95 protein-coding genes, 2 tRNA genes and 1 other RNA gene (1 of these 98 running past the window's edge) are annotated in these 115,343 nt (G+C 63.3%); 41 read left to right on the plus strand and 57 right to left on the minus strand.

Annotated elements, in window-relative coordinates:
• Positions 1–83: 83 nt before the first annotated feature.
• From msrQ to ACP691_RS20080, 6 genes are all read right to left on the minus strand, one after another.
• Positions 84–704, minus strand: coding sequence for a protein-methionine-sulfoxide reductase heme-binding subunit MsrQ (msrQ, locus tag ACP691_RS20055; RefSeq protein WP_426153573.1), 621 nt, complete (start codon positions 702–704; stop codon positions 84–86).
• Positions 704–1,714, minus strand: coding sequence for a protein-methionine-sulfoxide reductase catalytic subunit MsrP (gene msrP / locus ACP691_RS20060; protein WP_426153575.1), 1,011 nt, complete (start codon positions 1,712–1,714; stop codon positions 704–706). The genes msrQ and msrP overlap by 1 nt, the downstream gene beginning before the upstream one ends.
• 55 nt (positions 1,715–1,769) lie before the next feature.
• On the minus strand, positions 1,770–2,618 hold the full coding sequence (gene pssA / locus ACP691_RS20065; protein ID WP_040259391.1) for a CDP-diacylglycerol--serine O-phosphatidyltransferase: 849 nt from the start codon (positions 2,616–2,618) through the stop codon (positions 1,770–1,772).
• Positions 2,619–2,763: 145 nt separating this feature from the next.
• A complete protein-coding gene (gene ilvC, locus ACP691_RS20070) occupies positions 2,764–3,780 on the minus strand; it encodes a ketol-acid reductoisomerase (protein ID WP_426153577.1) in 1,017 nt (338 codons plus the stop codon).
• A 49-nt stretch (positions 3,781–3,829) separates the two neighbouring features.
• Positions 3,830–4,321, minus strand: a complete 492-nt coding sequence (gene ilvN / locus ACP691_RS20075; RefSeq protein ID WP_040259387.1) for an acetolactate synthase small subunit — start codon at positions 4,319–4,321, stop codon at positions 3,830–3,832.
• Between the two features lie 2 nt (positions 4,322–4,323).
• Positions 4,324–6,048, minus strand: a complete 1,725-nt coding sequence (locus ACP691_RS20080) for an acetolactate synthase 3 large subunit (protein WP_426153580.1) — start codon at positions 6,046–6,048, stop codon at positions 4,324–4,326.
• A 352-nt stretch (positions 6,049–6,400) separates the two neighbouring features.
• Here ACP691_RS20080 and ACP691_RS20085 point away from each other — a divergent pair, with 352 nt between their 5' ends.
• Positions 6,401–6,835, plus strand: a complete 435-nt coding sequence (locus tag ACP691_RS20085) for a DUF4124 domain-containing protein (RefSeq protein ID WP_426153582.1) — start codon at positions 6,401–6,403, stop codon at positions 6,833–6,835.
• A 13-nt stretch (positions 6,836–6,848) separates the two neighbouring features.
• On the opposite strand, the gene ACP691_RS20090 is transcribed toward ACP691_RS20085, so the two are convergent.
• From ACP691_RS20090 to mrcB, 3 genes are read right to left on the minus strand one after another with little or no spacing between them, the layout of a single operon-like run.
• A complete protein-coding gene (locus ACP691_RS20090; protein WP_040259384.1) occupies positions 6,849–7,184 on the minus strand; it encodes a YqcC family protein in 336 nt (111 codons plus the stop codon).
• A 5-nt stretch (positions 7,185–7,189) separates the two neighbouring features.
• Positions 7,190–7,933: a hypothetical protein gene (locus ACP691_RS20095; protein WP_426153584.1), complete on the minus strand. Its 744-nt coding sequence runs from the start codon at positions 7,931–7,933 to the stop codon at positions 7,190–7,192.
• A 13-nt stretch (positions 7,934–7,946) separates the two neighbouring features.
• Positions 7,947–10,271, minus strand: a complete 2,325-nt coding sequence (gene mrcB, locus ACP691_RS20100) for a penicillin-binding protein 1B (RefSeq protein WP_426153586.1) — start codon at positions 10,269–10,271, stop codon at positions 7,947–7,949.
• Positions 10,272–10,387: 116 nt separating this feature from the next.
• Between mrcB and ACP691_RS20105 the strand changes: the two genes are divergently transcribed.
• The 4 genes from ACP691_RS20105 to ACP691_RS20120 all read left to right on the plus strand — a co-directional run bounded on the left by ACP691_RS20105 (position 10,388) and on the right by ACP691_RS20120 (position 13,516).
• Complete coding sequence (locus ACP691_RS20105; protein WP_426153588.1) at positions 10,388–11,929, plus strand: AAA family ATPase; 1,542 nt, start codon at positions 10,388–10,390, stop codon at positions 11,927–11,929.
• Positions 11,930–12,015: 86 nt separating this feature from the next.
• Complete coding sequence (locus tag ACP691_RS20110) at positions 12,016–12,360, plus strand: pentapeptide repeat-containing protein (protein ID WP_426153590.1); 345 nt, start codon at positions 12,016–12,018, stop codon at positions 12,358–12,360.
• Between the two features lie 56 nt (positions 12,361–12,416).
• Positions 12,417–12,692, plus strand: a complete 276-nt coding sequence (locus tag ACP691_RS20115; protein ID WP_426153592.1) for a TfoX/Sxy family protein — start codon at positions 12,417–12,419, stop codon at positions 12,690–12,692.
• Positions 12,693–12,724: 32 nt separating this feature from the next.
• Positions 12,725–13,516 carry a Crp/Fnr family transcriptional regulator gene (locus ACP691_RS20120; RefSeq protein WP_426153594.1) on the plus strand — a complete coding sequence of 264 codons (792 nt, stop codon included), beginning with the start codon at positions 12,725–12,727 and terminating at the stop codon, positions 13,514–13,516.
• A gap of 199 nt (positions 13,517–13,715) precedes the next feature.
• Here the strand turns inward: ACP691_RS20120 and sfsA are convergent, their stop codons facing one another.
• Complete coding sequence (sfsA, locus tag ACP691_RS20125) at positions 13,716–14,423, minus strand: DNA/RNA nuclease SfsA (protein ID WP_426153596.1); 708 nt, start codon at positions 14,421–14,423, stop codon at positions 13,716–13,718.
• Positions 14,423–15,595, minus strand: coding sequence for a pyridoxal phosphate-dependent aminotransferase (locus ACP691_RS20130; protein WP_426153598.1), 1,173 nt, complete (start codon positions 15,593–15,595; stop codon positions 14,423–14,425). The genes sfsA and ACP691_RS20130 overlap by 1 nt, the downstream gene beginning before the upstream one ends.
• Positions 15,596–15,850: 255 nt before the next feature.
• Here ACP691_RS20130 and dksA point away from each other — a divergent pair, with 255 nt between their 5' ends.
• From dksA to ACP691_RS20195, 13 genes are all read left to right on the plus strand, one after another.
• Positions 15,851–16,297 (plus strand): RNA polymerase-binding protein DksA, encoded by a 447-nt coding sequence (dksA, locus tag ACP691_RS20135; protein ID WP_426153600.1) that lies wholly within the window; start codon positions 15,851–15,853, stop codon positions 16,295–16,297.
• 49 nt (positions 16,298–16,346) lie between these two features.
• Complete coding sequence (gene gluQRS, locus ACP691_RS20140; protein ID WP_426153602.1) at positions 16,347–17,231, plus strand: tRNA glutamyl-Q(34) synthetase GluQRS; 885 nt, start codon at positions 16,347–16,349, stop codon at positions 17,229–17,231.
• Between the two features lie 102 nt (positions 17,232–17,333).
• On the plus strand, positions 17,334–17,510 hold the full coding sequence (locus ACP691_RS20145) for a hypothetical protein (RefSeq protein ID WP_003250005.1): 177 nt from the start codon (positions 17,334–17,336) through the stop codon (positions 17,508–17,510).
• On the plus strand, positions 17,500–20,448 hold the full coding sequence (locus tag ACP691_RS20150) for a sensor histidine kinase (RefSeq protein ID WP_426153604.1): 2,949 nt from the start codon (positions 17,500–17,502) through the stop codon (positions 20,446–20,448). The genes ACP691_RS20145 and ACP691_RS20150 overlap by 11 nt, the downstream gene beginning before the upstream one ends.
• A 23-nt stretch (positions 20,449–20,471) precedes the next feature.
• Positions 20,472–21,896 (plus strand): sigma-54-dependent transcriptional regulator, encoded by a 1,425-nt coding sequence (locus ACP691_RS20155; RefSeq protein WP_426153606.1) that lies wholly within the window; start codon positions 20,472–20,474, stop codon positions 21,894–21,896.
• Between the two features lie 710 nt (positions 21,897–22,606).
• Complete coding sequence (locus ACP691_RS20160) at positions 22,607–23,995, plus strand: polynucleotide adenylyltransferase PcnB (protein ID WP_426153608.1); 1,389 nt, start codon at positions 22,607–22,609, stop codon at positions 23,993–23,995.
• Positions 23,992–24,489, plus strand: a complete 498-nt coding sequence (gene folK / locus ACP691_RS20165; RefSeq protein ID WP_426153610.1) for a 2-amino-4-hydroxy-6-hydroxymethyldihydropteridine diphosphokinase — start codon at positions 23,992–23,994, stop codon at positions 24,487–24,489. The genes ACP691_RS20160 and folK overlap by 4 nt, the downstream gene beginning before the upstream one ends.
• A gap of 212 nt (positions 24,490–24,701) precedes the next feature.
• Positions 24,702–25,502, plus strand: coding sequence for a 3-methyl-2-oxobutanoate hydroxymethyltransferase (gene panB / locus ACP691_RS20170; RefSeq protein WP_426153612.1), 801 nt, complete (start codon positions 24,702–24,704; stop codon positions 25,500–25,502).
• Positions 25,499–26,368, plus strand: a complete 870-nt coding sequence (gene panC / locus ACP691_RS20175) for a pantoate--beta-alanine ligase (protein ID WP_426153614.1) — start codon at positions 25,499–25,501, stop codon at positions 26,366–26,368. Before panB ends, panC begins: the two co-directional genes overlap by 4 nt.
• A gap of 195 nt (positions 26,369–26,563) precedes the next feature.
• Positions 26,564–28,228, plus strand: coding sequence for a glucose-6-phosphate isomerase (pgi, locus tag ACP691_RS20180; protein WP_426153616.1), 1,665 nt, complete (start codon positions 26,564–26,566; stop codon positions 28,226–28,228).
• Between the two features lie 32 nt (positions 28,229–28,260).
• A complete protein-coding gene (locus tag ACP691_RS20185; RefSeq protein ID WP_426153736.1) occupies positions 28,261–29,133 on the plus strand; it encodes an oxygenase MpaB family protein in 873 nt (290 codons plus the stop codon).
• A gap of 96 nt (positions 29,134–29,229) precedes the next feature.
• Positions 29,230–30,411, plus strand: coding sequence for an acetyl-CoA C-acetyltransferase (locus tag ACP691_RS20190; RefSeq protein ID WP_426153618.1), 1,182 nt, complete (start codon positions 29,230–29,232; stop codon positions 30,409–30,411).
• Between the two features lie 92 nt (positions 30,412–30,503).
• The gene (locus ACP691_RS20195) at positions 30,504–33,449 is read left to right on the plus strand and encodes a DUF748 domain-containing protein (protein WP_426153620.1); all 2,946 of its coding nucleotides are present in this window, start codon (positions 30,504–30,506) and stop codon (positions 33,447–33,449) included.
• Positions 33,450–33,640: 191 nt separating this feature from the next.
• Here ACP691_RS20195 and ACP691_RS20200 read toward each other — a convergent pair whose 3' ends face one another.
• The 16 genes from ACP691_RS20200 to rlmE all read right to left on the minus strand — a co-directional run bounded on the left by ACP691_RS20200 (position 33,641) and on the right by rlmE (position 49,565).
• Entirely contained in the window at positions 33,641–33,994 is a 354-nt protein-coding gene (locus tag ACP691_RS20200; RefSeq protein ID WP_426153622.1) for a BON domain-containing protein, read from the minus strand.
• A 258-nt stretch (positions 33,995–34,252) separates the two neighbouring features.
• Complete coding sequence (gene pnp / locus ACP691_RS20205; RefSeq protein ID WP_040259365.1) at positions 34,253–36,361, minus strand: polyribonucleotide nucleotidyltransferase; 2,109 nt, start codon at positions 36,359–36,361, stop codon at positions 34,253–34,255.
• Positions 36,362–36,591: 230 nt separating this feature from the next.
• Positions 36,592–36,861: a 30S ribosomal protein S15 gene (gene rpsO, locus ACP691_RS20210; RefSeq protein ID WP_040259364.1), complete on the minus strand. Its 270-nt coding sequence runs from the start codon at positions 36,859–36,861 to the stop codon at positions 36,592–36,594.
• A gap of 109 nt (positions 36,862–36,970) precedes the next feature.
• Positions 36,971–37,888: a tRNA pseudouridine(55) synthase TruB gene (truB, locus tag ACP691_RS20215; protein WP_426153625.1), complete on the minus strand. Its 918-nt coding sequence runs from the start codon at positions 37,886–37,888 to the stop codon at positions 36,971–36,973.
• A 2-nt stretch (positions 37,889–37,890) separates the two neighbouring features.
• Positions 37,891–38,298, minus strand: coding sequence for a 30S ribosome-binding factor RbfA (rbfA, locus tag ACP691_RS20220; protein ID WP_040259362.1), 408 nt, complete (start codon positions 38,296–38,298; stop codon positions 37,891–37,893).
• A 123-nt stretch (positions 38,299–38,421) separates the two neighbouring features.
• A complete protein-coding gene (gene infB, locus ACP691_RS20225; protein ID WP_426153627.1) occupies positions 38,422–40,953 on the minus strand; it encodes a translation initiation factor IF-2 in 2,532 nt (843 codons plus the stop codon).
• 26 nt (positions 40,954–40,979) lie between these two features.
• Entirely contained in the window at positions 40,980–42,461 is a 1,482-nt protein-coding gene (gene nusA, locus ACP691_RS20230) for a transcription termination factor NusA (RefSeq protein WP_040259360.1), read from the minus strand.
• A gap of 60 nt (positions 42,462–42,521) precedes the next feature.
• Positions 42,522–42,980, minus strand: a complete 459-nt coding sequence (gene rimP, locus ACP691_RS20235) for a ribosome maturation factor RimP (protein WP_040259413.1) — start codon at positions 42,978–42,980, stop codon at positions 42,522–42,524.
• 129 nt (positions 42,981–43,109) lie between these two features.
• A tRNA-Met gene (locus ACP691_RS20240) sits at positions 43,110–43,186 on the minus strand.
• Positions 43,187–43,280: 94 nt separating this feature from the next.
• Positions 43,281–43,366 (minus strand) — tRNA-Leu (locus ACP691_RS20245).
• 18 nt (positions 43,367–43,384) lie between these two features.
• The gene (gene secG, locus ACP691_RS20250) at positions 43,385–43,768 is read right to left on the minus strand and encodes a preprotein translocase subunit SecG (protein ID WP_426153630.1); all 384 of its coding nucleotides are present in this window, start codon (positions 43,766–43,768) and stop codon (positions 43,385–43,387) included.
• Positions 43,769–43,772: 4 nt separating this feature from the next.
• Positions 43,773–44,528, minus strand: a complete 756-nt coding sequence (gene tpiA, locus ACP691_RS20255) for a triose-phosphate isomerase (RefSeq protein ID WP_426153632.1) — start codon at positions 44,526–44,528, stop codon at positions 43,773–43,775.
• A gap of 75 nt (positions 44,529–44,603) precedes the next feature.
• Positions 44,604–45,941, minus strand: a complete 1,338-nt coding sequence (gene glmM / locus ACP691_RS20260; RefSeq protein ID WP_426153634.1) for a phosphoglucosamine mutase — start codon at positions 45,939–45,941, stop codon at positions 44,604–44,606.
• Between the two features lie 17 nt (positions 45,942–45,958).
• A complete protein-coding gene (gene folP / locus ACP691_RS20265; RefSeq protein WP_426153636.1) occupies positions 45,959–46,810 on the minus strand; it encodes a dihydropteroate synthase in 852 nt (283 codons plus the stop codon).
• Positions 46,811–46,818: 8 nt separating this feature from the next.
• Complete coding sequence (gene ftsH / locus ACP691_RS20270) at positions 46,819–48,726, minus strand: ATP-dependent zinc metalloprotease FtsH (protein WP_040259355.1); 1,908 nt, start codon at positions 48,724–48,726, stop codon at positions 46,819–46,821.
• Between the two features lie 218 nt (positions 48,727–48,944).
• On the minus strand, positions 48,945–49,565 hold the full coding sequence (gene rlmE / locus ACP691_RS20275) for a 23S rRNA (uridine(2552)-2'-O)-methyltransferase RlmE (protein WP_426153638.1): 621 nt from the start codon (positions 49,563–49,565) through the stop codon (positions 48,945–48,947).
• Between the two features lie 104 nt (positions 49,566–49,669).
• On the opposite strand from rlmE, the gene yhbY reads away from it, so the two are divergent.
• Positions 49,670–49,978 carry a ribosome assembly RNA-binding protein YhbY gene (yhbY, locus tag ACP691_RS20280; protein WP_040259353.1) on the plus strand — a complete coding sequence of 103 codons (309 nt, stop codon included), beginning with the start codon at positions 49,670–49,672 and terminating at the stop codon, positions 49,976–49,978.
• 111 nt (positions 49,979–50,089) lie between these two features.
• On the opposite strand, the gene greA is transcribed toward yhbY, so the two are convergent.
• The 7 genes from greA to grpE all read right to left on the minus strand — a co-directional run bounded on the left by greA (position 50,090) and on the right by grpE (position 60,267).
• Positions 50,090–50,563 carry a transcription elongation factor GreA gene (gene greA, locus ACP691_RS20285; RefSeq protein ID WP_426153641.1) on the minus strand — a complete coding sequence of 158 codons (474 nt, stop codon included), beginning with the start codon at positions 50,561–50,563 and terminating at the stop codon, positions 50,090–50,092.
• Complete coding sequence (gene carB, locus ACP691_RS20290; protein ID WP_426153643.1) at positions 50,560–53,781, minus strand: carbamoyl-phosphate synthase large subunit; 3,222 nt, start codon at positions 53,779–53,781, stop codon at positions 50,560–50,562. The genes greA and carB overlap by 4 nt, the downstream gene beginning before the upstream one ends.
• A 118-nt stretch (positions 53,782–53,899) precedes the next feature.
• Complete coding sequence (gene carA / locus ACP691_RS20295) at positions 53,900–55,036, minus strand: glutamine-hydrolyzing carbamoyl-phosphate synthase small subunit (RefSeq protein ID WP_426153645.1); 1,137 nt, start codon at positions 55,034–55,036, stop codon at positions 53,900–53,902.
• Between the two features lie 385 nt (positions 55,037–55,421).
• On the minus strand, positions 55,422–56,225 hold the full coding sequence (gene dapB / locus ACP691_RS20300; RefSeq protein ID WP_426153647.1) for a 4-hydroxy-tetrahydrodipicolinate reductase: 804 nt from the start codon (positions 56,223–56,225) through the stop codon (positions 55,422–55,424).
• A 25-nt stretch (positions 56,226–56,250) separates the two neighbouring features.
• Positions 56,251–57,372, minus strand: coding sequence for a molecular chaperone DnaJ (gene dnaJ / locus ACP691_RS20305; RefSeq protein WP_040259348.1), 1,122 nt, complete (start codon positions 57,370–57,372; stop codon positions 56,251–56,253).
• A 306-nt stretch (positions 57,373–57,678) separates the two neighbouring features.
• A complete protein-coding gene (dnaK, locus tag ACP691_RS20310; RefSeq protein ID WP_426153650.1) occupies positions 57,679–59,595 on the minus strand; it encodes a molecular chaperone DnaK in 1,917 nt (638 codons plus the stop codon).
• A gap of 105 nt (positions 59,596–59,700) precedes the next feature.
• Positions 59,701–60,267, minus strand: coding sequence for a nucleotide exchange factor GrpE (gene grpE / locus ACP691_RS20315; RefSeq protein WP_426153652.1), 567 nt, complete (start codon positions 60,265–60,267; stop codon positions 59,701–59,703).
• A gap of 218 nt (positions 60,268–60,485) precedes the next feature.
• Here grpE and recN point away from each other — a divergent pair, with 218 nt between their 5' ends.
• Positions 60,486–62,159 carry a DNA repair protein RecN gene (recN, locus tag ACP691_RS20320; protein ID WP_426153654.1) on the plus strand — a complete coding sequence of 558 codons (1,674 nt, stop codon included), beginning with the start codon at positions 60,486–60,488 and terminating at the stop codon, positions 62,157–62,159.
• 61 nt (positions 62,160–62,220) lie between these two features.
• Here recN and fur read toward each other — a convergent pair whose 3' ends face one another.
• Positions 62,221–62,625, minus strand: coding sequence for a ferric iron uptake transcriptional regulator (fur, locus tag ACP691_RS20325; RefSeq protein WP_040259344.1), 405 nt, complete (start codon positions 62,623–62,625; stop codon positions 62,221–62,223).
• Between the two features lie 97 nt (positions 62,626–62,722).
• Here fur and bamE point away from each other — a divergent pair, with 97 nt between their 5' ends.
• A complete protein-coding gene (gene bamE, locus ACP691_RS20330) occupies positions 62,723–63,253 on the plus strand; it encodes an outer membrane protein assembly factor BamE domain-containing protein (RefSeq protein ID WP_426153656.1) in 531 nt (176 codons plus the stop codon).
• A 96-nt stretch (positions 63,254–63,349) separates the two neighbouring features.
• Here the strand turns inward: bamE and ACP691_RS20335 are convergent, their stop codons facing one another.
• Both ACP691_RS20335 and ACP691_RS20340 read right to left on the minus strand, forming a co-directional pair.
• Positions 63,350–63,784 (minus strand): type II toxin-antitoxin system RatA family toxin, encoded by a 435-nt coding sequence (locus tag ACP691_RS20335; protein WP_040259342.1) that lies wholly within the window; start codon positions 63,782–63,784, stop codon positions 63,350–63,352.
• A 7-nt stretch (positions 63,785–63,791) separates the two neighbouring features.
• Positions 63,792–65,195, minus strand: coding sequence for a sodium-dependent transporter (locus ACP691_RS20340; protein WP_426153658.1), 1,404 nt, complete (start codon positions 65,193–65,195; stop codon positions 63,792–63,794).
• Between the two features lie 133 nt (positions 65,196–65,328).
• Between ACP691_RS20340 and smpB the strand changes: the two genes are divergently transcribed.
• The gene (gene smpB, locus ACP691_RS20345) at positions 65,329–65,814 is read left to right on the plus strand and encodes an SsrA-binding protein SmpB (RefSeq protein ID WP_040259341.1); all 486 of its coding nucleotides are present in this window, start codon (positions 65,329–65,331) and stop codon (positions 65,812–65,814) included.
• A gap of 99 nt (positions 65,815–65,913) precedes the next feature.
• Here smpB and ACP691_RS20350 read toward each other — a convergent pair whose 3' ends face one another.
• Positions 65,914–66,681, minus strand: coding sequence for an FCD domain-containing protein (locus ACP691_RS20350; RefSeq protein WP_426153661.1), 768 nt, complete (start codon positions 66,679–66,681; stop codon positions 65,914–65,916).
• A 213-nt stretch (positions 66,682–66,894) separates the two neighbouring features.
• On the opposite strand from ACP691_RS20350, the gene ACP691_RS20355 reads away from it, so the two are divergent.
• The 7 genes from ACP691_RS20355 to ssrA all read left to right on the plus strand — a co-directional run bounded on the left by ACP691_RS20355 (position 66,895) and on the right by ssrA (position 75,431).
• Positions 66,895–68,565, plus strand: a complete 1,671-nt coding sequence (locus ACP691_RS20355; protein WP_426153663.1) for a lactate permease LctP family transporter — start codon at positions 66,895–66,897, stop codon at positions 68,563–68,565.
• 104 nt (positions 68,566–68,669) lie between these two features.
• Complete coding sequence (locus tag ACP691_RS20360) at positions 68,670–69,524, plus strand: (Fe-S)-binding protein (protein WP_426153665.1); 855 nt, start codon at positions 68,670–68,672, stop codon at positions 69,522–69,524.
• Entirely contained in the window at positions 69,521–70,993 is a 1,473-nt protein-coding gene (locus ACP691_RS20365; protein WP_426153667.1) for a LutB/LldF family L-lactate oxidation iron-sulfur protein, read from the plus strand. The genes ACP691_RS20360 and ACP691_RS20365 overlap by 4 nt, the downstream gene beginning before the upstream one ends.
• Positions 70,990–71,661 (plus strand): LutC/YkgG family protein, encoded by a 672-nt coding sequence (locus tag ACP691_RS20370; protein WP_426153669.1) that lies wholly within the window; start codon positions 70,990–70,992, stop codon positions 71,659–71,661. The genes ACP691_RS20365 and ACP691_RS20370 overlap by 4 nt, the downstream gene beginning before the upstream one ends.
• A complete protein-coding gene (locus tag ACP691_RS20375; RefSeq protein ID WP_426153671.1) occupies positions 71,658–74,525 on the plus strand; it encodes an FAD-binding and (Fe-S)-binding domain-containing protein in 2,868 nt (955 codons plus the stop codon). Before ACP691_RS20370 ends, ACP691_RS20375 begins: the two co-directional genes overlap by 4 nt.
• A 136-nt stretch (positions 74,526–74,661) precedes the next feature.
• Positions 74,662–74,949 (plus strand): hypothetical protein, encoded by a 288-nt coding sequence (locus tag ACP691_RS20380; RefSeq protein WP_426153674.1) that lies wholly within the window; start codon positions 74,662–74,664, stop codon positions 74,947–74,949.
• A gap of 82 nt (positions 74,950–75,031) precedes the next feature.
• Positions 75,032–75,431: a transfer-messenger RNA gene (gene ssrA / locus ACP691_RS20385) on the plus strand.
• Between the two features lie 201 nt (positions 75,432–75,632).
• Here ssrA and ACP691_RS20390 read toward each other — a convergent pair.
• Together ACP691_RS20390 and ACP691_RS20395 are read right to left on the minus strand one after the other, a co-directional pair.
• A complete protein-coding gene (locus tag ACP691_RS20390; protein WP_426153676.1) occupies positions 75,633–75,992 on the minus strand; it encodes a helix-turn-helix domain-containing protein in 360 nt (119 codons plus the stop codon).
• Positions 75,992–76,294: a type II toxin-antitoxin system HigB family toxin gene (locus ACP691_RS20395; protein ID WP_426153738.1), complete on the minus strand. Its 303-nt coding sequence runs from the start codon at positions 76,292–76,294 to the stop codon at positions 75,992–75,994. Before ACP691_RS20395 ends, ACP691_RS20390 begins: the two co-directional genes overlap by 1 nt.
• 315 nt (positions 76,295–76,609) lie before the next feature.
• On the opposite strand from ACP691_RS20395, the gene hhe reads away from it, so the two are divergent.
• From hhe to ACP691_RS20410, 3 genes are all read left to right on the plus strand, one after another.
• Positions 76,610–82,360: a DUF4011 domain-containing anti-phage protein Hhe gene (gene hhe, locus ACP691_RS20400; RefSeq protein ID WP_426153678.1), complete on the plus strand. Its 5,751-nt coding sequence runs from the start codon at positions 76,610–76,612 to the stop codon at positions 82,358–82,360.
• Positions 82,361–82,443: 83 nt separating this feature from the next.
• A complete protein-coding gene (locus tag ACP691_RS20405) occupies positions 82,444–82,647 on the plus strand; it encodes a hypothetical protein (protein WP_426153680.1) in 204 nt (67 codons plus the stop codon).
• 377 nt (positions 82,648–83,024) lie between these two features.
• Complete coding sequence (locus ACP691_RS20410; protein WP_426153682.1) at positions 83,025–83,732, plus strand: DUF4007 family protein; 708 nt, start codon at positions 83,025–83,027, stop codon at positions 83,730–83,732.
• A gap of 178 nt (positions 83,733–83,910) precedes the next feature.
• Here ACP691_RS20410 and ACP691_RS20415 read toward each other — a convergent pair whose 3' ends face one another.
• The gene (locus ACP691_RS20415) at positions 83,911–85,167 is read right to left on the minus strand and encodes an RtcB family protein (RefSeq protein ID WP_426153684.1); all 1,257 of its coding nucleotides are present in this window, start codon (positions 85,165–85,167) and stop codon (positions 83,911–83,913) included.
• 190 nt (positions 85,168–85,357) lie between these two features.
• Positions 85,358–86,044, minus strand: coding sequence for a helix-turn-helix transcriptional regulator (locus ACP691_RS20420; RefSeq protein WP_426153687.1), 687 nt, complete (start codon positions 86,042–86,044; stop codon positions 85,358–85,360).
• A gap of 208 nt (positions 86,045–86,252) precedes the next feature.
• Between ACP691_RS20420 and ACP691_RS20425 the strand changes: the two genes are divergently transcribed.
• Positions 86,253–87,137 carry a bestrophin family protein gene (locus tag ACP691_RS20425; RefSeq protein WP_426153689.1) on the plus strand — a complete coding sequence of 295 codons (885 nt, stop codon included), beginning with the start codon at positions 86,253–86,255 and terminating at the stop codon, positions 87,135–87,137.
• A 107-nt stretch (positions 87,138–87,244) separates the two neighbouring features.
• On the opposite strand, the gene ACP691_RS20430 is transcribed toward ACP691_RS20425, so the two are convergent.
• The 6 genes from ACP691_RS20430 to ACP691_RS20455 form a co-directional block, all read right to left on the minus strand.
• A complete protein-coding gene (locus ACP691_RS20430) occupies positions 87,245–87,484 on the minus strand; it encodes a hypothetical protein (RefSeq protein WP_426153691.1) in 240 nt (79 codons plus the stop codon).
• A 27-nt stretch (positions 87,485–87,511) separates the two neighbouring features.
• Complete coding sequence (locus tag ACP691_RS20435) at positions 87,512–89,392, minus strand: PAS domain S-box protein (protein ID WP_426153693.1); 1,881 nt, start codon at positions 89,390–89,392, stop codon at positions 87,512–87,514.
• Between the two features lie 132 nt (positions 89,393–89,524).
• The gene (locus tag ACP691_RS20440; RefSeq protein WP_426153695.1) at positions 89,525–89,719 is read right to left on the minus strand and encodes a hypothetical protein; all 195 of its coding nucleotides are present in this window, start codon (positions 89,717–89,719) and stop codon (positions 89,525–89,527) included.
• Positions 89,720–89,729: 10 nt separating this feature from the next.
• Positions 89,730–90,191, minus strand: a complete 462-nt coding sequence (locus tag ACP691_RS20445) for a DUF3597 domain-containing protein (RefSeq protein WP_040259296.1) — start codon at positions 90,189–90,191, stop codon at positions 89,730–89,732.
• 79 nt (positions 90,192–90,270) lie between these two features.
• The gene (locus ACP691_RS20450) at positions 90,271–91,224 is read right to left on the minus strand and encodes a diguanylate cyclase (RefSeq protein WP_426153697.1); all 954 of its coding nucleotides are present in this window, start codon (positions 91,222–91,224) and stop codon (positions 90,271–90,273) included.
• A gap of 1 nt (position 91,225) precedes the next feature.
• Positions 91,226–92,218, minus strand: a complete 993-nt coding sequence (locus tag ACP691_RS20455; RefSeq protein ID WP_426153699.1) for a response regulator — start codon at positions 92,216–92,218, stop codon at positions 91,226–91,228.
• A gap of 310 nt (positions 92,219–92,528) precedes the next feature.
• Between ACP691_RS20455 and ACP691_RS20460 the strand changes: the two genes are divergently transcribed.
• Entirely contained in the window at positions 92,529–94,112 is a 1,584-nt protein-coding gene (locus ACP691_RS20460) for an aldehyde dehydrogenase (NADP(+)) (RefSeq protein WP_426153701.1), read from the plus strand.
• Between the two features lie 45 nt (positions 94,113–94,157).
• On the opposite strand, the gene ggt is transcribed toward ACP691_RS20460, so the two are convergent.
• From ggt to ACP691_RS20475, 3 genes are all read right to left on the minus strand, one after another.
• The gene (ggt, locus tag ACP691_RS20465; RefSeq protein ID WP_426153704.1) at positions 94,158–95,825 is read right to left on the minus strand and encodes a gamma-glutamyltransferase; all 1,668 of its coding nucleotides are present in this window, start codon (positions 95,823–95,825) and stop codon (positions 94,158–94,160) included.
• A 68-nt stretch (positions 95,826–95,893) separates the two neighbouring features.
• Positions 95,894–96,790, minus strand: coding sequence for a LysR family transcriptional regulator (locus tag ACP691_RS20470; RefSeq protein ID WP_040259291.1), 897 nt, complete (start codon positions 96,788–96,790; stop codon positions 95,894–95,896).
• Between the two features lie 20 nt (positions 96,791–96,810).
• Positions 96,811–97,395: an NAD(P)H-dependent oxidoreductase gene (locus ACP691_RS20475; RefSeq protein ID WP_426153706.1), complete on the minus strand. Its 585-nt coding sequence runs from the start codon at positions 97,393–97,395 to the stop codon at positions 96,811–96,813.
• Positions 97,396–97,548: 153 nt separating this feature from the next.
• Here ACP691_RS20475 and ACP691_RS20480 point away from each other — a divergent pair, with 153 nt between their 5' ends.
• Positions 97,549–97,845: a putative quinol monooxygenase gene (locus ACP691_RS20480; protein WP_426153708.1), complete on the plus strand. Its 297-nt coding sequence runs from the start codon at positions 97,549–97,551 to the stop codon at positions 97,843–97,845.
• Positions 97,846–97,872: 27 nt separating this feature from the next.
• Here the strand turns inward: ACP691_RS20480 and mmsB are convergent, their stop codons facing one another.
• Together mmsB and ACP691_RS20490 are read right to left on the minus strand one after the other, a co-directional pair.
• The gene (mmsB, locus tag ACP691_RS20485; RefSeq protein WP_426153710.1) at positions 97,873–98,766 is read right to left on the minus strand and encodes a 3-hydroxyisobutyrate dehydrogenase; all 894 of its coding nucleotides are present in this window, start codon (positions 98,764–98,766) and stop codon (positions 97,873–97,875) included.
• A 9-nt stretch (positions 98,767–98,775) separates the two neighbouring features.
• Positions 98,776–100,302, minus strand: coding sequence for a CoA-acylating methylmalonate-semialdehyde dehydrogenase (locus tag ACP691_RS20490; protein ID WP_426153712.1), 1,527 nt, complete (start codon positions 100,300–100,302; stop codon positions 98,776–98,778).
• A gap of 121 nt (positions 100,303–100,423) precedes the next feature.
• Here ACP691_RS20490 and ACP691_RS20495 point away from each other — a divergent pair, with 121 nt between their 5' ends.
• Positions 100,424–101,353, plus strand: coding sequence for a LysR family transcriptional regulator (locus ACP691_RS20495; RefSeq protein WP_426153715.1), 930 nt, complete (start codon positions 100,424–100,426; stop codon positions 101,351–101,353).
• A gap of 139 nt (positions 101,354–101,492) precedes the next feature.
• Here ACP691_RS20495 and ACP691_RS20500 read toward each other — a convergent pair whose 3' ends face one another.
• The gene (locus tag ACP691_RS20500; protein WP_426199766.1) at positions 101,493–101,981 is read right to left on the minus strand and encodes a hypothetical protein; all 489 of its coding nucleotides are present in this window, start codon (positions 101,979–101,981) and stop codon (positions 101,493–101,495) included.
• A 362-nt stretch (positions 101,982–102,343) separates the two neighbouring features.
• Between ACP691_RS20500 and ACP691_RS20505 the strand changes: the two genes are divergently transcribed.
• The 5 genes from ACP691_RS20505 (at position 102,344) to ACP691_RS20525 (ending at position 107,872) form a co-directional block, all read left to right on the plus strand.
• Complete coding sequence (locus ACP691_RS20505) at positions 102,344–103,243, plus strand: EamA family transporter (protein ID WP_426153720.1); 900 nt, start codon at positions 102,344–102,346, stop codon at positions 103,241–103,243.
• A 315-nt stretch (positions 103,244–103,558) separates the two neighbouring features.
• The gene (locus tag ACP691_RS20510) at positions 103,559–104,413 is read left to right on the plus strand and encodes a sugar phosphate isomerase/epimerase family protein (protein WP_426153722.1); all 855 of its coding nucleotides are present in this window, start codon (positions 103,559–103,561) and stop codon (positions 104,411–104,413) included.
• A complete protein-coding gene (locus ACP691_RS20515) occupies positions 104,410–105,444 on the plus strand; it encodes an isopenicillin N synthase family dioxygenase (protein ID WP_426153724.1) in 1,035 nt (344 codons plus the stop codon). The genes ACP691_RS20510 and ACP691_RS20515 overlap by 4 nt, the downstream gene beginning before the upstream one ends.
• Positions 105,445–105,485: 41 nt before the next feature.
• Positions 105,486–106,274, plus strand: coding sequence for an ABC transporter substrate-binding protein (locus tag ACP691_RS20520; RefSeq protein ID WP_426153726.1), 789 nt, complete (start codon positions 105,486–105,488; stop codon positions 106,272–106,274).
• 41 nt (positions 106,275–106,315) lie between these two features.
• On the plus strand, positions 106,316–107,872 hold the full coding sequence (locus tag ACP691_RS20525; protein ID WP_426153728.1) for an amino acid ABC transporter permease/ATP-binding protein: 1,557 nt from the start codon (positions 106,316–106,318) through the stop codon (positions 107,870–107,872).
• On the opposite strand, the gene recD is transcribed toward ACP691_RS20525, so the two are convergent.
• The 3 genes in view from recD to recC are tightly spaced (each overlapping or abutting the next) and all read right to left on the minus strand, a layout consistent with a single transcriptional unit that may run on beyond the window.
• On the minus strand, positions 107,841–109,910 hold the full coding sequence (gene recD, locus ACP691_RS20530) for an exodeoxyribonuclease V subunit alpha (protein WP_426153730.1): 2,070 nt from the start codon (positions 109,908–109,910) through the stop codon (positions 107,841–107,843). The two genes, ACP691_RS20525 and recD, sit on opposite strands and share 32 nt — an antisense overlap.
• Positions 109,907–113,599 (minus strand): exodeoxyribonuclease V subunit beta, encoded by a 3,693-nt coding sequence (gene recB, locus ACP691_RS20535; protein ID WP_426153732.1) that lies wholly within the window; start codon positions 113,597–113,599, stop codon positions 109,907–109,909. The genes recD and recB overlap by 4 nt, the downstream gene beginning before the upstream one ends.
• On the minus strand, positions 113,596–115,343 hold the 3' portion of the coding sequence (gene recC / locus ACP691_RS20540) for an exodeoxyribonuclease V subunit gamma (RefSeq protein ID WP_426153734.1). The gene runs 1,717 nt beyond the window's last position; 1,748 of the gene's 3,465 nt are visible here — the last part of the coding sequence; its start codon lies off the right edge, out of view; its stop codon occupies positions 113,596–113,598. Before recC ends, recB begins: the two co-directional genes overlap by 4 nt.

The following is a 115,343-nucleotide window of genomic DNA, read 5'->3' on the forward strand; positions in this document are numbered from 1 at the left end:
CCGCTAACTCGTTGATTATCAAGAAGTTTGCCGTTCCGTTGTCGCTGGAAGTGGGGCGCATTATAAGGGGTTTCGAACAGCCGTCAAGCGCTAGTTCGAGAAATATCGCGTTTTCTTGAAGGTCGCTTCAGCAAGCGGGCAATCAAGGGCACGCGGCACAGCATCAACAGCCCGCCCGCGCCTGCATAGAGGCCCCACTCCGCCCAATCAGCGCGCACCACCCAAAGGAAATGCAGCAGGGCCAGCCCGAGCACGACGTACACCGATTTATGCAGCAGTCGCCAGCGCTTGCCCAGCTTACGCTGGCTTGCCCGGTTGGACGTTACCGCCAGAGCCAGGAGAACCAGCCAGGCCAGCGCGCCGACGATTATGTAGGGGCGCTTGCGTAACTCCACGCCGAGCTGGCTGAAGTCGAAACCCAATACGAAGAATAGATAGGCGACCAGATGCAGCGTCGCGTAGGCGAAGCACCACAAGCCCAACTGCCGCCGGACGATCAGCCAGCCGCTCCAACCGGTCAGGCGCTGCAAAGGCGTCATGCCCAGGGTAACGAGCAGCAGCACCAGAGCGCCCAGGCCCAGCCGAATCAACAGTACCTTGCCCGGGTCCGGCCCTAGCGCGAAAATCCATGCCTGATAAACCCAGTACACCGGCATTATTGCCATCGCTATGAACACGCCCAGCCGAAACCACGGATAGCGCATCAATAGTTCTTCCTAAGGTCCAGGCCTTTATAGAGGCTGGCGACTTCTTCGGCATAGCCATTGAACATTTGCGTTTGCCTTACATTGGGCGCGAACAATCCACTGGGCAAACGCCGCTCGCGAGCCTGGGTCCAGCGCGGATGATCAACCTCGGGATTTACATTGGCATAGAAACCGTACTCGTCCGGTGCGATCGATTGCCAAGTGGTCGACGGCTGTTCGGCGACCAGGCTGATCTTCACGATGGACTTGATGCTTTTGAAGCCATATTTCCAAGGTACCACCAGGCGCAATGGCGCGCCGTTCTGGTTGGATAGCTCACGCCCATACATGCCCACCGCCAGTAGAGTCAGCGGGTGCATCGCCTCGTCCAGGCGAAGGCCTTCCTCGTACGGCCAGCGTATATAGGAGAAGCTGGAGCGCTGGCCCGGCATCGAGGCCGGATCCTGCAGGGTTTCGAAGCGCACATAGCGCGCCCTGGAAGTGGGTTCGACCCGCTTGAGCAGTTCTGCCAACGGAAAGCCCAGCCAGGGGATGACCATGGACCAGGCTTCCACGCAGCGAAGCCGGTAGATGCGCTCTTCCAGTTGGTAGGGTTTGATGAGGTCTTCAAGAGCATAGGTGCCCGGCTTGGCCACCTCACCGTCTATGACTATGGACCAGGGCTGGGTCTTGAGGCTGGCGGCATTCTCGGCCGGGTCGGACTTGTCCGTGCCGAACTCGTAGAAGTTGTTGTAATGCGTGGCGTCTTTATAGGGCGTGATAGCCTCGCCTGGCGCAGTGACTGCCTGCCAGCGGACCTCGCCGAGCTTGGCCTGAAGCCAGCCGGGAGAAGCCCCAGCCTCGACCCCGTCGTAGCGGGACACCTCCCCTTCGGCCCATGCTGGCAGGGCGCTGCCCGCGGCGAGGGCAGCGGCGCCGCCCATCAGGGCCCGCCGGGAATAGTAGGTCGCTTCAGGCGTGACTTCAGACTCATGGCAAGCCGACGCCGAGGAAATCTTGATGATCATGGGGCACGCTCCGTACATAACCTTGAACCGTATGACGAAGCCCGCCCCATTTTATTCACCGGTGCCGACGAAGACGCAGCAGATGTTGCACTGGTCCGGAAGCAGCATAGACCACGAAGATCAGCAACAGGATGCGCGGCGGGTCGATGAACACTACGGCGAACACCAGCACTACCGCCAAGATGGCAACGAAAGGCACACGCCCCTTGAGATCCAGTTCCTTGAAGCTGTTGTACTTGATATTGCTGACCATGAGCATGCCGGCGCCAGCGACCAGGATGGCCACCAGGAAGGAGAGCTTGGCGCCGGGAATATCGAAGTCGCTCAAGGCCCAGACCGTGCCTGCCACCACACCCGCCGCGGCCGGGCTGGCCAGGCCGATGAAGTAGCGCTTGTCGGCCTTGCCCACCTGGGTATTGAAGCGAGCCAGGCGCAATGCCGCCCCCGCCACATAGATGAAAGCGACCATCCAGCCCACCTTGCCCATGGCGCCCAGCGCCCAGACGAAGGCCAGCAGTGCCGGCGCCATGCCGAAGGCGATCATGTCCGACAGCGAGTCGTATTCGGCGCCGAACGCGCTCTGGGTATTGGTCATGCGGGCCACTCGGCCATCCAGGCCGTCGAGCACCATGGCGACAAAAATGGCGATGGCCGCGAAGGAGTAGTACTTCAACGCTTCGGCCGAGTTACCGGCGCTCAAGGCGCTCTGCGCGGTGATGGAGCTGATGATGGAGTAGAAGCCGGCGAACAGGTTGGCCGTGGTGAACAGGTTCGGGAGCAGGTAGATGCCGCGATGACGGACTCTGCGCCCTTCGGCGTCCCGACCTTCTTCCACATGCTCATCGATGGGCAGCAGGCTATCGACGTCGGGCGCCGCATTCGGCTCTTCGGGGCGTTCGCTCATAAACAATACCTTGCAACGTGTGAAAAATTTCGACCGGCGCCAGGGACGAGGGTTCGTCCACAAACGTTGCAGCTTTATACCAGAACCCCGCTGCGTTAACGAAAAAACGCGGCCTAGGCCGCGTTCTTCCAGGCGAAGAATTGAATCAATTCTTGGCTTTGTCGACGATCTTGTTCGCGGAAATCCAAGGCATCATCGAACGCAGTTGCTCGCCGATCACTTCAATGCCGTGAGCCGCGTTGTTACGCCGCTTGGCGGTCATGGAAGCGTAGTTGGAAGCGCCTTCGGAGATGAACATCTTGGCGTATTCGCCGTCCTGGATACGCTTGAGGGCATTGCGCATGGCCTGGCGGGACTCGGCGTTGATGATCTCCGGGCCGGTTACGTATTCACCATACTCGGCGTTGTTGGAAATCGAGTAGTTCATGTTGGCGATGCCGCCTTCGTACATGAGGTCGACGATCAGCTTCAGCTCGTGCAGGCACTCGAAGTAGGCCATCTCGGGTGCATAGCCGGCTTCGACCAGGGTTTCGAAGCCTGCCTTCACCAGCTCGACGGTACCACCGCACAGCACGGCCTGCTCACCGAACAGGTCGGTTTCGGTCTCGTCCTTGAAGGTGGTTTCGATGATGCCGGTGCGACCACCGCCTACGCCGGCGGCATAGGACAAAGCCACGTTCTTGGCGTTGCCCGAGGCGTCCTGGTAGATGGCGATCAGATCAGGAATGCCGCCACCCTTGACGAACTCGGAACGCACGGTGTGGCCCGGAGCCTTGGGCGCGATCATGATCACGTCCAGATCAGCGCGTGGCACCACCTGGTTGTAGTGGATCGAGAAACCGTGAGAGAACGCCAGGGTCGCGCCCTGCTTGATGTTCGGCTCGATCTCCTGCTTGTACAGCTGGCCCTGGAATTCGTCCGGGGTGAGGATCATCACCAGGTCGGCGGAGGCCACCGCGCTGGCCACATCGAGCACGCGCAGGCCGTGAGCTTCGGCCTTGGCAACGGTGGCCGAGCCCTTGCGCAGGCCGACGACAACGTCCACACCGGAGTCTTTCAGGTTGCAAGCCTGGGCGTGGCCCTGGGAACCGTAACCGATGATGGCGACTTTCTTGCCCTGGATGAGGGACAGGTCGCAGTCTTTGTCGTAATAAACTTTCATGAAATTCCCCTGGTTATCCTGGCCGTCAGGCCATCTGCAAAATAGTGGTTCAGATGCTCAGCACTTTGTCGCCACGAGCGATACCGGTCACGCCGCTGCGCACGGTTTCCAGGATCGAGGCGGTGCCCACGGCCTGGAGGTAGCTGTCCAGCTTGTCGCTGGTGCCGGTCAGTTGCACGGTATAGACGCTGCTGGTCACATCGACGATCTGGCCGCGGAAGATATCGGTGGTGCGCTTGACCTCGGCACGCTGGGCGCCCGTGGCCTTGACCTTGACCAGCATCAGTTCGCGCTCGATGTGCGCGCTTTCGGAAAGGTCCACCAGCTTGACCACCTCCACCAGCTTGTTGAGGTTCTTGGTGATCTGTTCGATGACTTCGTCGTGGCCGATGGTGGTCAGGGTCAGACGCGACAGGGTCGGATCTTCCGTGGCCGCCACGGTCAGGCTTTCGATATTGTAGTTGCGTTGGGAGAACAGCCCGACGACGCGGGACAATGCACCAGGCTCGTTTTCCAACAGCAGAGAAATGATATGCCGCATGGTCAGGTCCGCTCCGTCTTGCTCAGCCACATGTCACGCATCGAGCCGTCCTTGATCTGCATCGGATAGACGTGCTCGCTGGTATCGACCTGGATGTCCAGGAACACCAGGCGGTCTTTCATGGCAAAGGCTTGCGCCATCATGGGCTTGAGGTCTTTCAGGTCGGTGATGCGCATGCCGACGTGGCCATAGGCCTCGGCCAGCTTCACGAAGTCCGGCAGCGACTCCATGTAGGAATGCGAATGGCGGCTGCTGTAGTTCATGTCCTGCCATTGGCGCACCATGCCCAGCACGCCGTTGTTCAGGTTGACGATCTTCACCGGCAGCCCGTACTGCATGCAGGTGGACAACTCCTGGATGTTCATCTGGATACTGCCTTCACCGGTTACGCAGGCTACGTCGCTGTCCGGGAAGTTGAGCTTCACGCCCATGGCGGCCGGGAAGCCGAAGCCCATGGTGCCAAGGCCACCGGAGTTGATCCAGCGGTTGGGCTTGTCGAAGGGGTAGTGCTGGGCCGCGAACATCTGGTGCTGACCCACGTCGGAGGTGATGAAGGCATCGCCCTGGGTCACTTCCCAGAGGGTACGGATCACCGTCTGCGGCTTGATCAGCGGGCCATCGCCCTGTTCGTAAGGGAACAGGCCATGCTCGCCACGCCATTCGGCGATCTGCTTCCACCAGGCGGCGACCGCTTCCTTGTCCGGGGTCTGGCCCAGCTCCTTGTAGGCGGCGACCATCTCGGTCAGCACGCTGTCCACAGGCCCTACGATAGGCACGTCCGCCTTGATCGTCTTGGAAATGGAAGCTGGGTCTATATCGACGTGAATGATCCTGGCATTGGGGCAGAACTTGGCCGCGCCGTTGATCACCCGGTCATCGAAGCGCGCGCCCACGGCGAAGATCACGTCGGCGTGGTGCATTGCCAGGTTGGCCGTATAGCTGCCGTGCATGCCCAGCATGCCGAGGAACTGCCGGTCGGTGCCGGGATAGGCGCCCAGGCCCATCAGGGTGTTGGTGACTGGCGCGTTGAGCAGGCGCGCCAGCTCGGTCAAAGGTGCCGAGGCACCGCCCAGGATGACGCCGCCCCCGGCGTAGATCACTGGGCGACGGGCCGCGACCAGCATCTCGGCCGCCTTGCGGATCTGCCCGGAGTGGCCACGCACGGCTGGCGAATAAGAGCGCAGCTTGACCTTCTTGGGATAGACGTATTCGAACTTTTCCGCAGGGTTGGTCATATCCTTGGGGATATCCACCACCACCGGGCCAGGGCGCCCGGACTCGGCCAGATAGAAGGCTTTCTTCAGCACTTCGGGAATTTCGGACGGGTGCTTGATCATGAAGCTGTGCTTCACGATGGGCCGGGAGATACCGATCATGTCGGTTTCCTGGAAGGCATCGGTGCCGACCATGGTGCTGGGCACCTGCCCCGACAACACCACCATGGGGATCGAGTCCATGTAGGCTGTGGCGATGCCAGTGATCGCGTTGGTGGCGCCCGGCCCGGAGGTCACCAATACCACGCCGGCCTTGCCGGTGGCACGGGCATAGCCGTCGGCCATGTGGGTGGCGGCCTGTTCATGGCGGACCAGGATATGGGCCACCTCGGGTTCCTTGAACAAGGCATCGTAAACATGAAGGAGAGCACCGCCAGGGTACCCGTAGATGTGCTTGACACCCTCGTCGCGCAAAAAGCGGACGACCATCTCAGCGCCGGATAAGAGCTCCACGTTGTTCACCTCTAAAACGCCAGAATACCGCCGGGAGGCGGGTCCATTAGGTTTACTGCCAAGCAGAGCATGAGCGACGGTGGTCGCCGACTACGTCAGCACTGACTGAGCAAGTATTGGGACTTCCCCAAGTATTGCGGGGGTTTCCCACCCAGCGCGAGGTAACGCGTTGCGGGTGTAACAGGTCGGCGCGGGTGTGCGCCTCATGATCTGCTGAGCGGGTCTGCTTCTGGCAGTCCCTTCACAGCGGACTTTGGATTGTTGTGAATCGTGTTTCTCAAGTCAAGCGATCTGTTGCCTTTCTGCTTCTGTGGTAATTTGCCTCCAACTCTCATTCACTGACGGAGCGGACATGCGCCTAGGATGCCTGGTAGCCGGCCTGATGCTGGCTTCGATGGGGTCGCTGCAAGCGGCTCAGGTGTACAAATGGGTGGACGCCAACGGCGTGACGCATTTCGACGCCAAGCCTCCGGCCGGGCAGGCCGCAACCCCGATCGACACCCATGCCCCACCGCCGGCCGGCCCACCGAAGGGCAAAGCCGGTGATGACAGTATCGATGACGATCCGGAGCAAAAAGCGGTGGACGCTCGAGTCCGGGAGCAAGTCGCCGAGCAGGAAGAGAAAACCAAGGAGTTTTGCGACCAGGCCCGCACGAACCTGGCGCAACTGAACAACAACCCGCGGGTACGTCAGGAAGTCGATGGCGAGCTTCGCCGGTTGACCGAGCAGGAGCGGCAAGCCAAGATCAGCGAAACCCGCCAGGCCATCGCCGACCAATGCCGCTAGGGCGAGCGCTCGATCAGGCCTGAGGGCGGCCACTGATGAGGCTGTCGAACCTGCGAAGCGAGGCCATGAGCTCGCCCCCCTCCCCTGGCCGGTGCATATAGACCATTTCGGCCATGGCAAGGATGCCCGAGGCGTTGGGCAAGGCCAGGCCCTGTTCGAGGATCACCTTCATGCGGGGCAGGAAGATCCACTGCAGCCACTGCTCGAACCCCAGCGTGTCCACACAGAACGGCTCCACACTGGCCAGGGCCTCGGCGCTGGGCGGTGTTTGCGCCCATTCACCGGCCTGGCGCAGGGCCCGCTCGATCAACAGAAGTTCGTCCGCGATGGCGGGCAGCCGATCATCCATGTTCTTCAGCCCCTGACGTTCTGGCGAGCCTGGGCGGCGCCTGCGGCGTCCCCTTGCTTCTCACGGGCCTGTGCGATGGTTTCCCACAGGCGCGCCTGGAGGTCCGGCCGACCGTTGGAGTAGCTCAGCGCCCGGCGGGCGAACTGCTCGGCCTGGGCCGCGTCGCCCTGGGCCAGCCTGACCTGCGCCAGGCGGAACAGCACCTGAGGTTCGCGAGGGGCGATACGCTGGGCCCGCTCGAGGCTGGACGAAGCACCGTTCAGGTCGCCGCCACCTTGCTGCTGCTGAGCGGTAGTCAGCAGTGCCAGCACCGGACCATCCAGTTGCTCGTCGGCCGCCAGGCCGCCGCTGGACACGCTGCCGGAGGGAATGCCGCTAGGCGCCGGCGCGCGGCTCGGGCTGCTGTAGAGACTGCCGGTGGCGGCGCTCGGTGGCGTCGGAGCGCTATAGCCTGGCCCGTCGGTAACCGGCCCTGGGGTGATCGGGCTTGTGCTGATGGGCGCGGCGCTGGCCTGGATAGGCGCGCTGGCGGTCGGTACCATCACGGTCACGCCGCTGTCCTCGGGCACGGCCTGCACCGGTGCCCGGGCGACTGGCGCGCGGTAGGCGCCATTACGGTTGGCCGACACGCGCTCGCTGTTGGAAACCGCCGAGCCCTGCTCGACCACCGGAATCGAACCCTGGGGCACGCTGGCACAGCCGTGTAGCATCGCCGCCGCGGCCATCATGGGAAACCACCACTTCTTCACGTCAGTTCCTCAGTCAATTCAGCCAGCCCTTGATCCAGTCCATGACCGGATCTTCGCCCCCGCCGGGCCCGCTGTTGCAGGCGGTGCCCGCGGCGGGCTCACTGCCCCGAATATACGGCATCTGCACCGCGTTCGGGCACCCTTCGGCTGAGCCCTGCCCGGTATGGGCGTCTACCCAGGCCAGCACGATGTTGTCCGGCACGGCCATGTTCAGCGGCAAGGGGTCCGCCTTGCGCATGAAGTTGGTCCACACCTGCAAGGCGCCGGTGGCACCGGTGTAGGGCGTCTTGCCATTATCGTCCCGGCCCATCCATACCACGGCGAGCAGGTCCTGGCTGAAGCCGGCGAACCAGCTGTCGCGCGAATCGTTGGTGGTGCCGGTCTTGCCCGCCAGGTTCAGGGATGATGGCAATACGTTGTAGACCGAGCGTGCGGTGCCTTCGCGCACCACTCGCTGCAAGGCCGTCTGGATCAGGTAGATGCTGCCCGGATCGAAGCGCTGCTGGATCTGGAAGGGATAGCGCTTCAACGGCTGCCCCTGCGCGGTGAGCACGCTACGGATGCCACGCATGGGGGTGTTGTAGCCCCCGTTGGCGATGGTCTGGTAGATGGTGGCCACCTGCATCGGCGACAAGGCGCCGGCGCCCAGCAGCATGGACGGGTATGCCGGCCAGTTTACCTCTACCCCCAGCTTGCCCAGGGTCTTGAACACGTTGGGCACGCCCAGGTCCAGGCCCAGGCGCGCGCTGGACAGGTTGTAGGAGTGCGCCAGCCCCTGGTAAAGGAAGATAGTGCCGTTGGACCCCCGCTCGTAGTTCTGCGGGCTCCACACCTGACCATCGGCGCCTTTCACCGAGAACGGCTCATCCTTGATCCAGCTGGTAAGGGTGTACTGGCTCGGCTTTTCCAGGGCGGTGAGATAGATGGCGGGCTTGACCAGCGAGCCGATCGGCCGCACCGCATCCAGCGCCCGGTTGAAACCGGCGAAACCTGCCTGGCGGCTTCCCACCAGGGCCTGCACTTCGCCACTTTCCGGGTTGGTTACCACCATGGCCGTTTCCAGGGCGTCGCCGCCCTTGCGCGCCGAGAAACGCTTGAAGCTTTCGGTCACGGCCGCTTCGGCTTTCATCTGCAGGATAGGATCGAAACTGGTGAAGATCCGCAGGCCTTCACCGGTCAGGTCCTCCTCCTGGTAGTCCTCGCGCAACTGCCGTTTGACCAGGTCCAGGAAGCCGGGGAAGGAACTGTCGGCCAGGCTGCCGCGCCCAGTCACCCCCAAAGGCATCTTCTTGGCTGCCGCCACCGCCTCCGGCGTGGCGACACCCTGCTCCTGCAGCAGATCGAGTACCAGGTTGCGCCGCTCCAGCGCCCGCTCCGGATACCGCCGGGGGTTGTAGTAGGACGGCCCCTTGACCATGCCTACCAACAGGGCCACCTGGTGCAGTCTGAGTTCCGACAATGGCTGGCTGAAGAAGAACTGGCTGGCCAGGCCGAACCCATGGACCGCGCGCTGCCCGTCCTGGCCGATGAACACTTCGTTGAGGTAGGCCTCGAGGATTTCCTGCTTGCTGTAATGCAACTCCAGCAGCACGGCCATCATGGCTTCGGTGAGCTTACGGCTCAGGCTGCGCTCGTTGGTCAGGTAGAAGTTCTTGACCAATTGCTGGGTCAGTGTACTGCCGCCCTGTCGCATCTGTCCGCTGGACGCATTGACATAGACGGCCCGGGCGATGGATTTCGGAGAAACGCCGAAGTGATGGTAGAAGTCCCGGTCTTCCACGGTAACCAGGGTATCGACCAGATAAGGCGGCACCTGGTCCAGCTTGATAAGAATCCGATCTTCCAGGTTCTTCGGGTAGATGCCGCCGATCAGTAGCGGTTCGAGTCGTACCACCGGCAGCTTTTCGCCCCCCGTGCCGGAGAGTTCGGCGACATAATCGCCATTGAAACGCACCCGCACGGGCCGCGCCTGTTCCAGCCCTTCATAGAACTGGAACCCTCGGGTGTTGAGCGAAACCGTGCCGCCGGCCACCGCCACCTGGCCAGGGCCATCCACAGCGTTGGTGCGCCGGTAGCCCAGCGCATCGAGTTCAGTAAGGAAATCCTTCAGTACAAGCTTCTGCCCGACGAAAAGTTCCAGTGGGCGGGCATACACCTTGGCCGGAATGGTCCAGCGCTTGCCAGAGAATTTTTCCTGCACCACGGCATCGAGGTAGACGGCTACGCCGGCCAGGGCGACCAGCCCTACCAGGCCAAGCTTGAACACCCAGCCCAACAGGGCGCGGGCACGACTTTTGGCGGGACGAGAGGATTTGCGGGGGGATCGGCTACGTGTCATGGCGGCGGATTATACGCAGTTTGCCCCGTTGCAGACAGAAACCTCGTTGCGGTTTGCAGCACCGGAACGAGCCGCCATAATGAAGCCCATTGCCCCACACCGCATAAGGATTTTCCGTGAGCCAAGCCCTGATCGCCGCGCTGCAGAACCCAGCGCTCTACCCGCACCCCGTGGATGCCTTCGAGCTCATAGAGACACACATTTCCTGGGTCATCCTGACTGGCCCCTATGCCTACAAGGTCAAGAAGCCGGTCAACTTCGGCTTCCTGGACTTCACCACCCTGGCTGCCCGCGAGCATTTCTGCAACGAAGAGCTGCGCCTGAACCAGCGGCTCACCGAAGGCCTGTACCTGGAGGTGCTGGCGATCACCGGTAGCGAACAGGCCCCAAACCTTGGCGGCAATGGCCCGGCGATCGAATACGCTCTGAAAATGCGGCAATTCCCGCAAAGTCAGTTGCTCAGCACCCTGCAGGCCAATGGCGAGCTGGGCAGCGGGCATATCGACGCCCTGGCCCGGCAGATCGCCGAATTCCACCTGTCCGCGCCCAAGGTGCCGCTCGAGCGCGCCGAAGGCACCCCGGAAAGCGTGATGGCACCGGTGACCCAGAACTTCGAACAGATTCGCCCCTTCCTCAGCGAGCGCGGCGACCTGGTGCAGTTGGAGGCGCTCGAGGCCTGGGCACGCGCCGAATACGATCGGCTGCTGCCGCTGCTGCGAGCGCGCAAGGCCGATGGCTACATCCGCGAATGCCATGGTGACATTCACCTGGGCAACGCCACCGTCATCGACGGCAAGGTGGTGATCTTCGACTGCATCGAGTTCAACGAACCCTTCCGTTTCACCGACGTCTACGCGGATATCGGCTTCCTCGCCATGGACCTGGAAGACCGCGGGCTCAAATGCCTGTCCCGGCGCCTGCTCAGCGGCTACCTGGAACTGACCGGCGACTACGCCGGGCTGCCCTTGCTCAATTTCTACAAGGCCTATCGGGCCATGGTGCGGGCCAAGGTGGCACTGTTCAGCCTGCCGGCCGATGCCGACGGCCTGCAACGCAAGACCGCCCTGCGCCAGTATCGTAACTACGCCACCCTGGCTGAAAGCTACAGCGCCATCCCTTCGCGTTTCCTGGCCATCACCAGCGGCGTCTCCGCGGTGGGCAAGAGCCAGGTCGCGCTGCGGTTGGTCGAGGCCCTCGGCGCCATTCGGCTGCGCTCGGACGTGGAGCGCAAGCGGCTTTTCCCCGACCAGGGCAGCGCCGCTCTTTATACCGACCAGGCCGGCGAAGCGACCTATCAGCGCCTGCATGAACTGGCCGAGCAGGTGCTTGGCGCCGGATTCCCGGTGGTTCTCGACGCAACCTACCTGAAGCAAGGCCAACGCGAGGCGGCCCGGCACATCGCACAGGCCCAGGCGGTTCCCTTCTCCATCCTGGAGTGCGAAGCGCCCCGGGCCGTGATCGAGAGCTGGCTGGACCAGCGTCAGGCCGAAGGCCAGGACCCTTCCGATGCTACGCTGGAAGTGATCGCTGCCCAGGAACGAAGCCGAGAGCCACTCACCGTCGATGAGCGCCTGGCCGCCAAGCGCGTGATCACTCACGACGCCGGCAGCGTCGATTCGGTTGTGGACGCGATCAGGCAGAGACTGCCGGGACTTTGATCTGGGCAAGGCGTGAACCAGTCCACACCTTTGGCTATCCGGTGGTGTCATTATGATGGCGCCACCCTTCCAGCGGAGATGCTGCCATGAGCCAGCCACGTCTGATCGATTCGCCCCTGTTTGCCCTGGTCCGCGAAGAGAAGATCCAGGCTTTCAACGAAGAAAAGCGCCATGTGGGGCCGTTGGATTTCAGCGGCGGAGATTTCCGTGGGCTGGACCTGCGCAACCTCGACGCTGAGGGGGTCGACCTGCGCGATGCCTATTTCCGCTCCGCCGACCTGCGCGGCATCGACTTCCGCGGCGCGCAGCTCGAGGGTGCGTCCCTGGCCCATGCGCAGATCTCCGGCGCCTACTTCCCTCCCGAGCTGAGCGCTGATGAGATCCTGATGTCGGTCAACTTCGGGACGCGCCTGCGCTATCGCACGAAATAGGGCCGGCCCGCTATGCTTCAGGCAGGGCCTGCATGGCCGCCCAGAAAGGAGCGTGGATGAACGACGAGCTTCAGGACCTGCGAAACCTCGGCAAAACTTCTGCCCAATGGCTTCATGCCGTGGGCATCCATAGCGTGGCGGACCTGCGTCGGCTTGGCGCCGTGGACGCCTACCGCGCAGTCAAGAACCGTGGCTTCAGGGCCTCCAGGGTATTGCTCTACGCAATCGAGGGCGCCCTGCTGGGGGTGCATTGGAACGATGTACCCCTTGAGCGCAAGCAGGCATTGAACAAGGCGTTCGAGGCCTTGCCCGCGCCCGGCCAGAAACCCTGATATGCCGCTGCCCGCGGCTTCGAGAACGAATCATGTATGTAGTTGGGGAGCAATCGGCCCACGCCGAAGAGTGCATCAGCAGGCTGCAAGGCCTGCCGGCAAGCCTGCTGGCCGGCATGGAGCCGGCTGGCGAGACGCTGGACATTCCAGCCGATACCGCCTTGAACGAGCATTTGCGCGCCGAATGGCTGTATTTCATCGAGGTCGGCCTGGTACAGCTCGCCCTCGACGAACGTCCGTTGTTTTACCTCAGCGAGGGGGATGCCCTTGGACTTGCCCTACCGCCAGCGCACCTGACCTGTCGCTACCGGACCGCAGCGCCACTGCGCCTGGTGCCGTATGAACGCCAGGCGGTACTGGCCCATGTGGCAAACACTGGCCAGGGCGCCGCGCTGGTGGACTACCTGGGCGGCCACGCCTGGCTATTGGCCGAGACGGTAGCGCGGCTCAAGCAGCCCGAATATAGAGGCGCCAGTGGCTTCAAGCATGTCGCGGCGGGCGAGGTACTCATTCAACAGGGCGATGACCCTGACCATGTCTTCATCATTATCGATGGTCACGCCGAGGTTTTCGTCGACGGCCTTAAGGTGGGAGATGTGGCCAAGGAAGAAATTTTCGGCGCCATGGCAGTGTTTACCGAGGAAAAGCGCACCGCCACCGTGATCGCCAGCACCCCTTGCACCATCATGCTGATTCCCAAGGACCAGTTCCTGGCCATGACCCAGTCGAATCCGAAAATTGCTCATAGCCTGATAGAGAGCATGGCTAGGAAAATCAATGTGTTGAATCGTCAGCTCACCGGAATCGGGTTGGATGGCCAATAAGATTTCGATAATGAGCTTGACTCTCAAATGAGAATAGTTATGATTAGCGCAACTGGTCGCGAGATCAGCCGATAAGCAGCCCGGTGGTTCGGACTCAGCTTATCTCCTCATCAGGCTAATCACGGTTCTTGACCCGGCTCTTGCCGGGTCTTTTTTTGCCCGCACTTTCCATTAGAGCCGGTGCCAACTGCGCTGGCGCCTACAGTTCCACACGCAGCGGTCGGTCAATGAAGATGTGCTCTGGTGTCAGCCGCACGCCATAGGCCAGTATCTCTACTCCTTCCATGGCTGCCTGGCGCAAGGCCTGAGCATAGGCATCGTCGATCTCCTCGGCCGGTCGAACGCCTTCGATACCCGTAAGGTTCACACAGTACAGCTGCACGGCCCGATGGCCCGCGCGCACCATCGCTGCCAGCTCCCGCAAATGGCGGGCGCCACGCTGGGACACCGCGTCTGGGAAAGCGGCGATGGGGCTACCGTCGAAGCCAAGTGTCACGCTCTTGACCTCCACGTACGCCTGAAGGTGCCCATAACCGAGCTGAAAGTCCACACGACTGTTTTCCTCGCCATAGCGAACCTCGCGGCGCAACTGCGTAAAGCCGGCCAACTCCGGGATGGCACCGGCGAGCAACGCTTCCTCCACCACTCGGTTGGCCCGACCGGTGTTGATGCACGCCAGCCTTCCTTGGGGCGTCTCTACGATTTCCCAGGTGCCGGGAAGCTTGCGCGCCGGATCGTCGCTGCGGCTGAACCAGACTCGGCTGCCCGCAGCCATGCAATTGAGCATGGACCCTGTGTTGGGGCAGTGAAGTGTCACCTGGCTACCATCGGCCAATTGGATATCCGCCAAGAAGCGCTTGTAGCGGCGTACGAGGGTCCCGGCTTGCAGCGAAGGTTCGAAGCGCATCAGCCCTGCCACCGTTGCAAGCCTCGGGCGATGCGTTCCACGGCCTGTTCCAGGCGAGGCAATGCCTGTGTATAGGCGAAGCGAACATGTTGGCGAGCCAGGTGAGTGCCGAAATCCAGCCCCGGGGTGAAGGCGACATGCTCCTGCTCCAGGAAGAAGCGAGAGAAATCGAAGGCGTCACCGCCGAACCGGCTGATGTCCGCATACAGATAGAAAGCCCCCCGGGGCTCTACCTCAATGCTGAAACCCAGTTCGCGCAAGGCTGGCAGGAGAAAATCGCGACGCGCCTGGAAAGCGGCCCGGCGCTGTTCGAAGATCTCCAGGGTGGCTGGCTCGAAGCAGGCCAGGGCGGCATGCTGGGCCATGCTCGGCGCGCTGATGTACAGGTTCTGCGCCAGCTTTTCCAGTTCCGGTATCGCCTCTGGCGGCGCCACCAGCCAGCCCAGGCGCCACCCGGTCATGCCGAAGTACTTGGAGAAACTGTTAAGCACAAAGGCATCGTCGCTCACTTCCAGCACGCTGGGCGCATCCACGCCATAGGTGAGCCCATGGTAGATCTCATCGACCACCAGGTGCCCGCCGCGGGACTGTACCGCGTCACTCAGGCCTTTGAGGTCGCCGCGCCCGAGCACGGCGCCGGTAGGGTTGGCCGGGGATGCCACCAGGGCCCCTGCCGACTGCGCATCCCAGTGCCGGGCCACCAGGTCGGGATTCAGTTGGTAGTTCTCGGCGGGGCCAACCGGCACCAGCTTGGCGCCCCCCTCGATCAGGCGCAGGAAGTGGCGGTTGCAGGGGTAGCCCGGATCGGCCAGCAGCCAGTGCTGCCCAGGGTCCACCAGCAGGGCGCTGGTCAGTAACAACGCACCCGAGCCGCCGGGGGTGATCATGATCCGCTCAGGGTCGAGCGCCACCCCGTAGCGCTGCTCATAGAAGCCGGCGATGGCCCGGCGCAGTACCGGCAGGCCACGCGCGGCGGTATAACCGGTATGGCCGGCCGCCAATGCCGCCTGGCCGGCCGCGACGATGGGCGCGGCGGTGGTGAAGTCTGGCTCGCCGATTTCCAGGTGAATCACATCATGGCCGGCTGCCTGGAGTTCGTTGGCGCGCGCCAGCAAGGCCATGACGTGGAAAGGTTCGATGGCGCGGCTGCGCGCGCTGTAGGGCTTGGCCATGAGGATTTCCTGATAAGGCGCAAAGGCCGGATTCTACGGCAACCGTGCCTCGGAATGCGCCTGTTGCCAGGCAGGGAATGAACCGTGGGCGCCGCGGTCCAACCCGCGTTGCACAAGGCAAATCAGGCTGGATAACCGGGAGTGGCGCACCCGGATTCGATCTGGTAAGTTCGCCCGCTTGCAGTCGCGGGGCCGGCGGGCGCCGGAGATGGATCATCCCGCGCAGTGAATTAGAAGAGCGAGAGGCGGTCATTCATGCCCACCAATGAAAACCAGCAGCAAAGCAATGAGCTCGTTCGTGGCTTCCAGCCCTATCAGGAACAACCGGGCGAGGAGTACATGAGCGAACGGATGCGAGCTCACTTCACCAAGATCCTGAATCGCTGGAAGCAGGAGCTGATGCAGGAAGTGGACCGCACCGTGGACCACATGAAGGACGAGGCTGCCAACTTCCCCGACCCGGCCGACCGCGCCAGCCAGGAAGAAGAGTTCAGCCTCGAGCTGCGCGCCCGTGACCGTGAACGCAAGCTGATCAAGAAAATCGACAAGACGCTGCAGTTGATCGAAGACGAAGAGTACGGCTGGTGCGACTCCTGCGGGATCGAAATCGGCATTCGCCGCCTGGAAGCCCGCCCAACCGCGGACCAGTGCATCGATTGCAAGACCCTGGCCGAAATCAAGGAAAAACAGGTCGGCAAATGATCTGAGCCGGGGCGTTCTTCAGGCACGCCCCACCTGGCCCTCGCCCCTCATGCCTTCCCCACGCATTGGCCGTTTCGCTCCTACACCCAGCGGGCTGCTGCACTTCGGCTCCCTGGTAGCGGCGGTTGCCTCCTATGCCGACGCTCGCGCCCAAGGCGGCCAATGGCTGCTGCGCATGGAAGACATCGACCCACCCCGGGAAATGCCTGGCGCGAAGGATGCCATCCTGGCTACCCTGGCTCAGTACGGTTTCCAATGGGACGGCCCGGTGCTGTACCAGAGCGCACGCCATGATCATTACCAGGCGGTGATCGACCGCTGGTTGAGCCAGGGCCTGGCCTACGCTTGCACCTGTTCACGCAAGGCCCTTGAGCCCTATCAAGGGGTATACCCCGGTTTCTGCCGCAACGCCGGTCATTCTCCGGAAGGCGCCGCCATCCGCCTGCGCGTCCCGGAGCTGCGTTACGGTTTCGACGATCGCCTGCAAGGGCACTTCGAGCAGCACCTGGGCCAAGACGTGGGAGACTTCATCATCCGCAGGCGCGACGGGCTTTTTGCCTATCAACTGGCCGTGGTGCTGGACGACGGCGCCCAAGGCATCACCGATGTGGTGCGCGGTGCCGACCTGCTCGATTCTACCCCGCGCCAGCTCTACCTGCAGGAACTGCTAGGGCTGTCCGCGCCTACCTACCTTCACGTTCCGCTGCTGGTGCAACCCGATGGGCACAAGCTGGGCAAGCGCTACCGTTCCGCCCCTTTGACCGCGGCCATGGCCAGCCAGGAGCTGCTACGCGCCCTGCGCACCCTGGGCCAACAGCCGCCAGCGGAACTGAACGGCGCTGCACCGCCCGCGCTGCTGGCCTGGGCTGTGGAACATTGGCGAGTGGAAGCCTTGCCAGCCGTGTTTTCGCTGCCCGAGGCCGAAGCACGCTGAACGCTCCAGGCCGCGACGGTAGGCAGCCAGCCGGGCTTGGGCTACCATCCCGGCAGCCCCGGCGGGGCGACTCCATCAGCCGCCTGAGGTGACGAGGCCAGCATGTATATCTATCGCTTGGTGTTGCTGCTGGTCGTGGGCATCTACCTGTTTTCCCCGGCCATCATGGACTGGTGGATCGAACCCACCGGGGCCTGGTACCGCCCCTACCTGCTGTGGCTGATCCTCATCGTGGTCACCTTTATCCTGCAAAGCCAGAGAGACGCCGATGAGCTTTAGCCTTACCCAGATGATCCTGATCAGCGCCGCTTACCTGCTGGTACTGTTCGGCGTGGCCTGGGTGAGCGAGCGTGGTCACATTCCCCGGGCGATCATCCGCCACCCCCTGACCTACACCCTGTCGCTGGGGGTGTATGCCAGCGCCTGGGCCTTCTATGGCACCGTGGGCCTGGCCTATGAATACGGTTACGGGTTCCTGGCCTGCTACCTGGGCGTGTCCGGCGCCTTTCTGCTGGCGCCGGTATTGCTCTATCCGATCCTGCGGATCACCCGCACCTACCAGCTTTCCTCGTTGGCGGACCTGATCGCCTTTCGCTTTCGCAGCACCTGGGCCGGCGCGTTGACCACGCTGTTCATGCTTGCCGGTGTGCTGCCCCTGCTAGCGCTGCAGATCCAGGCCGTGGCCGATTCGATCAGCATTCTGACCCAGGAGCCGATCAAGGACCGGGTCGCCTTGAGCTTTTGCGCCCTTATCACGCTCTTCACCATTTTCTTCGGCTCCCGGCATATCGCCACCCGGGAAAAGCACCAAGGGCTGGTGTTCGCCATCGCGTTCGAATCGGTGATCAAACTGATCGCCCTGGGTGGGCTGGGGCTGTATGCCCTGTATGGCGTCTTCGGCGGCCCCCACCAGCTGGAGCTCTGGCTGATGCAGAACCAGATGGCCCTGGCCGGGCTGCATACGCCGCTGCAGGAAGGCCCGTGGCGAACCTTGCTGCTGGTGTTCTTCGCTTCGGCCATCGTGATGCCGCACATGTACCACATGGCCTTCGCCGAAAACCTCAACCCCCGGGCGCTGGTCAGCGCCAGTTGGGGGCTGCCGCTGTTCCTGCTGTTGATGAGCCTGGCGGTGCCCCTGATTCTCTGGGCCGGGCTGCGCCTGGGCGCGACCACTTCTCCGGAATACTTCACCCTGGGCATCGGCATCGCCGCCAACAACCGAGCCCTGGCCCTGCTGGCTTATGTGGGCGGGCTGTCCGCTTCCAGCGGGCTGATCATCGTGACCACCTTGGCCTTGTCCGGGATGGCCCTGAACCACCTGGTGCTGCCGCTATACCAGCCCCCCGCTGGCGGAAGCATCTACCGCTGGCTCAAATGGACCCGCCGCGGGCTGATCGTGGCGATCATCATGGCCGGCTATGCCTTCTACCTGATGCTGGGCAGCCGCCAGGACCTGGCCCACCTGGGGATCGTCGCCTTCGTCGCAACCCTGCAGTTCCTGCCGGGGGTGCTGTCAGTGCTGTACTGGCCCACCGCCAACCGGCGCGGCTTCATGGCGGGCCTGCTGGCGGGTATCGCCGTCTGGTCCTTGACCATGCTGATGCCGCTGCTCGGTGACGTGGACGGCTTCTACATTCCTGTGCTGGATATGATCTATGTACTGGATGACACCAGCTGGCACATGGCGGCCATTGCGTCCCTGGCCGCGAATATCCTGCTGTTCACCCTGGTCTCGGTGTTCACCGAGGCCAGCCCGGAAGAAAGCAGCGCGGCCGAAGCCTGCGCCGTGGACAACGTCCGTCGCCCGCAGCGACGCGAACTGCATGTCGCCTCGCCCCAGGAGTTCGCCACTCAGTTGGCCAAGCCGTTGGGCGCCCGGGCCGCGCAAAAGGAAGTGGAGCAAGCCCTGCGCGACCTTTACCTGCCCTTCGACGAGCGCCGCCCCTATGCCCTGCGCCGCTTGCGCGACCGCATTGAAGCCAACCTGTCGGGCTTGATGGGCCCCAGCGTGGCCCAGGACATCGTGGAAACTTTCCTGCCCTATAAATCCGGTGGGGAAACCTATGTCACCGAAGACATCCACTTCATCGAGAGCCGGCTGGAGGATTACCATTCGCGCCTTACCGGCCTGGCCGCCGAGCTGGACGCCTTGCGTCGCTATCACCGGCAGACACTTCAGGAACTGCCCATGGGGGTCTGCTCCCTGGCCAAGGACCGGGAAATCCTCATGTGGAACAAAGCCATGGAAGAGCTCACCGGTATTTCCGCCCAGCGAGTGGTGGGCTCGCGCCTGATGACCATCGCTGAGCCTTGGCGGGACCTGCTGCAAAGCTTCATCCAGGGGCCCGACGAGCATCTGCACAAGCAGCGCCTGGCCCTGGATGGCCAGATTCGCTGGCTCAACCTGCATAAGGCCGCCATCGACGAGCCACTCGCCCCAGGTAACAGCGGGCTGGTATTGCTGGTGGAAGACCTGACTGACACCCAGATGCTCGAGGACAAGCTGGTGCATTCCGAACGCCTGGCCAGCATTGGCCGGTTGGCCGCAGGCGTGGCCCATGAGATCGGCAACCCGATCACAGGCATCGCCTGCCTGGCGCAGAACCTGCGCGAAGAACGCGAGGGGGACGGCGAGATCACCGAGCTGTCCAGCCAGATTCTCGAGCAGACGAAGCGGGTGTCGCGCATCGTGCAATCGTTGATGAGCTTCGCCCATGCCGGGAGCCATCAGCACAGTGTCGAGCCCGTCAGCCTGGCCCAGGTGGCCCAGGATGCCATCGGCCTGCTGGCCCTGAACCGACGCAACTTCGAAGTGCAGTTCTACAACCTGTGTGACCCCGACCATTGGGCCGAAGGGGACCCCCAACGCCTGGCCCAGGTGCTGATCAACCTGCTCTCCAACGCCCGCGACGCCTCCTCGCCAGGCAGCGCCGTACGGGTGCGCAGCGAGGCCAGCGAGCACACTGTCGCGCTAGTGGTCGAGGACGAAGGCAGCGGCATTCCGAAGAACATCATGGACCGGCTCTTCGAACCTTTTTTCACTACCAAGGATCCGGGCGAAGGAACGGGCCTGGGCCTCGCGCTGGTCTATTCCATCGTGGAAGAGCATTATGGACAGATCACCATCGACAGCCCGGCGGACACAGAACGGCAGATCGGTACCCGTATCCGGGTGACCTTGCCACGCCATGTCGAAGCGACGTCCGCTGTTAACTGAGACCGTCGAGAGAACCGAATCAGATGCCGCATATTCTCATCGTCGAAGACGAAAACATCATTCGCTCTGCCTTGCGTCGCCTGCTTGAACGGAATCAGTACCAGGTCAGCGAAGCCGGTTCCGTGCAGGAAGCACAGGAGCGTTTCAGCATTCCGTCGTTCGACCTGATCGTCAGCGACCTGCGCCTGCCCGGCGCGCCCGGTACCGAGCTGATCAAGCTGGGCGAGGGCCGGCCGGTGCTGATCATGACCAGCTACGCCAGCCTGCGCTCGGCCGTGGATTCCATGAAAATGGGCGCGGTGGACTACATCGCCAAGCCGTTCGACCACGACGAAATGCTCCAGGCCGTGGCCCGCATCCTGCGCGATCGACAGCCTGCCGCGGCCACGAGCGAGCCTGCCAAGGCCAGCCCTCGCGGCGCCGAAAAACCGGCCGCCGCGCCACAGGGCGAGATCGGGATCATCGGTTCCTGCGCCCCCATGCAGGACCTGTACGGCAAGATTCGCAAGGTCGCGCCTACCGATTCCAATGTGTTGATCCAGGGCGAATCAGGCACTGGCAAAGAGTTGGTCGCCAGGGCCCTGCATAACCTGTCGCGGCGGGCCAAGGCCACCATGATTTCGGTGAACTGCGCGGCCATTCCGGAAACCCTGATCGAGTCGGAGCTGTTCGGTCATGAGAAGGGTGCCTTCACCGGTGCCAGCGCTGGCCGCGCCGGGCTGGTGGAGGCCGCCGATGGCGGCACTCTTTTCCTCGACGAAATCGGTGAACTGCCGCTGGAGGCCCAGGCACGCCTGCTACGCGTGCTGCAGGAAGGGGAAATCCGTCGGGTGGGCTCGGTCCAATCGCAGAAGGTGGACGTGCGCCTCATCGCTGCGACCCACCGGGACCTCAAGAGCCTGGCCAAGGTCGGCCAGTTCCGCGAAGACCTCTACTACCGCCTGCACGTTATCGCCCTGAAGCTTCCGCCCTTGCGCGAGCGGGGCAGCGATGTGATCGAGATCGCCAATGTGTTCCTGGCCCGCCAGGCAGCACGCCTGGGCCGTGAGGGCCTGCGCTTCGGCGCGGACGCGGAAAGCGCCATTCGGCATTACAGCTGGCCGGGTAACGTACGGGAACTAGAGAACGCGGTCGAGCGCGCGGTTATCCTGAGCGAGGGTCAGCAACTCACGGCCGATCTGCTCGGAATCGATATCGAGCTCAACGACCTGGATGATGACGACGAAGACTTCAGCGCACCCGCCGCCGCTTCGCCGACCAACAACCATGAGCCCACCGAAGACCTCTCTCTGGAGGACTATTTCCAGCATTTTGTACTCGAGCATCAGGATCACATGACCGAGACAGAGCTGGCGCGCAAGCTCGGGGTCAGCCGTAAATGCCTATGGGAGCGCCGCCAGCGGCTGGGCATTCCGCGGCGCAAGTCGAGCGTGGCCAACGAAGGGTGAGCAGGTGTTACCGTCGCTCGCAAGGCTGTAACAAAGGCGGGGCGTACGGTAACGAATTCCCCCTGTAGCGAAGCTGGAAAAACGCTACCTTTTAGCTCAACCCTTTGAAAACAAAGGATTTTTAAAAGTTGGCACAGCATCTGCAATATCTACGGTACAAGAACAAGAAAAAGCGCAAACCCATAATAAAAACAACATGAATCGGCTCACGCATAACAAGAACAAGACGGCATGAGGCGTAGCTAACTGATTCTTTTGAAGAGGTATCGTTACGGGATTTTCCCGCAACCAGGCCGAGAACAATAAAAACTGCGATCGAGCAGTGCCTGAACTGGTTGGACCCTAGGGTCAGCAATACGGCGTTCAAAGCAATCCGTTTGCTCTTGGCTCCCCCTTTGGGAGATGCTCCCAGGCAATGCCTGGCGGGCCGGGCACACAACAAAAACAAAAGCCCAAGCGAGAACAAGAACGAGCAGGCAACGACTTCCTGGGGAGCTACGGCTCCCCTTGTCGTTTCCGGGTGATGCACATTGTTCCGCCCACCATACCCTTCGCTGCGGCAGTTAGCGAAGCCTGATGGCCCGGTATCGGGCGATCACATTCGCCAGCTTCGCTGGCTCCTACACCATCCCGTCACTAAATGCTAGAATCCCCGCCCATTATGCGGTCAATCTTGGTATGGCCGATCATTCCTTCATACAGTGCATCCCATGCTGAAAAAGCTGTTCCAGTCTTTTCGTCCTCCGGCCCGCCAGGTCCATCATCAACGAAGCACCCCTGAAGTGCTCAACAGCGGCGCCCACGGCCTGCAACGCCATCAGTTCAGCCGTCATGCGGTCAGCATCGTCGAGCGCCTGCAGCAAGCGGGCTACCAGGCCTACTTGGTGGGCGGTTGCGTACGCGACCTGCTGCTGAACCTGCCGCCCAAGGATTTCGATGTGGCTACCAGCGCCACGCCCGAGCAGATCCGCGCCGAATTCCGCAACGCCAGGATCATCGGCCGTCGTTTCCGGCTGGTGCATATCCAGTTCGGTCGCGAAATCATCGAAGTGGCCACTTTCCGCGCCAATCATCCGGAAGACGACGCCACCACCAGCCGCCACTCCTCGCGCAACGAGAGCGGTCTGATCCTGCGCGACAACGTCTATGGCAGCCTGGAAGAAGACGCCCAGCGGCGCGACTTCACCATCAACGCGCTCTACTACGACCCGGTCAGCGACCGCATCCTGGACTACGCCAACGGCGTGCACGATGTGCGTAACCGCCTGGTCCGCCTGATCGGCGAACCGCGGCAGCGATACCAGGAAGACCCGGTACGCATGCTGCGTGCCGTGCGCTTCGCCGCCAAGCTGGACTTCGGAATCGAGCGCCACACGGTGCAGCCGATCCGGGAAATGGCCACGTTGCTGCAAGGCATTCCCGGTGCCCGCCTGTTCGAGGAAGTGCTCAAGCTGTTCCTGTCCGGGCAGGCGGCCGATACCTTCGAAATGCTGGTGGACCTGAACCTGTTCGAGCAGATGTTCCCGGCCAGCGCCCAGGCCCTGGAAGACACGCCGTCCTATACCCATACCCTGATCCGCAATGCCTTGGTCAACACCGACCTGCGCGTGCAGGAAGGCAAGCCTGTCACGCCTGCGTTTCTGTTCGCCGCGCTCTTGTGGCCTGCTCTTCCGGCCCGCGCCCTGGCCCTGCAAGGCCGCGGCCTGCCGCCGATCCCGGCCATGCAGGAAGCGGCCCACGAGCTGATCGCCGAACAGTGCCAGTTCATCGCGATCCCGAAACGCTTTACCTTGCCCATCAAGGAAATCTGGGACATGCAGGAACGCCTGCCACGGCGCAATGGCAAGCGCGCCGACGTACTGCTGGACAACCCACGTTTCCGGGCCGGGTACGACTTTCTTCTGCTACGCGAAAGCGCGGGAGAGCAAACCGATGGGCTGGGCCAATGGTGGACGGACTACCAGGAGGCCACTGACAGCGAACGGCGGGTCATGATCCGCGACCTCGGTAATCGGGACGAGGCCTCCCCCTCGGCTGGCCCGGCGCGCAAGAAGCGCCGCAACAACAGCCGTCGCAAAGGCGACAGCTTCGCCGAATGAGTGCTCCGGAACGGGTGTTCATCGGGCTGGGTAGCAACCTGGCCGAGCCCACCGAACAACTGCGCCAGGCACTGGACAGCCTGCGCCGGTTGCCCGCTACCCAATGGGCCGGGGTCTCCGGCCTGTACCTGAGCGATTCCCTGCTGCCCGGGCAGCCTCGCTACAGCAACGCCGTGGCCGCCCTGGACACGACCCTCGCCCCGCTGGCCTTGCTCGATGCGCTGCAACGAATCGAGAACGAGCAAGGACGTGTGCGCGCCGAACGCTGGGGGCCGCGCACCCTGGACCTGGATATCCTGTTGTTCGGCGAGCGCCTGCTGGACGAACCGCGCCTGCGGGTTCCTCATTACCAACTGCACCTCAGGCCATTCGTGCTTTACCCCCTGGCAGAACTGGTACCCGGCGATTTCACCCTGGCCGACGGCCGGGCACTGAGCGAGCTGCTGCGCGCCTGCCCCTTCCGAGGGCTGGAGCGGGCTGGCGAGCTGGCGTAACCTCGCGGTAACACCAGGTAACGCCATCGTGGACCACAATTGACTTCCCACGATGGCGTCACGACTATAGGCGGCCCGTCGGCCCCGCCGAAGGGCACCCACCGATAGCGAATGCGGCTGCCCTGCCTGTCCGCCCGCGCGGATACCCGCTTCGTTACCGAGATACACGTGTTGCCCTCCCGCCTTGGGAGGCTCACCGAGGATATGAATTCATGCCAGAGATCACCCTGACCACCCTCCAGAGCCTCAAGGCCAAGGGTGAAAAAATAACGATGCTGACCTGCTATGACGCCACCTTCGCTCGCGTGGCCAGCGAGGCGGGTGTCGAGGTGCTGCTTATCGGCGACTCTCTGGGCATGGTCCTGCAAGGCCACGACAGCACCCTGCCGGTCAGCAACGCGGACATGGCGTACCATACCGCCTGCGTCAAGCGCGGCAATGCCGGGGCACTGATCCTGGCCGACCTGCCTTTCATGGCCTGCGCCACTCTCGAACAGGCCTTTGCCAACAGCGCCGCGCTCATGCAGGCCGGAGCCCATATGGTGAAGGTGGAAGGCGCAGCCTGGCTGGGCGAAACCATCCGCCTGCTGGCCGAACGTGGCGTGCCAGTGTGCGCGCACATGGGCCTTACCCCACAATCGGTCAACGTACTGGGTGGCTACAAGGTACAGGGCCGCCTGGAAAGCCAGGCCCGGCAGATGCGCGCGGATGCCATCGCCCTGCAGGATGCCGGCGCGGCCATGATCCTGCTCGAATGCGTGCCCAGTGAACTGGCCGCAGAGATCACCCAGGCCGTGCGCGTGCCGGTGATCGGCATCGGCGCCGGCCCGGCGACCGACGGCCAGGTCCTGGTATTGCACGATATGCTGGGCCTGTCGCTGACGGGCCGGGTACCAAAGTTCGTGAGAAATTTCATGGCCGACCAGGCCGATGTCCCCGGCGCCCTGCGTGCCTATGTCAGCGCGGTCAAAGACGGCAGCTTCCCTGCCCCTGAACACGGATTCAATGCATGAACACAGTCAATACGGTGCAGGAACTGCGCGCCGCGGTGGCCGCGGCCCGGGCGCAAGGCAAGCGTGTCGGGTTCGTCCCGACCATGGGCAACCTGCACAGCGGGCATGTGGCTCTGGTCACCGAGGCGCGCCGGCGCGCCGACTTCGTGATCGCCAGCATTTTCGTCAATCCGTTGCAGTTCGGCCCTAACGAAGACCTGGACAGTTACCCTCGCACTCTGGCAGCGGACCAAGAGAAGCTGGAGCAGGCCGGCTGCGACCTGCTGTTCGCCCCTTCCGTGGCACAGATGTATCCCGGCGGCACCAGCGTGCAGACCCGTGTCAGCGTGCCGGAGTTGTCCGAGGAGCTCTGCGGCGCGAGCCGGCCAGGGCACTTCGAGGGCGTGGCCACTGTGGTAAGCAAGCTGTTCAATCTCGTCCAGCCTGATCTGGCTGTGTTCGGCCAGAAGGACTACCAGCAGCTGGCGGTGATCCGCGCCATGGTGCGGGACCTGAACATGCCTATCGAGATCGTCGGCCAACCCACGGTGCGAGCCGACGACGGCCTGGCACTGTCCTCGCGCAACGGTTACCTGAGCCCCGAGCAGCGGCAGATCGCGCCCGCCATCTACCAGAGCCTGAACACCATCGCCCGGGCGCTGGAAGCCGGTGAGCGTAACTTCCAGGCACTGATGAGCGAACAGCGCAAGCACATCGTCGACAGCGGCATGCGCCTGGACTACCTGGAGATCCGTCATGCCGACACCCTGCGCGCCGCCGCGCCGGGTGATCGCGAACTGGTGGTCCTGGCCGCCGCCTACCTGGGCAGCACGCGCCTGATCGACAACCTCAGGGTAAGCCTGGAGGTCGCGCCGTCCGCGGGCTGATCCGCCCTGGCCCGAAGGCCGCCACAAGATAGTATGCAAACCCCTTCGCGTAGGCGCAGACAAGGCGTCGCGCAAGGGGTACCGTGAGCGCTGAGCACAGATTCGCCCCATCGCACCGGGGGCCGAAAATGCGAAGCAACCGCCCGGACTCCCAAAGGTCCAAGAGGCTGAACAAGTAAAAGGAAACTTGCAGAGATGGCGTACTACCGCAATCCTCACGACGTGACCGCCCTTCCCGCCTGGCAGGCGCTGAGCGAACACCGCGCAGCCATGCAGCAGTTCAGCATGCGTGAAGCCTTCAATGCCGACCCCACGCGGTTCGATGACTTTTCTCTCAGCGCCTGCGGCCTGTTCCTCGACTACTCGAAGAACCTGATCACCCAGGAAACCCAGGACCTGCTCGTCGCCCTGGCCAACGAGGTCAAGCTCTCCGAAGCCATCAAGGCCATGTTCGCCGGCGAGATCCTCAACGCCTCGGAAGGCCGCCCTGCCCTGCACACGGCCTTGCGTCGCCCCATCGGCGACAAGCTGAAGGTCGCCGGCACCAACATCATGCCAGAGGTGCACAAGGTGCTGGGGCAGATCACCGAACTGGTGACTCGCATCCACGACGGTCTCTGGCGCGGTTATACCGAAAAGCCCATCACCGACGTGGTGAACATCGGCATCGGTGGCTCGTTCCTGGGCCCGCAGCTGGTCTCCGAGGCCTTGTTGCCGTACAGCCAGAAAGGCGTGCGCTGCCACTACCTGGCCAATATCGATGGCAGTGAATTCCATGAGCTGTCGGCCAAGCTGCGCGCCGAAACGACCCTGTTCATCGTCTCCTCTAAATCCTTCGGCACCCTGGAAACCCTGAAGAACGCTCAGGCTGCTCGTGCCTGGTACCTGGCCCAGGGCGGCTCCGAAGCCGAACTGCATCGCCACTTCATCGCGGTATCGAGCAACAACGCCGCGGCGGTGGCCTTCGGCATCCGTGAAGAGAACATCTTCCCCATGTGGGACTGGGTCGGCGGCCGCTACTCGCTGTGGTCAGCCATCGGGCTACCGATCGCGCTGTCCATCGGTACCGCCAACTTCAAGGAACTGCTCTCCGGCGCCCACACCATGGACGAGCACTTCCAGACCGCGCCCTTCGACAGCAACATGCCCGTGCTGCTGGCCTTGCTGGGCGTGTGGTACGGCAATTTCTGGGGCGCGCAGAGCCACGCGATCCTGCCGTACGACCACTACCTGCGCAACATCACCAAGCACCTGCAACAGCTGGACATGGAGTCCAACGGCAAGAGCGTGCGCCAGGACGGCTCGCCGGCCACCACCGACACCGGCCCGGTCATCTGGGGTGGCGTGGGCGCCAACGGCCAGCACGCCTACCACCAGCTGTTGCACCAGGGCACCCAGCTGATCCCGGCGGACTTCATCGTGCCCGTGGTGAGCTTCAACCCGGTGGCCGACCATCACCAGTGGCTGTTCGCCAACTGCCTGTCCCAGAGCCAGGCCCTGATGCTGGGCAAGACCCGCGCCGAGGCCGAAGCCGAGCTGCGCGCCAAGGGCATGCCCGAAGCGGAGGTGCAGCGCCTGGCGCCGCACAAGGTCATTCCGGGCAATCGCCCGAGCAATACCCTGGTGGTGGAGCGCATCAGCCCACGCCGCCTGGGCGCGCTGGTGGCCATGTACGAGCATAAGGTATTCGTACAAAGCGTGATCTGGGGTATCAACGCCTTCGACCAATGGGGCGTGGAGCTGGGCAAGGAACTGGGCAAGAACGTCTACCAGCGCCTGATCGGCGACGTGGAAGAACCGGCCGAGGACGCCTCGACCCAGGGTCTGATCAACTTCTTCCGCAGCCGTCACCGCGGCTGATCCGGCTGGAGTGAGCCCGGGGCATGGCTGTGATCGAAGCCGTTCGCCAGCGCATCGAGCACCAGGTGCTGGGCTTGACCGGCCTGGCCCTGGGCCAGCTCGACCTGCGCAACCCACCGGGCGACCCGGGCCTGTTCGGGCCGGCGTCCATCTGCTGGCAGGTGCACGGGGACTTCACCGCCATGATGATCGGCGGCATCCGTGCCCTGCTCTTGCAGATGCTCCACCCCTTGGCATTGGCCGGGGTGTGGGACCATTCCAATTTTCGTGACGACATGCTTGGCCGGCTGCGCCGCACCGGGCAGTTCGTCTCCGGCACTACCTATGGCTCTACCCAGGATGCCAACTGGCTGATCGACAAGGTCCGCGCCATCCATGCCCGGATCACCGGGGAACTGGCCGGGCAGCCCTATGCCGCCAGCGACCCGGCCTTGCTGACCTGGGTCCATGTAGCCGAGGTCAGCAGCTTTCTGGCCGCCCATCTGCGCTACCGCAACCCAAGCCTGAGCCTGGCGGAGCAAGACCGCTACTACGCGGAAATCGCACTTGTCGCCGAGCGGCTCGGGGCGCGGGAAGTGCCACGTTCAGTGGATGAGGTGCAGGCCTATCTGCAGCGCATGCGCCCTGCCTTGCGCTGCGACGAGCGTACTCGCGAGGTGGTCAGGCTGTTGCGAGAGGCGCCGGCGCCCAGCCGCCTCGCGCGGCCCATGGGTCAGCTGATGCTCAACGCAGGCATGGCTCTGCTGCCGCCCTGGGCGGCCGCGCTGCTCGAGCTGCGCCAGGGGCCTCTGAGGCGAGCCATGATCGACCTGGGAGTAGGCTGCACCGCGCCCTTGCTGCGTTGGGCCGTGCGCGACGGTTCGGCTCATCGCGCGCGCCAGCGCATGGGCCTGGCCACCCGATAGCGCGTGGCGCGCGCAAATATGCCAACATGCGCTGTCTTGCAGTCTTCCCGGCTCGCCCCTGGCGACCGACACCAATAACAAAGAGGATCGAAGCGCATGAAAGACGTGGTCATCGTTGCCGCCACCCGGACTCCGGTGGGCAGTTTCCAAGGGGCCCTGGCAACTGTCCCGGCCGTTGAGCTGGGCGCGACTGTCATCCGCCAGTTGCTCCAAACCACCGGGCTGGACCCAGCCGAAGTCGATGAAGTGATCCTGGGCCAGGTGCTCACCGCCGGCGTGGGGCAGAACCCGGCGCGACAGGCGTCGATCCACGCGGGCCTGCCTGTCGCGGTCCCGGCCATGACCTTGAACAAGGTCTGCGGCTCCGGCTTGAAGGCCTTGCACCTGGGCACCCAGGCCATTCGCTGCGGCGATGCCGACGTCATTATCGCCGGCGGCCAGGAAAGCATGAGCCTGGCCAACTACGTACTGCCTGGAGCCCGCACCGGCCTGCGCATGGGCCATGCCAGCCTGGTGGATACCATGATCAGCGACGGCCTGTGGGACGCCTTCAACGACTACCACATGGGCATCACCGCCGAGAATCTGGTCGAGCAATATGGCATCAGCCGCGAGGACCAGGACACCTTCGCCGCGGCCTCCCAGCACAAGGCCGCCGCGGCGATAGAGTCCCAGCGGTTTCGCAGTGAGATCACGCCAGTCAGCGTCCCGCAGCGCAAGGGTGAGCCGGTGCAGGTGCTCGATGACGAGCAACCTCGCGCGGGTACGACGGTGGAATCCCTGGCCAAGCTCAAGCCAGCCTTCAAGAAGGACGGTACCGTTACCGCCGGCAATGCATCGGCCCTCAACGATGGCGCCGCCGCGGTGATACTGATGAGCGCGGAAAAGGCTGCCGCCCTGGGCCTGCCGGTGCTGGCCAGGATCGTCGCCTATGCCAACGCAGGCGTGGACCCGGCAGTGATGGGCATCGCGCCGGTCAGCGCCACCCGTCGCTGCCTGGAGAAAGCCAACTGGGCGCTGGAGGACGTCGACCTGATCGAAGCCAACGAAGCCTTCGCCGCGCAGGCCCTGGCCGTTTCCCGCGAGTTGGGCTGGGACATGAACAAAGTCAATGTGAACGGTGGCGCCATTGCCCTGGGCCACCCGATCGGTGCCTCCGGTTGCCGGGTGCTGGTCACCTTGCTGCATGAGATGATCCGCCGCGACGTCAAGAAAGGCCTCGCCACGCTCTGCATCGGCGGCGGCCAGGGGGTCGCCCTGGCGATCGAGCGCCCCTGAGGCCTTGCCCTGCCCGGTCGCCAGGGCCGGGCAGGGAACCCGACGGCCGCGATAGACTCCAACCCACCTTTGACTGAACAAGCGAAGCGAAGATGCCCAAGGGATTGCTACGGGTCGGTATTGGCACGGCCATCGCCGTTGCGCTCTACAGTCTGCTGGGGTTCTGGCTGGTACCCGTGGTGGCGTTGCATGTGGCCAACCAGCAACTGGTGGCCCTGAGCACTGGCCCGGCTCATCTGCGGCAAATCCGCTTCAACCCCTACACCATGGAAGTAGAACTGCTAGGGCTGCGCCTGGGAGACTCCGGCAACCCGCAGGTAGGTTTCGAGCACCTGCGCGCCGACCTGCAGGTGGACAGCCTCTGGCGGCGTCAACTGCATCTGGCCACCCTGGACCTGCAAGCGCCCCGGCTCGAGGTACTGATTGGCACCGACGGCAGCCTGAACCTCAGCCGTCTGTTCAAGCCCAGCGAGTCGGCGGCCAAATCGCCAGAGGCCGACGCTCCGCCTTTTCCGATCACGGTAGACCTGCTCACGCTCAGCCAAGGGCATGTCCATTTCCGCGACGCTCGTGCCCAGGCGCCTGTGGAGTTCACCTATGACGCCCTCGACTTCGAGCTTCGCCACCTCACTACCCTGCCCAAGGGTGATGCGCAAATGACCCTTACCGCCCGCGGCCCGCTTGCCGGCCAGCTGCGCTGGAACGGGCGTTTCGGCCTGTTCCCGTTCACCTCCAGCGGTCACCTGGATCTGACGGATGCGCCCTTGGAAACCTGGTGGCCCTACGTGCAGGCAGCGGCTCCCTTGAAGCTCGAACGTGGCAAGCTGAGCGCCAGCCTCGACTATGAAGTCGATCTGGCGCGGCAAGCACAGGTCAGGGTCAGCAAAGGCAGCCTGAGCCTGTCCGGGTTCGGCCTGGCCAGCACCCAGGGCGATCCCTTGCTGCGGCTCGACACGCTCAAGGTCGAAGGCGCGGCTTTCGACCTGGCCGCGCGCCGGGTCGCCCTGGCGGGGGTCACGGCAGACAGGCTTGAAACCTGGGCCAGCCGCGCAAGCGATGGCCAGCTGAACTGGCAGAAGCTCTTCGCCTCACCCAAACCAGAACCGGAACCGGAACCCACGCCTTCGACAACCACCGCGGCCACACCGCCTGCCTCGCCATGGCGCATCAGCATGGCCCAGGCCGTCATCAGCGCTGCCCGGGTACACCTGGCAGATCAGGCGGCCACGCCACCGGTGGCCCTGGAGCTGGCCCCGCTGAACCTTCGGCTGGAGGGGTATGACAGCGCCAGCACACAGCCGCTGTCCGTGAGGCTGGACACCGGCGTCGGTCGGCAAGGGCAGCTCAAGGCCGAGGGAACGTTGGGGCTGCAGCCAGTCGGCGCTCATCTGGCGCTGAGCACAAAAGATATCGACCTGCGGGTGGCCCAGGCCTATATCACGCCTTACATGCGCCTGGAGCTGCGTAGCGGCATGCTTGACAGTGACCTGGCCGTGGACCTTACCAATACCGCGCCCCTGGCCTTCAAGGTAACCGGCCAGGCCCGGGTTAATCAGCTGCATACCCTGGACACACTCAAGTCCAGGGATTTCGTGCGCTGGGTCAGCCTGACACTGGATGGCTTGAACTATGAACATGACAAGGGCCTGAACATCGCCCAGATCAGCCTCGACCAGCCCTATGCGCGCTTCATGATCAACGAGGACCGCACCACCAACATCGATGACATGATCGTTGCCCAGCCTCAGGACGCCAGCGCAGCGCCGGCGTCCAAGGGTAGCGATAAGCATCCCGAACAGACGCGTCAGAAGACGAGCACCGAGGGCAAGCCCCTGGCGGTGCGCATCGGCGGGGTTCGCTTCAACGACGGCTCGGCCAACTTCGCGGACTTCAGCCTGACCCCCAATTTCGCCACGGCCATTGGCCAGCTCAACGGCAGCATCGGCACCCTGGACAACAGCAAGCCACTGGCGGCGCGAGTAGACGTCAAGGGCCGGGTGGACCGTTACGCGCCCGTCACCATCGAAGGTAGCCTGATGCCCTTCGACCCGTTGAGCAGCCTGGATATCAGCACGCAGTTTCGGCGAATGGAGTTGACCACCCTGACGCCCTACTCTGGCAAATTCGCCGGCTACCGCATCCGTAAGGGCCGACTCGACCTGGACTTGCATTACCGTATCGAGAAGGGGCAGCTCACAGCGGCCAACAACCTGGTGATAGAAGGGCTGGAGCTCGGCGACAAGGTTGAAAGCCCTGACGCGGTCAACTTGCCCCTCAAGTTGGCGATCGCTCTGCTCAAGGACAGCCACGGACGTATCTCCCTCGCCTTGCCAGTTTCCGGCGACCTGAACAACCCGCAGTTCAGCGTGATGCCCGTGGTGTGGCAAACCTTGCGCAACCTGCTGGTGCGCAGCGTGCAGGCGCCTTTCAGGCTGTTGGGGCATCTGGTGCCCGGAGGCGGTAACGAGGACCTGGGCACCATCGGGTTCGCGCCGGGCAGCAGTGAGCTGGACGCCCAGGCGCAAGCGGACTTGCTGAAGGTAGCGGCCGCACTCGGGCAAAAGCCGGAGCTACGCCTTGAAGTAGAGGGTGCCAGCGCCGCCGGCAGTGACGGTCATCTGATAGCGCAACAGCGGCTGGACAGGGAGTACCGTGCCCTTTACTACAAGCTGCTGCAACAGCGAGGTGAGAAAGTCCCGGCGCAGGCAGCCCAGTTGACGGTGCCCGAGAGCGAGAAACCCGCGTTGCTGGAAGGTATTTACCGCGCTCGGCTTAAACAGCAGCCTCCCGCGCAATGGACATCGCTCTCTGAAGACGCTCGCCAGGCGAAGCTCCAGGCCGCCGTAGTGGACTCGTGGCGCGACAGCAATACGCTGCTGCGCCAACTGGGCCAGGCCCGGGCCAGCAGCATCAAGGACTTCCTGGTCAGCCAGGGCAAGTTGTCGGATGAGCGTGTCTATCTGATCGACGCCAGGCTAGGCGAAGCCGCCGCCGATGGACGCGTGAACAGCCTGCTTCATCTGGATGTTGCCCAATAGCCGTCCGTTAGGCATTACAGGGCAGTATGCAGGAAGCGGCAGAGCCGACAGGCGGGGCTCGCGAAAGCCGCCAACCCGCACTCGGGAGCTGCGCTCCCTTCCTACCATGTGGGTGAACTTCCACCGGTTGAACTGCACCCATAACGAAACCCCCGCACATGGCGGGGGTTCTGGTCCGTGGAAACCCGGGCTTATTCGGACTTTAGGCCATCAGCCGACACAGCTTTCACGCCTTTGATGTTCTTGGTGATGCGCACCGCGGTTTCTTTCTGCGACTTGCTCAGCACGCTGGTGGACGACAGGGAAACCACGCCCTTGTTGGTTTCGACCTTGATGTCGGTGCCTGGAATGCCTTTCTCGGTAACCAGGTCGGACTTGACCTTGGTGGTGATCCAGGTGTCAGAAGTCGCTTCCTTGGCTTGCTCTACTTCACCCGCCGCCAACATCATCGGAGCAGCGGCTTGAGTGGTCTGGGCGAATGCAACGTTGGTCAGGCCCATAGCCAGGACCGAAGCAGCGGCAGCAGCGATAGCGAACTTTTTCATGGGAGTCACTCCTGTTCTTTTGGGTAACCCGTAGCCTCTTGGCCACTGAGTGACTGTAATGTTGCAGGGCGCATGCCAACGTTTCGCTTAGAAATAAAGCCTTGTTTTTCAATAACCTACGCGATCTAGTGGGTAAGCGCTATCGTGCATCCTGCATGGGAACCTGTAAATTTGCGTGCAAGTTGCAGTTACGTGAACGGGATGCCCAATAAAAAACCCCGCCGAGGCGGGGTTCTCTACAGCCGTATCGCCTGGGCTTTACACGCCCGACGCTTCAGCGGCAGGTACGTCCTTGATGGACAGCTTGATCCGACCGCGGTTGTCCACGTCCATGACCAGTACCTTCACTTCCTGGCCTTCCTTGAGTACGTCGGTGACCTTCTCCACGCGCTGATCGCTCAGCATGGAGATGTGCACCAGGCCGTCCTTGCCAGGCAGGATGTTGACGAAGGCACCGAAGTCCACGATGCGCTCGACCTTGCCCACGTACACCTTGCCGATCTCGGCTTCGGCGGTGATGCCCAGCACGCGCTGGCGAGCCGCTTCCGCGGCTTCCTTGGTTTCGCCGAAGATCTTGATCGAACCATCGTCTTCGATGTCGATGGACGCCTTGGTTTCTTCGCAGATCGCACGGATGGTCGCGCCACCCTTGCCGATCACGTCGCGGATCTTGTCGGTGTCGATCTTCATGGACAGCATGGTCGGTGCGTTGGCGGACAGCTCCGAACGCGACTGGCCGATCACCTGGTTCATCTGGCCGAGGATGTTCAGGCGCGCTTCCAGGGCCTGGCCCAGGGCGATTTCCATGATCTCTTCGGTGATGCCGTTGATCTTGATGTCCATCTGCAGCGCGGTCACGCCCTTGGCGGTACCGGCTACCTTGAAGTCCATGTCGCCCAGGTGGTCTTCGTCACCCAGGATGTCGGTCAGTACGGCGAACTTGTCGCCTTCCTTGACCAGGCCCATGGCGATACCGGCTACCGGCGCCTTCATCGGCACGCCGGCGTCCATCAGGGCCAGGGAAGCACCGCACACCGAGGCCATGGAGCTGGAGCCGTTGGATTCGGTGATTTCCGAGACCACGCGGATGGTGTACGGGAATTCGGAATCGCTCGGCAGCATGGCCTGCACGCCACGACGGGCCAGGCGGCCGTGGCCGATCTCACGACGGCCGGCGCCGCCCATGCGACCACACTCGCCAACCGAGAAGGGCGGGAAGTTGTAGTGCAGCATGAAGGCGTCTTTCTTCTCGCCTTCGAGGGTGTCGAGCAGTTGGGCATCGCGCGCGGTGCCCAGGGTGGCGACCACCAGGGCCTGGGTTTCGCCACGGGTGAACAGCGCGGAACCGTGGGTCTTGGGCAGTACGCCGACTTCGATGTTCAGCGGACGCACAGTGCGCGTGTCACGGCCGTCGATGCGTGGCTTGCCGTTGACGATGTTCTCGCGAACGGTGCGGTATTCCAGCTCGCCGAAGATTTCCTTGACCTCGGCCGCGCTCGGCGCGCCTTCGGCATCAGTGGCGAAGTGAGCGACGGCCTGGTCGCGCAGCTGGCCCAGGCGGTTGTAGCGGTCCGCCTTGAGGGTGATGGTGTAGGCGTCGGAGATGGCTTCGCCGAACTGGCCACGAACGGCGGTGAGCAGTTCGGTGTTGGCCGCTGGCGCCTGCCATTCCCAGGTAGGCTTGCCGGCTTCGGCGGCCAGTTCCTTGACGGCCTGGATCACGACCTGGAATTCGTCATGGGCGAACAGAACCGCGCCCAGCATCTGGTCTTCGGTCAGTTCGCGCGCTTCGGATTCCACCATCAGCACGGCGTCGGAGGTACCGGCCACCACCATGTCGAGGCTGGAAGCAGCCAACTGCTCGTAGGTCGGGTTCAGCAGGTAGCCGGTGCTCTCATGGAAGGCCACACGGGCAGCGCCGATCGGGCCTTCGAACGGAATACCGGAGATGGCCAGGGCAGCGGAGGTGCCGATCATGGCAGCGATGTCCGGATCGGTCTTCTTGCTGGTGGACACCACGGTGCACACCACCTGGACTTCATTCATGAAGCCTTCAGGGAAAAGCGGGCGGATCGGACGGTCGATCAGACGCGAGGTGAGGGTTTCCTTCTCGGAGGGGCGGCCCTCACGCTTGAAGAAGCCACCCGGGATCTTGCCCGCGGCGTAGGTTTTTTCCTGATAGTGGACCGACAGCGGGAAGAACCCCTTGCTCGGGTCGGCCTGCTTGGCGCCAACGACGGTCACCAGCACGGTCACGTCGTTGTCGACGGTGACCAGCACGGCGCCGGTGGCCTGGCGGGCGATACGGCCCGTTTCCAGGGTTACGGTCGATTGACCGAACTGAAACTTCTTGATTACCGGGTTCACGGCTTCCTACCTTCCATTGCTCTTGGGGGAAATCTTCGAAACGAATGCTTGGGCGCTATCGGGATTCGGCCCGTTCAACGTCCGGATAAAACTTGAGGCTGGAAACCCGCCCCCGAGCACAGGCTCGGCGAGGCGGGCTGCCAACCTCATTGAGTCGCACGGCCCCGGCCATGGCAGCGCTGGAAGCGCCCCCATGGCCAGTGCCGGGCTCACCACTGGCAGGGCCGCTATCAGCGACGCAGGCCCAGGCGACCGATCAGGGCGCTGTAGCGAGTGGTGTCCTTGCCCTTCAGGTAGTCCAGCAGCTTGCGACGCTGGTTGACCATGCGGATCAGGCCACGACGGGAGTGGTGGTCTTTGCCGTTGGCCTTGAAGTGGTCCTGCAGCTTGTTGATGTTGGCGGTCAGCAGGGCAACCTGGACTTCCGGGGAACCGGTGTCGCCAGCAGCTTGCTGATATTCACCAACGATACGAGCTTTTTCTTCAACGCTAAGTGCCATGAGGCATTCTCCAGTTCAGGGAACCGCGAACGGTTCCAATAGGCCAGGGACCAGCCCTGTCGTTTAATAAGAGGAATGACCGCGCCTACTGACAGCCACCCTCGTTCGATCATTCAGACCGAATCAGTCTACGTGGCGCAATGCGCCCGTCTTCGCTCACTTCACCGATACCGATGAAGCGGCCATTGTGATCCTGTACCCGGACCATCCCAAACGCGGGGGCCTCGGGAGCGCGAACCGGCTGGCCATGCAGCCAGTAAAACGCGCTGTGCTCGGAGAACCGAAGCAGTGGCCAATCCTGAAGGCCGCTGTCGGCGGGCATCAGGAAGCGGTCCAGCGCCTCGCTGCCGCCTTCGGCATGGGCCTGCTCGAGCGCCTCGAGAGTCACCGTCTGCGCCAGGGTGAAAGGCCCGGCCTGGGTGCGCCGCAGTTGCGCCACGTACGCCCCGCAACCCAACCGCTCGCCGATATCCTCCACCAGTGTGCGAATATAGGTGCCCTTGCTGCACCGAACCGCCAGGGTAGCCCGGGTGTTCTCGACGCCTAGCAACTCAAGGCTGCCAATAGTAACAGAACGCGCCTCACGCTCCACTACTTCCCCCGCCCGGGCCAGCTTGTACAACGGCTGTCCGTCGCGCTTGAGCGCCGAATACATCGGCGGAACCTGCTGGATAGGGCCACGGAACGCTGGAAGCAGCGCCTCGATGTCCGCGCGACCGACGGTCACTTCACGTTCCTGCAACACCTCCCCTTCGGCGTCTGCCGTGGTGGTGGTCTGCCCCAGCTGCATCACCGTCTCGTAGCCCTTGTCGGAATCGAGCAGGTACTGGGAAAACTTGGTGGCCTCGCCGAAGCACAGCGGCAACACACCGGTGGCCAATGGGTCGAGGCTGCCGGTATGGCCGGCCTTCTCGGCGTTGAGCAGCCAACGCACCTTTTGCAAGGCCGCATTGGAGGTAAAGCCCTGAGGTTTGTCCAGCAGGATGATGCCGCTGACGTTACGACGGATACGCTTGACCTGTGCCACGTTCAGTCCTCGTTCGCGTCATTGGCCGTGGGTGAAGCCGGCGCATGCTGGCTGTCTTCGGCAACGGCGCGCTCGATCAGGGCCGACAAGTGGGCGCCGCGGGCGACGCTTTCGTCGTAGTGGAAATGCAGCTGGGGCACGCTGCGCAGTTTCATCTCACGGCCCAGCTGGGCGCGCAGGAAACCGCCGGCGGCGTTGAGCACCTTCACGCTCTGAGCGATGTGCTCAGGGCTCTCGTCACCGAGCACGGTGATGTAGACCTTGGCGTGGCCAAGATCGCGAGTGACGTCCACCGCGGTGATGGTGACCAGGCCCACCCGCGGGTCCTTGACCTCACGGCGGATCAACTGGGCCAGCTCGCGTTGCATCTGGTCACCGATGCGTTGGGTACGGCTATATTCTTTTGCCATGGCAGAACTACCTGTATCGGCCACCCGCTTCGCGGATGGCTTGAAAGCGGCAAACGCCCGGCCCGGCGAGAGGCCGAACCGGGCGTTGCATGAGGGAGCACGAAGCTCCCGGCCTGAACCAGCTTAGAGCGTACGGGCCACCTGGACCTTCTCGAACACTTCGATCTTGTCACCGACCTTGACGTCGTTGTAGCTCTTGACGCCAATACCGCACTCCATGCCGGCACGCACTTCGGACATGTCGTCCTTGAAGCGGCGCAGCGACTCGAGCTCGCCCTCGAAGATCACCACGTCCTCGCGCAGTACGCGGATCGGGCGATTGCGGTGTACCACGCCCTCGATCACCATGCAGCCGGCGATCGCGCCGAACTTCGGCGAACGGAACACGTCGCGCACTTCGGCGATACCCAGGATGTTCTCGCGGACATCGCTGCCAAGCATGCCGGTAAGGGCCTTCTTGACGTCTTCGATGATGTCGTAGATCACATTGTAGTAACGCATGTCGAGGCCTTCCTGCTCGACGATCTTGCGAGCGCCGGCATCGGCGCGCACGTTGAAGCCGAACAGTACCGCGTTGGAGGCCAGCGCCAGGTTGGCATCGCTTTCAGTGATGCCGCCGACACCGCCGGCCACGACCCGTACCTGGACTTCTTCGTTGCCCAGGCCGCCGAGGGCGCCCTGCAAGGCCTCCAGAGAACCACGCACGTCGGCCTTGAGCACGATGTTGAGGGTTTTCTTCTCTTCCTGGCCCATGCTCTCGAAGATGTTCTCGAGCTTGCCAGCGTGAGCGCGGGCCAGCTTGACCTCGCGGAACTTGCCCTGACGGAAGAGCGCCACTTCACGGGCTTTCTTCTCGTCGGCCACCACGCTCAGCTCGTCGCCGGCATCCGGGGTGCCGTCCAGGCCGAGGATCTCGACCGGAATCGACGGGCCTGCTTCCTTAACCGGCTTGCCGTTTTCGTCCAGCATCGCGCGGATGCGGCCGAAGTTGGAACCTACCAGCACCATGTCGCCCTGACGCAGGGTACCGTCCTGTACCAGCACGGTGGCCACCGGGCCACGGCCCTTGTCCAGGCGGGACTCGACCACCACACCGCGACCAGGGGCCGCCGGGCTGGCCTTGAGCTCGAGCACTTCGGCCTGGAGCAGGACAGCTTCGAGCAGCTCGTCGACGCCGGTACCCATCTTGGCGGATACCGGGACGAAAGGCGTGTCACCGCCCCACTCCTCGGAGGTCACGCCATGCACCGACAGCTCGCTGCGGATGCGGTCCAGGTCGGCGCCCGGCTTGTCGATCTTGTTCACGGCAACCACCAGCGGCACGCCAGCCGCCTGGGCATGCTGCACTGCTTCGATGGTCTGTGGCATTACGCCGTCATCCGCCGCCACCACCAGGATGACGATGTCGGTAGCCTTGGCACCACGGGCACGCATCGCGGTGAACGCGGCGTGGCCCGGGGTATCCAGGAAGGTGACCATGCCACGCTCGGTTTCCACGTGGTAAGCGCCGATGTGCTGGGTGATCCCGCCTGCTTCGCCAGCGGCGACCTTGGCGCGACGGATATAGTCGAGCAGCGAGGTCTTGCCGTGGTCGACGTGACCCATGACGGTGACCACTGGCGCGCGGGCCACGGTTTCACCTTCATAGCGCAGCGATTCGGCCAGGGATTCTTCCAGGGCGTTGTCGCTGACCAGCTTGACCTTGTGGCCGAGTTCTTCGGCGACCAGCTGGGCGGTATCCTGGTCCAGTACCTGGTTGATGGTGACCGGCGTGCCCAGCTTGAACATGAACTTGACCACTTCAGCGCCCTTGACGGACATCTGCTGGGCCAGGTCGGACACGGTGATGGTCTCGCCGATCACCACGTCACGGACCACCGGCCCGGTCGGGCTCTGGAAGCCATGCATGTTGCGCTTCTTGAGCTTGGACTTGCCACGGCCACCGCGGCGGAAGCCATCGCTCTCTTCGTCCGTGGTACGCGGCGCGGCGCGCGGCGTGGGCGCCTTTTCCTTGACGGTAGCGCGGTGCGGCTGGCCCTTGCGCTCGCCACGACGGTCGTCATCGCCACCGGCACGGGCTTTGTCGGGACGGCGGGCGTCTTCACGCTTGCGCACTTCGACAGTCTGGGTAGGCACGGCCGGGCGCTCGACGGCGCCACGGTTTTCGGCGGCGCGTGGCGCGGCAGCGGGCGCGGGCTCCGGCGCCTCGACAGCCGCGGGCTTGGCGGCCTCGACCACGGGCGGTGCCTTGCGGGCTTCTTCCTCGGCGCGAGCGCGGGCCTGCTCCTCGGCCTTTTCCCGAGCGGCGTTTTCGGCAGCGCGGCGCTCTTCGAGCTCACGACGCTGCGCGGCTTCGATCTCTTCGGGGCTCTGCTTGACGAAGGTTTTCTTCTTGCGCACTTCGACACTGATGGTCTTGCTGCCAGCAACACGCAAGGTGCTGGTGGTTTTGCGCTGCAGGGTAATCTTGCGGGGTTCTTCCACTTTTGCCTTGTGACTGCTTTTCAGGTGCGCCAACAGCGCTTGTTTTTCGGTATCGGTCACAACCTGGCCAGCGTCGGTATGCGGCAATCCCGCCTCACGCATCTGTTGCAACAGGCGCTCCACCGGTGCGGCGACCTCTTGGGCCAGTTCTTTCACCGTGACTTGCGTCATGCACTTCTCTCCTCAGGCCGCGCCACTTACTCGAACCAATGGGCTCGGGCGGCCATGATCAACTTGCCGGCACGCTCTTGGTCGATGCCGTCGATGTCGAGCAAATCGTCAATCGACTGCTCGGCCAGGTCTTCGCGGTTGATGACACCGCGAACTGCCAATTCCTTCGCAAGATCCGCATCCATGCCGTCGAGGGAAAGCAGGTCGTCCGCCGGTTGGGCGTCCGCGAGTTTTTCCTCGGAGGCGATGGCTGCGGTCAGCAGGCGGTCCTTGGCCCGGGCACGAAGCTCATTGACGATCTCCTCATCGAACCCATCGATGTTGAGCATTTCTTCCAAAGGCACGTAGGCGATTTCTTCCAGGCTGGTGAAACCTTCGTCCACCAGAACCTGGGCCAGCTCCTCGTCCACTTCCAGCTGCTCGACGAAGTTGCGCAGGATGTCGCCGGTTTCGGCCTGTTGCTTGGCCTGGATGTCCGACTCGGTCATGACATTGAGCGTCCACCCGGTCAGCTGGCTGGCCAGGCGAACGTTCTGCCCGCCGCGGCCAATGGCCTGAGCGAGGTTGTCTGCCGCGACGGCGATGTCCATGGCATGGGCATCTTCATCAACGATGATCGCCGCCACCTCAGCAGGCGACATGGCATTGATGACGAATTGCGCCGGATTGTCGTCCCAGAGGACGATATCCACGCGCTCACCGCCCAGTTCGCCCGAGACCGCCTGAACACGCGAGCCGCGCATGCCGATGCAGGCGCCTTGCGGGTCGATGCGTTTATCCTTGGAGCGAACGGCGATCTTGGCGCGAGAGCCCGGGTCGCGGGAAGCGCCCATGACTTCGATCAGCCCTTCGGCGATTTCCGGCACTTCGATGCGGAACAGCTCGATAAGCATTTCCGGCGCGGTGCGCGAGAGAATCAGCTGAGGGCCGCGGTTCTCGCTGCGGATTTCCTTGAGCAGCGCGCGAACCCGCACGCCGACCCGGAAGGTTTCCCGGGAGATGATGTCTTCGCGCGCCAGCAGGGCCTCGGCATTGTTGCCCAGATCCACGATGACGTTGTCGCGGGTGACCTTCTTCACGGTGCCGGAGATGATCTCGCCCACCTTCTCGCGGTAGGCATCGACCACCTGGGCACGCTCGGCCTCGCGCACTTTCTGCACGATGACTTGCTTGGCGGTTTGCGCGGCGATGCGACCGAACTCGATGGAGTCGATCTTTTCTTCGATGATTTCACCGGCGACCGCGTCAGGCTTGCGCGCCTGCGCCTGGTCGACAGCCAGCTGGATGGCCGGATCGTCGAAATCCTCGTCCTCGACGACGGTCCAGCGGCGGAAGGTTTCGTAGCTGCCAGTGTGACGGTTGATCTCCACACGCAGGTCTACTTCGTCCTCGAACCGCTTCTTGGTCGCGGTAGCCAGGGCGATTTCCAACGCTTCAAATATTACACCCGCCGGTACACCCTTTTCATTGGATACCGATTCAACAACCAGCAGTACTTCTTTACTCATCGTACGCCTCGCCTTTCGCAAGCCTTCTGGATTCGCCCTTGAGGCGAAATCCGAAACGTCTCAGTCAAAACTGGGAATAATGTGTGCCTTGTCGATGGAGTCGATAGGCAACAAGAATTCATGGTCATCGACCTGGACCACCACATCCTGTTCTTCCACGCCGCGAAGCAGGCCTTGGAAATTGCGCCGCCCTTCGAAGGGGATACGCAACTTGATCTTCACTTGTTCGCCCGCATGGGCCGCGAATTGCTCCAGCGTGAACAGCGGCCGGTCCATGCCTGGAGAGGAAACTTCCAGCGTATATTCAACGGCGATCGGGTCTTCCACATCGAGCACCCCGCTCACCTGACGGCTGACGATCTCGCAATCGTCCACCAATACGCCGCCTTCCTTATCGATATAAATACGGAGCAGCGAATGGCGACCCTGAGAAATGTACTCGATTCCCCAGCACTGATAGCCAAGCGCCTCGACCACTGGGGCCAGTAAGGCCTGCAACTGTTCTAGCTTGCTCGACACCTGAACCCCCTCGTGCATGCTGTGCAAATAAAAAATGGGCGAAACGCCCACACTGGAAACACCGCCTGGAAGCGGCGCATGTGCTGATCAGCTAACAAAAAGCCCCTGAACAGGGGCTCCGCTGAATACTGGTTGCGGGGGCTGGATTTGAACCAACGACCTTCGGGTTATGAGCCCGACGAGCTACCAGACTGCTCCACCCCGCGACATAGCTGGCCCGAAAGTATAAGGCTTCAGCCTTGAACGGTCAATCGACAGCCCTGGAACAAGAAAGCCCGCAAAGTGCGGGCTTCTTGTATATGGTACCGAGAAGGGGACTCGAACCCCTACACCCTATGGGCACAACCACCTCAAGGTTGCGTGTCTACCAATTCCACCACCTCGGCAAAACTTTTGAAACCCTGTTACTTCTGCTCTTGAGCCGGAGGAACATCATTGGTGTTCGAACCGCTTTTTTGCTCTTGGAGCACCGGAACATCATCTGTTGCCGGCTTTTGCTGTGGAACTTCGAGAACCGCTGGATTCGGAAGCCCTGCCTGACTCAGTTCATGAGCCTTTTGCTTAGCAAAGTATCCTAACCCCAAGCTGGTCAAGAAGAAACATGCAGCGAGTATACCAGTAAACTTACTCAGAAAGGTAGCAGAACCTTGGCTTCCGAACACAGTATTTGAAGCCCCTGCACCGAAAGATGCGCCTGCTTCGGCACCTTTCCCCTGCTGAAGCAGCACCAGGACAACAACCCCGAGCGCAGCCAGCAGATGAAACACTACTACGACGTTTTCCAGCATCTTGTCAGCTTCCCGCGGCGCGACAGATCGCACCGAACTCATCTGCATTCAGGGCGGCCCCACCAATGAGGCCCCCGTCGATATCCGGCATACGGAACAGATCAGCCGCGTTGGCCGCCTTTACGCTGCCGCCGTACAAAAGCCGCACGCCTTGTGCAACCTCGGCATTCCTGGCCGCCAGCTTGGCGCGGATGGCTTTATGCACGTCCTGCGCCTGCTCAGGCGTTGCCGTCAAACCTGTACCAATCGCCCAGACCGGTTCGTAAGCGATGACCGCGCGTGCGAAGACTTCCACACCCAGCGTGTCGATGATGCTGTCGAGCTGTGAACCCACGACTTCAAGGGTTCGCTCGGCCTCGCGCTCCGCCAAGGTTTCGCCCACACAGAGCACGGGCAACAGCCCCACTTCCTGCGCAGCCTTGAACTTCGCCACGAGGACGCTTTCATCCTCGCCGATGACCTGCCGACGCTCCGAATGCCCTATCAGCACCAATGAGCAGCCTGCATCCATCAGCTGACTTGCCGCGACCTCACCCGTAAGCGCGCCCGGCGCCGACTGAGTGGCGAGATCTTGCGCGCCTACCGCGATACCGGAGCCCCGCAATGCCTCAACCGCTTCGCTGACGTGGAGGAAAGTCGGAAAGACCGCGACCTCTACTGTCGCTGAAAACTCCTGACTTTTCAACCCCTTGAGCAGCTCCGCAACGCTGGAGCGGGTACCGTGCATTTTCCAGTTACCAGCTACCATCAAGCGACGCATGCTTTACCCCGTCGGTCAAAGTGGGCGCAGATGTTACCCATAAGCGCAATCGGTGGCAAGCCTTCGAAGCGGCAATCACGCACAAACTTCTTCCACCACCCCGGCGAGCTCTTCCGCGTAGCGGCGCACCTGGGCTTCTTCGTCTCCCTCGACCATGACCCGCACCAGCGGCTCGGTGCCGGACTTGCGCAGCAACACCCGGCCGCGGCCGCCCATGGCATCGGTGACCCGCTGGCAGGCCTGCTCCACCGAGGGGTGGCTGACAGGGTCCTGGCCACCGTCGAAGCGAACATTGATCAGTACCTGCGGGCACTTGCGCAGGCCGTGCCGAGCCTGGGCCAGTGTTTCACCGCGACGCTTGAGGGCCAGCAGCACTTGCAGCGCGGCGATGATCGCGTCACCGGTGGTGGTGTGTTGGGAGCATACGATGTGGCCGGAATTCTCGCCTCCCAATGGCCAGCCGCGCTCGGCCATGTCAGCGATTACGTAGCGGTCGCCTACCTTGGCGCGACTGAAGGGAATGTCCAGGTCGCGCAAGGCCAGTTCCAGGCCAAGGTTGCTCATCAGGGTCCCGACCACGCCGCCTTCGAGGCGGCCGCGCTCCTTCAGGTCGCGGGCGATGATGAACAGCAGCTCGTCACCATCGACGATGGCACCGGTATGGTCGACCATCAGCACGCGATCGCCGTCGCCGTCGAAGGCGATGCCCATGTCGGCATGGCCCAGCAGCACGGCGGCCTGGAGCGCCTCCATGTGGGTCGAACCACAGTTTTCATTGATGTTGAGGCCGTCCGGCTGCACCGAGATGGCGGTGACCTGGGCGCCAAGCTCGCGGAAGACATTGGGCGCGACCTTGTAGGTAGCCCCGTGCGCGCAGTCCACCACCAGCTTGAGGCCGGCGAAGTCCGTGCTGGTGGGCACGCTGCTCTTGCAGAATTCGATATACCGGCCGGCCGCGTCGTTGATCCGCGATACCTTGCCCAGGTTGCCGGACTCGGCCACGGTCATGGGCTGGTCCATCAACTCCTCGATCATCAGCTCGATTTCGTCGGGCAGCTTGGTGCCCTGACCCGAAAAGAACTTGATGCCATTGTCGTGGTGCGGGTTGTGGGAGGCGCTGATCACGATGCCCGCCTCGGCATGGAAGGTACGCGTCAGATAGGCGATGGCAGGCGTGGGCATCGGACCCAGCAGCATCACGTCCGCCCCGGCGGCCGACAGACCGGCCTCCAGCGCGGATTCGAACATGTAGCCGGAAATGCGAGTGTCCTTGCCTACCAGCACGCGGCAGGCGCCAAGCTTGCGGAAGGCCATGCCAGCCGCCCAGCCGAGCTTGAGCATGAAGTCCGGGGTAATGGGGTATTGACCCACACGGCCCCGAATACCGTCGGTGCCGAAATATTTTTTGCTCATAGGTGCTCCGTTCGTTCTTATTGCGCCGCGCTGACTGCCGCGATCATACGCACCACATCCACCGTCTCGGCCACGTCATGCACGCGCAGGATGCGCGCGCCCTTGAGCGTGGCCAAGGCCGCCAGCGCCAGGCTGCCTGCCAGGCGCTGGTCCACGGGCTTGCCGAGGGCCTGACCGACGATACTCTTGCGCGACACACCCACCAGCAAGGGCCGCCCCAGGGCGTCCAGCTCCTCGAGCCGCTTGAACAGGCTAAGGTTGTGGCCATGGGTCTTGGCGAAGCCAAAGCCGGGGTCCAGGACGATGCGTGATGCATCGATGCCCACATTCTGACAGGCGCGCATGCGCTCGGCGAGGAAATCGGCCACTTCGCCGACCAAATCGGTGTAGAGAGGGTTGTTCTGCATGTTGCCGGGTTCGCCCTGCATATGCATCAGGCATACCGCGGCCTGAGTATCGGCCGCCGCCTCCAGGGCACCGGGACGGCGCAGAGAGCGCACATCATTGACCAGGCCCATGCCCAGCGCAGCGCTCTGCCGAATGACTGCGGGCGTGGAAGTATCCACCGAAATGATCACATCCAGCTCGGCGGCGATGGCCTCCACCACTGGACAGACGCGATCGAGCTCCTCCTGCTCGGATACAGGCAGCGCACCCGGGCGCGTCGACTCCCCCCCGACGTCGATCAGGCTTGCGCCGGCCGCGACCATGTTCCTGGCGTGCGCGAGCGCGCGCTCGACACCCTTGAAGCGGCCGCCGTCGGAGAAAGAGTCCGGGGTTACGTTGAGGATACCCATGACCTGGGTACGGGTTAAATCAAGAACCCGGTTGCCGCAAGGCAACCGGGTCGAGTGCAGCGTGGAACTCATGTAAGGCCTTAGTGTTGAGCGGCAGGACCACCGATTGGCGCCTGTGGGCGCTCACTGCCCTTGGCCGTGGTGCCCGAGGAGCCGGAACCGCCGGTCCAGTCCCGTGGTTCACGCACCGGCCGCCCGGCCATGATGTCTTCGATCTGGTCCGCGTCGATGGTCTCGTACTTCATCAGCGCATCGGCCATGGCGTCGAGCTTATCGCGATTGTCCGCCAGGATCTGCTTGGCCGTGGAGTAGCAGTGATCGATGATACTGCGAACCTCGGAATCGATCATCTTCGCGGTTTCGCCAGACACACTGCCGTTCTGCGAGCTGCCGCCGCGGCCCAGGAACACTTCGCCCTCTTCCTCGGCATACATCAGCGGCCCCATCTTCTCGGACAGGCCCCACTTGGTGACCATGTTCCGGGCGATCTGGCTGGCGCGCATGATGTCGTTGGACGCACCCGTGGTCACGCCATCGAAGCCCAGGGTCATCTCCTCGGCGATGCGGCCGCCGTAGAGCGAGCAGATCTGGCTGACCAGGGCGCGCTTGGACAGGCTGTAGCGATCCTCCTCCGGCAGGAACATGGTCACGCCCAGGGCGCGGCCACGAGGAATGATGGAGACCTTGTACACCGGATCATGTTCCGGAACGATGCGGCCGACGATGGCATGGCCGGCTTCGTGGTAAGCGGTATTGCGCTTTTCCTTGTCCGACATGACCATGGTCTTGCGCTCGGCGCCCATCATGATCTTGTCCTTGGCCAGCTCGAACTCGCGCATCTCGACGATGCGCTTGCCGGCGCGAGCGGCGAACAGGGAAGCCTCGTTGACCAGGTTGGCCAGGTCGGCGCCCGAGAAGCCGGGAGTACCACGGGCGATGACCGCGGCGTTCACGTCTTCGCTCACCGGCACCTTGCGCATGTGTACCTTGAGGATCTGCTCGCGGCCACGAATGTCCGGCAGCCCCACCACGACCTGGCGGTCGAAGCGGCCCGGACGCAGCAGGGCCGGGTCCAGCACGTCGGGGCGGTTGGTGGCGGCGATCACGATGATGCCGTCGTTCATTTCGAAGCCGTCCATCTCCACCAGCAGCTGGTTGAGGGTTTGCTCACGCTCGTCGTGACCACCGCCCATGCCAGCGCCACGGTGGCGGCCAACAGCGTCGATTTCATCGATGAAGATGATGCAGGGGGCGTGCTTCTTGGCCTGCTCGAACATGTCGCGCACACGGCTGGCGCCGACACCCACGAACATTTCGACGAAGTCCGAACCCGAAATGGTGAAGAACGGTACCTTCGCCTCGCCAGCGATGGCCTTGGCCAGCAGCGTCTTGCCGGTACCGGGCGGGCCGACCATCAGCACGCCGCGGGGGATGCGACCACCCAGGCGCTGGAACTTGCCCGGGTCGCGCAGGAATTCGACCAACTCGCCCACTTCTTCCTTGGCTTCGTCGCAGCCGGCGACGTCGGCCAGGGTAGTCTTGACCTGGTCCTCGGACAGCAGTCGCGCCTTGCTCTTGCCGAAGCTCATGGGCCCACCCTTGCCACCGGCGCCGCCCTGCATCTGCCGCATGAAGAACATGAACACGGCGATGATCACGAGGATCGGGAAGCTGGCGACCAGCAGCTGAGTCCAGATGCTCTGCTGCTCGGGCTGCTTGCCCTCGATCACCACCTTGTTGTCCACCAGGTCGCCGATCAGGCCGTTGTCCTGTATCGCCGGGCGGATGGTCTTGAAGTTGTCGCCGTCGTTTCGCTTGCCGGTGATCACGTAGCCGTCGACCTGCACGCGCTCGATCTTGCCGTCCTTCACCTGCTGGATGAAGTCCGAATAGTTGAGGGTTTGCGGCTCGTTGGGGCTGGAGAAATTGTTCATCACCGTCACGAGAACGGCGGCGATGATCAGCCACAGGATGAGATTCTTTGCCATATCGTTCAATTCGCTACCCTCTGAAGCCGATCCCTAAGACCCAGCGCCAGGCTTCGTATGATGTCCATCGGCCTAACTTACTACACAACCTAGGCATGCGCAGACGCCGCTTGTAACGCTTTGTGAAACTTTTGACTGCGTAATACTCGCTTATGCTTCATCGCAGCCACCATTTGAAAAAAGCTATCGGCTGCCATGAGGCTGCTTCAGTGTAGCCTTCAGCCCTTGAACCCGCGCGCCAGAAGGTATTGCTCGCGAGAGCGATCCCGGGAGGACAGGGGCTTGCGCATCTGTACCTTGTCGAACATCTGCCGAACGGTCTTGAGGTAGGTGTCGAAGCCCTCGCCCTGGAAGATCTTGATCAGAAAATCCCCGCCTGGCTTGAGCACCCGGCTGGCCAGGTCCAGGGCAAGCTCGCACAGGAACATGGCCCGGGGCATGTCCACCGCGCTCAGTCCACTCATATTGGGGGCCATGTCTGAAATAACAAGGTCCACCTCGCTGCCACCGACCGCTTCGAGGATCTGCGCGAGCACGGCGTCCTGGGTGAAGTCCCCTTGGATGAAGGTCACGTCGGGGATGCTGTCCATTTCCAGGATGTCCGACGCGATCAGCCGGCCCTGGCCGCCGATCAGCCGACTGGTCACCTGCGACCAGCCCCCCGGCGCGGCACCGAGGTCGATCACCGACATGCCGGGGCGGATGAGCTTGTCCTTTTCCTGGATCTCCAGCAGCTTGTAGCTGGCGCGAGAACGGTAGCCATCCTTCTGCGCCATTTTCACGTAAGGGTCGTTGAAATGTTCTTTAAGCCAGTTATGGCTTGTCTTGGAACGGGCCACTGGGCACCTCTGGGTAGGGCGGCGTTGCGTGTCGCTGGGCTTAATACCGGGCGCTCGGGTAAAATGGCCGCCGTTTTATACGGTTTCAATCAAAGGGTCAGATTATGCCGCTCAATACAGAGCAGAAGAAGCAATACAAATCCATCGGTCACCATCTCAAGCCGGTCTTGATCGTAGCCGAGAATGGCGTCAGCGAGGGTGTGGCGGCCGAACTGGAGCGTGCCCTGGCCGACCACGAGCTGATCAAGGTGAAGGTGAACATCCTCGACCGGGAAGAACGCCTGGAGGCCATCACCGGCCTGTGCCAGGCGGGGCGCGCGGAGCTGGTCCAGGTCATCGGCAAGATGGCCCTGATCTACCGCCGCAATCCACAGCCGAACAAGCAGCTGTCGAACATCCATCGGTTCCACTGATACGACAGGCCCCAAGGCCTCGTTCGCGAGCCGCGCGCGCATCCCGCAGGGTCGTTCATTCCCCTGCAGGAGCGAGCGACAGCTCGCGAATAACTCTACAGGCCAGAAGCCCTAGATGTGCAAGACCTCGATGATCTCGTACTCGACGGTACCGCTCGGGGTCTTGACCACCACCACGTCGCCCTCTTCCTTGCCGATCAGCGAGCGGGCGATGGGCGAACCGACGGACAGCTTGCCGGCCTTGATGTCGGCCTCGTCCTCGCCGACGATCTGATACTTCACGCGCTCGTCGGTTTCGGTATTGGCGATTTCCACGGTGGTACCGAAGATCACCTTGCCAGTCGGCTCGATGGTGGTCACGTCGATCACCACGGCGTTCTGCAGGCGCCCTTCGATGTCACGGATACGCGCCTCGGCCAGGCCCTGCTCTTCACGGGCGGCATGGTATTCGGCGTTTTCCTTCAGGTCGCCCAGCTCGCGGGCCTCGCCGATCTTCGCGCTGATCAGCGGGCGTTGCTCCTTGAGCGCCTTCAGCTCCTGCTCCAGGGCGCGCGCGCCCTGGACGGTCATGGGGTATTTATTCATGCGTTGAGTCCTGCGTGTAGATCCTGCAACCGGCGCACGGTCTTTTCAGGGCCGAATTTCAGCGCCTCACAAATGGCTTCGCCCGCAGCGATGGTAGTGGTGCAGTAGATCTTGTGCTGCAAGGCGTTGCGACGAATCGAGTAGGAATCGGCGATGGACTGGCGGCCTTCGGTGGTGTTGATGATCAAGGTGACTTCGTCGTTCTTGATCATGTCGACCACATGAGGGCGGCCTTCGGTCACCTTGTTCACACGGCGTACCTTCAGGCCAGCCTCTTCGATCACCTTGGCGGTGCCGCTGGTGGCGACGATGGCGAAGCCCTGGTCGATCAGCTGGCGCGCCACGTTGGCCACGAAGGGCTTGTCGTCGTCGCGCACGCTGATGAAGGCCGTGCCGCCGGTGGGCAGTACCTCGCTGGCGCCCATCTGGGCCTTGGCGAAGGCCTCGCCGAAGGTATCGCCCACGCCCATCACTTCCCCGGTGGATTTCATCTCCGGGCCCAGGATCGGGTCAACCCCCGGGAACTTGGCGAAGGGGAACACCGCCTCTTTCACGCTGTAGAAGTTGGGGATGATTTCCTTGGTGAAGCCCAGTTCCTTCAGGGTTTTGCCGGCCATGACACGGGCCGCGATCATCGCCAGGGAGGTGCCGATGCACTTGGAGACGAAAGGCACGGTGCGGGAGGCACGCGGGTTGACCTCGATCACGTAGATCTTGTCGCCCTGCAAGGCCAGCTGCACGTTCATCAGGCCGACCACGCCCAGCTCCAGGGCCATCTTCTTCACCTGCTCGCGCACTTCGTTCTGCACGTGTTCGGGCAAGGAATACGGCGGCAGCGAACAGGCCGAGTCACCGGAGTGCACGCCCGCCTGTTCGATGTGCTGCATGATGGCGCCGATGACCACGTCCTGGCCGTCGCACACCGCGTCCACGTCCATCTCGATGGCGCAGTTGAGGAAGTGGTCCAGCAACACCGGGCTGTCGTTGGACACCTGCACCGCCTCGCGCAGGTAGCGTTTGAGCTCTTCGAGCTCGTAGACGATTTCCATGGCACGGCCGCCCAGCACGTAGGACGGGCGCACCACCAGCGGATAGCCGATGCTGCCGGCGGCGCGAATGGCTTCTTCTTCGCTGCGCACGGTGGCGTTCGGCGGCTGCAGCAGGTTCAGGCGCTGCACCATCTGCTGGAAACGCTCGCGGTCTTCGGCGCGGTCGATGGCATCCGGGCTGGTGCCGATGATGGGCACGCCGGCCTCTTCCAGGGCGCGGGCCAGCTTCAGCGGAGTTTGCCCGCCGTAGTGCACGATCACGCCCTTGGGCTTCTCGACCCGCACCACTTCCAGCACGTCTTCCAGGGTCAGCGGCTCGAAGTAGAGGCGGTCCGAGGTGTCGTAGTCGGTGGATACGGTTTCCGGGTTGCAGTTGACCATGATGGTTTCATAGCCATCGTCGCGCAGAGCCAGGGCCGCATGCACGCAGCAATAGTCGAACTCGATGCCCTGGCCGATCCGGTTCGGGCCGCCGCCGAGGATCATGATCTTCTCGCGGTCGGACGGGTTGGCCTCGCACTCTTCCTCATAGGTGGAGTACAGGTACGCGGTATCGGTGGAGAATTCGGCGGCGCAGGTGTCGACCCGCTTGTACACCGGGAAGATCTCCAGCTTGTGGCGATGACGACGCAGGTTCTTGTCGGTCACGCCCAGCAGCTTGGCCAGGCGCTGGTCGGAGAAGCCCTTGCGCTTGAGACGGAACATCAGCGCCTTGTCGATATCGGCCAGGCCCAGGGTCTTGACCTTCTCTTCTTCCTTGATGAGGTCTTCGATCTGCACCAGGAACCAGTGGTCGATCTTGGTCAGGGCGAAGATCTGCTCGCAGGTCATGCCGGCGCGGAAGGCATCGGCCACGTACCAGATGCGCTCGGCGCCCGGCACGGTCAGCTCGCGCTTGAGGATGCTGTGGTATTCGGGGTTGCTCGGCTCGACCTTCGGGTCCAGGCCGGCCACGCCGACTTCAAGGCCGCGCAGGGCCTTCTGCAGGGATTCCTGGAAGGTCCGGCCGATGGCCATGACCTCGCCGACGGATTTCATCTGGGTGGTCAGGCGGGCGTCGGCCTTGGCGAACTTCTCGAAGGCGAAGCGCGGCAGCTTGGTGACCACGTAGTCGATGGACGGCTCGAAGGAGGCCGGGGTCTTGCCGCCGGTGATGTCGTTCTGCAGTTCGTCCAGGGTGTAGCCCACCGCCAGCTTGGCCGCGACCTTGGCGATCGGGAAGCCGGTGGCCTTGGAAGCCAGGGCGGAGGAGCGGGATACCCGGGGGTTCATCTCGATGACCACCATGCGACCGGTATCCGGGCAGATGCCGAACTGCACGTTGGAACCGCCGGTTTCCACGCCGATTTCACGCAGCACCGCCAGGGAGGCGTTGCGCATGATCTGGTATTCCTTGTCGGTGAGCGTCTGCGCCGGGGCCACGGTGATGGAGTCACCGGTATGCACGCCCATGGGGTCGAAGTTCTCGATGGAGCAGACGATGATGCAGTTGTCCTTTTTGTCGCGGACCACCTCCATCTCGTACTCTTTCCAGCCGATCAGGGATTCGTCGATCAGCAGCTCTTTGGTGGGCGACAGGTCCAGGCCACGGGCGCAGATCTCTTCGAACTCTTCGCGGTTGTAGGCGATGCCACCGCCGGTGCCGCCCATGGTGAACGACGGACGAATGATGCACGGAAAGCCCAGGCGCTCAAGCACCGCGTTGGCTTCTTCCATGCTGTGGGCGATACCCGAGCGCGGGCATTCCAGGCCGATGGCTTTCATGGCCTTGTCGAAGCGAGAGCGGTCTTCGGCCTTGTCGATGGTGTCGGCGTTGGCGCCGATCATTTCCACGCCGAATTTTTCCAGCACACCTTCGCGCTCCAGGTCCAGGGCGCAGTTCAGGGCGGTCTGGCCACCCATGGTCGGCAGCAGGGCGTCCGGGCGCTCCTTCTCGATGATCTTGGCGACGGTCTGCCACTTGATCGGCTCGATGTAGGTGGCGTCGGCCATGGCCGGGTCGGTCATGATGGTGGCCGGGTTGGAGTTCACCAGGATGACCCGATACCCTTCCTCGCGCAGCGCCTTGCAGGCCTGGGCGCCGGAGTAGTCGAACTCACAGGCCTGGCCGATGACGATGGGGCCGGCACCGAGGATCAGGATGCTTTTGATGTCTGTACGTTTTGGCATGGTTGTCACTCAATTCCGCGAATCGGTGGGCGAGCCCGGCTGGGGCGAGCCGCCTCGAACAATCTAGGGCCGCGCCGTCCCGCCCGGCTGGAGCGGGCGGGCCGAGGGCTATCAGCAGTTAGCGGCGCTTGGCCATCGCATCGATGAAGCGGTCGAACAGCGGGGCGACGTCGGTCGGCCCCGGGCTGGCTTCAGGGTGGCCCTGGAAGCTGAACGCGTCCTTGTCGGTGAGCTCGATGCCCTGCAGGGTGCCGTCGAACAGCGACTTGTGGATGGCGCGCACGTTCTTGGGCAGGGTGCTTTCATCCACCGCGAAGCCGTGGTTCTGGCTGGTGATCATCACCACGCCGGTGTCCAGGTCCTGCACCGGGTGGTTGGCACCATGGTGGCCCGTATCCATCTTCACCGTACGGGCACCCGCGGCCAGGGCCAGCAACTGGTGGCCCAGGCAGATGCCGAACACCGGCGTGTCGGTTTCCAGAATGTCCTGGATCGCCTTGATCGCGTAGTCGCAAGGCTCAGGATCGCCAGGCCCATTGGACAGGAACACGCCATCGGGCTTGAGTGCCAGCACTTCATTGGCCGGGGTTTGCGCCGGTACCACGGTCAGGCGGCAGCCACGGGCCACCAGCATGCGCAGGATATTCAGCTTCACGCCATAGTCGTAGGCGACTACGTGATACGGCAGGTCTTCGTCCTTCATCACCGCATGGGTGTCGGTGGCCAGGGCCCAGACGCCTTCACGCCAGCTGTAGGTTTCCTTGGTGCTGACTTCCTTGGCCAGGTCCATGCCCTTGAGGCCCGGGAAGGCGCGAGCGGCGGCGATGGCCGCTTCCTCGGAGATGTCGTCGCCGGCCAGGATGCAGCCATTCTGCGCGCCCTTCTCACGCAGCAGGCGGGTCAGGCGGCGGGTGTCGATCCCGGCGATGGCCACCACATTGTTGGCCTTGAGGTAGTCGGACAGGGACTGGGTATTACGCCAGTTGCTGGCCACCAGCGGCAGGTCGCGGATCACCAGGCCGGCGGACCAGACGCGGTCAGCCTCGGCGTCCAGCGCGGTGGTACCGGTGTTGCCGATGTGCGGATAGGTCAGGGTAACGATCTGCTGGGCGTAGGAAGGGTCGGTGAGAATTTCCTGATAGCCGGTCATTGCGGTGTTGAACACCACCTCTCCGACGGTCTGGCCGTCGGCTCCGATCGCTTCACCGCGAAAGATGCTGCCGTCGGCAAGGGCGAGTATGGCTGGCTTAGTCAAGAAGACCTCCGATAAATCAAGCCTGAAGGGGCGAACGCAGGTTGTAAAAAAGCGGAGAGACGTATTGACACGTCACCCCGCTTTTTCATCGAATCATCTGCGCGCTTTTAGTGGACACACTAAAGCTGTAGCTTACAGAAAAGCGACATTTAGGTCCACTCCCGGCACAGGCTAAATTCGCCGGGCCGCCAGACGGCTATTGTAGGAAGGCAGGCCACGGAATACCGGACCAACCTGCATAACAGCCGGCCTTGGCGGCGACTGGGCGTAGCAGGGTGCCAGAGGCCTGGTCGCGGCTAAGGCCGGCTGCTACAGCGAGATACCGACCACCCTTGTAGCAGCCCGCCTTGGCGGCGACTGGGCAAACACCCGTGGTCTGGGTTGCTTATCGCAGGTCAAGCACATCCTGCATGTCATACAGCCCCGGCGCGCGACCTTCCAGCCACAGGGCGGCACGCACCGCACCCTTGGCGAAGGTCATGCGGCTCGAGGCCTTGTGGGTAATCTCCACACGCTCGCCTTCGGCGGCGAACAGCACGGTATGGTCACCCACCACATCGCCAGCGCGCACGGTGGCGAAGCCGATGGTCTGCCGGTCGCGCGCGCCGGTCTGGCCTTCGCGCCCGTATACGGCTACTTCCTCGAGGTCACGCCCCAAGGCACTGGCCACCACTTCGCCCATGCGCAGGGCAGTACCGGAAGGCGCGTCCACCTTGTGCCGGTGGTGGGCCTCGATGATCTCGATATCCACTTCATCGCCCAGCACCCGAGCGGCAGTGTCGAGCAGCTTCAGGCACAGGTTGACGCCCACGCTGAAGTTGGCCGCGAACACGATAGGAATGTCCTTGGCCGCCTCGGCCAGACGCTCCTTTTCCTCGACACTGAAGCCGGTGGTACCGATGACCATGGCCTTGCCAGCCTTGCGGCAGAACGCCAGGTTCTTCAGGGTCACCGATGGATGGGTGAAGTCGATCAGCACATCGAACTCCTCCCCCACCTTGGCCAGGTCCCCGGAAAGCGGCACGCCGATACGGCCCAGGGCCGCCAGCTCGCCGGCGTCGGCACCGACCAGGGTGCTGTCGGCGCGATCGATGGCGGCGGTAAGGCCGGCACCCGGTGCCTGCTGCACCGCCTCGATCAGGGTTTTGCCCATGCGGCCGGCGGCCCCCATCACAGCTATACGTCGCATCAGTGAATCCTTTTGATCGTTCGCTTCAGAGGTCGCCAAAGAAGCGCTTCATGCCTTCGAACCAACCGCTGGCCTTGGGCGAGTGGGTGGTGTTGCCTTCCAGCGAAGCGCGGAACTCTTCCAGCAGCTCGCGCTGGCGGCGATCCAGGTTGACCGGGGTTTCCACGGCGACGCGGCAGAGCAGGTCGCCCGGACCACCCCCGCGCACCGGTGCCACGCCCTTGCCGCGCAGGCGGAACTGCTTGCCGGTCTGGGTGCCCTCCGGGATCTTGAGCTTGACCCGACCATCGAGGGTCGGCACTTCCAGCTCGCCACCCAGGGCCGCGTCGGTGAAGCTGATCGGCACTTCGCAATAGAGGTTCTTGCCGTCGCGCTGGAAGATCGAGTGCTCGCGCACGTTGATCACCACGTAGAGATCGCCGGTGGGGCCACCCTGGGCGCCCGCCTCGCCTTCGCCGGACAGGCGAATGCGGTCGCCGGTATCCACCCCTGGTGGCACCTTGACCGAAAGGGTCTTGAACTCTTCCACGCGCCCTTCGCCATGGCAGCCATCGCAAGGGTCGGAGATGATCTTGCCCTGGCCATGGCAGCGCGGGCAGGTTTGCTGTACGGAGAAGAAGCCCTGTTGCATGCGGACCTGGCCGATGCCGGCACAGGTGGGACAGGTCACGGGGGCGGAGCCTTTCTTGGCACCGCTGCCGTCGCACACCTTGCAGTTGACCAGGGTGGGCACGCGAATGCTCACGGTGGTACCGCGCACGGCTTCTTCCAGGTCCAGCTCAAGGGTGTAGCGCAGGTCGCTGCCACGCTGGGCACCACCACGGCCACCACGGCCGCCGCCGAAGAAGTCGCTGAAGACATCGCCGAAGATGTCGGAGAAGTTGGCACCGCCGAAGCCCGGCCCGCCACCGCCCATCTGGGGGTCTACCCCGGCATGACCGTACTGGTCGTAGGCGGCGCGCTTGCTGGCGTCGGAAAGCACTTCATAGGCCTCGTTGGCCTCCTTGAAGCTTTCTTCGGCGGCCTTGTCGCCCGGGTTGCGGTCCGGGTGATACTTCATCGCCAGGCGGCGATAGGCTTTCTTCAGGTCGGCTTCGCTTGCGCCCCGCTCTACCCCAAGTACCTCGTAATAGTCACGCTTAGCCATATGGTCGTTTTACACCCTGAATAAGATTCGCCAATGCTTCCTGGCCTGAGCCAGGAAGCGCGCTGGCCGAGCCACGCCGCCACGCCTGAAGGCGGAGCGACCGCTGGCACGCTTGCCGGCCCGGCGCCGGGGTGGATAGCTGCACCCCCTGCGTTCGCGCCATGGTCAGCAGAGCGCGCCCGGCAAACCGGGCGCGATGAATTTCCTGTGTTCCAGACACGCCAACGCGGGGACCAGGGCCCCCGCGCGGCGACATGCTACCAGTCACCGCGCGAATGCAGGAAACCGGCCGATCACAAGTAAGGCTTACTTGTTGTCTTTCACTTCTTCGAACTCGGCATCGACGACGTCGTCGTGCTTCTTCGGCTCTTCAGCTGCCGGCTGCGCGCCAGCTTCCTGAGGGCCTGCCTCGGCGTACATCTTCTGGGCCACAGGCGCGGTGACCTTGGACAGCTCTTCGATGCGCGCCTCGATGGCCGCCTTGTCGTCGCCCTTCACGGCCGTTTCCAGCGCGCTGACCGCGGTTTCGATGGCCGCTTTCTCTTCGGCGGTCACCTTGTCGCCCGCCTCGCTGACCATCTTGCGGGTGGAGTGCACCAGCGCGTCGCCCTGGTTGCGCGCAGTGGCCAGCTCTTCGAACTTGCGGTCTTCCTCGGCGTTGGCCTCGGCGTCACGCACCATCTGCTGGATTTCTTCCTCGGACAGGCCGGAGTTGGCCTTGATCACGATGGACTGCTGCTTGCCGGTGGCCTTGTCTTTCGCGCCCACGTGCAGGATGCCGTTGGCGTCGATGTCGAAGGTCACTTCGATCTGAGGCACGCCACGCGGTGCGGGCGGGATGTCGCTCAGGTCGAACTTGCCCAGGGACTTGTTCTGCGCGGCCTGCTTGCGCTCACCCTGCAGCACGTGAATGGTCACGGCGCTCTGGTTGTCGTCAGCGGTGGAGAACACCTGGGACTTCTTGGTCGGGATGGTGGTGTTCTTCTCGATCAAGGGGGTCATCACGCCGCCCATGGTTTCGATACCCAGGGTCAGCGGGCTGACGTCCAGCAGCAGTACGTCCTTCACATCACCGGCCAGTACCGCGCCCTGGATGGCGGCGCCCATGGCAACGGCTTCGTCCGGGTTGACGTCCTTGCGCGCTTCCTTGCCGAAGAAATCGCTGACAGTCTTCTGAACCAGCGGCATGCGGGTCTGGCCACCGACGAGGATCACGTCGTTGATCGAACCAACGTCGATGCCGGCGTCCTTGAGCGCGATGCGGCAAGGCTCGATGGTGCGCTGCACCAGGTCTTCGACCAGCGACTCGAGCTTGGCGCGCGAGATCTTCACGTTCAGGTGCTTCGGCCCGGTGGCGTCGGCAGTGACATATGGCAGGTTGACGTCGGTCGACTGGGAGGACGACAGTTCGATCTTGGCCTTTTCAGCGGCTTCTTTCAGACGCTGCATCGCCAGCGGGTCACCCTTGAGGTTCATGCCGCTTTCTTTCTTGAACTCGTCGACCAGGTAGTCGATCAGGCGGATGTCGAAGTCTTCACCACCGAGGAAGGTGTCGCCGTTGGTGGCCAGCACTTCGAACTGGTGCTCGCCGTCGACTTCAGCGATTTCGATCACGGACACGTCGAAGGTACCGCCGCCCAGGTCGTACACGATGACGGTGTGGTCGCCCTTGGCCTTGTCCATGCCGTATGCCAGCGCGGCCGCGGTCGGCTCGTTGATGATGCGCTTGACGTCCAGGCCGGCGATACGGCCGGCGTCCTTGGTGGCCTGACGCTGGCTGTCGTTGAAGTAGGCCGGAACGGTGATCACCGCTTCGGTGACCGGCTCGCCGAGGTAGTCTTCGGCGGTCTTCTTCATTTTCTTCAGCACTTCGGCCGAGATCTGAGGAGGCGCCATCTTCTGGCCGTTCACTTCGACCCAGGCGTCACCGTTGTCGGCCTTGGCGATCTTGTACGGGACCATCTTGATGTCTTTCTGTACGACTTCTTCGTCGAACTTGCGACCGATCAGGCGCTTCACCGCATACAGGGTGTTGTGCGGGTTGGTGACCGCCTGGCGCTTGGCCGACTGGCCGACCAGGATTTCACCGTCGTTGGCGTAGGCGATGATCGAAGGGGTGGTACGCGCGCCTTCGGCGTTTTCGATGACCTTGACGTTGCCGTTCTCCAGAACGGAGACGCAGGAGTTGGTCGTCCCCAGGTCAATACCGATAATCTTGCCCATGTATGAAACTCTCCCGAAACTTTGAATTGGGTTGCCGCGCCAGTGGTGGCTGTACGCGGTAGCACTCGAACGCTTGACGACTAGATGGGGGCCGCTCTACGGATTTCAAGCCTTCTCGTCGATAGAAGGCGTGGCCGCGGCGGCAGGCTTGCTGACCACCACCATGGCGGGGCGCAGCAGGCGGCCATTGAGCTGGTAACCCTTCTGGAACACCTTGATCACGGTGTTGGGTTCCACCTCGGCGCTTTCCTGCATGGCCATGGCCTGGTGGTGCTCGGCATTGAAGGGCTCGCCGTGCGGGTCCACCGCTTCGGCGCCGTAGCGCTTGAGGGTGTCGGCGAACATCTTCAGGGTCAGCTGCATGCCTTCACGCATGGGGCGCAGGGCTTCGTCATCGGCGCTGGACATTTCCAGGCCGCGCTCGAGGCTGTCGATGATCGGCAGCAGCTCGCCGGCGAACTTCTCCAGGGCGAACTTGTGAGCCTTCTCCACGTCCTGCTCGGCGCGGCGGCGAATGTTCTGCACTTCGGCAGCCACGCGCAGGGATTGGTCCTTGGCTGCGGCCAACTGCTCCTCGAGGGCCTGTACCTGAGCGGCAAGATCCTCGCCAGCGGCTTCCGGCGCCGCGGTCGCTTGCGGGTTCTGTTCGTCCAGAGTCTTGTCTTCAGCCATGGAATTCTCCTTTTGAATGCGTTAGCGGGGTTCGGCCGAGGAAGCCCCGCGCCTGTTGCCGGCCTATATGGGGGCGTCGGCGACGGGTTCAAGGGCCTGACTGGCTAAAGACCTTCCCGAACGTACTGGCTTTCATCCCAGGGCGACGCCTGGCATTGTCAGCCCATGCGAAGCACTGTATAAATAACCAGACCTTTTCCACCTCGGGGATCGTGACCATGCTGGTACACCTGTCCGTTCACAACTACGCCATCGTCGAACACCTGGACCTGGAGCTGGAGCGCGGCATGAGCGTGATCACCGGGGAAACCGGCGCGGGCAAGTCCATAATGCTCGACGCCCTGGGCCTGACCCTGGGCGACCGGGCCGACAGCGGCGTGGTGCGTCCAGGGGCCGACAAGGCGGACATCCTGGCCACCTTCGACGTGAGCGAAATCCCCGATGCCCGGGCCTGGCTGTCCGAGCGGGACCTGGACACGGACGCCCACTGCATCCTGCGTCGGGTGATCACCAGCGAAGGCCGTTCGCGCGCCTACATCAACGGCACCCCCAGCCCCCTGGGCGACCTGAAGGCGCTGGGCGAACTGCTGATCGACATCCACGGCCAGCACGAGCACCAGTCGCTGCTCAAGCCGGATACCCACCGCCGCCTGCTGGACGAATACGCCGGCGCGGTGGACCTGGCCCGCCAGGTCAGCCTGGCCGCCCAGCGCTGGCGGCAAACCCGCCAGGAAATCCATCGGCTCTCCAGCACCAGCGACGAACAGCGGGCCCGCCATCAGTTGCTCAGCTACCAGCTCGAAGAGCTGGAAAACCTGGCCCTGGGCGAGAACGAGCTGGAGGAACTGGAAGAAGCCCAGAAGAACCTGGCCAACGCCGAGGGCCTGTTCGCCACCAGCCGCCAGGTGGTGGAGCAATGCGCCGAGAGCGACTCGGGCAATATCCTCGACGCCCTGGGCGCCTGCCTGAACCGGCTCACCGCCATCGCCAACCCACCGCGTGCTCTGCAGGAAGCGGCCAACATGCTGGCGAGCGCGCAAATCCAGGTAGAGGAGGCGGTGGGCGAGCTCAACCGCTTCGTGGACAACTTCGAGGCGGACCCGGCTCGCCTGCAACTGGTGGAAGAACGCCTGGACACCATCTATACCCTGGCCCGCAAGCACCGGGTGCAGCCCAACGAAGTGGCGGCCCTGCAGCAGAAGCTGTTCGACGAGGTGGAAAGCCTGGCCGCGTGCGACGAGTCCATCGAGCGCCTGGAGGGCGAACTGGCGGCCTTTGCGCGTCATTATCACGAGAAGGCCAGCGAGCTCACCGGCCTGCGCGCCGAGGCGGCCAAGCGGCTGGCCGCGGCGGTGCAGGAAGAAATCCACCGCCTTGGCATGCCGGGCGGGCGCTTCCAGATCGACCTCAAGCCCCACGCCGGCGATGACCTGCACCCCCACGGCCAGGAAAGCGTGGAGCTGATGGTCAGCGCCAACCCGGGCCAGCCGATCAAGTCCTTGGCGAAGGTGGCCTCTGGCGGCGAACTGTCGCGTATCAGCCTGGCGATTCAGGTGATCACCGCGCAAACCTCGCGCACCCCCACCCTGGTCTTCGACGAAGTGGACGTGGGCATCGGCGGCCCCACCGCAGAGATCGTTGGCCAGTTGCTGCGTCGGCTGGGGGATCGCGGCCAAGTGCTCACGGTCACCCACCTGCCTCAGGTGGCGGCCCAGGGTCATCATCACCTGTTCGTGCACAAGCTGCGCGGCAACGACGAAACCCGCACGGCGGTGCGCAGCCTGGCCAAGGCCGAGCGCATCGAGGAAGTAGCGCGGATGCTCGGCGGCGTGGACCTGACCAAGGAGTCCCTGGCTCATGCGCGCAAGATGGTGGTCAGCGCCAAGGGCTGATGCCACGGCCCTGATACACGAAACCCGCCATTGGGCGGGTTTCGTTTTATTGCGGCTCGGCTTATTTAGGCCGGCGCACGTACAACACCAGATTGTGGTCCACCAGCTCGAAGCCATGTTCGGCCACGATTTCCTTCTGACGCTTTTCTATCTCGCTGTCGAAGAATTCGATCACTTCGCCGGAGTCCACGTCGACCATGTGGTCGTGATGGCCGCCGTCGGCCAGCTCGAACACGGCATGGCCGCCGTCGAAGTTATGGCGAACCACGAGCCCCGCGGCCTCGAACTGGGTCAGTACACGGTAGACCGTGGCCAGCCCGACGTCTTCACCCGCTTCCATGAGGGCCTTGTACACGTCCTCAGCGCTCATATGGCGCTGCTCGGCCGAGTCAAGCATTTGCAGGATCTTGACCCGAGGGAGGGTCACCTTCAGTCCTGCTTTTCGTAGTTCGTTGTTTTCAACCATGGTCAGCTTTCTCGCCGATGCTGCTTCGCAGCTTGATTCAATGCGGGTATGATCGGGGCTTTGTTGACCCAGCCAAGATAGTGGAAGTCGCCCACCGATGCAAAACACCAAGCACCTGCTTACCAGCCTCACCTTCGTGGGCCTGCTCGCACTCGCCGGTTGTTCGTTCCCCGGGGTTTATAAGATCGACATCCAGCAGGGCAATGTCGTCACGCAGGACATGATAGACCAGTTGAGGCCTGGAATGACCCGGCGGCAAGTGCGGTTTATCATGGGCAACCCGATGCTGGTCGACACCTTCCACCCCAATCGCTGGGACTATCTCTACAGCATGCAGCAAGGTGGCGCGCGTCGGCAGCAGGAGCGCATCAGCGTCTTCTTCAACGAGCAGGATCAACTCGCCAGCCTTTCCGGCGACTTCATGCCGGGCGTGAGCCGCGACGACAGCATCCTCGGCAAGGACAACAACGCCGCGCCGGCAGATTCCACCGCTCCCGCGCAGCAGCCCGAACAGCCCCAGGCGCCCGCGCAGCCAGGCTCGCTGCTGGACCAGATCCAGCGCGACGTGGACCAGGCCAAGCCCGTGCCGGTACCCAGCCCGGCGCCCATCGAGACCTCGCCGCAGTAATACGGCCCAGCCATGCAAAAGCCCGGTTCTTACACCGGGCTTTTTCGTTATGGCGAACTTGCCACCTGGCTAAGGGTGAGCTTTAGGGCAATAGACTCAGCCATTCAACTGCTTGGCCCGTTGGCAGAAAGCGTCCACCAGAGTGTTCGCGGCCTGGTTGAACAGCGGCCCGAGGGTGGCGCGCACCAGGGGGCCGTCGTAGTCGAAGGCCAGGTCCAGGCTGATCTTGCAGGCTTTTTCGCCCAACGGCTTGAAGATCCAGACACCATGGAGCTGGGTAAAGGGCCCTTCCTCCAGGTTCATCTCGATCTTCTCACCGGGCGTGAGGGTGTTGCGGGTCACCAGCCGCTGGCTGAGGCCGCCCTTGGCCACCTCGAGGCTGGCGCGCATGAAGTCCGCGCCGGTTTCCAACACTCGCGTGGACGAACACCATGGCAGGAATTCCGGATAGCGCGCCACGTCGTTGACCAGGTCGTAGAGGAACTGGGCCGGATAAGGCAGCAGGGCGGAACGTTGAATATGGGTAGTCATGAACGCGTCACTTCCAAAGCTGAGCGGCAAATACGACGAGAATGCCGCACGGCGCCACATAGCGCATCAAAAAGAAGGTGAGCTCGAACAGCCGTGGGTTACGAATGGCCAGCTCATCGCGCACGGCCTCCCGCCCCATGACCCAGCCCGCGAAGAGAACGAAGCAGAGGCCGCCCAGCGGCAGCATGATACGGGACGTGAAGAAATCCACCACGCCGAAGAAGTCCAGGCCGGTTTGCGCTCCCCATTCATAGAGGCGCAAGCCAGCGCCATCGTTCACGAAAAATTTCGCCTGCTTCCACAGGTTGAAGGAAAACACCGTGCCCAGGCCGAACAGCCAGCAGGCCAGCGCCAGCCAGGTAGCGACCCAGGCGCGCGAAGTGTTGTAGCGCTCCACGAGGAAGGCGACCATGGGCTCGAGCAGGGAGATGGCCGAGCTCCAGGCCGCCACGCCCACCAGGATGAAGAACACCACGCCCATCAGCTGGCCGAAGGGCACGCTGCCGAAGGCGAAGGGCAGCGTCACGAACATCAGGCCAGGCCCTTCGCCGGGGTTCAGGCCGGCGGCGAAGACGATGGGGAACAAGGCCACGCCCGCCAGCAGCGACACGAAGGTATCCAGCAGGGCCACCGAGACGATGGTGCCGCCGATGGACGCGCTCTTGGGCATGTAGGCCCCGTAGATCATGATCGAGCCCACGCCCACGCTCAGGGAGAAGAAGGCATGCCCCATGGCCGGCAGCAGCCCGTCCATGACCTTGCTGGCATCGAAGTCGAACATGAAGTGCACGCCATCCATGAAGTGCCCCGTGGTGAGGCTGTACCCCAGCAGGATCACCAACAGCACGAACAGCAGCGGCATCATGATCCGCAGGCTGCGTTCCAGGCCGCTGACCACGCCCTTGGCGATCACTACGGCGGAGGTGAACATGAACACGCTATGCCAGAAGATCAGCCGCAGCGGGTTGCTGATCATGTCGCCGAAATAGGCCCCGACCTGATCGGGCGTCACGCCCTGGAAATCCCCACGGGCCATGTCCACGATGTAGTCGAAGGACCAGCCGCCCACCACACTATAAAAGGAAAGAATCAGCAGTGCCGTGAGCATGCCGGCGAAGGCTGCCCAGGACCAGGCGGTGGATTGGCCCGCCTCCCGGGCCAGGGTGGCCAGCGCGTTGGCCGGGCTCTGCCGGGAGCGCCGCCCGATCAGGGTTTCGGCCAGCATCACCGGCACGCCGATCAGGGCGATGCAGGCGAGGAACACCAGCACGAAGGCGCCGCCGCCATAGACGCCGACCATGTAGGGGAATTTCCAGATACTGCCCAGCCCAACCGCGGAACCCGTTGCAGCCAGGATAAACACCCAGCGGCTTGCCCAGCTTCCATGGACGGACACCTTTTCACTCGCCATCGGCTTTTCGCCCACCTGCCAAAAATGAGCGCGCATTGTCCGGGATTCGCGGTGGTGGCTCAAGGCGCCGCGGCGCCTGGAAACAATTGCCCCCGTAGCGGACCGGCCAAGTTACCCCTATAATGCGCGCCCTATGGCCAAGCAAAAGAAACATCCCACAGGGACGATCGCGCTGAACAAGAAAGCGCGCCACGATTACTTCATCGAACAGCGCTACGAGGCGGGGCTGGTACTCGCCGGCTGGGAAGTCAAAAGCCTGCGCGCCGGCAAGGCTCAGCTGGTCGACAGCTACGTCCTGCTCAAGGACGGCGAAGCCTGGTTGTTCGGCGCCCACTTCACGCCGCTGACCACCGCCAGCACCCACGTGATCGCAGACCCGATCCGCACCCGCAAGCTGCTGCTCAACAAGAAAGAGCTCGAACGCCTGCACGCCTCGGTCCAGCAGAAAGGCTACACGGCCGTGTGCACCGCGCTCTACTGGAGCAAGCACCTGATCAAGTGCGAAATCGCCTTGGGCAAGGGCAAGAAGGAATACGACAAGCGCGACACCGAGCGCGAACGCGATTCCAACCGGGAAATCGCCCGGGCCGTGCGCAGCAAGGGCAAGGGCGAGGACTAAGCCCACAGGAAAGGGCGAAGCTGCCGAATGCGGGTCAACACCAGTCACCTGGTGGGAGCTAGCGCCAGCTAGCGAACCCTGGCAACCCGCCCCCCAGCTCTACAACCCCTGCCGCCGCTCCGCCCGGGCCAGCCGCTGGGCCTGCTGCTGCACCTCCTCCAACACTTCTTGCACATACAGAATGTGCCGGCTGGACACTTCCCGCGCCAGCTCCGCTTCACCGTCCATGATCGCCTGGTACAGCTCCCGGTGCTGGCTGATCAACATGGCCCGGGTTTCCGCGCGCTGCTTGTACATGCCGCCGATATTGGTGACCACGTTGCGCTTGAGCAGGTCGAACAACCCTCGGATGGTATGCAGCAGCACGGCGTTATGACTCGCCTCGGCAATCGCCAGATGGAAGCGCGCGTCGGCGGCGCCCTCCTCTACTCGGCTGGCTTCGTCGGCCTTGCTGTAACAAGCCTGCAGCGCCTCGAAGGCCTCGCTGAGGCGCTCTCGGTCCACCTCGGTGGCCCGTAGGGCGGCGTAATAGGCGCAGGAGGCTTCGAGGGTGTGGCGGAATTCGAGCAGGTCGTGCTGGGCGCCGGGGCTGTGCTCCAGCAGTTCCAGCAAGGGGTCGCTGAAGGTGGCGCCAAGGCTGTCCACCACATAATTGCCGCCGCCCTGGCGGCTGACCAGGATGCCCTTGGCCGCCAACTTCTGGATGGCTTCGCGCAACGAGGGGCGGGACACGCCAAACTGCTCGGCCAGCACGCGCTCGGCCGGCAGGCGCTCGCCGGCGCGCAAGGTGCCTTCGAGAATCATGGCCTCGAGCCGCTCGACGATATCGTCGGACAAACGGCGCTGGCGCACCTGATCAAACCCCATCGTCTTCTCCACCGCCTCAAGCCCAGGCCCTGGCGGGCCATTGCCGGCAATTCTAACAAGGCGGCGAGCCGCCCACACGCCCGGGCTACGACCAAAGTCGCCGCCTGGGAAATTGACAGCGCGCCCCGAGCCACCCTAACCTAGCCAGCATCTTATGTAAATTGGTATTACCAATTACCCGTAGCGCCTGACCAACAACAATTAGAGGCCTCCATGCAAACCTGGCAGCAAATCTATAGCCCTCTGGGCAGCCTCGGGCTGTCCGCCGCCTTTGCCCTGATCCCCATCGCCTTCTTCTTCCTGGCCCTGGCCTGGCTGCGCCTGAAGGGGCACGTGGCTGGCAGCCTGACCCTGTTGCTGTCGCTGTTGGTGGCGATATTTGCCTTCAAGATGCCCGCGGATATGGCTGTGGCCGCCGCGGGCTATGGCTTCCTGTACGGCCTTTGGCCCATAGCCTGGATCATCGTGGCGGCGGTGTTCCTCTACAAGCTCACGGTCAAGAGCGGCCAGTTCGAGGTGATCCGCAGCTCAGTGCTGTCGCTCACCGAAGATCAACGCCTGCAGGTATTGCTGATCGGCTTCTGCTTCGGGGCCTTCCTGGAAGGCGCGGCCGGCTTCGGCGCGCCCGTGGCGATCACCGCCGCGCTCTTGGTGGGCCTGGGCTTCAACCCGCTCTACGCCGCCGGCCTGTGCCTGATCGCCAACACCGCGCCCGTGGCTTTCGGCGCCCTGGGCATCCCGATCATCGTGGCCGGGCAGGTGACCGGCATCGACGCCTTCAAGATCGGCGCCATGACCGGCCGCCAGCTGCCGCTGCTGTCCATTTTCGTGCCCTTCTGGCTGGTGTTCATCATGGACGGCTGGCGCGGCGTGCGGGAAACCTGGCCCGCCGCCTTGGTGGCCGGCGCCAGCTTCGCCATCACTCAATACCTGACGTCCAACTTCATCGGCCCCGAGCTGCCAGACATCACCTCCGCCCTGGTCAGCCTGGTGTCCCTGGCGACTTTCCTCAAAGTATGGTCCCCGGCGCCAAGCGCCGCGCAGCTGGCCGGAGCCAGCGCCGGTGCCGCGGCGGTGCGCGCGCCAGGTCGGCAAGCTTCCCTCCACAGCCTGGGTGCCATTCTCAAGGCCTGGTCGCCCTTCCTGATCCTGACCGTGCTGGTGACGATCTGGACGCTCAAGCCCTTCAAGGCTCTGTTCGCCGCCGGTGGCGCGCTCTACGCCTGGGTGTGGAGCCTGCCAGTGCCGCACTTGGACCAGCTGGTGATGAAGATGGCGCCCATCGTTAGCACACCCACGGCCATGCCCGCAGTGTTCAAGCTGGACCCCATCTCAGCCACCGGCACGGCCATCTTCCTTTCGGCCGTAGTGAGCATGCTGGTGCTGCGCATCAATGCAAGAACTGGTATTACCACTTTCGTGGAAACCTTGCATGAGCTGCGCTGGCCGATTCTGTCCATCGGTATGGTGCTGGCCTTCGCCTTTGTCACCAACTACTCGGGTATGTCCTCTACCCTGGCGCTGGTCTTGGCCGGCACAGGTGTGGCCTTCCCGTTCTTCTCGCCCTTCCTCGGCTGGCTAGGGGTATTCCTCACCGGTTCAGATACCTCCTCCAACGCGCTCTTCAGCTCGCTGCAGGCCACCACCGCCCACCAGATCGGCGTCAACGACACCCTGCTGGTGGCGGCCAACACCAGCGGCGGGGTCACCGGCAAGATGATTTCGCCGCAGTCCATCGCCGTGGCCTGCGCCGCCACCGGGCTGGTGGGCAAGGAGTCGGATCTGTTCCGCTTCACCCTCAAGCACAGCCTGTTCTTCGCCGCCGTGGTGGGCCTGATCACCCTGGCCCAGGCGTACTGGTTTACCGGCATTCTGGTGCATTGAGGCTTTAATCAAAGGGCACCCGCGCATTGGGTGCCCAACCCGAGCCTTGCCAGGGTCACGCACAGCGTGCCGAAGAAGCGGGGCCACAGTGGAGACCATGCCTGATGAGCGAGCTTTTCTATAACGCGGCGCCCAACAACCCAGAGCACAGCAATGCAGCGCACAATGCCACCCGGGTTGCCCCACCGCTGGCCGAACCGCGCCACTACCCAGCGATCAAGCCCGAGCGGGTGTACCTGTTCGGCACCTGCGTGGTGGACCTGTTTTTCCCCGAAGCTGGCCTGGACGCCATCCGCCTGCTGCAACGGGAAGGCATCGCGGTGGATTATCCACAAGGGCAAAGCTGCTGCGGGCAACCGGCCTACACCAGCGGCTACACCGAGCAGGCGCGCACCGTGGCTGCGGCACAGCTGGACCTGTTCGCCGAACCCTGGCCGGTGATCGTGCCCTCCGGCTCCTGCGCCGGGATGTTCCGTGAGCATTACCCACACCTGTTCGAGCACGACCCGGCCCGCCTCGCCCAGGCCAAGGCCCTGGCCGCGCGCACCTACGAGCTGGCCGAGTTCCTATTGGAAGTGTGCAAGGTGCAACTGCAGGACCAAGGCCAGCCGACCCGGGTAGCGCTGCATACCTCCTGCTCCGCGCGGCGAGAAATGAACACCCACCTGCACGGCCGTGCCCTGCTGGCCCAACTGAGCGGCGTGGAGCGGGTGGAGCACAGCCATGAAAGCGAATGCTGCGGCTTCGGCGGCACCTTCAGTGTGCGCATGCCGGCCATTTCCGGCGCCATGGTGGCGGACAAGACCCGCAACCTGATCGACTCCGGCGCCGACGAGGTGATCACCGCCGACTGCGGCTGCCTGATGAACATCAATGGCGCGCTGGAAAAACAACAGCAGGCCTTGCGCGGCCGCCATCTGGCCAGCTTTCTGTGGCAACGCACCGGAGGTGAAGCATGAACAGCCATACCCGCATTCCCGCCGTGGAGCTGCCCGAGGACTTTCGCGGCCGTGCCCGTCAGGCCCTGGGCGACGCCCAACTGCGCGGCAACTTCCGCAAGGCCATGGATTCGCTCATGACCAAGCGCGCCCTGGCCTTCGCCGATGCCGACGAGCGCGAGCGCCTGCGGGTGCTGGGCAACGCCATCCGCGCCCGGGCCCTGTCCAAGCTGCCCGACCTGCTGGAAACCCTGGAGCGCAACCTCACCCGCCAGGGCGTGCAAGTGCATTGGGCGCAGACGGTGGAAGAGGCCAACCGCATCGTGCTGAGCATCGTCGAGGCCCATGAAGCGCGGCAGGTGATCAAGGGCAAGTCCATGGTCAGCGAAGAAATGGAAATGAACGACGTGCTCGCCGCCCATGGAGTGGAATGCCTGGAAGCGGACATGGGCGAGTTCATCGTGCAGTTGGACCACGAAAAACCCTCCCACATCATCATGCCGGCCATTCACAAGAACGCCGGCCAGGTGGCCTCGCTGTTCGAGCGTAAGCTGGGGGTGGAATACACCCAGGACGTGGATGCGCTGATTCAGATTGGCCGCCGCGTGCTGCGGGAAAAGTTCTTCGAGGCGGACATCGGCGTGTCCGGCGTCAACTTCGCCGTGGCGGAAACCGGCACCCTGCTGCTGGTGGAAAACGAAGGCAACGGCCGCATGGTCACCAGCGTGCCGCCTGTGCATATCGCCGTCACCGGCATCGAGAAGGTGGTGGAAAACCTGCGCGACGTGGTGCCCCTGCTCTCGCTGCTGACCCGCTCGGCTCTGGGCATCCCCATCACCACCTACGTGAACATGATCTCCAGCCCGCGCAAGCCCGGCGAGCTGGACGGCCCCCAGGAAGTGCACCTGGTGCTGCTGGACAACGGCCGCAGCCAGGCTTTCGCCGATGGCGAGCTACGCCAGACCCTCAACTGCATCCGCTGCGGCGCCTGCATGAACCACTGCCCGGTGTATACGCGGGTGGGTGGCCACACCTACGGCCAGGTGTACCCCGGGCCCATCGGCAAAATCATCACCCCGCACATGGTCGGCCTAGCGACGGTGCCGGATCACCCCAGTGCCTCTTCGCTGTGCGGCGCCTGCGGTGAAGTGTGCCCGGTGAAGATCCCGATTCCTTCCCTGCTGCGCCGCCTGCGCGAGGAAAACGTCAAGCCACCGGTGGCCAAGCCGCTGCTGCACGGCCAGGGCAGCAAATACTCGCGCAAGGAGCGCCTGGCCTGGAATGCCTGGGCGCGGCTGAATGCCTCGCCCCGGCTGTACCGCGCCTTCCTGCGTATGGCCACCCGCTTGCGCGGCCTTACGCCCAGCCAGCTCGGCCCCTGGACGGACCACCACAGCGCGCCCAAGCCGGCGCCGCGCTCCCTGCATGAACTGGCCGCCGAGCACCTGGCCAAGCCCCTTGAGGGGTTGGGTGGGAGGAAAAACCCATGAGCGCCCGGGACAACATTCTGCGCAAGCTGCGGGCCAGCCTGGAAGGCACTACGCCCCTTGTGGACAACTTCGACGAAGCCTTGGTGACAGCGCCCTGGCAGTACCCGGCCAGCGAACGGGTGAGCCGCCTGCGCCAGCTGATGGAAACCGTGCACACCGAAGTGCACCTTACCCAAGTCGACCAGTGGCCGACGCTGCTGGCCGAGCTGCTGGCCGGGCGCGGTATCGAGCGTCTGCTGGTAGCGCCGACCACCGCCCACGGCCAACAGCTGGCCAGCGCCTGGGCCGACCAACCCAGCACGCCCCGGACCATCGCCTACGACCGCCCGATCGAAGCCTGGAAGCGCGAATTGTTCGACCACACCCCGGCCAGCCTCACCGGCACCCTGGGTGCCATCGCCGCCACCGGTAGCCTGATTCTCTGGCCCGACGCCGCCGAGCCGCGCCTGATGAGCCTGGTGCCGCCAGTGCACTTCGCCCTGCTCAAGGCCAGCGAGATCTTCGACAACCTGTACGAGGTGATGCAGCGCTTCGGCTGGGCCAGCGGCATGCCCACCAACGCCCTGCTGATTTCCGGCCCCTCGAAAACCGCCGATATCGAGCAAGTGCTGGCCTATGGCGCCCATGGCCCGAAAGACCTGGTGGTACTGATTCTGGAGGACCAATGACCCTGCCCGCCGCCTTTCTCGCTGAAGTGCATCGGCTGATCCCCGCCGAGCGCCGCTTCGACGACCCCATGGCCACCCTGGCCTACGGCACCGACGCCAGCTTTTACCGGCTGCTGCCCAAGCTGGTGATCCGCGTGGAATACGAAAGCGAAGTGATCGCCTTGCTCCAGGCCGCCCAGGCCGAGCGGGTGCCGGTAACCTTCCGCGCCGCCGGCACCAGCCTCTCCGGCCAGGCCATCAGCGACTCGGTGCTGCTGGTGCTGGGCGACCACTGGAACGGCCGCGACATTCGCAACGGCGGCGCGCAGATCCGCCTGCAGCCCGGGGTGATCGGCGCCCAGGCCAACGCCTGGCTCAAGCCCTACGGCCGCAAGCTCGGGCCGGACCCGGCCTCGATCAACGCCTGCAAGATTGGCGGCATCGTCGCCAACAACGCCAGCGGCATGTGCTGCGGCACCGCCCAGAACACCTATCACACCCTGGCCGGCCTGCGCCTGGTACTGGCCGACGGCACCTGCCTGGACACCGAAGACGCCGCCAGCGTGGCCGCCTTTCGCCACAGCCACGCTTCGCTATTGGCCGAGCTGGCGCGCCTGGGCGAAGCCACCCGCGCCGACCAGGCCCTGGCCGAGCGCATTCGCTACAAGTACCGGCTGAAGAACACCTGCGGCCTGAGCCTCAACGCCCTGGTGGACTTCACCGACCCGCTGGACATCCTCAGCCACCTGCTGGTGGGCTCCGAAGGCACCCTGGGCTTCGTCAGCGCCGTCACCTACAACACGGTGGCGGACCTACCCCATCAAGCCACCGCACTCATCGTGTTCCCTTCGGTGGAAAGCTGCTGCCAGGCGGTGACCGCCCTGCGCAGCCAACCGGTCACCGCCGTAGAACTGCTCGACCGCCGCAGCCTGCGCTCCGTGCAACATAAGCCCGGCATGCCCGCCTTCGTGCAAACCCTCAGCCCCGGTGCCTGCGCCCTGCTGATCGAGTGCGCCAGCGAACAGGCCGCGGGCCTTGAGAGCGCCGTCAGCCAGGTGATGGCCGCCCTGACACCGTTCCCGGTGGAAGCGCGCATCGACTTCACCACCGATGCGGTAGAGAACGCCCGCCTGTGGGCGATCCGCAAAGGCACCTTCCCCGCCGTGGGCGCCGTGCGGGAAACCGGCACCACCGTGATCATCGAGGACGTGACCTTCCCAGTGGAGCGCCTGGCCGAGGGGGTGAACCAGCTCATCGCCCTGCTGGAAAAACACCGCTACGACGAAGCCATCCTCTTTGGCCACGCCCTGGAAGGCAACCTGCACTTCGTCTTCACCCAAGGCTTCAACAGCGCGGAGGAAATCGCCCGCTACGACGCCCTGATGAAAGACGTGGCCCAGTTGGTGGCGGTGGACTTCGGCGGCTCGCTCAAGGCCGAGCACGGCACCGGCCGTAACATGGCGCCCTTCGTGGAACTGGAATGGGGCACCCAGGCCTACCAACTGATGTGGGCCCTCAAGCGCCTGCTCGACCCGCGCGGCATTCTCAACCCGGACGTGATCCTCAGCGAGGACCCGGCCATCCACCTGAAAAACCTCAAGCCCCTGCCCGCCGCCGACGAGCTTGTGGATAAATGCATCGAGTGCGGCTTCTGCGAACCCGTGTGCCCGTCCAAGGGGCTGACCCTCAGCCCGCGCCAGCGCATCGTGATGTGGCGAGACATCCAGGCCAGAAAACGCAGCGGCCAGAACACCGCCACCCTCGAACGCCAGTTCCAGTACCAGGGCATCGACACCTGCGCCGCCACCGGCCTGTGCGCCGAGCGCTGCCCCGTAGGCATCAACACCGGCGACCTGGTAAAAAAACTGCGCGGCCAACAGGCCGGCCGCCCCCAGGCCGCGCGCTGGGCCGGCGAGCACTTCGCCACGCTATTGGCCGGCGCCCGCTTCAGCCTGCGCGCCGCCAGCAGCGCCCAACGGCTGCTCGGCGCCCCACGCCTGAACCGCTACGCCGAGCGCCTGCGCAGCCTCAGCGGCGATACCCTGCCCCGCTGGACGCCCGCCCTGCCCCAGGCCCGCCCAGCCATCAGCTTCACCGCCCCCAGCGACGACACCCGGCCACGGGTGGTCTACCTGCCCGCCTGCGTGTCCCGCGTGATGGGCCCCGCCATCGGCGACGCCGAACAAACCCCATTGATCGAAAAAACCCAGGCCCTGCTGGAAAAAGCCGGTTACCAAGTGGTGTTCCCCGAAGCCCTGGACAGCCTCTGCTGCGGCCAGCCTTTCGCCTCCAAGGGCTACACCGAACAAGGCGAAACCAAGCGCCAGGAACTGATCCGCGCCCTGCTCCGCGCCAGCCGCGGCGGGCTAGACCCTATCTACTGCGACACCAGCCCCTGCACCTTGCGCCTGGTGGACAACCTGGCCGACACCCGACTGGACCTGTACGACCCGGTTCGATTTATCCACAGCCACCTCATGAGCAAGCTAGACTTCACCCCCCAGCAAGCGCCCATAGCGGTGCACGTAACCTGCAGCACTCAGCACCTAGGCCAGAGCCAGGCCCTGCTCGCCATCGCCCGCCGCTGCAGCGATAACGTAGTCGTGCCCGAAGGCATTCATTGCTGCGGCTTCGCCGGCGACAAAGGCTTCACCCAGCCTGACCTCAACGCCCACGCCCTGCGCTCGCTCAAGGGCGCGGTGCGGCATTGCAGCGAAGGCATTTCCACCAGCCGCACATGCGAGATCGGGCTGAGCGACCACAGCGGCATCGATTACCACAGCCTCGTTTATTTGGTAGACCGCGTGACAATCCCCAAGATAGAGCACTCCGAGAACAGCCTTCATGCTCCAAAACAGGGCGAATTGGCAGCGATCAGCGGATAACGTGACGGCGAAGATTGGTGTACAAAAATAGAACCCAGGAGCGTAGCGGCAGTCCATCAGGTAAGCCCAACCGCGCGGGCGAACCCGGTGCCTGGCCTTCCGCCGGGCATCAATGCCGCTTTCAAGGAGAAATGACATGACCCGTTCCCTGCTTTCTGCCCTCGCCCTCTCGGTCGCTACCCTGGCCGCCGCCCCCGCCTTCGCCGCCGAAGACCTGTGCGCCGCCAACCTGCAGAAGATCGACGACACCATGGTCACCGTGGCACCGTCCAACCCTGCCCTGGAAAAAACCATGCGCCAGCAGATCGACGCCGCCAAGGCTGACCAGGCCAAGGGCGACACCAAGGCCTGCATCGCCAGCACCGGCAAGATCCTCACCCAGCTGGACAACTTCACCAAGAAAGGCGGCGCGGCCGGCAACTGAGCCGTTGTGGTGCGCCCAATGGTCGACATTCGCCGCCAAGGGGCGTATCCTACGAACACCTGCCGCCTCTGGCAGCAGGTACGGGGCCGATCAGGATTCGACGCCGGTAACGAAACTCTAGGTGCATGCCGAGTTGGTAACAGAACTCGTAAATCCACTGTTGCAACTTCTATAGTTGCCAATGACGAAAACTACGGCCAGGAATTCGCCATCGCCGCTTAATTGCGGTGACTAGAACCTGAGCTTCTGGTTACTTCGGTACCAGCAGTCGCTAGGGGATGCCTGTAAACCCGAACCGACTGTCAGACAGAACAGGATCGCCGCGTAGTACGTCGTGGACGAAACGGCTAAAACTTACACGACTCGCCCAACGCACCCTGCCCCTCGGGCGGCCGCGGGTTAACTCAGTAGATCGGGCTAAGCATGTAGTACCGACAGCGGAGTACTGGCGGACGGGGGTTCAAATCCCCCCGGCTCCACCAAATACGACGAAAAGGCGCCGAAAGGCGCCTTTTTTGTGGGTGGCTTTTCCAGTGGCCTAGCCACGCTTCCCATTGTGGGAGCTAGCGCAGCTAGCGAACCTCCATACACACTTACTACGCGCACCGGCCCCAGCGTAGCCCCAGGTGAAAGCTACCGGACTTGTCGCTGCCCGCGCTGGGCTTGCGCCCCAATGCATAGCCTCAAGCCCCTCCAGCCAGCAGGCTCTCATAGGGTATCTTCAGGCCCTCGTGCAATCGCTTGATCATTGCCAAACTCAGCTTGCGCTTGCGATTGAGCACTTCGGAAACCCGGCCGCTGGAGCCGATGAAAGGCTCCAGGTCACGCGGGGTCAGCCCCTGCTGATCCATGCGAAATTTGATGGCCTCAACCGGATCAGAGGCCGGCATCTGATAGTGTTCGTCCTCGTACTTGCCGATCAGCACGGCCAGAATCTCCAATTCGTCACCGGCAGCAGAACCGACAGGCGCGCCCCACAACTCATCCAGGCGGGCCATGGCAGCGGCATAATCATCCTGGGTACGGATGGGCTTGATATTCATTACACGGTCTCCGCGTCGATTCTGTCGTATTGGGCATGGGTGCCGACGAAGCGCACCTTGGCAAGCTGGCGGTCATAATCAATAGCCAGCACAACCCGGTACTTGTTCCCCGCGATGTTGAAGACCACTCGGCCTCCCTTAAGGATGCTGGCTGTGCGGATCTCCGCTTTAAGATCCTGCGGGGTGCGATAGGTCGCCTTCTCCATGTGCCGGTACCACTCGACCAGCGGCGTCCGCGCATCATCGTAGGCAGCACTGCTTTCCCAAAATGCCCGCAGCGTACCCCTCGAAATAACATGCACCACCAAAACCTCCCGTTTTGGGAGAAGATAATGAAATGACTATCGCATGGCAAGCTGAGGAGCTGTGCGGCCTTTGCCTCTGTTAGTAGTACCCCTCTTAGAGCTAGCGAACCCACCACTCCCCAACCGCGCCACTTTACCCCGCCCACCCTCACCCGCTAATGTGATCCCATAGCAACCATCGTTTTGCCATGCGACACCAGGAACGGCCTCAGTTCGTGCACTTCAACCGCACCTCCCCCAAAGCCCGCCCCCTCACGCCTGACTGAACACCCTCGCCCACGCCCGCCCACCTGTTTCCAACGGATGAACAACATGACGGTAGTTTCCCCCGCCAGCCGACCTTTGACAGTCAATGAAAGGAAGCTCGTACAAGGCTGGATACTGGAACTGGTGCCGGGCAACGGTGTAGCCGTTGGCAACAAGACGCTGAAGCTGCGGCTGGACCAAAAAGCCGAGCTTCATGACTTCGCCCTATCCGATGAGGACTACTGGGCCCTGCGCGATGAGCTGATCGCCAATGGCCGGCTGAACAAGGGCAGTGGCCGGGGCGGCTCCGTGTCGCGTTTGGACAGCAACTGGCAACCTCCCAAGCAAGCACCGGACGCCAGCGAGCCAGCCACCTGGGAAGACCTGGACGAGCCCGCCGGGGACAGTCCGGAGAGTCTAGAAAAACTGCGCAGCCGCCTGCTGGACCTAAGCGCGCGGAACCGGCTGTTGAATTTCTCCCATGCCCGTTCCAAGCGCTTCGCCCGTATCATCGATGAGTTGCCGGATCACCTGTTCGAAACCTTGACCGGTGAGGACGTGATGCGCTTCGCGCCTGTTCCGGAGCCTACCGAGCGCCAGTTGATCGAGCACGGCTACCTCAAGTACGACGAGGTCACCGGCAGCGTGACCGAGTTGAAGAAGCCACCAACGGCTGAGACCTGGGCTCAGGTGCTGGGTATGGAAACCAGCTATGAGCTGCCAGTCGCCGCGCAGTTAACCCCGGATGAGCCGGGCAAGCTTGCCAAGAAGCATGATGACGATGCGATCCAGACCCTTTATTACCCTTCCGAGCTGGAGTCGCGGCTGCAGATCCTGCATGCCCAGGCACGGTTGTCGCTCGACGAAACCGGTGCCAACATCCTTTACCTGGCGCTTGGCTTCCTCGAATGGGACGAGTCCATCGTAGGCAAGAACAGCACGCGCCTGGCCCCCTTGATGTTGCTGCCGGTTCGCCTGGAGAAAGGCAAGCTCAACCCGAAGACGGCCACCTTCGACTATGAGGTGGCCTACACCGGGGAAGACATCCTCACCAACCTCTCGCTGCGAGAGAAACTGCGCCGCGATTTCGGCATCGCCCTGCCCCGCATCACCGAAGACCTGCTGCCGGAGGAATACTTCGCCCGCGTACGGGACACCGTGCTCGAGGTGAAACCGGACTGGAAGCTGCACCGCTTCGCCTCGCTGGGCCTGTTCGAGTTCGGCAAGCTGATGATGTACCTAGACCTGGAGCCCGGGAAAAACCAGGTGCTGCTCCAGAATGCCCTGGTGCAACGGCTGATCGGCATGGACGGCAGCGAGCGTGGCGAATCCACCGGCAGCGGGTTCAGCAGCGAGCACGCCATCGATGAGCTGGCCGAGGTGCACCAGCATTACCCATTGATCGATGACGCGGACAGTTCCCAGCACAGCGCCCTGGTGGACGTCATCCGGGGTGAGGACCTGGTGATCGAAGGGCCACCGGGTACCGGCAAATCGCAGACCATCACCAACATGATCGCCGCGGCTATGGGCCAAGGCAAAAGGATCCTGTTCGTCGCCGAAAAGCGCGCGGCCCTGGAAGTGGTGAAAAACCGCCTGACCCGGGCTGGGCTGGGGGACTTCTGCCTGGAACTTCATAGCCACAAGAGCCAGAAGTCCGCAGTGGCCAGCAGCATCGGCCAGCGCCTCAGCCGCCGAGGCAGCTACCGTACACCGGCCCAATTGCAAAACCTGATCAGCAACTACGAGCGGCTCAAGCAGCAGCTCAACGCCCATGTGCAGCAGCTGCACAAGGTCGAGCCAGACACGGGACTGTCCGCCCACCAAGTGCTCATGCAGGCCACGCGCCTGCGTGAAAGCTTAGGGCTTCGCCCCAGCGACCTGCATCCCTCGGCTGCCCTCCCGCTGGACAAGAACCAGGTGCAGGAGCAGGCCGGCTATTTCGCCCACATCTACCGCAAGACCGCCGAAGAAAGCGGCCAGAGCGGCCAACTGGAAACTCACCCCTGGTTCGGCTGCGCCAAGACGCACATCAGCGAGCTAGAACGGTTCGACCTGCTGCTCCACCTCAGGCAGGCTATCGAGGCCTTGGATACGCTGGCCGCAACGCGCAGCCAGGCCGCCACGGCGCTGGGCGCGACTGAAGTCCTGGGCTTCTCTCCAACCACCGTTCGACAGTTGGCCGATGCGCTGTCCACCACGCCCACCCCGAAGGGCGATGAAGACTGGGCGTTGATCAATCGGCTGGACGCCGCCAGCAGCGAAGCGTTGCATGCCTGGCTGGAAGGCATGGACCAGCTGACAGCGGAGCAGCAGGCGCTCAGCCAGGCGCTACAGCCTTCAGTGATCGGCTCCGCCCAGGCGCTGGACACCCTCAAGCGGGCCTGCGCCCAACTGCAGCTACATAACGACAGCCCGGCGCTGAAACTGGATGACCTGCTGGAGCTGACCCAGGAAGCCGAAGCGCTGATCGAACAGGCGCCCAAGGCTCAACGGCTGGTACAGGCCATTACACAAGCCTCCACGGCTCAAGGTTTAGCCACTAATAAGCAAGGCATCGAGCAACTGACGCTGTTGCTCAGGTTGCTTCAGGGCATGCCCATCCACTTGTCCGGCTGGCGCCACAAACGCTTCGAAGATGCCGCCCTCGATAAGGTGCTGCCCCAACTCAGCGAGTTGCTGGCGAGCATCGAGCAGCAAGGGGACGCCTGCGCCAAGGTGTTCTCGGTGGACCGGCTGCCGAGCCACGATCGCCTGGAAGACCTGCAACGGGTGCTGCAAGACGACTCTCTGTTCCGCTGGTTCAAGGGTGACTGGCGTTCGGCCAAGGCGGAGGTGCTGGGCATGGTACGCCCGGGCATCAAGCTGAAAGCGGCGATCCAAGCGCTGCCAGCGGCCATCACCTACAAGCGCGACCTTCACCAGCTGGCTACGAACGCCAGCTACAACGATGTCCTCGGCGAGCACTTCAAGGAAACCGCCACCCCAACCGCCGACCTGATCACCCTGCGTAGCTGGTATCGCGCGCTTCGCGACCAGTGCGGGCGCGGTTTCGGCGGCAATGTGTGGATTGCCGAATACCTGCTCAAGGAGCAACAGCCAGTACTGGAAGGCATCCTCGATGACGCGCCGCAACTGGCCGCGTACTTCGCGCGCGTGCTGGCGCACCGTGAGCAGCTGGAAAACACCGTGCCTTTGGACAGCCATCTACTGAAGACCGAGGACCTGCTCGCCCCCAATGGGCTGTACCCCCGCCTTATCAAGGACGTAGGCGGTGCGCTCAATGCACTGCTGCCACTGATTACCGAGCAAGCCCCCACCACCGGCCGCATTCTCGCTCTCGCTCAGGCAGTGGAAGGCTGGCAGGCCCAAGCCAGGGCCCTGCAAAACAACGCGCAATTGCTCAGCTGCCTTCAAGGCGAAGCCCTGCCCCGCTTCGACAACCTCGCCGAAGCCCGAGGCCGCCTGCTTGCGTGGCGCCATACCCTCTCGCTCGTGCGGCCGATCCTGGCATTGCCGATAGGGCATTTGCTGGTACCGCAGCTATCAGCATCCAGTGCCAAAGAAGCCGAGCAACGCGTGGCTGACTGGAACGCCTTGGGCGAACTCCTGAACCACCATCTCCAGGCCTGGGAAACGGCCCTGGACGTTTTCTTCAGCAGCGCCGAAGTCGAGCCCGCCCATTGGTGGAAGCGCGTGGACCAGGCCGACTTTGCCGCTATCCATCAGCGCCTTCAAACGGCAGCGCAAAACGAAGACCTGCTCGAACACTGGCTCGACTACCGGCGTCTGCGCCAGCGCCTGGCAGACCTGGGCTTCGAAGCGGTGATTCAGGCCGTCGAGCAAACGACCCTGGCCCCGGAACAGGCCGCGGACGCCTGTCTGCTTGGGCTGCTGGACCTCTGGGCCAAGCGAATCCTGGAAAACAACCCGGCGCTGGCCCAGTTCTCCGGCAAGGACCAGGAAGCCATCCGCGCGCGCTTCGCTGAAATCGACAGCCAACTCACCCAGCTTCAGCGCGAACAGCTGGCGGCACAGATCGACCAGCACAAGGTGCCGGAAGGCAACAACTCCGGTAAAGTGAAAGACCGCACCCAGCTGGCGCTGCTCAAGCATGAAGCCGGCAAAAAGACCCGCCATGAGTCCATCCGCGCGCTCATGCTGCGCGCTGCCGAAGCGCTGCAAGGGCTGAAGCCCTGCTTCATGATGTCGCCCATGGCCGTGGCCCAGTACCTGCCCGCCGGCAAAGTACATTTCGACATCATCGTGATGGACGAAGCCTCGCAGATGCGCCCCGAAGAAGCCCTGGGCGCCATCTCCCGAGGCAGCCAACTGGTGGTGGTCGGCGACCCCAAACAGTTGCCGCCCACCAGCTTCTTCTCCCGCCAGGGCGGAGACGATGACGAAGACAGCGAAGAGGTTTCCCTGGCGCAGGATTCCGAAAGCATCCTGGAAGCGGCCATGCCGCTGTTCAAGCTGCGCCGCCTGCGCTGGCACTACCGCTCCCGCCACGAAAGCCTGATCGCCTTCTCCAACCGGGCCTTCTATGACAGCAACCTGGTGGTCTACCCCTCCCCGCACCGCGAGTCGGCCGAGTACGGCGTGAAATTCGTGCGCGTAGCACGGGGGCGCTTCGTTGACCAGCGCAACGTGGAAGAAGCCGAAGTGGTGGCCAAAGCCATCGAGCATCACCTGCTGCATCGCCCGGAAGAATCCTTGGGCGTGGTGGCCATGAACATCAAGCAGGCCGACCAGATAGAACGCGCCCTGGAACACCTGGCCAAGCAAAACCCTGCTTTGCAGGAAGCGCTGGCCCGCAACGTAGGCGCCGAAGAACCGCTGTTCATCAAGAACCTGGAAAACGTGCAGGGCGATGAACGCGACGTGATCTACATTTCCACCACCTACGGGCCGGTGGACGTAGGCGGCAAAGTACCGCAGCGGTTCGGGCCTACTACCGGCGCCGACGGCTGGCGCCGCCTGAACGTCCTGTTCACCCGCTCGAAGAAACGCATGCAGGTGTTCGCCTCCTTCACCGCCAGCGATGTGCTCGCCACCGGCACCTCCAGCCGCGGCGTACTTGCCCTGCGGGACTTTTTGCAGTTCGCCGAATCCGGCCACATGCCGCACACCCGGGAAACCGGCAAGGCACCGGACAGCGACTTTGAAGTGGCGGTGATCGAAGCCCTCGAGCGCCACGGCTACCAATGCGAACCCCAAGTAGGGGTGGCCGGCTTCTTCATCGACCTGGCCGTACGCGACCCCGGCCAGCCAGGCCGTTACCTGATGGGCATCGAATGCGACGGCGCGGCCTACCATTCTGCCAAGTCCGCCCGCGACCGCGACCGCCTGCGGCAAAGCGTGCTGGAGCAATTGGGCTGGCGCATCAGGCGCATCTGGTCCGTGGACTGGTTCCGCAATGCACGGCTGCAACTGGAGCCTATTCTTCAAGAACTGGCCGCACTGCGCACCGAACCCGCAGCCCTGGCCGAACCGCAAGAGGCAGAGGAACAGGTGATCCAACAAGTGGCCGAAGCACAAAGCCAACACGCCGAGCGCATCACCTTCGTCGGTGAAGCCAACTTGCGAGAAAAGCTGCTCTACCTGGACCAACAAGTGATTCGGCCGGCCCTGCCGAACACACAGGACAACCGACGCCTGCTTCGCCCCGCCATGCTCGAAGCCCTGCTCGAATTCATGCCGGTCGACCGCAGCGAGTTCCAGCAACGACTCCCCGGCTACCTGCGCGACGGCACCGACCCCGCGGAAGGCCGTTTCATCGACGACGTGCTGACCCTGATTGCAGACCACGCCTGAATACCGAGGTAACCCATGAGCCTGACCGAACAGCTGGATGCCCTACGTATCGCTAAAGACCTGCGACCCCCATCGAGCGCCTGATGCGCGCCCTGGAGGAAGCGGCAGACGAGGCTGAAGTCGCCAAGGAAGCGCAGATTCAGATCGAGTTCGTGCAGGCCATGGAGGCGTCGAAAAAGGTACGCGGGCCGCAGGTGGAGGCGCTTTATATTCTGTTCGATGATGCGGTGCAGGCGCGGTTGGGAGAATTGGCGGTGGTGTTGTCGCCGGATCTTCGAAGAGGGTAAGCCCAGAGCCCGCTTATCGATCCGGCCGGCCATCGGGACCTTAGCTTTGCAAATCCGGGTCATGCCCATTTAGACCCGTTTGTTCACGAAGCGCGTCGAAGTCCTAAACGCGTCAGAAGTGGCAAGGATACCATTAGATACACGAAGGTCGCTCCTGCCTTTTGAAGGTTAAGTGGGCCCCGGAAGCGCATGAAATGGCTCAAGCGAGGACCACTCGTGCGGTGTCGGTCCACATAAGTCTCAGGCGCAGTATCAGGAGCGGCAGCAGGTGTGCATTTCGCTATCGCGGCGAACACACGAATGCTGTATATTCATACAGCAATGCGCTCACAGTGGACAACTGGAGCTATTCACCAGTTCAGGGTAAGCTGCGAACCATGAAAAATACCTCCTCAAAAATCAGTCGGGTCGCGCCTGTTCACTTCTCAGGCCATGAGACGTTTCCACTGCGTCAAATGTGGCTCAAAAAAGCTTTCGACCAAGCGACCCACGAAGGGCGGATCCCAAAGACAACCTTTACTAACGAAAGCTCTATCGCAGCTTTCGGAGTAGGTAAGAACATGGTCTCGTCCATTCGACATTGGGCCTTGGCATCCGGGGTCATGGATGACGAAGGCGACACTTTCCGTATCACAAGCCTCGCCATGGAGGTGCTGCAAGACGGCGGTCTTGATCCCTACGCAGAGGATCCTGCTACAGCATGGCTTGTTCATTGGCAGCTAGCCGGGCGGCGTCACCGTTCAACCACATGGTATTGGCTATATAACCATGTGACCGCGCCAACCTTCACGCGCCAAGAGCTCGAAGAGCCTTTGGCTGAATACGCTCGCAGCCTCGACCCTAGCAGGCGGCTGGAGGTCGGCCTCGATCATGCATGCCTTCATCCATTCATAAGCTGCTTGAAACATCGGGTCATCGTCAGCCTTGGCAATGGGGCAATTAAGCGTGCCGTTTGCTTCAATAAGCTGCCAGGTGGTGCGCTCCAACATTGTCCAACATGTAATGTGACCGTCGACAGCGAAGTAGGCTTGCCATTTCAGGATGGATTCCTTTACAGACAATCTATAGGGCTCTTATCGGATTGAAACATGCTTTCCCCAGCTATCCGGGGAAAGCCGTACATGCGCGACCAGTCACCTGGCGGCAGAAAGGCTTGCATGGGATGGCTTCAGAGTCCGCCATTCTAGTTTCAGGTTGCGGCCTCCGCCATGAGCAAAGGCTTTCTTTCTGAAGTCCTGCCAAGTCAATACTGGTATCGCCTTCTCACCCCTTCACACAAACCACCTGCCGCAAGGTATGCACCACCTCCACCAGATCCCGCTGCGCGGCCATCACCTTGTCGATGTCCTTGTACGCCATGGGGATCTCGTCGATCACTGCGGCATCCTTGCGGCATTCCACCCCTGCGGTGGCGCGTTTCTGGTCTTCGACGGTGAACATCGCCTTGGCCTGGGTGCGGCTCATCACGCGTCCGGCGCCGTGTGAACAGCTGCAGAAGGCTTCTTCATTGCCCAGCCCGCGGACGATGAAGCTCTTGGCGCCCATGGAGCCGGGGATGATGCCCATCTGGCCTTTCTGAGCGGAGACGGCGCCTTTGCGGGTGAGCAGGATGTCTTCGCCGAAGTAGGTGCCGCGCTCCACGTAGTTGTGGTGGCAGTCCACGGCGATGAGGTGGGCGTCGAAGGGCTTGTGGATAACCTTGCGGGCGGCGTCGAGCACGGCGAGCATCATCACGGCGCGGTTCTGGCGGGCGAAGTCCTGGGCCCATTCCACGGCTTCGACGTAGTCATCGAAGCTGCGGGTGCCTTCTTTGAGGTAGGCCAGGTCTTTGTCCGGAAGGTTGGCAATGTGGGCGCGCATTTCTTCCCGGGCCTTGGCGATGAAGTAGGTGCCGATGGCGTTGCCGACCCCACGCGAGCCGGTGTGGAGCATGAACCAGACGTGGTCGGTTTCGTCTAGGCATACCTCCACGAAGTGGTTGCCGGTGCCCAGGGTACCGAGGTGTTTGTGGTTGTTGGTTTTCGCCAGCACCGGATGCTTGGCCACGATGCGGTCGAAGCGGCCTTTGAGCGCGGCCCAGGCGTGGTCCACCTGGCTGGGCGGGGTTACCCAGGCGCCGGTATCGCGACCGCCCTTGGCGGTGCGGCCGTGGGGTACGGCTTTTTCGATGGCGCGGCGAAGCGGCGCGAGGTTGTCCGGCAAGTCGGGGGCCCGTAGCGAAGTGCGCACGGCGGACATGCCGCAACCCAGGTCCACGCCTACGGCGGCGGGAATGATGGCGCCCTTGGTAGGGATCACGCTGCCGATGGTCGAGCCTTTGCCCAGGTGCACGTCGGGCATCACTGCCAGGTGCTTGAAGATGAACGGCATCTGGGCGGTGTTGAGCAGTTGCTGCCGGGCGGCGGGCTCGACGGGCACGCCGCGCGTCCACATCTTGATGGGGCTGCCCTTGGGGCTTTCGAGCAGGTCATAGGGCTGCTGAAGGGCATGGCTGGGTTGTTTATCAGGCTGCGCGGCCATGGCTGGGTCTCCGGTTTCAGGGCCTGACGAGGGCCTTTGGCACTGGCGAAGAATACCTCGCTCAAGGTTGGACTGGCCTGGCGGGAAGGAAGTGCATTGGGCGGGTGCGCGGCATCGAGACGCCGTTCGTGCGATGGCTGTTGGGACAAAGACTGCAAAGCCTGCGGGAATTCGGCAGCTTCGCTGCCTCCTACACCAGCTCGACGCCTTCCAGGGCTTGCCAGCGTTCCAACAGGGCCTGACGGCGTATGGGGAAGCCTTCTTTCAAAATGTCGAAGACCACCATCCGCGCCGGCCGGAAATGGCGGAAGTCCTCGCGCTTTTCACACCAGGCCACCAGTACAAGCTTTTTATCGAAATACCCCAGGCCTACCGGCCAGATAATGCGAGTCGTGGCGCGGCCGCTGGCGTCGCGGTAAAGCATGCTGACCTTGCGCTCGGCCTGGATGGCTTCGTGTATCCGCGCCTCGGTGACCTCTGGCGTTTCCTGAGGGGCCTGAGGCCTGAGGAACAAAGTGGACTTATTCAGCCTGTGCCGGAGGTCGGGCGGTATGGCTGCGCTGACTTTATCCAGGGCGCTCTGGCCAGCCTGGGCCAGGCGCTGGTCCGAGCGACCGGTGACCCAGCGCAGGCCGAGCATCAGGGTTTCGAATTCGTCGTCAGTAAGCGCCAGGGCCGGTAGCTGAACCCCCGGGCGCAGCGTGTAGCCTGCCTTGGCGTCACCTTCGATGCGAGCGCCTTGAGCTCTTAGACTTTCGATGTCCTTGGTCAGGGTTCGTGGGGTAACGCCCATTTCCCTGGCGAGCGCGGCGCCCTCTACCGGTGAACGTTCGCGCAGGATTTCCAGCAAGGCAGGCAAACGTTCTGTGGCGGGCATGAAGAGGCGCTTCATAAGGGCATGAGGGCTCTACCTTACGCGATCCGCCCGAAGGCATCACCCTCGCGCGTGCCTTCTTGTCCCGCTGGAGACTGCCCCCTGAACCGATTCACGTCCTGTAACGGATTGCCCCGCTCTAGCACCGAACCTTCCGCCCTCCTCCGCCGTCGGACGCTCATCACACAAGCGCATCACGCGAGGTTCTGAAGTGAAGGCAGCGATCATCAAGAAGTACCGCTTGATCATCAAGACCCTGGGCTATGTGGGCTGGTCCCTGTTCTGGCTGTTGCTGTGGGACGTGGCCGTGACCGTGGATTTCATGCTGTTCCTGGACAGCAAGTTCAACCTGCCCTTGATGCCGCTTACCTTGCTGGGTTCGGCGCTGGTGGTGTTGATCAGCTTTCGTAACAGCAGCGCCTACGGTCGTTGGTGGGAGGCGCGGACGCTGTGGGGCTCCATGGTGAACAACTCGCGCAGCTTCGCCCGGGAGGTGCTGACCTTCGTGGAGGACCCGGCCGAGGGCGCCAACCCGGTCAAGGCCACGCTGCTGCGTCGGCATGTGGCCTATGTAAACTGCGTGGCGGCACACTTGCGTGGGCGTCCCTGCCCGCCTGAGGTGCGGGCGTTCATTCCGGACGACGAATTCGAGCGCCACGGCAACACCAACAATTTCGCCAATGACATTCTCAACGGTTCGGCGGCGCTGCTGGCGAAGGAATACCAGGCGGGGCGGCTGGACAGCATGCGCCTGGCGCGGCTGGAGGCTACCATGGTGGAACTGTCCAATGCCCAGGGCGGCATGGAGCGGATCGCCAATACTCCGCTGCCTTACCCCTATGTGTACTTCCCCCGGCTGTTCCTGACCCTGTTCTGCCTGATCGTGCCTATCGGCCTGGTGGAATCCCTCGGCTGGTTCACGCCCCTGGCCTCGACGGTGGTGGGCTTCATGCTGCTTGCCATCGAGCGCATCGGCACAGATCTGCAAAGCCCTTTCCGCGCCAGCGAGCACCAGATTCCGGTGGATACCATCTGCGAGACCATCGAGAAGAACCTGGAATCGATGCAGCGGGATGCGTTGGGGGGATGTGCCTGATTGGGCGTGGAATCGGGGGTCGTTCGCCAGCTTTGCTGGCTCCCACCGGGTGAACTGGAGCCTCATGCAAGGCTTCGGGCATGTATTCCGGTGGGAGCTAGCGACAGCTAGCGAATGGAGTCGTTTTCCAGCGTTTCGCGCGTTTGGGCATAAGCCTCGTCGGCTTGCCGCTTGAGGTCGAAGCATTCCTGGGTGCTGATCACGCCCAGGCGTTCGAGCACTTCAACGTGAGTACGGAGCGCGGCCTGATAGTAGTCCGGTGCGCCTTTGCGCAGCTTGGCGTCTTCGAGCATGTCATGCCACAGGCGCAGTTCGTTGACCTTGATTTGCTGTAAATCCTTGAACATGGCGGAGCTCTCTTGTGAAGACAGTAATCAAGGGACGGGGATTTGCCCGGAAGGTTCGAATACGTGCACCTGGTTACGGCCCGCCTGCTTGGCATCGTACATGGCGGTGTCGGCATCCTTGATCAGCAGTTCGGCGGTGCGCAGGTCGCCGCCGCGGTAGAAGGTCAGGCCGATACTGGCGCTGACCTCGACGCTGCCAGCGGCCAGCAGCACGGGCGCGCTCAGGGCGGTGAGCAGTTTTTCGGCGACGCCGCTGGCCTGGCCCGGGTCGGCCAGGTGGGTAAGCACCACGATGAATTCGTCTCCGGCGATGCGAAACACCCGGTCGGTGCCGCGCAGGCAGTGGACCATGCGCTGGCCCATTTCCTTGAGCAGCAGGTCTCCGGCGTCGTGGCCGAGGTTATCGTTCACGGCCTTGAAACCGTCCAGGTCGAGAAAGAGTACGCTCAGGCAGTCGCCGTCGTCGTTGGCGCCAGCCATGGCGCGGGGTAGCCATTCGCTCAGGGCGCGCCTGTTGGCCACGCCGGTGAGCGGGTCTTGCAGGGCTTCGCGCTCGCGGGCTTCTTCGCGAGCCTTGCGGGCGCTGATTTCATGCAGGAAGGCGTTGAAGAACACCCCCTGCTCCACATGCAGGGCGTTGATGTGCAGCTCCACCGGAATGGTATGCCCCTGCCGATGCAGGGCCTGGAGTTCCAGGCGTTTGCCCAGTACGCGGTTTTCTCCGGTGCTGAGGTAACGGCGCATGCCGCGCACATGCTGTTCGCGCAATTCCGGGGGCACCAGCAGGTCTTCCAGCAGCCGGCCTACCGCTTCCTCCCGAGACCAGCCAAAGGTCGCCTCGGCTTGGCGGTTCCAGGCCAGGATGCGGCCGTGCTCGTCGGTACGCACATAAGCATCCTGGGTGTATTCGAGCACAGCCACCAGCTCTGCCTCACGCTGATGCAGGGCCCGGGTGCGCTCGGCCACGCGGGCTTCCAGTTCCTCGGCCGATTGGGCCAGGGCAGCCTGGGCGGTCTTGCGAGCCTCGATGTCAGTGGCCACGGCCAGGATGAAATCCAGTTCGCCATTGCTCAGGTCATGGCGGGTCAGGGTCAGGTGGACCCATCGCACGTCGCCATCCTTGCGCAGGTAGCGTTTTTCCATTTCGAAGCGCGAGATCACGCCCTCGCGCAGCTGTTCACGCAACTGCGCGTTGTCATCCAGATCGTCAGGATGGGTCAGTTGCCGGTAGCTCATGCCTACCAACGCCTCTGCGCTGTACCCTGTCAGTTCGCAGAAGGCCGGGTTCACCCGCAGCAGGGTGCCTTCGGCGTCGGACAAGGCCATGCCTGGCCCCGCGCTTTCGAACACTGAGCGCAGACGGTCTTCGGCGGTTTCGATACGGGCCTGGGAGTGCTCCAGATGGGAGCGAGACAGGAAGGCCGTTTCGCGCAGACGCAATTCACGCTCGGCCAGTTCGGCCAGGTCCGTGAGGATCTGCAGTTGGTCCACGGACAGCTCGCGCGGGCGCGAATCGATGGCGCACAGGGTGCCCATGGCATGGCCCTCGCTGGTGTGCAGCGGCACGCCGGCGTAGAAGCGGACATGTGGTGACTGGGTAACCAGGGGGTTGTTGGCGAAGCGTTCGTCACGCTGGGCATCGGTAACCACAAAGGCATGGCGCTGACGAATGGCGTGGTCGCAGAAAGCGATTTCCCGAGGCGTTTGTCGCACTTGAAGCCCCACGGCAGACTTGAACCATTGGCGATGTTCGTCCACCAAGGTGATCAGGGCGATGGGAACGTCCAGGACACGGGCCAGCAGCCGCGTGATGCGGTCGAACTCCGGCTCGGGCTCGGTATCCAGCAGGTTGAGGGCATGCAACAAGCGCAGGCGGATCTGCTCAGCGTCGCTCACGGATGCATTCATGGAAGAAATTACCGTGCTATGGGTGCTACGCGCTTCTGCGGAACCAGCGCAGCTGGCGAACGGGCTGTCGAGCCCCATCCGCCAGTTGCGCTGGCGCTACAGTAAGCCGGGTCGCTTGCAGTATAGAACTGTCTAGCCCCGTGAACCGCCGCGCTCCATGCGCTCACGATCGCTCAGCTCAACAGCGCGCCGGGCCGCGTCTACATCGGTTTTCCGGTATTCGCAACGGCCATGCTCGTCGGTGACCTGGAATACCACGCCCTCGTCTTCGCGCCGGGCTTCACAGGGAATGTCCCTGCCTTCGAGTCGTTTCACGGTGACAGCCATGGGAATGTCCTCAGAGGAGATCCGCCGGAACGGTGCCGCCGCTGGCCGCTACCTTCTGGAGGATGGCTTTGTGTAACCACATATTCATTTCAGCGGAATCATTCAGCTTGTCGGCCGGGCAGCCCAGCTCGTTGGCCAAGCCCTTGCGGTGCTCCAGGCTGCTGTCGATGCCCAGCAGCTTGAGCAGGTCCACTACCGAGGTACGCCAGTTGAGTTTTTCGGCGTGGCCGCTGGCCATGCCGTCGAGCTTGGCGCCCACGTCGATGGTGCTGTCGGTGCGCGGTACCGAGGTCCCGGTAATGCTGGGGGCCAGCCCATCCTGGTTCACTGGCGCGGTGCCCGCTGGGGCAGTGGTGGCAGGGCCCGTGGTGGTAGTCGAGGCCGCGCCCACCGTGGACGTGGTGGTGGACGTCGGTTGATTATCGTCGTGGCCAATGCCCAGCTTGCTCAGGATATCTTTGAAAAAGCTCATCAATGTTTCCTCGTAACGCGGTAGGTAAAAAGTTGACCTGCGCCTTACGAGGAAAGTTTGATCGCATCGACGATCGTGCTCAGGCGTGCACGGTCACCCGGTTGCGGCCACTGCGCTTGGAGGTGTAGAGCGCCTGGTCGGCGCGCTCGATCAGTTCCTGATGGTCGGCGGCCGGGCGCTGCAGGTCCGCCACGCCCAGGCTGATGGTGAAACGGATGAGCTTGCCGTCGTGCTCCACCACGGTTTCCTCGATCGAGGCCCTGAGGCGCTCGGCCAGGATCTGCCCGCCTTCCTTGTCCGTATCCGGCAACAGGAGGGCGAATTCCTCGCCGCCGTAGCGGCCGCAGATGTCCGAATCGCGCACATGCTCGCGCACCATGTCCGCCACCCGCTGGATCACCCGGTCGCCCCCGGGATGGCCATAGGTATCGTTGACCTGCTTGAAGTGGTCGATGTCGAACATGATCAGGGTACAGTCGTTGCCGTAGCGGCTGTGCCGGGCGTACTCATGCTTGAGGGCTTCTTCCCAGTGGCCACGGTTGTACAGGCCGGTGAGGCGGTCGGTGCTGGAGAGCTTCTGCAACTGGGCGTTGACCATTTGCAATTGCCGACGATTGGTAGCGACTTCCGTCACGTCGTAGATCACCAGGCAGATATGCTCCACCTGATTGTTGATCGAACGCAGCGGAAAAAGCGTGGTGTTCTGGTACATGAAGGGTTCGGAGCCGGTGATCGGCTGGTACGTCTCGAACTTCAGCAAATGAGGCCGCTGCTCCCAGATGGTGAACGACGGCGACCCCAGGGTAATCACGCTTTCGACCTTGCGGGTGAACCAGGTCTGGTCCACCTCGTGGAACAGGCTGAAGAAGGACTTGCCCTGGGCCTCGCGGGCGGGCACGCCGGAGTGGTTCTCGATGAAGGTGTTCCATACCGTCACGTTGAACTGGCGGTCGAACACCACCACGCCCACGTCGATACTCTGGGTAATGGCCAGCAGCCAATGCAGCTCGGTCAGGTCAAGGGATCTATTCATGTCAGTTCATCATGTACGCGAGCTTGCCTTTTAACCGGGGCAGCGAGGTTTCGGTGAACAACAGCAAGAGGTCGAAATGAATATCGTGCCCCTCCACGCTGTAGCTGATCTCAACGGCCAGGGTTTGTTTCCAGCGATGGCGGTTGAGCTTGATCAGGTCTTCGATGCGCGCGTGTTCACCCAGCACTTGCGGGTGGCTGAGCGAGAAGGTGAGGTCGATCTGTTCGCCGATCCCGCTGAGGCAGGCGCCGATCAGCAGGGCGGAGAGGTCCAGCAGCATTTCGGACTGGCTGCTTTCACGGTGCTCTTGGCGCAGCAGGCGGGCCATGTCGGCCATGCTGCTGTCATGGAACATCAGCAGGGCCTCGCCCGCGATACCCTCGCCGATGTAGCCCTGGCAGATGGCGGTCAGTTGGCTGCCCCGCTGGGCATCGGCCAGGGCCATGTGCAACTCGCCTACTTCCAGCACGTTCACATTGGGCAGAGGCAGCTCCACGAACACATCGAGCACCTTGGCCAGCAGCGCCGCGGCCCGGCCCATGGCTACGTTCACGGTTTCCCGGAAGGCATCGTTGAAGCTGATATTCATGGCCGCGGCAACGTCGCTGGCGCTGCCTTCGCCGCCTGCTGTCAGGCCACACAGGGCCAGGGCCTTGCGCAGCTCATCCGGGTTGCCGGGCTTTCTCAGGAAGGTGACCGCCCCCAGGGCCATCACCCGACGCACGGCTTCGTCCTGCACATCGCCGGATACTACGACCACCTTCACCGGCAAGCGCTCGTCACGAATGGCGGCCAATACCTGGTAGCCGTCCATTTCCGGCATGGTCAGGTCCAGCAGCACGACCTGGCCCTTGCCCGCGCGAATGGCCTCCAGCCCCAGCCGCCCGTTCTCGGCCTGGGTGACCGATACGTTGAGCCCCTCGGGCAATGCCCGCAGCAACTGCTTGCGGGCCATGTTCGAATCGTCACAGATCAGCAAAGGTACAACGGCCATCGACTGGGTTATCCCGATTAGTTGCCCGTGGCGCGGGGCAAGCCCGCGGTACGCCAAACAGCAAGTTGTGGCATAAGGCCACCTACTCTACCAGTCTGTATCCACTTACTCATACGGACGGTAGCAAATCACAGCGGTTGCGTCAGGCTACAGTGAAGAGCACCCTGAGCAGTGCTTGGACATCCCAGCCCGCGGTTGTATGATGTCCGTTAACAACAGCGAATAACCCACGTCGAAGCTCTTCGCTTTGGTTGGTATCCCGCTTCGGCACCGCTCATGCTTCCCCCGTTAACCGAACAAGGAGACAAGAATGCCTGACGTTCTCGGACAGAACTTCATCAACGGTTCCCGTAGCAAAGGGGGCGAAGCCAGCCTCAAGAGCATAGACGCCAGCACCGGCGAAGCCCTGCCCTATGCGTTCTACCAGGCCACCGAGGCTGAAGTGGACGAAGCCGCCCGCGCCGCCGAAGCGGCCTACCCGGAATTCCGCCAACTGAGCCCGGCCCGCCGCGCTGAGTTCCTCGAGGCCGTCGCTGATGAATTGGACGCTCTCGGAGACGATTTCGTTGCCATCGTTTGTCGCGAAACCGCGCTGCCGGCTGCCCGTATCCAGGGCGAGCGCGGCCGCACCAGCGGCCAGATGCGCCTGTTCGCCAAAGTACTGCGCCGGGGCGACTACCTCGGTGCCCGCATCGACCTGCCGCTGCCAGACCGCAAGCCCCTGCCGCGCCTGGACCTGCGCCAGTACCGCATCGGCGTAGGCCCGGTGGGCGTATTCGGCGCCAGCAACTTCCCCCTGGCCTTCTCCACCGCCGGTGGCGACACGGCCTCGGCCTTCGCCGCCGGCTGCCCGGTGGTGGTCAAGGCGCACAGCGGCCACATGGCCACGGCTGACCTGGTGGGCACCGCCATTGTCCGCGCCGCTGAGCGCACCGGCATGCCCAAGGGCGTGTTCAACATGATCTTCGGCAACCGCGTCGGCGAAGCCCTGGTCAAGCACCCGGCCATCAAGGCCGTGGGCTTCACCGGCTCGCTCAAGGGCGGCACCGCGTTGTGCAAGATCGCCGCCGAGCGCCCGGAGCCCATCCCGGTATTCGCCGAGATGTCCAGCATCAACCCGGTGATCCTGCTGCCGGAAGCCTTGAAAACCCGCGGCGCCACCGTCGCCAAGGAACTGGCCGGTTCCGTGTGCATGGGCGCGGGCCAGTTCTGCACCAACCCGGGCCTGGTCATCGGTGTGAAGTCCGCCGAGTTCACCAGCTTCCTCGAAGCGCTCAAGGGTGAAATTGCCGGCCAGGCGCCGCAGACCATGCTCAACGCCGGTGGCCTGACCAGCTACAGCCAGGGCGTGCAGCACCTGCACGACCACCCGGGCATCACTCACCTGGCCGGTAACGCCCAGGAAGGCAGCCAGGCCCAGGCCCAGCTGTTCAAGGCCGACGTGTCGCTGTTGCTCAAGGGTGACCCGCTGCTGCAGGAAGAAGTGTTCGGGCCTACCACCGTGGTGGTGGAAGTGGCCGATGACGCCGAGCTCAAGCAAGCCCTGCTGGGCCTGCGCGGCCAGCTGACCGCGACTCTGATCGGCGAAACCGCGGACCTGACCGCCTACCAGTGGCTGGTGCCGATCCTGGAGCACAAGGTTGGGCGTATCCTGGTCAACGGTTACCCCACCGGGGTAGAAGTGTGCGAAGCCATGGTCCATGGCGGCCCCTTCCCGGCCACTTCGGACGCTCGCGGCACGTCCGTCGGCACCCTGGCCATCGACCGCTACCTGCGCCCGATCTGCTTCCAGAACTACCCGGACGCGCTGCTGCCTGAAGCCCTGCAAAACGCCAACCCGCTGGGCCTTCAGCGCCTGGTCAATGGCGAGTGGAGCACCCAGCCTATCGCCTGATGGGCTGTGCCGGCCGCCGCCCCGCCAGGCGGCGGCCACCTTCGCTTATTGCACCACACGCCCCTCCCCGCGCCCACGTGGGTCAGACGCGGTTTCCAGCTCGCCGTCCCGCACCCGAATCAGTTGCACGTTGCCCATCAGCCACCCCTGATCTTCCAGGGTGTAGCCCATTTTCTTCAGGTCATCGGCCACCTCTCCCGTCAGCGGCGCCAGCGCGTCGTAGTAGATGGTGTCCTTGGGCAGCAACTGGTGATGCACCCGCTGTACGGTCACCGCTTCCACCGGGGTCAGCTGATAGTCGTACAGGTTGTTGAGCACCTGGAACAGGGTAGTGAAGATCCGCGAGCCGCCCGGCGTGCCCAATACCAGGGTGACATGGCCATCGCGGGTCACGATGGTCGGGCTCATGGAAGACAGCATCCGCTTGCCTGGGGCAATGGCATTGGCGTCGCTGCCGACCACACCGAAACCGTTGGCCACGCCGGGCTTGGCGCTGAAGTCGTCCATTTCGTCGTTGAGCAGGAAGCCCGCCCCGTCCACCACCACGCCGCTGCCGTAGTCGAAGTTCAGGGTGTAGGTGTTGCTCACGGCATTGCCGTCTTTGTCGATTACCGAGAAGTGGGTGGTCTGGTGGGTTTCCAAGCCTGGGCGCACCTGCTCGGTGGGCGAGATGGCCTTGGGGTTGATCTCGGCGGCGCGGCGGTCCAGGTAGGCCGGGGCGATCAGCTTGTCCACCGGCACCTTGTTGAAGTCCGGGTCGCCCAAGTAGTCGGCGCGGTCGGCGAACACGCGCTTTTCGATTTCCGCCAGCAGGTGAATGTACCGGGCCGAATTGAGCGGCACGCCTTTGAAGTCTTCGCTGCGCCTCTCCTTGATGCCCAGCAACTGGGCCAGGGCAATGCCGCCGGAACTGGGCAGCGGCGCGGTGTAGATGGCATTGCCGCGCCAGTCGATCTTCAGCGGTTGGCGCCAGTGGGCCTTGTAGCCCTTGAGGTCCGCCGCGGTGATCAGGCCCTTGTCCTGCTGCATCTGCTTGACCAGCAGTTGCGCCGTCTTGCCTTGATAGAACTCGCTCACGCCCTTGTCGGCGATACGTTCCAGGGTTTGCGCCAGCTCCGGCTGGGTGAAACGCTCACCGACCTTCATGTTGCCGAAGTACTTGCCGAAGTTGGTGCTGCCCTTGAACAGGCCCAGGGCATCCTCGCGGTATTGGTACTGCTCCTGGGCCACGATGAAGCCGCGCTTGGCGTAGCCGATGGCCGGCGTGAGCAGCTCGGCCCAGGGCAGCTTGCCGAAGCGCTTGTGCGCTTCCCACAGGCCCATCACGGTACCGGGCACCCCTGCAGCCTTGGCGCCTACCAGGCTCAGGTCAGGCACCACCTCGCCCTTGGCGTCCAGGTACATGTCCTTGGTGGCGGCCTTGGGCGCGGTTTCGCGGTAGTCGAGGAAGTACGGCTTGCCATTGACGAACAGGGTCATGAAGCCACCGCCGCCGAGGTTCCCGGCCTCGGGGAAGGTCACCGCCAGCGTGAAGGCAGTGGCCACCGCCGCATCCACGGCGTTGCCGCCACGCTTGAGCACGGCTTCGGCCACTTCCGCGCCGTAGCGGTCCGGCGAGGCGATGGCCCCCGCCGGCAGGGCACTGGCCCAGCTGGTGCCGCAGGCGACCAGCACGGCCGTGGCGACCAGGGTTTTGCAGAGTACGAGACGCATGGGCGATCCTTGTTGTGGGAAATCCGCCCTCAAGTAAGGACCAAAAACGCCGTCTCGGCAAAATCCGGTTATTTGGCGTACGCCTTCAGCTTCTCCTGCATGAAGTCCAGGAAGCACTGGATGCGCAGGGCCAATTGCGTATTGCGGTAGTACACCGCGTGGATCGGCTGGCGATGGCCGCTGTTGTGGCTGGCCAGCAGTACCTTGAGTCGGCCCTCGCGGATGTCGTGGTGGGTCATGAAATGCGACAGGCAGACGATGCCTTCCCCGGCCAGGGCCAGCTCGCGCAGGGTGTCGCCACTGGAAGCGGCCAGCGCCGGGGTAATGGCCCAGCGGTCGCCGCCACTGTGGCGCAGCGGCCACTGGTTGAGCCCTTCGTTACGAGTGAAGCCGAGCAGGGTGTGCCGCTGCAAGTCTTCCACATGACGTGGCGTGCCGTGGCGCTCCAGGTAGGCCGGGCTGGCCAGCAGGTTCAGCGGGCTACTGCCCAGGTGGCGCGCATGCAGGGTGGAATCGGCCAGGCTGCCGATGCGGATGGCGACGTCGGTGCTTTCTTCGAGCAGGTCGATGATCAGGTCGTTGGTGTTGAGCTCGAGGAAAATATCCGGGTAGCGGCTGCGGAATTCCGCCACATGGGGCACTACCGCATGGAGCATGAAGGGCGAGGCGGCATTGACCCGCAGTCGCCCGGCCGGCGCCTGTTGGCGCAGGGCCAGGTGTTCCTCCAACGCTTCCATGTCTTCAAGGATGGCCTTGGCCCGCTCCAGGAAGAACTTGCCCTCCTCGGTGAGGCTCATGCGCCGGGTGGTGCGGTTGATCAGGGTAGTGCCCAGTTTGGCCTCGAGCCGCGCCAGGGAGCGGCTTACCGCCGAAGGCGATTGCCCGACCTGCTCGGCGGCGGCGGAAAAGGAGCCGCCGTCGACCACTGAAACGAAGAGTTGCAGTTCATCGGATCGGGCTTTCACATACCAGGCTCTGCGGGAATTCACATTCCTTTTAACACAGTTTCCAGGTGCTGCTGATAGCGGGCAACGTCCGCGTCTACATTCGGCCGTTTCATCACATCCACCGCCAGGAAGGTGGGCAGCGGTTGCATGCCGAGGAACTGGTTGGCCTTGTGGAAGGGAAAGTAGACCGCATCCACGCCCCTGCCTTCGAAGAAGTCCTGAGGGTCGTCAAAGGCTTGCTGGGGGGCGTTCCAGGTGGCCGAGATCATGTAGCGCTTGTCGTGGATCAGCCCGCCGCTGCCGTAGCGCTGGGAGGCGTCTGAACGGGTACGGCCGTCGTTGGCGTACAGGCTGCCGTGGCCCTGGGTAAACACCTCGTCGATGTATTTTTTCACCGTCCAAGGCGCGCCCATCCACCAGCCGGGCATCTGGTAGATCACCACATCGGCCCAAAGGTATTTCTTCACCTCGACCTCAATGTCGTAGCCGCCATCGATGAAGGTGGTCTGCACGTCATGCCCGGCATGGTCCAGATAGGCCAGGGCGGCATTGTGCAGGGTTTCGTTGTAGCGGCCGTCGGAGTGGGCGAACTGCTTGCCGCCATTGAGCAACAGGATCTTCATCTGAACCTCCAAAAATTCGATGGAGCGCAGACTAGAGCCTGATGGCTTGAGAAAACAGCTGGCGCGATGCAAATCGCTTGTTCCGCCAATGCATGAATGCCATCTGCATTGTTGCGGTAATCTTCAACTCCGCTCACTGTTTGGAGACGCTTCGTGACAGACGCCTATGCTTTCATACTTAAAGCCAAGACCCGCCCCGAGCGCGCCGAGGCGTTCAAAGCGTTGTTCTTGAATTATGTCGACGCCAGCCGCGCCGAGCCGGGCTGCATCGAATACCACATGCTTCAGGACGACCAAGACCCGAGCCTGTTCGTGTTCTTCGAAGTATGGGCCGATAAGCAGGCCTTGGACGTGCACTCCGCCCTGCCTCACATGCAGGCGTTCTTCGAGGCTCGCATGGAGTACCTGGAGCGGGACTTCGAGATCCAGCGGGTACGCCCGCTGAAGTGAAGCCCCATTGCCCGTCGCACCCGGCGGCTAGGTGTTTTCACCGGCTTGATAGGCCTTGACGATGGCGGAGAAGTCCAGCCCGCCCTCGCCTCGCAGGTTCATGGCTTGGTACAGCTGCTGGGCCAGCCCGCCCATCAGCACCGGCTGGTTGGCCTGGCGGGCCGCCTCGGTGGCCAGGCCCAGGTCCTTGAGCATCAAGGCCGCGCCGAAGCCGCCGGTATAGCCGCGGCTTGCCGGTGCCGTGGGCACGATGCCCGGCCACGGGTTGTAGGCCTCGGCGCTCCAGCAACGGCCGGTGGAGCTGTTGATCACTCCTGCCAGCACCTGGGCGTCTATGCCCAGGGCGCTGCCCAGGGCCATGGCTTCGGCCACTCCGATCATGGAAATCCCCAGCAGCATGTTGTTGCAGATCTTCGCTACCTGACCGGTGCCGACCTGGCCGCAGTGCACGATGTTCTTGCCCATCTGCGCCAGTACCGGCTGCAAGGTATCGAACAGGGCATCGCTGGCGCCGACCATGAAGGTCAAGGTGCCGGCCTGGGCCCCGCCGGTGCCACCGGACACCGGGGCATCGGCGAAATCCACGCCCTGCTTGGCGGCCAGGGCGTGCAGGTCGCGAGCGGTCTGTGGGTCGATGGTGCTGCAGTCCACCGCCGGGGTACCGGGGCGGATGCCGGCCAGCACGCCGGTTTCTTGCTGGAACACCGCGCGCACATGGGCCGCGGCCGGCAGCATGGTGATCACCAGTTCAGCCGGCTCGGCGGCTTGGCGTGGGGATTCGGCCACCTCCGCGCCCAAGGCGCCGAGTTCCTCGAGGATGCTCCGGTTGAGGTCGAACAGCACCAGCTGATTGCCGGCCTTGATCAGGTTGCGGGCCATGGGCGCGCCCATGTTGCCCAAGCCGATGAATGCGATGCGCATGGCAGCTCCTTAGCGCAAGTGGATGGTGGTGTTCACGCCGGTATTGACGCTGGCGTCATCGAACCAGCGGGCGGTCACGGTTTTGGTCTGGGTGTAGAACTGCACCACCTGCTTGCCGTAGGGCCCAAGATCGCCCAGTTTCGAGCCCCGCGAGCCGGTGAAGCTGAAGAAGGGCACCGGTACCGGAATCGGGATGTTGATCCCCACCTGACCCACGTCGATCTCGCTCTGGAACTTGCGCGCCGCCGCGCCGCTCTGGGTGAACAGCCCGGTGCCATTACCGAAGGGGTTGCGGTTGACCAGCGCGATGGCCTCGTCGAGGGTGTCCACTTCCAGCACCACCAGTACCGGCCCGAAGATCTCCTCGGTATAGATGCGCATGTCCGTGGTTACGCCGGTGAACAAGGTCGGGCCCACGAAGTTGCCGTTCTCGTAACCCGGCACCTTCACCCCGCGGCCGTCCAGCTCCAGACGCGCGCCTTCGCGCACGCCACTTTCTATCAGCTCTTCCACCCGCGCCTTGGCCCGCGGCGAAATCAAGGGGCCTACATCGGTGCCCGGCTCGCTGCCCGCATTGACCTTCAGTCGCTCGGCCAAGGCCTTTAGCTGAGGAATCCACTGGCGACTTTCGCCGACCATCACCGCCACCGAGGTGGCCATGCAACGCTGGCCGGCGGCACCGAAGGCCGCGCCTACCAGCGCATTGAGAGTCTGTTCGCGATTGGCGTCCGGCAACACCACCGCATGGTTCTTCGCGCCCATCATGGCCTGCACCCGCTTGCCATGCTGACCGGCCAGGTTGTACACATGGGTGCCTACCGCCGTTGAGCCCACGAACGACACTGCCTTGATCAGCGGATGGGTGCAGATGGCATCGACCACTTCCTTGCCGCCGTGCACCACGTTCAACACACCGGCCGGGATGCCGGCTTCCAGGGCCAGTTCCACCAGCAGCAGGGTGGAAAGCGGGTCTTGCTCGGAGGGCTTGAGCACGAAGGTATTGCCGCACACGATGGCCATGGGAAACATCCACAGCGGGATCATGGCCGGGAAGTTGAACGGGGTGATGCCCGCGCATACCCCGATGGGTTGGCGCAGGGTATAGGTATCGACCCCGCCCGCTACGTTTTCAGCGAACTCGCCCATCTGCAGGCTGCCCACCGAGCAGGCGTGCTCCACCACCTCCAGGCCCCGGAAGATATCCCCTTCGGCGTCGGCCAGTGTCTTGCCCTGCTCGGCGCTGAGCACCGCGGCAATGCGCTTGCTGTGCTCGCGAATCAGCGCCTGCAGCTTGAGCATGATGCGCATGCGCGCGCCTATGGGCGTTTGCCGCCATTCAATGAAAGCCCGCTGCGCGGCCTGCACGGCGGCGTCCACTTCCTCGGGCGTGGCGAAGGGCACCCGGGCCAGCACTTGCTGGGTCGCGGGGTTGAGCACGTCTTGCCATTGAGTGCTGTTCGATTCGACCCAGCGGCCGTCGATCAGCAGCTTGGCGGTTTCGACCTGGGTGGAATTGGACGGAACGGGTGCGTTCATGAAACCTCCGCGTGATTGTTGTTATTCGCAGGGCCGCCATCGAGAGGGGTGGCAGCCTGGGGCTGCATCCAGTATAGGTATGCAAACTTCCAATAAGAACGTAGATATAAGCCGGACCATCATGCAAAAACACCTAACCTCACTGGCGGGCCTGAACTGGGACGACCTCAAGTTCTTTCTCGAAGTAGCCCGCCTGCGCAAGGCCAGCAGCGCGGCGAAACGCCTGGGCGTGGACTACACCACCGTCTCCCGCCGCATCAATGCCCTGGAAGCCTCCCTTGGCACCCTGCTGTTCGAGAAGTCCCGCACCAACGGCTTCAGCCTCACCAACGAAGGGCAGCGTCTTCTCGGTTACGCCGAGGCCATCGAAAGCACCCTGCACATGGCCTGTGAACAAGTGACCGGCTCTGGCCTGGCGCCCTCAGGGCATGTCCGCATGGGCTGCACCGAAGGCTTCGGCAGTTTCTTCATTACGCCGCTGTTGAGCCGCTTCGTGGAGCAGTACCCGGCCATCTCGCTGGACATCCTGCCGCTGCCGCATTTCATCAGCTTGTCCAAGCGCGAGGCGGACATCGTGATTGCCGTAGAGCGCCCCGAGCATGGCCCCTACGTCTGCTGCAAGCTCACCGACTATCGCCTGCGGCTCTACGCCACCGCCGACTACCTGGCCCGCCACCCGGCCATCACCGACGTCAGCCAACTGGCCGCTCACCCCTTTGTCAGCTATGTGGACGACCTGGCCTTCAGCGCCGAGCTGCTTTACCTCAGCCACGTTCTACCCAACGCCAGCGCCCGCCTGCGCAGCACCAGCGTGGTAGCGCAGATGGTCGCCGCCCGCCAGGGCCACGGCCTGGCCATTCTCCCCTGCTTCCTCGCCGCCGAAGCGCTGGATCTGGTTCCCGTGCTGCCAGACCAAGTGAGCCTGACCCGGCAGTTCTGGATGTACTGCCGGGAGGATCTGCGCAAGCTAAAGCGGATTACCCTGTTGTGGGATTACATCAGGGCCGAGACGGAGGCACGACAGGGGGTGTTGATGGGGGACAGTATGTGATAGGAAAGCCGAGCGTCTGAAGCCCTTCTTCCGCCTCTGCTCTGGTTCAAAAACACCGCGGCGCCCGGCTTGAATCAAGCCGGGCCCGGTAATAGCCAAACGGTAGAGAACGGAGCCCTCCGAGCTCACTCAAGATCAACTATGGCCGGTCTTCACCCCTCGCATTATCCCCAAGCGTTTTAGGAGGGCGACCGTAATACACAAAGTTATCAAAATCCTCATGACGGTACGTATCATGACGCTCATAATAGTTATAGACCACCGATAGCTTTTGCTCGTTAACCGTAGGCTCGCTATCATGAAGAACTTTTCGCCCCTGCATGATAAGAAGTGCCCCTTTCTTCGCATAGATTTTTCGATTCTCCACCCAAGAGTCCTTTTTGCTGGGATGTGATCGTTGAACCTGCATTCGCAGTGGCGCCTCTGAGTTCGTAGTCAAGAAGAGCAGCACGGTGATTCCGTTGGTATCGTAGTGCAGGCCCAAGGTACCTCCCCCAGGTGGATAGGCCTTTATGTTGATATCGGACACCGGGTAGGGGGACACCACCGTGTCTGTAAGCGTTACGAGGCTTACCAGAGGGAGAATCGAGTGGTAGACCGCCGTCAGCTCAGGCAGCTTCTCTCGCACGTCTTGCCCTTTGAAGATGTAATGATTGTAGGCACCTCCCAGGTCCGATACAGCATCGGTACTAGCCCGTCGTGAAGGACCAGGTCCACTTCGCACGCGGCGATAGCTGCGTCGACCCGGCTTGCCAGCCTATCGCATATTTCGGCTGGTATAAGCCCTTCAATAGTTGTAACAAAATCATAGAAGTATTCGTGACGGTGTTTGTTTACATCGAACATGGATAGCTCCTTGCGTCCAGGGTGTGTGCCCGAAAAATGTTATGACCCTTTTTAAACCAAGGTCAACACTTTTTGCGCCGAATCCCCTATTGACACTTTCGGGCCCAAGTGCGAAACCGCGCCTTCGACTAACAGGAGCAACCAATGAAACTTTCTAACAAAGATCTACTTGCAGGGCTGCTTGTCACCATGATATGGGGGTGCAATTTCTCTATAATCGAATTGGGGCTCCGCGCCCTAGATCCATTCTTGCTTACTTTGCTCAGATTTACATTTTGCGCAGTTCCGGCAATCCTGTTCATCAAGAAGCCGGCAGGCATTTCCTGCACGGTGCTTTTACTCTATGGCACTTTATTTGGCTCTGGACTTTGGTGGACGGTCAACTTTGCGATGCATAAAGGGCTTTCTGCTGGAATGTCATCCATTTTTCTGCAGTTCAGCGCATTCTTTACGATCATTGCGAGCGCTCTGATTTTCAAAGAAAAGATCAGCGCGATACACTTCGCTGGTATGGCTATTTCACTGATGGGTTTGCTTCTGATGCTAGGGGCAAGCGAGGCCTCTTCTACCCTGGCCGGTATCTCCCTGGTGTTGGCAGCCGCTCTGGCATGGGCCTTTTGCAACCTTATCGTAAAGCGCACGAAACCCTTGGACATGGTTGCTTTCATTGTTTGGTCGAGCCTTTTTTCGCTGCCCTCACTCTTGACGCTCACTTTACTCGTCAAGGGTACAGAGCCCTTTGAGAGTTTGCCCGCCAAGATTACCTGGGAAGCCACCTTTTCAATCGCCTTCCAGAGCTTCGTGACTACCTTATTTGGCTACCACGTCTGGAACAGCCTGATGAAAAAGTATCCTGCTGCGCTGGTAGCGCCACTTTCTCTCGTAGTTCCTATCACCGGCGTGCTTTGTTCGGTAGCGTTTTTCGACGAAACGCTCGATGCGCAGCAACAGCTGGCCCTTGCTTTGGTGCTGATAGGGCTATCGATCTTTATGCTAGCTCCGAGGCTTGTAGGAAAAATCTGTCGTCACCGCTGCACCTCCTGAGCTGTGGCGCCGAGCGGCAGGCCGAGTTCGAAGCATGCCATGGCCTTTGCCGGCAGGAAGCGCTAGGCGCGCCCCGTTTCGTCAAACCGACGGGGTTCAACCAGCAACACGATGTTGCGGTGCTTGAATCAGTTCAGATTTCCCTGAACTAATGATTTGCCCCAGCCTATTCATCGCGCCGCTGCGCAATGCCTACCATCGGCGCATCGGATCGGGCCCGTCAGAGGCCCGACCTCGGTTTCATCTTTGCTACTGCCCTTATCTGCCCTCGGCCATGGCCGGGGGTACCTGTAGCGATGGACCGAGGGACTGCCGATGCGTCTTGAGATTTTCCGTTCACTCTGGGGTTACCGCGCCAGCAAGGCGCAGGCGCTGGAGGAGCTGCTGGCCGCGGGCTTCGAGGGCATGGAGGCGCGGCTGCCACTGGAGGCAGTGGAGCGGCGGGAATTCGGGGCCTTCCTGGCCAGCAACCAGGTGCCCTATATCGCCACGGTGTTCACAGCCTACGATGTGCTGCCCGAGCAGCGCGCCACACCTGCCGAGCACCTTGAAGACCTGCGCCGCAAGCTGGACTGGGCTAGCGAACTGAGGCCGCGCTTCATCAATCTGCTGGCGGGCAACGATCGCTGGCCGTTGGCGCAACAAGTGGAGTTCTTCGGCGAGCTTTTGGCGATAGCCTCCGAACAGGCGGCGCCTGTGTTGGTGGAAACCCACCGCGCCCGTTCCCTGTTCAACCCCTGGGTCACCCTCGAGCTGATCCGCCAGCTTCCAGCGCTGCGTTTCACCAGCGATATCAGCCATTGGGTGGTGTGCTGCGAGCGCCTGTTGGACGACCCCGCCGATGACCTCTCGCCCTTCGTGGAGCGAGTAATGCACATCCAGGCCCGAGTGGGCTACGACCAGGGCCCTCAGGTGCCCCACCCTGCCGCCCCAGAATACGCCGCTGCCCTGGCCTTCCATCAAAGCCATTGGGAAGCCGTGTGGCGGGCCCAGCGTGCCCGTGGCCAGGCGGTCACTACCCTCACGCCTGAATTCGGTGCCGACGGCTACCTGCACCACCTGCCTTTCACCAACGCGCCAGTGGCGGACCTGTGGGCCATCAACCAATGGATGGCCACCGCCGAGCGCGCCCATTTCCAACGTTTCCTCAACGAGGGCCAGCCGGCATGAGCAACGCCAACTTCAGCAGCATCCCCGTGGTCGACATCGCCGGCCTGTTCAGCGTCGAACTTGAGCATCGCCTGGCAGTGGCCGAGCAACTCGGCCGTGCCGCCAGTGAGGTGGGCTTTCTGTACATCACCGGCCACGGCATCGACCCGGCCTTGATCGAAGGCTTGCAGACAGCGGCCAAGGCGTACTTTGCCCAACCGCTGGACGCCAAGATGCGGCACTACATCGGCACCTCGGCCAGCCATAAGGGCTTCGTACCCAAGGGCGAAGAGGTGTACGGGGAAGGCGAGCCAGATCACAAGGAAGCCTTCGACGTGGGCTTCGAAGTGCCCGCCGACGACCCGCTATTCCTGGCCGGCACACCCTTGCTGGGGCCCAACGACTGGCCCACGGTGCCCGGCTTCCAGGCTGCGGTGCAAGCGTATTACAAGGCGGTGTTCGACCTGGGCGGCAAACTGTTCGGCGGCTTCGCGTTGGCCCTGGGCTTGCCGGAGGACTACTTCGCGCCCATGGTCAGCCGCCCACCGTCCAAGCTACGGCTGATTCACTACCCCTTCGACCCGCGTCGAGTGGATGCCCCGGGCATCGGTGCGCACACCGATTACGAGTGCTTCACCATCCTGTATGCCGACCAGCCGGGCCTGGAAGTGATGAACGACCAAGGCCAGTGGGTGGACGCGCCACCGCACCCTGGCGCCTTCGTAGTGAACATCGGCGACATGCTCGAAGTGATGACCGCCGGCACCTTCGTCGCCACCGCTCACCGGGTGCGCAAGGTCGCGGCCGAGCGCTATGCCTTCCCGCTGTTCTACGCCTGCGACTACCACACCCGCATCGCCCCGCTGCCCAGCTTCGACAAGGGCCAGCAGCAGTACGAAGCACTGGCCATCGGCGAGCACATGTGGGGCCAGGCGCTGCAAACCTACCAGTACCTGCGCCGCAAGGTCGCCGCCGGCGAGCTGCGCCTGCCCAGCGAGGCACGCAAGCCCGCCAGCTTCGGCCATCTCAAGAACCAGGCGGCCGCGCTATGAACGTACCGCCAACCACCGTGACCCCTCAGGAGCCTTCACCTATGCGCCATTCCACTCGTTTGGGCCTGCTCGCCGCCGGCCTGTTCTGCGCCACCGCCGCCGTTGCCAGCCCTACGGCTACGCCAGGGGTTTTCAAGGTGGGGATGGAAATCACCTACCCCCCGTTCGAGTCCTATGACGCCAACAAGCAGGTGGTGGGCTCGGACCCGGAACTGGCCCATGCCCTGGCCAAGACCATGGGCAGCCAGGCGGCCTTCGTGGACACCAAGTTCCCCAACCTCATCAATGGCCTGAACGCCGGGCACTACGACGCGATCATCTCCGGCATGTACATCACCCCTGAGCGCGAAGCCCAGGCTCAGGCCATTCCCTACGCCAACACGGGCGCGGCGATCATGGTGCCCAAGGGCAGCGAGCTGAGCCCCAAAACGCCCGAAGACTTGTGCGGGCTGAAGATCGGCCTGGAACAGGGCACCACCTGGGTGGCGAAATTCCGCGAACTCTCTAGCAGCTATTGCGTGCCCAACAACAAAGGCGCCATCACCGTGAGCGAGTTCCCTTCCGCGCCGGAAGTCACCCAGGCCCTGCTTTCCAAAAATGTGCAGGCCCAGGTGGAAATCGCCGGGGCGGCGCACATGATCGCCCAGCGCACCAATGGCCGGGTGGTGGTCAGCTCAGAAAAGCTGGTGTACCCCCAAACCCTGGGCATCTATGTGAAGAAAGGCAATGCCGAAACCTACCAGGCCCTCGTGCAGGCAATGAAGGCAAGCAAGGAAAACGGCGAATACGCCGCGATCCTGAAGAAGTACGACCTGGAAGCGGTTAACTGAGTTTATCCGCCGCCTCTTCCGGGGCGGCGCTTGAGGTGCCTATGGAATTCGATTGGGGTTATTTCGTTTCGCTGTTTTCCATGGCGGATTTCTGGAAGGCCTGCGTCACCGTGATCTGCCTGAGCGCCCTGGCCTGGCTGCTGGGTATGGTGCTGGGCTTTTTCCTGGCCACGGCCAAGCTTTCGACGCGGGCCTGGCTGCGTGTACCGGCCAGCCTGTACATCTGGTTTTTCCGCAGCATTCCGCTATTGGTGCTGGTGGTCTTCGTCTACAACTTGCCACAGCTGTTTCCCGCCAGCGGCGCGCTGCTATCGCAACCTTTCTATTCCGGCCTGCTCGCCCTGGTGGTGACCGAGGCGGCCTACATGGCGGAGATTCACCGCGGCGGATTGATCTCCGTGCTCAAGGGGCAGCGCGAAGCCGGTCGCGCCTTGGGCATCGGGCCGATCGGCCTGCAGCGGCTGATCGTCATTCCCCAGGCCTTTCGGATCTCGCTGCCGACCCTGATCAATGAATACATCACGGTGGTGAAGCTGACGTCGCTGGTCTCGGTGATTTCCCTGACCGAGCTGCTTACCGTGGGCCAGCGCCTGTACGCGCAAAATTTTCTGGTAATGGAAACCCTGGCCGCGGTGGGCGCCTATTACGTGCTGATCGTGACCGTATTCGGCTGGGCGCTGCAGTGGCTGGAACGCGGCCTGGACCTCAACAGGCGCACCCCGGCTGCCTTGGGTGATGTTGAAGTGGCTCGGCTACGCAGTACCCTGCCAGCGGCTGCGCTGCGTCCACCGCAAGTGCCGACCCGAGGCGCGGCGCCAGCGCTGCAACTGCGTGGGCTGCACAAGCGCTACGGCAACCATGAAGTGCTCAAGGGCATCGACCTGAGCGTGGCCAGTGGCGAGGTGATCTCCATCATCGGCCCGTCAGGCTCAGGCAAGACGTCGCTCATCCGCACCATCAACGGCCTGGAAAGCATCGACCGCGGCGAGATCGTGCTCTTCGGAGAAAGCTACATCAACGCTGGCGAGCATCCCAATAGCGGTCGCGTGCGCCAAGGCATACGCCGCATCGGCATGGTGTTCCAGAACTTCAACCTGTTCCCTCATCGCACCCTGGTGGACAACATCACCCTTGCGCCCCGCTACCACGGCGAACCCGCTGGGCTGAGCGACAGCCGGGCACTGGCATTGCTGGACAAGGTCGGCCTGCTGGCCCATGCACGCAAGTATCCGCAGCAGCTTTCCGGTGGGCAGCAGCAGCGGGTGGCCATCGCTCGGGCCATGGCCATGGCGCCGGACGTGATGCTGTTCGACGAACCCACTTCGGCCCTGGACCCGGAACTGGTGGGCGAGGTGTTGAAGGTGATCCGCGACCTGGCCAACGAAGGCATGACCCTGATCATCGTTACCCATGAAATGGAGTTCGCCCTTTCCATTTCCGACCGGGTCATCTTCATGGAGCACGGCACGGTGGCCTTCGACGGCTCGCCCACAGCCTTGCGCAGCGACCCCGCGGCACAGCGTGTGCGCCGCTTCGTGGGCCTGGAAGAGCAAGCGCCGGTCGAGCTCAGCCAGCCGGCTCTAGCATCAGGCCACTGAGGCGCCGCACCCGTCGGCTTACCGCCTCCTCGAACACGCCCGGGCGTGGTTCCACCAAGGTGAACCAGCGCCGCGCCCGAGTGATGCCGGTGTAGATCAGCTCCTTGGTCAGCACCGGGTTGAGCACATCCGGCAGGATGAGCGCCGTGTGCTCGAACTCAGAGCCCTGGGACTTGTGCACGGTCATGGCGTACACGGTTTCCACATCGGTGAGGCGGCTGGGCAAGACGAAGCGCACTCCACCCTGGCCGTCGTTGCGTGGGAAGGCGACGCGCAGCGTCAACCGGTGGCTGTCTTGCGATTCGGGCAAACGGAGGGTCACACCGATATCACCGTTCATCAGGCCCAGACCGTAGTCATTGCGGGTCATCAGTACGGGGCGGCCCTCGTACCAGTGATGATCGCTCTCGATCAGGTTCGCGCCATAGAGTGCCCGGGTGGCGCGCTGGTTGATGGCGTCCACGCCCCAGGGCCCCTTGCGTACCGCGCAGAGCAGGCGGAAGCGGTCGAAGCTGCTCAGCACTTCACCGGCCCAGGCGAGCCAGGCCGGGTCCGCCAAGGGCGTATCCGCCGGCGGGCGGTGCCGCTGCAGCACATCGAAATACTGACGATAACCGCTGGCGCTGCCACGACCGCGCCTGCTACCGCTGAGCAACAGCCTTTCCAGGGCCTGGTCCTGCTCGCCTTGCAGGCGGCAGCTGGTGATGTCGGCAAAGCTGGCGTCGGCCAGGGCGCGGCGGGCATCGGCCGGACGCTGCTCATTGACCGCCCGGGCCAGTTCGCCGATACCGCTGCCTTGGGCGAAGCGACGGGAGTGGCGCAGCATCACCAGCTGCTGGGCCAGGGCATGTTCGACCGGGTCGCCCACGCGCAGCCCGGAAGCGTCCAGGGCCTGACCGGCGACCTTTTCCAGCCAGGCCCAGGTGGCCGGGCTGTAATAACCGGCCTCCGCGTCGCGGCAGAGATCCCCCAGTACCGCGCCGGCTTCCACCGAGGCAAGCTGGTCCTTGTCGCCCAGCAACACCAGCCTCGCCTGCGGTGGCAACGCTTCGAGCAGGTTGGCCATCATCTCCAGGTCGATCATCGAGGCTTCGTCCACCACCAGTACATCGAGCGGTAGCGGATTGCCTCGGTGATGACGGAAATGCCGGGTTCCCGGGCGGCTGCCCAGCAGGCGGTGCACCGTGGTCACTTCAGTGGGAATGCGCGCCTTGATGGCGTCGGCCACGTCCAGGCTTTGCACCTGGGCGCCGATGGATTCGGTGAGGCGGGCGGCGGCCTTGCCGGTGGGCGCCGCCAGGCGAATACGCAAAGGCCGCCCGGCCTCGACCCGAGGCCCTTGCAACAACGCCAGCAGGCGCACCACCGTGGTGGTTTTACCGGTACCAGGCCCGCCGGTAATGATGCTCAGGGCGGCGCGGGTGGCCAGCGCGCAGGCCAGTTTTTGCCAGTCCACGCCCTCGGCCGCAGGCGCGGGGAAGAGCGCGGCCAAGCGTACGGGCAGGTCGCCGGGCACTTCCGCTGGCGAAGCCAGGCGCGTGCGCAGGGCCAGCTCCACGGCACGCTCGTAGGTCCAGTACCGGCGCAGGTACAGGCGTTCGTTGCTGAGCACCAGAGGCCTATCGCTGGCCCCATGCTGGCCTTGGGCAACCAGCGCCGATGCTTCCAGTGCCTGAATCCACTGCACCAGGCCCTGGTGCGCCAGGACGCTCGAGGGCAGTACTTCGGGATTGAGGCTGTCTTCGCCCTCCGGCGGCAACGACAGGGCAAAGTCCGGCTCGGCCAGGGTTTGTGCCAGGTCCAGGCAGACATGGCCATGGCCCAGTTGGTGGCTGGTCAAGGCCGCCGCCAATAGCACCAGGGGTTCCGCGCAGGCGGCTTGCTCGGCCAGGAAGCGTACCAGTGCCAGGTCCAATGGGCGCAGCCAGCCGCGTGCGACCCAACGGTCCAGAAGCGCGAACAGGCTGGCGCTGGAGGCCAGCGGGGTCAGCGGCTCGGCTACCGGAGTGGCGTTGTCGAGGCTGAAGCGATCACTCATGGCCGGGCTCCTTCGAACAAGTCGGCTTGGGCATCGGTGTTCAGCGCCTGCAGCCTACCTTGGAAGAGCAGGTCCAACTGCTCGATCAATATCCTGGGTGGGCGACTGAAATAGACGCCACGGCTGCGCGCACCGAGCCCACGCAGGAAGATGAAGAGCGCGCCGCCCACGTGGCGGTCGTAATCGTAGCCGGGCAGGCGTGCCTTGAGCTGACGATGCAGCGCCAGCAGGTAGAGTACATATTGCAGGTCGTAGCGATGCTCGAGGATGGCGACTTCCATGGCGGCCGATGAATAGCTGGCGTTTTCGGCCCCCAGCCAGTTGGATTTGTAATCGGCCACGTAATAGCGGCCATCATGCTCGAAACAGAGATCGATGAAGCCCTTGAACAGCCCGTTCAGCCGGCTGCCTTCGGCCGCGGCGCGTGGGGCGCCTGCGTGGGTGTGCTGGCGTACCAGGGTATCGAGGCGTACCACGTCGACCTCTCGGCTGGCAAACCAGAACTCCATTTCGTAGCGGTAATCCTGGAGATCGCACAGGCGAACCTGGACGCCTTCCGCCAGCGGCAATGGCGCGGCCAGCAAGGCGTTGAGCCAGTGGTCCAGGGTGGGTATCCAGCCTTCCCAGCCACGCGTGGCGCAGCGTCGGGCCAGGGTATCGCGCAGGGCTTCAGGGTTTTCCGCCAGCTGACCGAAGCCCTCGCGACCGGCCCACTCCAGCAGCCCATGAAGGAAGGTCCCCGGGTGCGGCCCGCGCGGAAACTGGTGGATCGAACCATGACCGGAGGCCACCAGGCCGGCGTTGCCCAGGGGCTCGTCGTCCAGCAGATTCTGGGCGCGCAGGCTGTCTGGCGCCGCCTCCCCCTCCACGCTGTCGGCAATGCGCAGGGCACTGTAGGAGGCGATCCACCAATGCTCGGCGGCGCGCCTGCTCGGTTCCCGGGCGGGCCGCAAACGCTGCTCGCTGCGCGGCGGCACGTAGAAGTGGTCACTGACCTGAGGCAATGGCTGAGCCTCCAGCGCTGGGTTGCCCGCGCAGACTTCGGTCAGCCAGCCGGCCAGTTCGGCGGATGTCTCCAGTGCTGCGCCGCCGCCGAGCAGATAGCCTAGAGCCGAGCGGTGCAGCACGGAACGGCTATCGCGGCCCCGCTTGAGGTCCGCCACGCCGAGCCAGCAGGCATACTGCGCCCGGGTGAGCGCGACATAGAGCAGGCGCAGGTCTTCCCCCAGGCGCTCGTCGTCGGCCATGGCGATCACCTGTTCATCCGGTGTCATGGTCACTCGCGGTTCGCCGTGGGCGTCGTGCCAGCTGACGGGCAGGCGGCTGCCGTCCACTGGGCGCGCGCTGCATACGAAGGGCAGGAACACCAGGGGATATTCCAGGCCTTTGGATTTGTGGATGGTCACCACCTTGACCAACTGCTCGTCGCTCTCCAGGCGCACCACCTGCTCTTCGCCGCCATCCACCTGGCTGGTAATGCGTTCGCCCAGGTAGCGGATCAATGCCTGTTCGCCATCCAGCTCCGCCGAGGCCTGCTGCAGCAGCTCGGTCAGGTGCAGCAAGTTGGTCAGCACCCGCTCGCCATCGGCCCGGGCGGTGAGGCGTACCGGCAACTCGAAGTCATGCAGCAGCCGGCGCAACATGCTCAGCACGCCCTGCCCGCGCCAGAGCGCGCGGTACTCGCGGAACTGCATCACACGCGCCTCCCACACCAGTTCGTTGCGGTTCAAGGCTTCCAGTTCGGCCAACGGCCGGGCCAGGGTGACGCTGGCCAGGGCCGCGCGCAGCAGACGGTCCGCGTCCGGCTCGGCGCAGGCGCGCAGCCAAGCCAGCACATCGACCGCCTCCTGACTGCGGAAGACGGATTCCTTGTCCGATAGGTAGACGCTGCGCACCCCGCGAGCACGCAGCTCGGAACGAATAGCCTGGGCCTCACCGCCGTCGCGCACGAGGATGGCGATATCCGCCGGGGCCAGTGGCCGCAACTGACCGTCTGGGCTGGCGAAACCACACTGGCCGGCCTTGCCCAGTTCCAACAGGCGAACGATCTCGCTGGCGCAGGCGGGGGCCAGGTGCTCCCGATAGCTGCCATTGGCCACGGGCTTGTCGCTGTGCAGCGCCCAGAAGGTCAGGGCCGGTTGCGCCTCACCCTCTACCTGGAGCCTATCCTTGCGGCCCTGGGCCGCCACTGGCAGGAAGGGTACCGGGTTGTCTTCGCCGTCGCGAAACAGAAAGGCCCCGCGACCGGTGGGCCTGGCCTCGGCGTGCTCGAACACGCGATTGACCGCCGCTACCATGGCCTCGGTGGAGCGAAAGTTAGTGCCCAGGCTATGCAGCCGCCCGGCGCTGGCCCGTCGCGCGCGCAGATAGGTATGAATATCCGCGCCACGGAAGGCATAGATGGCCTGCTTGGGGTCGCCGATCAGGAAGATGCCCAGGTCCTGGCGGTTCTGTTCGATCTGGTAGATACGCTCGAAGATGCGATATTGCACCGGGTCGGTGTCCTGGAATTCGTCGATCAGCGCCACCGGGTACTGCTCGCGAATGATCTGCGCCAGCGCCTCGCCGGATTCACCGCGCAGGGCTGCGTCCAGACGCAGCAGCATATCGTCGAAGCCCATTTCGGCCCGCCGACGCTTTTCGCTTTCGAAGCGCGCCGCCACCCAGGCGGCCGCGTGGGCCAGCGCATCCGCGCCGGGGTCGGGCAACTGCCGTAAGCGCTCGCGCAACTCCACCATGGCGTCCAGGGCCGCATGGCTGGGCGGCTCGGTCTTCCAGGCTTCGGCCAGGCCCTGTGGTGTCAGCCGCTCGAAGCCCTTGCCGATATCCAGTAAGTGAGCATCCGGCGTCCCATGCCACTCGGCCAGCCCTTGCAGCCAGGGCTCGAAGTAACGGGGCTGCAGCTTGCGGGCGTCCACGGCCTTGTCCGCGATGCCCTGCAATAGCAAGGCACGCAGCTCCTCCACCCAGGTGCCCCAGGGTTGTTTGATCTGGGCCAGTTCATCCAGGCGGCGACGCAGCCCTTCTTCGATGTGCAAGGCCGGATGTGCGTTTTCGTCCAAGGGGCCGGCACCGCCAAGCAGGCCCCTCACCCGCGCCAGCAAGGCGGCTGGCGACTTCCAGTTTTCCCTTACCCAGCCGAGGGTGTCGCCTACCATGCCGTAGCAGAACTGACGCCAGTAGTCGCGTACGACTTCATTGAGCAACTCGCTGTGGTCGGTTTCCAGACTCTGAGTGAACAGGCTGCCGCTGTCGAAGGCATGTTCGCGCAACATGCGCTGGCACCAGCCGTGGATGGTCGAGACCGCTGCTTCATCCATCCACTGGGCCGCCGCATCGAGCTTGCTGGCACACAGGGGCCAGGCGTCGTTGGGGTAGTCGTCGCGGAGCTGGCCGACCAGCGCATCAGGCGCGGCGATCTCGTCCCGGAAGAACTGTGCCGCCTGGGCCAGGCGCGCGCGGATGCGGTCTCGCAACTCCTTGGTGGCGGCGTCAGTGAAGGTCACCACCAGGATTTGCGGTGGCAGCAGTTCGCGACCGAACCCTGAATCCCCTGCCCCGTGGCCCAGTACCAGGCGCAGATAAAGGGCAGAGATAGTGAAGGTTTTGCCGGTGCCTGCGCTGGCTTCGATCAATTGGCTGCCGCGCAGCGGAAAGCTGAGGGCGAGGGGCCGGACTGCTTCGCTCATCGGGCGTTCTCCTGGGCCTGAAGGTCCGCCCAGGGGGCGCTGAACAAGGGCTGGTACAGTGCCTGCACCCAACCTTCGAAAGTCTCATCGGCAGTAAGCGCGGCGAAGTCGGGGTATTGCCGTGCCAAGGCCATGTCACGCGCTCGTTCGCCAGCACCCGCGCCTGGGAATTCCGAGCCTTCGTAGGCCACCTGGGCCGCCTTGAATGCCGCGTCCCGGTCCTTGGCCGCAAGAAAGGCGAAGGCAGTGCGCGGGGCAACCGGTAACGGCCGTGACATGCCGTTGCGCCACGCTATTAGCAGTTCTGTCAGCGTGTCATGGGCGGTCTGTGCATCCAAGGGAGCCAGAAGCAGGGTGGTATCAGTGGCAACCACGGCGGTGTGCAGTGGCAGCCCTTCGGCGCAAGCCATCAGGTGCTGCACCCAGGGCGCGATCAGCCGCGACCATTTGCGCCCGCCTCGGGTGTTGATTGCGTTGGCCAGCAGGGTGACGCTCAACAAGGCTCCGCCCTCGCCTTCATGTAGCCCCGCCAGCCAGCCTTCCACTTCCAGGCCCTGAGCCTGGAAATACAACGGCAGCGCGCTTTCCATTGGCGTAGGCCAGCGCACCAGCAATCCTTGGTAACGAGCGAGCAGGTCTGGCAAAGGCGCGATCAGTTCTGCCTGAAGCAGCTCACCAAAGCCGGCCATGGGCAAATGCCCGGCCGCCTGCAATCGACCGGCCTGGGTGCGCAGTAGGGCTTCGAGTTCGCCTTCCCTGCCTTGCAGGGCTGTTTCCAGCAAGTGAGTGCTCAGGCTGTAATGCTGCAGGCCGTCGAGGATGAACGGCTCGGCCTCTTCCAAGGCGCCTTGCAACGCTTCGAAATGCACCTTCAAGCGCTGGGTATAGAAGTGCTTGACCGGGTTGCGCAGGAAATTGGCCAGCACCTCCAGCCCCAACGGCCCGTCAGGCTCGAAGGGTGGCAAGTCCTCGACCGCGGCCAGTGGGGCGCCAGGTTCATGGACCGATTGCCACTCACGGGCATAACTGAACAAGGCCGGCTGGCCTTCCTGGAAATAACGGATGCTGAAGGGCTGCAAGGGGTGCTCCAGGCTCAAGGCCTTTAGCAGGGCCTCCCCTTGATCGGGTTCACCCTGCAGCCGCCAACCCGCGGCCAGATGATCGCGCAATTGGCCCACCAACACCGAGGGTGGGCGCTCGGTATTGTCGCGAATACTGCGCCCCACCCAGCTGATGTACAGCTCCGTTCGGGCCGAGAGCACGGCTTCGAGCAGCAGGTAGCGATCGTCCTCACGCCGGGAGCGGTCACCGGGGCGGTAGTCCGCCGCCATCAAGTCGAAGTCGAGCGGCGGTTGCGCGCGGGGGTAGTCACCATCGTTCATGCCAAGCAGGCAAACCATCTCGAAGGGAATGGCGCGCATGGGCATCAGCGTACAGAAATTCACCGAGCCGGCCAGGAAGCGCTGGTTCAATCCGCCCTGGTCCAACCCCGACAACCAGGCTTCGCGTACGACTGTCAGAGGCAGCGTTTCCACCAGGCCGACTTCCTCGCAGGCTTGCAGCCATTGGTCGCGAAGCTCATCGAGCTGTATGAGCAAGTACTCAGCGTGCTCGTCCTCGGGCTTGAAGAAGTCGTTGACCAAGCCTTGCAGGCGCTGGCCCCACACCTCTGGCGCGGCCGGCTCGAGCAGGGCCTGGTACCAGTGGTCCAGACGGTCGATGATGGCGAACAAGGGGCCCACCA

It is taken from the genome of Pseudomonas sp. DC3200b2 (assembly GCF_049895785.1).
GTDB classification, from domain to species: Bacteria; Pseudomonadota; Gammaproteobacteria; order Pseudomonadales; family Pseudomonadaceae; genus Aquipseudomonas; species Aquipseudomonas massiliensis.

Excerpts from the sequence above, each read along its gene's own strand:
- msrQ (WP_426153573.1), bottom strand. The coding sequence starts at position 704 with ATGCGCTATCCGTGGTTTCGGCTGGGCGTGTTCATAGCGATGGCAATA.
- msrP (WP_426153575.1), bottom strand. The coding sequence starts at position 1,714 with ATGATCATCAAGATTTCCTCGGCGTCGGCTTGCCATGAGTCTGAAGTC.
- pssA (WP_040259391.1), bottom strand. The coding sequence starts at position 2,618 with ATGAGCGAACGCCCCGAAGAGCCGAATGCGGCGCCCGACGTCGATAGC.
- ilvC (WP_426153577.1), bottom strand. The coding sequence starts at position 3,780 with ATGAAAGTTTATTACGACAAAGACTGCGACCTGTCCCTCATCCAGGGC.
- ilvN (WP_040259387.1), bottom strand. The coding sequence starts at position 4,321 with ATGCGGCATATCATTTCTCTGCTGTTGGAAAACGAGCCTGGTGCATTG.
- ACP691_RS20085 (WP_426153582.1), top strand. The coding sequence starts at position 6,401 with ATGCGCCTAGGATGCCTGGTAGCCGGCCTGATGCTGGCTTCGATGGGG.
- ACP691_RS20090 (WP_040259384.1), bottom strand. The coding sequence starts at position 7,184 with ATGGATGATCGGCTGCCCGCCATCGCGGACGAACTTCTGTTGATCGAG.
- mrcB (WP_426153586.1), bottom strand. The coding sequence starts at position 10,271 with ATGACACGTAGCCGATCCCCCCGCAAATCCTCTCGTCCCGCCAAAAGT.
- ACP691_RS20110 (WP_426153590.1), top strand. The coding sequence starts at position 12,016 with ATGAGCCAGCCACGTCTGATCGATTCGCCCCTGTTTGCCCTGGTCCGC.
- ACP691_RS20115 (WP_426153592.1), top strand. The coding sequence starts at position 12,417 with ATGAACGACGAGCTTCAGGACCTGCGAAACCTCGGCAAAACTTCTGCC.
- ACP691_RS20120 (WP_426153594.1), top strand. The coding sequence starts at position 12,725 with ATGTATGTAGTTGGGGAGCAATCGGCCCACGCCGAAGAGTGCATCAGC.
- sfsA (WP_426153596.1), bottom strand. The coding sequence starts at position 14,423 with ATGCGCTTCGAACCTTCGCTGCAAGCCGGGACCCTCGTACGCCGCTAC.
- ACP691_RS20130 (WP_426153598.1), bottom strand. The coding sequence starts at position 15,595 with ATGGCCAAGCCCTACAGCGCGCGCAGCCGCGCCATCGAACCTTTCCAC.
- dksA (WP_426153600.1), top strand. The coding sequence starts at position 15,851 with ATGCCCACCAATGAAAACCAGCAGCAAAGCAATGAGCTCGTTCGTGGC.
- gluQRS (WP_426153602.1), top strand. The coding sequence starts at position 16,347 with ATGCCTTCCCCACGCATTGGCCGTTTCGCTCCTACACCCAGCGGGCTG.
- ACP691_RS20145 (WP_003250005.1), top strand. The coding sequence starts at position 17,334 with ATGTATATCTATCGCTTGGTGTTGCTGCTGGTCGTGGGCATCTACCTG.
- ACP691_RS20150 (WP_426153604.1), top strand. The coding sequence starts at position 17,500 with ATGAGCTTTAGCCTTACCCAGATGATCCTGATCAGCGCCGCTTACCTG.
- ACP691_RS20155 (WP_426153606.1), top strand. The coding sequence starts at position 20,472 with ATGCCGCATATTCTCATCGTCGAAGACGAAAACATCATTCGCTCTGCC.
- ACP691_RS20160 (WP_426153608.1), top strand. The coding sequence starts at position 22,607 with ATGCTGAAAAAGCTGTTCCAGTCTTTTCGTCCTCCGGCCCGCCAGGTC.
- folK (WP_426153610.1), top strand. The coding sequence starts at position 23,992 with ATGAGTGCTCCGGAACGGGTGTTCATCGGGCTGGGTAGCAACCTGGCC.
- panB (WP_426153612.1), top strand. The coding sequence starts at position 24,702 with ATGCCAGAGATCACCCTGACCACCCTCCAGAGCCTCAAGGCCAAGGGT.
- panC (WP_426153614.1), top strand. The coding sequence starts at position 25,499 with ATGAACACAGTCAATACGGTGCAGGAACTGCGCGCCGCGGTGGCCGCG.
- pgi (WP_426153616.1), top strand. The coding sequence starts at position 26,564 with ATGGCGTACTACCGCAATCCTCACGACGTGACCGCCCTTCCCGCCTGG.
- ACP691_RS20190 (WP_426153618.1), top strand. The coding sequence starts at position 29,230 with ATGAAAGACGTGGTCATCGTTGCCGCCACCCGGACTCCGGTGGGCAGT.
- ACP691_RS20195 (WP_426153620.1), top strand. The coding sequence starts at position 30,504 with ATGCCCAAGGGATTGCTACGGGTCGGTATTGGCACGGCCATCGCCGTT.
- ACP691_RS20200 (WP_426153622.1), bottom strand. The coding sequence starts at position 33,994 with ATGAAAAAGTTCGCTATCGCTGCTGCCGCTGCTTCGGTCCTGGCTATG.
- rpsO (WP_040259364.1), bottom strand. The coding sequence starts at position 36,861 with ATGGCACTTAGCGTTGAAGAAAAAGCTCGTATCGTTGGTGAATATCAG.
- rbfA (WP_040259362.1), bottom strand. The coding sequence starts at position 38,298 with ATGGCAAAAGAATATAGCCGTACCCAACGCATCGGTGACCAGATGCAA.
- infB (WP_426153627.1), bottom strand. The coding sequence starts at position 40,953 with ATGACGCAAGTCACGGTGAAAGAACTGGCCCAAGAGGTCGCCGCACCG.
- nusA (WP_040259360.1), bottom strand. The coding sequence starts at position 42,461 with ATGAGTAAAGAAGTACTGCTGGTTGTTGAATCGGTATCCAATGAAAAG.
- secG (WP_426153630.1), bottom strand. The coding sequence starts at position 43,768 with ATGCTGGAAAACGTCGTAGTAGTGTTTCATCTGCTGGCTGCGCTCGGG.
- tpiA (WP_426153632.1), bottom strand. The coding sequence starts at position 44,528 with ATGCGTCGCTTGATGGTAGCTGGTAACTGGAAAATGCACGGTACCCGC.
- glmM (WP_426153634.1), bottom strand. The coding sequence starts at position 45,941 with ATGAGCAAAAAATATTTCGGCACCGACGGTATTCGGGGCCGTGTGGGT.
- folP (WP_426153636.1), bottom strand. The coding sequence starts at position 46,810 with ATGAGTTCCACGCTGCACTCGACCCGGTTGCCTTGCGGCAACCGGGTT.
- ftsH (WP_040259355.1), bottom strand. The coding sequence starts at position 48,726 with ATGGCAAAGAATCTCATCCTGTGGCTGATCATCGCCGCCGTTCTCGTG.
- yhbY (WP_040259353.1), top strand. The coding sequence starts at position 49,670 with ATGCCGCTCAATACAGAGCAGAAGAAGCAATACAAATCCATCGGTCAC.
- greA (WP_426153641.1), bottom strand. The coding sequence starts at position 50,563 with ATGAATAAATACCCCATGACCGTCCAGGGCGCGCGCGCCCTGGAGCAG.
- carB (WP_426153643.1), bottom strand. The coding sequence starts at position 53,781 with ATGCCAAAACGTACAGACATCAAAAGCATCCTGATCCTCGGTGCCGGC.
- dapB (WP_426153647.1), bottom strand. The coding sequence starts at position 56,225 with ATGCGACGTATAGCTGTGATGGGGGCCGCCGGCCGCATGGGCAAAACC.
- dnaJ (WP_040259348.1), bottom strand. The coding sequence starts at position 57,372 with ATGGCTAAGCGTGACTATTACGAGGTACTTGGGGTAGAGCGGGGCGCA.
- dnaK (WP_426153650.1), bottom strand. The coding sequence starts at position 59,595 with ATGGGCAAGATTATCGGTATTGACCTGGGGACGACCAACTCCTGCGTC.
- grpE (WP_426153652.1), bottom strand. The coding sequence starts at position 60,267 with ATGGCTGAAGACAAGACTCTGGACGAACAGAACCCGCAAGCGACCGCG.
- recN (WP_426153654.1), top strand. The coding sequence starts at position 60,486 with ATGCTGGTACACCTGTCCGTTCACAACTACGCCATCGTCGAACACCTG.
- fur (WP_040259344.1), bottom strand. The coding sequence starts at position 62,625 with ATGGTTGAAAACAACGAACTACGAAAAGCAGGACTGAAGGTGACCCTC.
- bamE (WP_426153656.1), top strand. The coding sequence starts at position 62,723 with ATGCAAAACACCAAGCACCTGCTTACCAGCCTCACCTTCGTGGGCCTG.
- ACP691_RS20335 (WP_040259342.1), bottom strand. The coding sequence starts at position 63,784 with ATGACTACCCATATTCAACGTTCCGCCCTGCTGCCTTATCCGGCCCAG.
- ACP691_RS20340 (WP_426153658.1), bottom strand. The coding sequence starts at position 65,195 with ATGGCGAGTGAAAAGGTGTCCGTCCATGGAAGCTGGGCAAGCCGCTGG.
- smpB (WP_040259341.1), top strand. The coding sequence starts at position 65,329 with ATGGCCAAGCAAAAGAAACATCCCACAGGGACGATCGCGCTGAACAAG.
- ACP691_RS20350 (WP_426153661.1), bottom strand. The coding sequence starts at position 66,681 with ATGGGGTTTGATCAGGTGCGCCAGCGCCGTTTGTCCGACGATATCGTC.
- ACP691_RS20355 (WP_426153663.1), top strand. The coding sequence starts at position 66,895 with ATGCAAACCTGGCAGCAAATCTATAGCCCTCTGGGCAGCCTCGGGCTG.
- ACP691_RS20360 (WP_426153665.1), top strand. The coding sequence starts at position 68,670 with ATGAGCGAGCTTTTCTATAACGCGGCGCCCAACAACCCAGAGCACAGC.
- ACP691_RS20365 (WP_426153667.1), top strand. The coding sequence starts at position 69,521 with ATGAACAGCCATACCCGCATTCCCGCCGTGGAGCTGCCCGAGGACTTT.
- ACP691_RS20370 (WP_426153669.1), top strand. The coding sequence starts at position 70,990 with ATGAGCGCCCGGGACAACATTCTGCGCAAGCTGCGGGCCAGCCTGGAA.
- ACP691_RS20375 (WP_426153671.1), top strand. The coding sequence starts at position 71,658 with ATGACCCTGCCCGCCGCCTTTCTCGCTGAAGTGCATCGGCTGATCCCC.
- ACP691_RS20380 (WP_426153674.1), top strand. The coding sequence starts at position 74,662 with ATGACCCGTTCCCTGCTTTCTGCCCTCGCCCTCTCGGTCGCTACCCTG.
- ACP691_RS20390 (WP_426153676.1), bottom strand. The coding sequence starts at position 75,992 with ATGAATATCAAGCCCATCCGTACCCAGGATGATTATGCCGCTGCCATG.
- hhe (WP_426153678.1), top strand. The coding sequence starts at position 76,610 with ATGACGGTAGTTTCCCCCGCCAGCCGACCTTTGACAGTCAATGAAAGG.
- ACP691_RS20405 (WP_426153680.1), top strand. The coding sequence starts at position 82,444 with ATGCGCGCCCTGGAGGAAGCGGCAGACGAGGCTGAAGTCGCCAAGGAA.
- ACP691_RS20410 (WP_426153682.1), top strand. The coding sequence starts at position 83,025 with ATGAAAAATACCTCCTCAAAAATCAGTCGGGTCGCGCCTGTTCACTTC.
- ACP691_RS20415 (WP_426153684.1), bottom strand. The coding sequence starts at position 85,167 with ATGGCCGCGCAGCCTGATAAACAACCCAGCCATGCCCTTCAGCAGCCC.
- ACP691_RS20420 (WP_426153687.1), bottom strand. The coding sequence starts at position 86,044 with ATGCCCGCCACAGAACGTTTGCCTGCCTTGCTGGAAATCCTGCGCGAA.
- ACP691_RS20430 (WP_426153691.1), bottom strand. The coding sequence starts at position 87,484 with ATGTTCAAGGATTTACAGCAAATCAAGGTCAACGAACTGCGCCTGTGG.
- ACP691_RS20435 (WP_426153693.1), bottom strand. The coding sequence starts at position 89,392 with ATGAATGCATCCGTGAGCGACGCTGAGCAGATCCGCCTGCGCTTGTTG.
- ACP691_RS20440 (WP_426153695.1), bottom strand. The coding sequence starts at position 89,719 with ATGGCTGTCACCGTGAAACGACTCGAAGGCAGGGACATTCCCTGTGAA.
- ACP691_RS20445 (WP_040259296.1), bottom strand. The coding sequence starts at position 90,191 with ATGAGCTTTTTCAAAGATATCCTGAGCAAGCTGGGCATTGGCCACGAC.
- ACP691_RS20450 (WP_426153697.1), bottom strand. The coding sequence starts at position 91,224 with ATGAATAGATCCCTTGACCTGACCGAGCTGCATTGGCTGCTGGCCATT.
- ACP691_RS20455 (WP_426153699.1), bottom strand. The coding sequence starts at position 92,218 with ATGGCCGTTGTACCTTTGCTGATCTGTGACGATTCGAACATGGCCCGC.
- ACP691_RS20460 (WP_426153701.1), top strand. The coding sequence starts at position 92,529 with ATGCCTGACGTTCTCGGACAGAACTTCATCAACGGTTCCCGTAGCAAA.
- ggt (WP_426153704.1), bottom strand. The coding sequence starts at position 95,825 with ATGCGTCTCGTACTCTGCAAAACCCTGGTCGCCACGGCCGTGCTGGTC.
- ACP691_RS20475 (WP_426153706.1), bottom strand. The coding sequence starts at position 97,395 with ATGAAGATCCTGTTGCTCAATGGCGGCAAGCAGTTCGCCCACTCCGAC.
- mmsB (WP_426153710.1), bottom strand. The coding sequence starts at position 98,766 with ATGCGCATCGCATTCATCGGCTTGGGCAACATGGGCGCGCCCATGGCC.
- ACP691_RS20490 (WP_426153712.1), bottom strand. The coding sequence starts at position 100,302 with ATGAACGCACCCGTTCCGTCCAATTCCACCCAGGTCGAAACCGCCAAG.
- ACP691_RS20495 (WP_426153715.1), top strand. The coding sequence starts at position 100,424 with ATGCAAAAACACCTAACCTCACTGGCGGGCCTGAACTGGGACGACCTC.
- ACP691_RS20505 (WP_426153720.1), top strand. The coding sequence starts at position 102,344 with ATGAAACTTTCTAACAAAGATCTACTTGCAGGGCTGCTTGTCACCATG.
- ACP691_RS20510 (WP_426153722.1), top strand. The coding sequence starts at position 103,559 with ATGCGTCTTGAGATTTTCCGTTCACTCTGGGGTTACCGCGCCAGCAAG.
- ACP691_RS20515 (WP_426153724.1), top strand. The coding sequence starts at position 104,410 with ATGAGCAACGCCAACTTCAGCAGCATCCCCGTGGTCGACATCGCCGGC.
- ACP691_RS20520 (WP_426153726.1), top strand. The coding sequence starts at position 105,486 with ATGCGCCATTCCACTCGTTTGGGCCTGCTCGCCGCCGGCCTGTTCTGC.
- ACP691_RS20525 (WP_426153728.1), top strand. The coding sequence starts at position 106,316 with ATGGAATTCGATTGGGGTTATTTCGTTTCGCTGTTTTCCATGGCGGAT.
- recD (WP_426153730.1), bottom strand. The coding sequence starts at position 109,910 with ATGAGTGATCGCTTCAGCCTCGACAACGCCACTCCGGTAGCCGAGCCG.
- recB (WP_426153732.1), bottom strand. The coding sequence starts at position 113,599 with ATGAGCGAAGCAGTCCGGCCCCTCGCCCTCAGCTTTCCGCTGCGCGGC.